At 39.7% G+C, this 115,343-nt stretch carries 94 protein-coding genes and 5 pseudogenes (1 of these 99 running past the window's edge); 30 read left to right on the forward strand and 69 right to left on the reverse strand.

All coding sequences use genetic code 11. From position 1 onward, the window contains the following. Positions 1 to 79: 79 nt before the first annotated feature. Positions 80 to 1,195 (forward strand): annotated as a pseudogene (locus AAEY57_RS00005) (RluA family pseudouridine synthase); the annotation flags it as partial. Positions 1,196 to 1,554: 359 nt separating this feature from the next. Here the strand turns inward: AAEY57_RS00005 and AAEY57_RS00010 are convergent. After that, a pseudogene (locus AAEY57_RS00010) lies at positions 1,555 to 1,878 on the reverse strand (hypothetical protein); the annotation flags it as partial. Positions 1,879 to 2,464: 586 nt separating this feature from the next. On the opposite strand from AAEY57_RS00010, the gene AAEY57_RS00015 reads away from it, so the two are divergent. The 10 genes from AAEY57_RS00015 to AAEY57_RS00060 all read left to right on the forward strand — a co-directional run bounded on the left by AAEY57_RS00015 (position 2,465) and on the right by AAEY57_RS00060 (position 18,888). Further along, complete coding sequence (locus AAEY57_RS00015) at positions 2,465 to 4,819, forward strand: TonB-dependent receptor (RefSeq protein ID WP_013463035.1); 2,355 nt, start codon at positions 2,465 to 2,467, stop codon at positions 4,817 to 4,819. Between the two features lie 14 nt (positions 4,820 to 4,833). Then, positions 4,834 to 6,987 carry a dihydrolipoyl dehydrogenase family protein gene (locus tag AAEY57_RS00020; RefSeq protein WP_350605536.1) on the forward strand — a complete coding sequence of 718 codons (2,154 nt, stop codon included), beginning with the start codon at positions 4,834 to 4,836 and terminating at the stop codon, positions 6,985 to 6,987. Further along, positions 6,968 to 7,792: a DUF547 domain-containing protein gene (locus AAEY57_RS00025; protein WP_013463033.1), complete on the forward strand. Its 825-nt coding sequence runs from the start codon at positions 6,968 to 6,970 to the stop codon at positions 7,790 to 7,792. The genes AAEY57_RS00020 and AAEY57_RS00025 overlap by 20 nt, the downstream gene beginning before the upstream one ends. After that, on the forward strand, positions 7,779 to 9,056 hold the full coding sequence (locus AAEY57_RS00030) for an ABC transporter substrate-binding protein (RefSeq protein ID WP_138764894.1): 1,278 nt from the start codon (positions 7,779 to 7,781) through the stop codon (positions 9,054 to 9,056). The genes AAEY57_RS00025 and AAEY57_RS00030 overlap by 14 nt, the downstream gene beginning before the upstream one ends. Next, positions 9,053 to 10,768 carry an ABC transporter permease gene (locus tag AAEY57_RS00035; RefSeq protein ID WP_016900603.1) on the forward strand — a complete coding sequence of 572 codons (1,716 nt, stop codon included), beginning with the start codon at positions 9,053 to 9,055 and terminating at the stop codon, positions 10,766 to 10,768. Before AAEY57_RS00030 ends, AAEY57_RS00035 begins: the two co-directional genes overlap by 4 nt. 24 nt (positions 10,769 to 10,792) lie before the next feature. Continuing rightward, the gene (locus AAEY57_RS00040; RefSeq protein ID WP_138764896.1) at positions 10,793 to 11,431 is read left to right on the forward strand and encodes an ATP-binding cassette domain-containing protein; all 639 of its coding nucleotides are present in this window, start codon (positions 10,793 to 10,795) and stop codon (positions 11,429 to 11,431) included. Positions 11,432 to 11,459: 28 nt separating this feature from the next. Continuing rightward, a complete protein-coding gene (locus AAEY57_RS00045; protein ID WP_350605540.1) occupies positions 11,460 to 12,110 on the forward strand; it encodes a CDP-alcohol phosphatidyltransferase family protein in 651 nt (216 codons plus the stop codon). Continuing rightward, positions 12,103 to 12,891, forward strand: a complete 789-nt coding sequence (locus tag AAEY57_RS00050) for a sterol desaturase family protein (protein ID WP_138764299.1) — start codon at positions 12,103 to 12,105, stop codon at positions 12,889 to 12,891. The genes AAEY57_RS00045 and AAEY57_RS00050 overlap by 8 nt, the downstream gene beginning before the upstream one ends. A 271-nt stretch (positions 12,892 to 13,162) precedes the next feature. Next, positions 13,163 to 15,820: a glycoside hydrolase family 16 protein gene (locus AAEY57_RS00055; RefSeq protein WP_016900600.1), complete on the forward strand. Its 2,658-nt coding sequence runs from the start codon at positions 13,163 to 13,165 to the stop codon at positions 15,818 to 15,820. Between the two features lie 74 nt (positions 15,821 to 15,894). Further along, positions 15,895 to 18,888, forward strand: coding sequence for a TonB-dependent receptor (locus tag AAEY57_RS00060; protein ID WP_350605543.1), 2,994 nt, complete (start codon positions 15,895 to 15,897; stop codon positions 18,886 to 18,888). 73 nt (positions 18,889 to 18,961) lie between these two features. Here AAEY57_RS00060 and AAEY57_RS00065 read toward each other — a convergent pair whose 3' ends face one another. From AAEY57_RS00065 to exaC, 5 genes are all read right to left on the reverse strand, one after another. Beyond that, positions 18,962 to 20,434, reverse strand: coding sequence for a S41 family peptidase (locus AAEY57_RS00065; protein ID WP_036955085.1), 1,473 nt, complete (start codon positions 20,432 to 20,434; stop codon positions 18,962 to 18,964). A 515-nt stretch (positions 20,435 to 20,949) separates the two neighbouring features. After that, positions 20,950 to 21,477 carry a GNAT family N-acetyltransferase gene (locus AAEY57_RS00070; RefSeq protein WP_013463023.1) on the reverse strand — a complete coding sequence of 176 codons (528 nt, stop codon included), beginning with the start codon at positions 21,475 to 21,477 and terminating at the stop codon, positions 20,950 to 20,952. A 61-nt stretch (positions 21,478 to 21,538) separates the two neighbouring features. Then, positions 21,539 to 21,757, reverse strand: coding sequence for a hypothetical protein (locus AAEY57_RS00075; RefSeq protein ID WP_013463022.1), 219 nt, complete (start codon positions 21,755 to 21,757; stop codon positions 21,539 to 21,541). A gap of 104 nt (positions 21,758 to 21,861) precedes the next feature. Then, a complete protein-coding gene (locus AAEY57_RS00080) occupies positions 21,862 to 22,467 on the reverse strand; it encodes a DUF998 domain-containing protein (RefSeq protein WP_016900597.1) in 606 nt (201 codons plus the stop codon). 302 nt (positions 22,468 to 22,769) lie between these two features. After that, positions 22,770 to 24,290, reverse strand: coding sequence for an acetaldehyde dehydrogenase ExaC (exaC, locus tag AAEY57_RS00085; RefSeq protein ID WP_064663761.1), 1,521 nt, complete (start codon positions 24,288 to 24,290; stop codon positions 22,770 to 22,772). A 192-nt stretch (positions 24,291 to 24,482) separates the two neighbouring features. Between exaC and AAEY57_RS00090 the strand changes: the two genes are divergently transcribed. Then, a complete protein-coding gene (locus AAEY57_RS00090) occupies positions 24,483 to 25,376 on the forward strand; it encodes an AraC family transcriptional regulator (protein ID WP_076921973.1) in 894 nt (297 codons plus the stop codon). A gap of 81 nt (positions 25,377 to 25,457) precedes the next feature. Next, positions 25,458 to 26,489 carry a LacI family DNA-binding transcriptional regulator gene (locus tag AAEY57_RS00095; protein ID WP_016900594.1) on the forward strand — a complete coding sequence of 344 codons (1,032 nt, stop codon included), beginning with the start codon at positions 25,458 to 25,460 and terminating at the stop codon, positions 26,487 to 26,489. Between the two features lie 73 nt (positions 26,490 to 26,562). On the opposite strand, the gene gtfA is transcribed toward AAEY57_RS00095, so the two are convergent. Then, positions 26,563 to 28,035 carry a sucrose phosphorylase gene (gtfA, locus tag AAEY57_RS00100; protein ID WP_350605548.1) on the reverse strand — a complete coding sequence of 491 codons (1,473 nt, stop codon included), beginning with the start codon at positions 28,033 to 28,035 and terminating at the stop codon, positions 26,563 to 26,565. 175 nt (positions 28,036 to 28,210) lie between these two features. Between gtfA and AAEY57_RS00105 the strand changes: the two genes are divergently transcribed. The 3 genes from AAEY57_RS00105 (at position 28,211) to AAEY57_RS00115 (ending at position 33,071) form a co-directional block, all read left to right on the forward strand. After that, positions 28,211 to 29,440, forward strand: a complete 1,230-nt coding sequence (locus tag AAEY57_RS00105; RefSeq protein WP_350605549.1) for an MFS transporter — start codon at positions 28,211 to 28,213, stop codon at positions 29,438 to 29,440. A 167-nt stretch (positions 29,441 to 29,607) separates the two neighbouring features. Further along, positions 29,608 to 32,001: a TonB-dependent siderophore receptor gene (locus tag AAEY57_RS00110; RefSeq protein ID WP_013463014.1), complete on the forward strand. Its 2,394-nt coding sequence runs from the start codon at positions 29,608 to 29,610 to the stop codon at positions 31,999 to 32,001. Between the two features lie 125 nt (positions 32,002 to 32,126). Then, the gene (locus tag AAEY57_RS00115) at positions 32,127 to 33,071 is read left to right on the forward strand and encodes a carbohydrate kinase family protein (protein WP_350605552.1); all 945 of its coding nucleotides are present in this window, start codon (positions 32,127 to 32,129) and stop codon (positions 33,069 to 33,071) included. 197 nt (positions 33,072 to 33,268) lie between these two features. Here AAEY57_RS00115 and AAEY57_RS00120 read toward each other — a convergent pair whose 3' ends face one another. The 3 genes from AAEY57_RS00120 to AAEY57_RS00130 form a co-directional block, all read right to left on the reverse strand. Next, positions 33,269 to 33,670 carry a SpoIIAA family protein gene (locus AAEY57_RS00120; protein WP_013463012.1) on the reverse strand — a complete coding sequence of 134 codons (402 nt, stop codon included), beginning with the start codon at positions 33,668 to 33,670 and terminating at the stop codon, positions 33,269 to 33,271. A gap of 120 nt (positions 33,671 to 33,790) precedes the next feature. Then, positions 33,791 to 34,483 carry a cupin domain-containing protein gene (locus AAEY57_RS00125; protein WP_350605555.1) on the reverse strand — a complete coding sequence of 231 codons (693 nt, stop codon included), beginning with the start codon at positions 34,481 to 34,483 and terminating at the stop codon, positions 33,791 to 33,793. A gap of 14 nt (positions 34,484 to 34,497) precedes the next feature. Beyond that, the gene (locus tag AAEY57_RS00130) at positions 34,498 to 35,118 is read right to left on the reverse strand and encodes a glutathione S-transferase (protein WP_028834206.1); all 621 of its coding nucleotides are present in this window, start codon (positions 35,116 to 35,118) and stop codon (positions 34,498 to 34,500) included. A 178-nt stretch (positions 35,119 to 35,296) separates the two neighbouring features. On the opposite strand from AAEY57_RS00130, the gene AAEY57_RS00135 reads away from it, so the two are divergent. Further along, positions 35,297 to 35,815: a TetR/AcrR family transcriptional regulator gene (locus AAEY57_RS00135; RefSeq protein ID WP_013463009.1), complete on the forward strand. Its 519-nt coding sequence runs from the start codon at positions 35,297 to 35,299 to the stop codon at positions 35,813 to 35,815. Positions 35,816 to 35,887: 72 nt separating this feature from the next. Here the strand turns inward: AAEY57_RS00135 and AAEY57_RS00140 are convergent, their stop codons facing one another. Further along, positions 35,888 to 37,351: a carbon starvation CstA family protein gene (locus tag AAEY57_RS00140; RefSeq protein WP_013463008.1), complete on the reverse strand. Its 1,464-nt coding sequence runs from the start codon at positions 37,349 to 37,351 to the stop codon at positions 35,888 to 35,890. A gap of 349 nt (positions 37,352 to 37,700) precedes the next feature. Between AAEY57_RS00140 and AAEY57_RS00145 the strand changes: the two genes are divergently transcribed. Further along, complete coding sequence (locus AAEY57_RS00145; RefSeq protein ID WP_350605558.1) at positions 37,701 to 38,183, forward strand: putative 4-hydroxy-4-methyl-2-oxoglutarate aldolase; 483 nt, start codon at positions 37,701 to 37,703, stop codon at positions 38,181 to 38,183. A gap of 79 nt (positions 38,184 to 38,262) precedes the next feature. Here AAEY57_RS00145 and AAEY57_RS00150 read toward each other — a convergent pair. The 4 genes and pseudogenes from AAEY57_RS00150 to AAEY57_RS00165 all read right to left on the reverse strand — a co-directional run bounded on the left by AAEY57_RS00150 (position 38,263) and on the right by AAEY57_RS00165 (position 48,535). Beyond that, positions 38,263 to 40,892: pseudogene (locus AAEY57_RS00150) on the reverse strand (glycosyl hydrolase family 18 protein). A 73-nt stretch (positions 40,893 to 40,965) separates the two neighbouring features. After that, complete coding sequence (locus AAEY57_RS00155) at positions 40,966 to 42,561, reverse strand: lytic polysaccharide monooxygenase (RefSeq protein ID WP_350605561.1); 1,596 nt, start codon at positions 42,559 to 42,561, stop codon at positions 40,966 to 40,968. 66 nt (positions 42,562 to 42,627) lie between these two features. Beyond that, positions 42,628 to 45,798, reverse strand: a complete 3,171-nt coding sequence (locus AAEY57_RS00160; protein ID WP_350605563.1) for a glycosyl hydrolase family 18 protein — start codon at positions 45,796 to 45,798, stop codon at positions 42,628 to 42,630. A 229-nt stretch (positions 45,799 to 46,027) separates the two neighbouring features. After that, positions 46,028 to 48,535 carry a S8 family serine peptidase gene (locus tag AAEY57_RS00165; RefSeq protein WP_350605565.1) on the reverse strand — a complete coding sequence of 836 codons (2,508 nt, stop codon included), beginning with the start codon at positions 48,533 to 48,535 and terminating at the stop codon, positions 46,028 to 46,030. A gap of 570 nt (positions 48,536 to 49,105) precedes the next feature. On the opposite strand from AAEY57_RS00165, the gene AAEY57_RS00170 reads away from it, so the two are divergent. From AAEY57_RS00170 to AAEY57_RS00185, 4 genes are read left to right on the forward strand one after another with little or no spacing between them, the layout of a single operon-like run. Beyond that, positions 49,106 to 50,614: a curlin gene (locus tag AAEY57_RS00170; RefSeq protein ID WP_350605567.1), complete on the forward strand. Its 1,509-nt coding sequence runs from the start codon at positions 49,106 to 49,108 to the stop codon at positions 50,612 to 50,614. 41 nt (positions 50,615 to 50,655) lie between these two features. Continuing rightward, a complete protein-coding gene (locus tag AAEY57_RS00175; protein WP_016900116.1) occupies positions 50,656 to 51,048 on the forward strand; it encodes a curli production assembly/transport protein CsgE in 393 nt (130 codons plus the stop codon). Beyond that, positions 51,042 to 51,464, forward strand: a complete 423-nt coding sequence (locus AAEY57_RS00180) for a curli assembly protein CsgF (RefSeq protein WP_016900115.1) — start codon at positions 51,042 to 51,044, stop codon at positions 51,462 to 51,464. The genes AAEY57_RS00175 and AAEY57_RS00180 overlap by 7 nt, the downstream gene beginning before the upstream one ends. Beyond that, complete coding sequence (locus AAEY57_RS00185) at positions 51,464 to 52,237, forward strand: CsgG/HfaB family protein (RefSeq protein ID WP_024602690.1); 774 nt, start codon at positions 51,464 to 51,466, stop codon at positions 52,235 to 52,237. Before AAEY57_RS00180 ends, AAEY57_RS00185 begins: the two co-directional genes overlap by 1 nt. A 52-nt stretch (positions 52,238 to 52,289) precedes the next feature. Here AAEY57_RS00185 and AAEY57_RS00190 read toward each other — a convergent pair whose 3' ends face one another. The 4 genes from AAEY57_RS00190 to AAEY57_RS00205 form a co-directional block, all read right to left on the reverse strand. Further along, positions 52,290 to 52,979: a helix-turn-helix transcriptional regulator gene (locus AAEY57_RS00190; RefSeq protein WP_350605571.1), complete on the reverse strand. Its 690-nt coding sequence runs from the start codon at positions 52,977 to 52,979 to the stop codon at positions 52,290 to 52,292. Between the two features lie 103 nt (positions 52,980 to 53,082). Next, on the reverse strand, positions 53,083 to 54,579 hold the full coding sequence (treF, locus tag AAEY57_RS00195; RefSeq protein ID WP_350605573.1) for an alpha,alpha-trehalase TreF: 1,497 nt from the start codon (positions 54,577 to 54,579) through the stop codon (positions 53,083 to 53,085). A 15-nt stretch (positions 54,580 to 54,594) separates the two neighbouring features. Beyond that, complete coding sequence (locus AAEY57_RS00200; protein WP_350605576.1) at positions 54,595 to 55,833, reverse strand: MFS transporter; 1,239 nt, start codon at positions 55,831 to 55,833, stop codon at positions 54,595 to 54,597. A gap of 170 nt (positions 55,834 to 56,003) precedes the next feature. Continuing rightward, the gene (locus tag AAEY57_RS00205) at positions 56,004 to 57,011 is read right to left on the reverse strand and encodes a LacI family DNA-binding transcriptional regulator (RefSeq protein ID WP_350605578.1); all 1,008 of its coding nucleotides are present in this window, start codon (positions 57,009 to 57,011) and stop codon (positions 56,004 to 56,006) included. A gap of 280 nt (positions 57,012 to 57,291) precedes the next feature. On the opposite strand from AAEY57_RS00205, the gene AAEY57_RS00210 reads away from it, so the two are divergent. Beyond that, positions 57,292 to 59,541, forward strand: a complete 2,250-nt coding sequence (locus tag AAEY57_RS00210) for a TonB-dependent receptor (protein ID WP_350605580.1) — start codon at positions 57,292 to 57,294, stop codon at positions 59,539 to 59,541. Here AAEY57_RS00210 and AAEY57_RS00215 read toward each other — a convergent pair. Genes AAEY57_RS00215 through AAEY57_RS00225 form a run of 3 tightly spaced genes read right to left on the reverse strand, consistent with a single transcriptional unit; the run spans position 59,525 to position 60,878 of the window. Further along, positions 59,525 to 60,193: a GDSL-type esterase/lipase family protein gene (locus AAEY57_RS00215; protein WP_350605582.1), complete on the reverse strand. Its 669-nt coding sequence runs from the start codon at positions 60,191 to 60,193 to the stop codon at positions 59,525 to 59,527. The genes AAEY57_RS00210 and AAEY57_RS00215 overlap by 17 nt on opposite strands. Further along, positions 60,193 to 60,366 (reverse strand): hypothetical protein, encoded by a 174-nt coding sequence (locus AAEY57_RS00220; RefSeq protein ID WP_350605584.1) that lies wholly within the window; start codon positions 60,364 to 60,366, stop codon positions 60,193 to 60,195. The genes AAEY57_RS00215 and AAEY57_RS00220 overlap by 1 nt, the downstream gene beginning before the upstream one ends. A gap of 47 nt (positions 60,367 to 60,413) precedes the next feature. Then, the gene (locus AAEY57_RS00225; protein ID WP_010389334.1) at positions 60,414 to 60,878 is read right to left on the reverse strand and encodes a flavodoxin family protein; all 465 of its coding nucleotides are present in this window, start codon (positions 60,876 to 60,878) and stop codon (positions 60,414 to 60,416) included. A gap of 98 nt (positions 60,879 to 60,976) precedes the next feature. Between AAEY57_RS00225 and soxR the strand changes: the two genes are divergently transcribed. Next, complete coding sequence (gene soxR, locus AAEY57_RS00230) at positions 60,977 to 61,435, forward strand: redox-sensitive transcriptional activator SoxR (protein WP_350605715.1); 459 nt, start codon at positions 60,977 to 60,979, stop codon at positions 61,433 to 61,435. Between the two features lie 13 nt (positions 61,436 to 61,448). Here soxR and AAEY57_RS00235 read toward each other — a convergent pair whose 3' ends face one another. The 40 genes and pseudogenes from AAEY57_RS00235 to tagH form a co-directional block, all read right to left on the reverse strand. Beyond that, the gene (locus AAEY57_RS00235) at positions 61,449 to 62,615 is read right to left on the reverse strand and encodes a lipase family protein (protein WP_350605587.1); all 1,167 of its coding nucleotides are present in this window, start codon (positions 62,613 to 62,615) and stop codon (positions 61,449 to 61,451) included. A 27-nt stretch (positions 62,616 to 62,642) separates the two neighbouring features. Further along, complete coding sequence (locus AAEY57_RS00240) at positions 62,643 to 63,191, reverse strand: DUF6795 domain-containing protein (protein WP_327077468.1); 549 nt, start codon at positions 63,189 to 63,191, stop codon at positions 62,643 to 62,645. Next, positions 63,178 to 63,687 (reverse strand): DUF6795 domain-containing protein, encoded by a 510-nt coding sequence (locus AAEY57_RS00245; RefSeq protein ID WP_350605589.1) that lies wholly within the window; start codon positions 63,685 to 63,687, stop codon positions 63,178 to 63,180. The genes AAEY57_RS00240 and AAEY57_RS00245 overlap by 14 nt, the downstream gene beginning before the upstream one ends. Positions 63,688 to 63,865: 178 nt before the next feature. Further along, complete coding sequence (locus AAEY57_RS00250; protein WP_350605591.1) at positions 63,866 to 64,651, reverse strand: hypothetical protein; 786 nt, start codon at positions 64,649 to 64,651, stop codon at positions 63,866 to 63,868. Positions 64,652 to 64,711: 60 nt separating this feature from the next. Further along, positions 64,712 to 64,978: a hypothetical protein gene (locus AAEY57_RS00255; protein WP_350605593.1), complete on the reverse strand. Its 267-nt coding sequence runs from the start codon at positions 64,976 to 64,978 to the stop codon at positions 64,712 to 64,714. A gap of 48 nt (positions 64,979 to 65,026) precedes the next feature. After that, complete coding sequence (locus AAEY57_RS00260; RefSeq protein WP_350605595.1) at positions 65,027 to 65,629, reverse strand: hypothetical protein; 603 nt, start codon at positions 65,627 to 65,629, stop codon at positions 65,027 to 65,029. 106 nt (positions 65,630 to 65,735) lie between these two features. Then, positions 65,736 to 66,323, reverse strand: a complete 588-nt coding sequence (locus AAEY57_RS00265) for an SEL1-like repeat protein (RefSeq protein WP_350605597.1) — start codon at positions 66,321 to 66,323, stop codon at positions 65,736 to 65,738. Further along, complete coding sequence (locus AAEY57_RS00270; RefSeq protein ID WP_350605599.1) at positions 66,317 to 67,090, reverse strand: ChaN family lipoprotein; 774 nt, start codon at positions 67,088 to 67,090, stop codon at positions 66,317 to 66,319. The genes AAEY57_RS00265 and AAEY57_RS00270 overlap by 7 nt, the downstream gene beginning before the upstream one ends. Before the next feature lie 3 nt (positions 67,091 to 67,093). Then, positions 67,094 to 67,276 (reverse strand): hypothetical protein, encoded by a 183-nt coding sequence (locus AAEY57_RS00275; RefSeq protein WP_350605601.1) that lies wholly within the window; start codon positions 67,274 to 67,276, stop codon positions 67,094 to 67,096. Positions 67,277 to 67,354: 78 nt separating this feature from the next. Further along, positions 67,355 to 67,834: a hypothetical protein gene (locus AAEY57_RS00280; RefSeq protein ID WP_350605603.1), complete on the reverse strand. Its 480-nt coding sequence runs from the start codon at positions 67,832 to 67,834 to the stop codon at positions 67,355 to 67,357. Further along, the gene (locus AAEY57_RS00285) at positions 67,834 to 68,136 is read right to left on the reverse strand and encodes a hypothetical protein (RefSeq protein WP_010389349.1); all 303 of its coding nucleotides are present in this window, start codon (positions 68,134 to 68,136) and stop codon (positions 67,834 to 67,836) included. The genes AAEY57_RS00280 and AAEY57_RS00285 overlap by 1 nt, the downstream gene beginning before the upstream one ends. A gap of 90 nt (positions 68,137 to 68,226) precedes the next feature. Next, positions 68,227 to 68,291: pseudogene (locus AAEY57_RS21405) on the reverse strand (Mobile element protein); the annotation flags it as partial. 143 nt (positions 68,292 to 68,434) lie between these two features. Beyond that, the gene (locus AAEY57_RS00290) at positions 68,435 to 69,028 is read right to left on the reverse strand and encodes a hypothetical protein (RefSeq protein WP_024602679.1); all 594 of its coding nucleotides are present in this window, start codon (positions 69,026 to 69,028) and stop codon (positions 68,435 to 68,437) included. 4 nt (positions 69,029 to 69,032) lie between these two features. Beyond that, positions 69,033 to 69,791 carry a TraB/GumN family protein gene (locus tag AAEY57_RS00295; protein WP_024602678.1) on the reverse strand — a complete coding sequence of 253 codons (759 nt, stop codon included), beginning with the start codon at positions 69,789 to 69,791 and terminating at the stop codon, positions 69,033 to 69,035. A gap of 173 nt (positions 69,792 to 69,964) precedes the next feature. Then, the gene (locus tag AAEY57_RS00300; RefSeq protein ID WP_024602677.1) at positions 69,965 to 71,137 is read right to left on the reverse strand and encodes a lipase family protein; all 1,173 of its coding nucleotides are present in this window, start codon (positions 71,135 to 71,137) and stop codon (positions 69,965 to 69,967) included. Positions 71,138 to 71,154: 17 nt separating this feature from the next. Continuing rightward, entirely contained in the window at positions 71,155 to 71,646 is a 492-nt protein-coding gene (locus tag AAEY57_RS00305) for a DUF6795 domain-containing protein (protein ID WP_024602676.1), read from the reverse strand. Between the two features lie 32 nt (positions 71,647 to 71,678). Further along, complete coding sequence (locus AAEY57_RS00310) at positions 71,679 to 72,539, reverse strand: immunity 49 family protein (protein WP_029750456.1); 861 nt, start codon at positions 72,537 to 72,539, stop codon at positions 71,679 to 71,681. Positions 72,540 to 72,549: 10 nt separating this feature from the next. Further along, on the reverse strand, positions 72,550 to 77,286 hold the full coding sequence (locus AAEY57_RS00315) for an RHS repeat-associated core domain-containing protein (protein WP_350605608.1): 4,737 nt from the start codon (positions 77,284 to 77,286) through the stop codon (positions 72,550 to 72,552). Next, positions 77,286 to 78,131: a hypothetical protein gene (locus AAEY57_RS00320; RefSeq protein WP_350605610.1), complete on the reverse strand. Its 846-nt coding sequence runs from the start codon at positions 78,129 to 78,131 to the stop codon at positions 77,286 to 77,288. Before AAEY57_RS00320 ends, AAEY57_RS00315 begins: the two co-directional genes overlap by 1 nt. Next, positions 78,128 to 79,153, reverse strand: coding sequence for a hypothetical protein (locus AAEY57_RS00325; protein WP_350605613.1), 1,026 nt, complete (start codon positions 79,151 to 79,153; stop codon positions 78,128 to 78,130). The genes AAEY57_RS00320 and AAEY57_RS00325 overlap by 4 nt, the downstream gene beginning before the upstream one ends. A 2-nt stretch (positions 79,154 to 79,155) precedes the next feature. After that, positions 79,156 to 79,446 (reverse strand): PAAR domain-containing protein, encoded by a 291-nt coding sequence (locus AAEY57_RS00330; protein WP_033102979.1) that lies wholly within the window; start codon positions 79,444 to 79,446, stop codon positions 79,156 to 79,158. Between the two features lie 38 nt (positions 79,447 to 79,484). Further along, complete coding sequence (locus tag AAEY57_RS00335) at positions 79,485 to 79,844, reverse strand: hypothetical protein (RefSeq protein WP_016900103.1); 360 nt, start codon at positions 79,842 to 79,844, stop codon at positions 79,485 to 79,487. After that, entirely contained in the window at positions 79,844 to 81,697 is a 1,854-nt protein-coding gene (gene tssI / locus AAEY57_RS00340) for a type VI secretion system tip protein TssI/VgrG (protein WP_013462974.1), read from the reverse strand. The genes AAEY57_RS00335 and tssI overlap by 1 nt, the downstream gene beginning before the upstream one ends. Before the next feature lie 73 nt (positions 81,698 to 81,770). Then, complete coding sequence (locus tag AAEY57_RS00345) at positions 81,771 to 82,250, reverse strand: Hcp family type VI secretion system effector (RefSeq protein ID WP_013462973.1); 480 nt, start codon at positions 82,248 to 82,250, stop codon at positions 81,771 to 81,773. Positions 82,251 to 82,476: 226 nt separating this feature from the next. Then, positions 82,477 to 85,089: a type VI secretion system ATPase TssH gene (gene tssH / locus AAEY57_RS00350; protein WP_350605616.1), complete on the reverse strand. Its 2,613-nt coding sequence runs from the start codon at positions 85,087 to 85,089 to the stop codon at positions 82,477 to 82,479. A 23-nt stretch (positions 85,090 to 85,112) separates the two neighbouring features. Beyond that, positions 85,113 to 86,102 (reverse strand): type VI secretion system baseplate subunit TssG, encoded by a 990-nt coding sequence (tssG, locus tag AAEY57_RS00355; RefSeq protein ID WP_036955215.1) that lies wholly within the window; start codon positions 86,100 to 86,102, stop codon positions 85,113 to 85,115. Continuing rightward, complete coding sequence (gene tssF, locus AAEY57_RS00360) at positions 86,099 to 87,925, reverse strand: type VI secretion system baseplate subunit TssF (protein ID WP_013462970.1); 1,827 nt, start codon at positions 87,923 to 87,925, stop codon at positions 86,099 to 86,101. The genes tssG and tssF overlap by 4 nt, the downstream gene beginning before the upstream one ends. Continuing rightward, the gene (gene tssE / locus AAEY57_RS00365; protein ID WP_013462969.1) at positions 87,922 to 88,407 is read right to left on the reverse strand and encodes a type VI secretion system baseplate subunit TssE; all 486 of its coding nucleotides are present in this window, start codon (positions 88,405 to 88,407) and stop codon (positions 87,922 to 87,924) included. The genes tssF and tssE overlap by 4 nt, the downstream gene beginning before the upstream one ends. 15 nt (positions 88,408 to 88,422) lie before the next feature. Beyond that, a complete protein-coding gene (locus AAEY57_RS00370; RefSeq protein ID WP_350605620.1) occupies positions 88,423 to 89,202 on the reverse strand; it encodes a type VI secretion system accessory protein TagJ in 780 nt (259 codons plus the stop codon). A gap of 2 nt (positions 89,203 to 89,204) precedes the next feature. After that, on the reverse strand, positions 89,205 to 90,731 hold the full coding sequence (gene tssC / locus AAEY57_RS00375; RefSeq protein ID WP_024602745.1) for a type VI secretion system contractile sheath large subunit: 1,527 nt from the start codon (positions 90,729 to 90,731) through the stop codon (positions 89,205 to 89,207). A 36-nt stretch (positions 90,732 to 90,767) separates the two neighbouring features. Beyond that, positions 90,768 to 92,258, reverse strand: coding sequence for a type VI secretion system contractile sheath large subunit (gene tssC, locus AAEY57_RS00380; RefSeq protein WP_013462966.1), 1,491 nt, complete (start codon positions 92,256 to 92,258; stop codon positions 90,768 to 90,770). Beyond that, positions 92,255 to 92,758 carry a type VI secretion system contractile sheath small subunit gene (gene tssB / locus AAEY57_RS00385; RefSeq protein ID WP_010389380.1) on the reverse strand — a complete coding sequence of 168 codons (504 nt, stop codon included), beginning with the start codon at positions 92,756 to 92,758 and terminating at the stop codon, positions 92,255 to 92,257. Before tssB ends, tssC (AAEY57_RS00380) begins: the two co-directional genes overlap by 4 nt. Positions 92,759 to 92,773: 15 nt before the next feature. Beyond that, positions 92,774 to 93,889: a type VI secretion system protein TssA gene (gene tssA / locus AAEY57_RS00390; RefSeq protein ID WP_024602746.1), complete on the reverse strand. Its 1,116-nt coding sequence runs from the start codon at positions 93,887 to 93,889 to the stop codon at positions 92,774 to 92,776. A 203-nt stretch (positions 93,890 to 94,092) separates the two neighbouring features. Next, positions 94,093 to 94,890, reverse strand: coding sequence for a PP2C family protein-serine/threonine phosphatase (locus AAEY57_RS00395; protein WP_024602747.1), 798 nt, complete (start codon positions 94,888 to 94,890; stop codon positions 94,093 to 94,095). Next, a complete protein-coding gene (gene tagF / locus AAEY57_RS00400; protein ID WP_024602748.1) occupies positions 94,883 to 95,611 on the reverse strand; it encodes a type VI secretion system-associated protein TagF in 729 nt (242 codons plus the stop codon). Before tagF ends, AAEY57_RS00395 begins: the two co-directional genes overlap by 8 nt. Beyond that, positions 95,593 to 99,102 (reverse strand): type VI secretion system membrane subunit TssM, encoded by a 3,510-nt coding sequence (gene tssM, locus AAEY57_RS00405; RefSeq protein WP_350605625.1) that lies wholly within the window; start codon positions 99,100 to 99,102, stop codon positions 95,593 to 95,595. Before tssM ends, tagF begins: the two co-directional genes overlap by 19 nt. Before the next feature lie 10 nt (positions 99,103 to 99,112). Continuing rightward, positions 99,113 to 100,393, reverse strand: coding sequence for a type VI secretion system protein TssL, long form (gene tssL, locus AAEY57_RS00410; RefSeq protein ID WP_028834239.1), 1,281 nt, complete (start codon positions 100,391 to 100,393; stop codon positions 99,113 to 99,115). Between the two features lie 22 nt (positions 100,394 to 100,415). After that, positions 100,416 to 101,744 (reverse strand): type VI secretion system baseplate subunit TssK, encoded by a 1,329-nt coding sequence (tssK, locus tag AAEY57_RS00415; protein WP_013462960.1) that lies wholly within the window; start codon positions 101,742 to 101,744, stop codon positions 100,416 to 100,418. A 15-nt stretch (positions 101,745 to 101,759) separates the two neighbouring features. Beyond that, positions 101,760 to 102,224, reverse strand: a complete 465-nt coding sequence (gene tssJ, locus AAEY57_RS00420; protein WP_013462959.1) for a type VI secretion system lipoprotein TssJ — start codon at positions 102,222 to 102,224, stop codon at positions 101,760 to 101,762. A 15-nt stretch (positions 102,225 to 102,239) separates the two neighbouring features. Further along, on the reverse strand, positions 102,240 to 103,511 hold the full coding sequence (gene tagH / locus AAEY57_RS00425) for a type VI secretion system-associated FHA domain protein TagH (RefSeq protein WP_350605629.1): 1,272 nt from the start codon (positions 103,509 to 103,511) through the stop codon (positions 102,240 to 102,242). Between the two features lie 393 nt (positions 103,512 to 103,904). Between tagH and AAEY57_RS00430 the strand changes: the two genes are divergently transcribed. Both AAEY57_RS00430 and AAEY57_RS00435 read left to right on the forward strand, forming a co-directional pair. Further along, on the forward strand, positions 103,905 to 105,878 hold the full coding sequence (locus AAEY57_RS00430; RefSeq protein WP_028834241.1) for a serine/threonine-protein kinase: 1,974 nt from the start codon (positions 103,905 to 103,907) through the stop codon (positions 105,876 to 105,878). 176 nt (positions 105,879 to 106,054) lie between these two features. Further along, positions 106,055 to 106,399, forward strand: coding sequence for a PEGA domain-containing protein (locus AAEY57_RS00435; RefSeq protein ID WP_350605631.1), 345 nt, complete (start codon positions 106,055 to 106,057; stop codon positions 106,397 to 106,399). Between the two features lie 47 nt (positions 106,400 to 106,446). Here the strand turns inward: AAEY57_RS00435 and AAEY57_RS00440 are convergent, their stop codons facing one another. Continuing rightward, a complete protein-coding gene (locus tag AAEY57_RS00440) occupies positions 106,447 to 106,812 on the reverse strand; it encodes a DUF1294 domain-containing protein (RefSeq protein WP_036955235.1) in 366 nt (121 codons plus the stop codon). Between the two features lie 51 nt (positions 106,813 to 106,863). Here AAEY57_RS00440 and AAEY57_RS00445 point away from each other — a divergent pair, with 51 nt between their 5' ends. Continuing rightward, the gene (locus AAEY57_RS00445) at positions 106,864 to 107,394 is read left to right on the forward strand and encodes a hypothetical protein (RefSeq protein ID WP_350605634.1); all 531 of its coding nucleotides are present in this window, start codon (positions 106,864 to 106,866) and stop codon (positions 107,392 to 107,394) included. A gap of 104 nt (positions 107,395 to 107,498) precedes the next feature. On the opposite strand, the gene AAEY57_RS00450 is transcribed toward AAEY57_RS00445, so the two are convergent. After that, positions 107,499 to 108,041: a carboxymuconolactone decarboxylase family protein gene (locus tag AAEY57_RS00450; protein WP_058155781.1), complete on the reverse strand. Its 543-nt coding sequence runs from the start codon at positions 108,039 to 108,041 to the stop codon at positions 107,499 to 107,501. A 113-nt stretch (positions 108,042 to 108,154) separates the two neighbouring features. Here AAEY57_RS00450 and AAEY57_RS00455 point away from each other — a divergent pair, with 113 nt between their 5' ends. Beyond that, complete coding sequence (locus AAEY57_RS00455) at positions 108,155 to 108,742, forward strand: TetR/AcrR family transcriptional regulator (protein WP_350605637.1); 588 nt, start codon at positions 108,155 to 108,157, stop codon at positions 108,740 to 108,742. A 124-nt stretch (positions 108,743 to 108,866) separates the two neighbouring features. Here AAEY57_RS00455 and AAEY57_RS00460 read toward each other — a convergent pair. The 5 genes and pseudogenes from AAEY57_RS00460 to AAEY57_RS00480 all read right to left on the reverse strand — a co-directional run bounded on the left by AAEY57_RS00460 (position 108,867) and on the right by AAEY57_RS00480 (position 114,344). Beyond that, positions 108,867 to 110,983: pseudogene (locus AAEY57_RS00460) on the reverse strand (methyl-accepting chemotaxis protein). 108 nt (positions 110,984 to 111,091) lie between these two features. Continuing rightward, positions 111,092 to 112,312: an organoarsenical effux MFS transporter ArsJ gene (gene arsJ, locus AAEY57_RS00465; protein WP_058155776.1), complete on the reverse strand. Its 1,221-nt coding sequence runs from the start codon at positions 112,310 to 112,312 to the stop codon at positions 111,092 to 111,094. A 15-nt stretch (positions 112,313 to 112,327) separates the two neighbouring features. Beyond that, positions 112,328 to 113,341, reverse strand: a complete 1,014-nt coding sequence (locus AAEY57_RS00470; protein WP_013462949.1) for an ArsJ-associated glyceraldehyde-3-phosphate dehydrogenase — start codon at positions 113,339 to 113,341, stop codon at positions 112,328 to 112,330. 16 nt (positions 113,342 to 113,357) lie between these two features. Next, a complete protein-coding gene (locus AAEY57_RS00475) occupies positions 113,358 to 113,714 on the reverse strand; it encodes a metalloregulator ArsR/SmtB family transcription factor (RefSeq protein WP_013462948.1) in 357 nt (118 codons plus the stop codon). Positions 113,715 to 113,915: 201 nt separating this feature from the next. Continuing rightward, a complete protein-coding gene (locus AAEY57_RS00480; protein ID WP_013462947.1) occupies positions 113,916 to 114,344 on the reverse strand; it encodes an organic hydroperoxide resistance protein in 429 nt (142 codons plus the stop codon). Positions 114,345 to 114,473: 129 nt separating this feature from the next. On the opposite strand from AAEY57_RS00480, the gene AAEY57_RS00485 reads away from it, so the two are divergent. Continuing rightward, positions 114,474 to 114,908, forward strand: coding sequence for a MarR family winged helix-turn-helix transcriptional regulator (locus tag AAEY57_RS00485; RefSeq protein WP_350605640.1), 435 nt, complete (start codon positions 114,474 to 114,476; stop codon positions 114,906 to 114,908). A gap of 47 nt (positions 114,909 to 114,955) precedes the next feature. Further along, on the forward strand, positions 114,956 to 115,343 hold the beginning of the coding sequence (locus AAEY57_RS00490; RefSeq protein ID WP_350605641.1) for an L-dopachrome tautomerase-related protein. The gene runs 707 nt beyond the window's last position; only the first 388 of its 1,095 coding nucleotides appear in the window; the start codon lies at positions 114,956 to 114,958; the stop codon falls past the right edge of the window.

Below are 115,343 nucleotides of genomic sequence, written 5' to 3' on the forward strand. Positions count from 1 at the left end.
TTATCCAATCGTTCTTGGTCGAAAGATCGGATCTCGGAACAGGCATTTAGTTCAATTTTCTTAAACGAGATTCAGGTAACTTAAAACAACCTTAGCTGGGCAGAGTATTGTTGAGAAAAAACAACTGCAGGCATTAAAGCAAGACTGGCAAACGCAAATTACAGCGCTTGAGCAAACCCAAGCAGCTATGCTGGGTGAAATTAACGGATTAAAAAAGCGCCGCAAAACACTCTCAAAAAACCTACAAAAGAAATTATTTGCTCAATACCAATTTTTAAATGCACACGGTGAAGTGACCGATCTGAATGCTATTTTTGCCAAACTTCCTGAGCACACTCCACCTTCGGGAGCGGGGGATTGCGCCGCCCCTAAATTATTACAATATGCATACAAGCACGATTTAAAACCAGTGGCTATGGCCGAATTTTGGTGGGGTGCACCGCCTAAATCAGCAATCAGGCATCACTTACATTATTACCCATCGTGTTATAGCAAATGCCAACCCATTTTAGGTCATATGCTAAAAGGCTTAAATGTTGAAGAAAATCCATTACTAACAAACCCTGCAAAAGGAAAAGACTTAACTATTGTTTATCAAGACGATGATTTACTGGTAATAAACAAACCCGCGGAGTTTTTATCGGTGCCAGGGATTAATATTGATGATTCAGTGTACATGCGTATAAAAACTCAGTTCCCCGCGGCTTCTGGCCCACTTATTGTGCATCGGTTAGATATGTCGACCTCAGGGCTGTTAATTATTGCGCTTAATAAGCGCGCGCATAAAGCGCTGCAAAAACAGTTTATTGAACGCACAATTGAAAAGCGTTACGTTGCTTTAGTGGCGGGCAATATTACTGAGAATAGCGGAGTGATTAATTTACCTCTTGTGCTCGACTTTGATGATAAACCACGCCAAATGGTGTGTTATAAAACCGGTAAACCGTCGTTAACAACATGGCATGTACTGGAGCGCAAAAACAACACCACCCGACTGCAGTTATACCCTAAAACAGGGCGTACACATCAGTTACGGGTACATTGCGCTCATCAATTAGGTTTAAATACCCCGATAGTTGGCGATACTCATTATGGTGAAGAGGCAGAGCGCTTACATTTACATGCCGAGTATTTAGCCTTCACCCACCCTATTTCTCATCAACGTTTAGAATTTGAAGTAGCCGCTGATTTTTAAATCAGCGATACTAAAACTCCCCTCTGTTTTAAAAAGCCTTGCCATTTTTTTATATTGCAAAGTCGGTAACCTTTACCGTTGCAATATAGAAAAATTTACCTGCATTATGCAAAGCCTCTACTTATAAATAATAAATAGTTATATATTTCAATACATTAAAAGTTGGCATTAGCTTTGCTTTTATAAAAATAAGTATTTATTACAGTCCACTTTATTTGATTAAAAGCGCCAATAAGCGCTTTTGATGACACACAGTAAATGGGTAACTAACCGTTTACTGCGTACAACAGAACTTCCTACACTCCCTGTGTACTTTATTGGTTATAGGCTAACGCTTATAACCATTTTTTTTGCCTTTATTATTTAATCGTAAATTTTACGTCTTGATCGCGTAATAAATAAAGCGCAAAACACGCAGCCCACATAGGCCACGCCGCAAAAAACAGTAAATTATTAAAGCCATCAATGTATTGATTATATGAAGAAAGCGTAGATAAACCATGCATTATAAAAATAGCACCGTAAGTAATACGTTTTTTAATACCGACCAAAAATGCTATTACTAGCAATAATTGCAGTGCACCTAAAATATAAGCAATAGTATCGGTAGAGCCACTGATCCCATAAAAATGTTCAAAAATACGGGCGCTATGCCCCGGATTTACAAATTTATCTAGCGTCCACTAGGGCCTGTTGACCTTTGCAGATTTAAATTTGTTCAAGCTAGGGGCGATTTAATCGCGGCGCGAGGTTTGTAGCCTAGTGGGCTAAGTAAAAACCGAGCAACAAAGAGTAAATCGCCCCTAGGCAGAACCCTTCGAGCAGGGTCTGTTTGGCATTTATGCTGCGTTATCGCCTATTTATGGGGAATAACCACACTACATAGGCTCTGCCTTGCCTAAAAGCCAAACATACAGCTGCAAATTAAACCTCGAAAGATAAACAGGCCCTTTACATCACTATAAACACCCCACACCGAAGCGATAATAAAGACCACTGCAAACGATTTTGTACATCAGTATTCATTGAACCTGTCATAAAATTTCCTTAAAAAAGATATAAATAAACTAATAAGCAATAAAGACCGTACAAACTCCCTTTTATTTCATAATAATTGTAAATAGCTGTTAAGCTTGTTTAATAAATCGATTAACAAAGCAGCTATTTTTAATATTTTAATAAATAACAATATTGTTAAATTGCTGAAAGTTATTTTTAAGCCTTTCGGTCTTTTATAACCATCAACATACAATTACAGAGAGAAAACGTTTGAAATATTCATCCTTGGCCGTATCTATAGCCGCTTTATTAAATACACCCGCTATTGCTTTTGCTACAACAAAGCCTGTAACAGAAAATGCCATAGAGCGTATTGAAGTAGCGGGCCAAAGTTTAAATTCTCAAGGACTTTCTGTTAAAGATGCAACCATAAATGGCCCCTTTGGCGATAATTTAGCACTGCAAGATATAGCACGTTCAGTCACGCCTATTTCAAAAGAGCTAATAGAACAACTTAACATTACCACCTTGCAAGATGTACTTGCTGTGAGCCCTAATACGTATGCCGCCAGTGGCTTTGGTGCACCAAGCTTACCCACTATTCGTGGCCAATTAGGTGAGCTTTTTCAAGATGGAACTCGTCGCCAAGCAGGTAATAACGGCTTTGGTGTGCCGTTATCATTTAACGCGGTAGAACAAATAGATGTAGTTAAAGGCGCTCCTCCAGTATTGTTTGGTTCAAGCCAGCGCAATGGTGGTTTTGTAAATTTACACTCTAAGCAAGCCTCCACTGAAGAACACAAAGGTAAAGCGAAGCTCTCTGCGGGTCGTTGGGATCAATACACCGCTCAGCTTGATTACACCGCACCGATTGTAAAAGACAAAATTGGTTTTCGTGTGAGTTATGAACACCTTGATCATGGAAGCTACTACGATTACTCAGGGACTAAAAGTGACAGTCTTTTTGCAGCACTGCGAGTATTGCCTGATGATAAAAGCAGCTGGGATATTAACTTTGAGCTATATCAGGTTGAGTTTACCGACAACGCCGGTATTAACCGCCCTACTCAAGCACTCATCGACCATGGTCTTTACATTACCGGCCAAGGCGTTCAAGCAAACGGCAGCACAGTACCCGCAGCGGGTTCAATTGTATCTCCTACAGGGTTAGTTAACATTGATCGCAGCACCGTACTTACCGACCCTGATAACCAAAACGAAGCCACTACTTACCTACTACACAGTATTTATAAGCGCGAGCTTTCAGATAAAGCGTCGCTTAAAAATATTAGTTATTTTCAGCACTTAAAACGTGATGAAGTGGCTCAAAACAGTTTTGTTGAAATTATAGATGGTGCCGATACCGCACAAAACCGCACTGAACTAACGTATCAATGGAATAATGAACAGCAGACTATCTTAGCCTTTGATGTGCGCTACAACAAAGTACTTGGATACAGCCAATTTACCACCGAGGCCGACACGCCAATTGATTTAACGGGTCCACTTTCAAACCGTCGTATTCCATTAACCGATGCGCAAAAAGCACGCTTAGTTGAGCTGCGCCCCGGTGTATTTGTATCTCCAGGTGGTCAATACGATATAAACGGTGATGGCAGTGGTGATTTTAACTTATCAGACACCACCGACTCGCGTTCTTGGCAAACTGGCTTTGCTATACAACAAGACTCACAGTGGACAAATAAACTGCGTACCAGTGTGGGTTACCGCCTTGATTATTATGATGTAGAAGCACACGATCCCATAGCGCCACAAGGACAAACAGCAGCCAGTGATAGCATTAACGACACGCTGCAATCTGGCCAAATCAGTTTTAATTACAAGCTCAATACTGATTTTACAAGTTACGGCGCAGCAAGTTACAACGAAGCGACTTCAAATAGTATGGCCGGTGGTAACACCTTAGGTGGTGACAACACGATTAGTGCGCAAAACTTTGCAACCGAAAACACGCTGGTAGAATTTGGCTTAAAATATGCGCCTACCAACAGCGATTGGTATGCTGATGGCGCCCTATTTAGCCAGCGCCGTAGTTTACGCAACCGCGATGGCAGCAATACCGGTATTCGTACCTCAGGTTTTGAAGGCCAAGTATTTTACGACGCTTACCCATATTGGTTAAGTGCAGGTTATAGCTATATTGACGCACGCTACGATAACTCTGCGACTGGCCAAGACTCGGCGCAAATTGCTGATGCGTTTGATAACTCACGCCCAGATATTATTGCCGGTAATGGTATAGGCGCGCCAAGTTATACAGCGTTTGCCCCTTCAAATAGCCAAGTACAAGGTATTCCTGAGCAATCGTTAAGCGTTAATGGTAGTTATTCAATTAATGAGAAATGGCAGGCAGGTTTTTCAGCTTTATATACAAAGAGTTACCCGCTAGATTTTTTACAAACAGTGAAAATTCGTGACCAATACACGTTAAACGTCAATACCAGCTACGCGTTTACGCCTAGCACTAAGTTGCGATTAGATGTGAACAACGTCACAAATCAAGATAACTGGCGTCCAGTGTTTGAAGGCGGCTATTTTGGCGCAACATTAGCATTCCCTGAATTACCAATAAACGCCAAGCTTACCCTAACGCATAACTTTTAAGCCCAAGAGATAATATGATTAAAAAACTATTGTTATTATTGATTGCAGCAGCCGGTATTGGCATGTTCTTTCATTTTAATTTGCACCAGTTACTTACACTCGATGGCTTAAAAGGGTCGATGGATCAGTTTAACCAATACAAAGCGCAATCGCCGTTGTTAGTTATTGGCGGGTTCTTTTTACTCTATGTGGTAGTAACGGCTCTCTCTTTACCCGGCGCAGCTATTTTAACATTGGCCGCAGGCGCATTATTTGGCTTAGTAGAAGGCTTACTGGTGGCGTCGTTTGCCTCAACGATTGGTGCTACCCTTGCCTTTTTAGTGTCACGCTATTTATTACGCGACACCATTAAAAAACGGTTTCCTGAGCGTTTAGCTGCTATAGATAAAGGCGTAGATAAAGAAGGCGCTTTTTACCTTTTTACTTTGCGTTTAGTACCGGTATTTCCGTTCTTTTTAATTAACCTATTAATGGGCTTAACCGCTATTAAGTCGTGGACTTTTTATTGGGTGAGCCAAATTGGTATGTTGGCAGGCACCTTTGTATTTGTGAATGCCGGTACTCAACTTGCACAAATTGAGCGTTTATCGGGCATTTTGTCACTAGATTTAATTCTGTCATTTGCTCTATTAGGTGTATTCCCACTGATTGCGAAAGCGATTTTAAATGTATTTAAAAAACAACGGGTTTATAAAAACTACACTAAGCCCAAAAAATTCGACCGTAACATGATTGTTATTGGCGCGGGTGCAGGCGGCTTAGTTACCAGCTATATTGCCGCCGCAGTAAAAGCCAAAGTCACCTTAATTGAAGCCGGCGAAATGGGTGGTGACTGCTTAAACACTGGCTGTGTGCCTAGTAAAGCCATTATTAAAAGTGCAAAAATAGCACAGCAAATGCGCCATGGCGAAAACTATGGCCTTGAAAACACTACACCGCAGTTTTCCTTTAAAAAAGTAATGGCACGTGTACATCAAGTCATTGCTGATATAGCCCCGCACGACAGCATAGAGCGCTACACAAATTTAGGTGTGGAGGTTTTAAAAGGCTATGGAAAATTGATTGACCCGTGGACAGTGGAAATTAAACTTAACGATGGCAGCACGCAAACTCTTACCGCTCGCACACTTGTTATTGCCACCGGTGCACGCCCGTTTATACCGCCACTGCCAGATATTGAAGAAACCGGTTACGTTACCAGCGATACTTTATGGAGCAAATTTGCCGAGCTCGACGAAGCGCCCAAAAAACTGGTTGTTTTAGGTGGGGGCCCGATTGGTTGTGAGCTTGCACAAAGCTTTGCTCGTTTAGGCTCAAGTGTGACGCAAGTTGAAATGACTCAGCGCGTTATGATCAAAGAAGATGTTGAAGTGTCAGCTTTTGCACACCAATCATTGGCCGATAGTGGCGTTAATATTTTAACCTCACACCAAGCGCTGCGCTGTGAAGCACGCGAGGGTAAAAAGTACCTCGTGGTGAAGCACAACGACACCGAAATTGATATTGAATATGATGAGCTACTGTGTGCCGTTGGCCGAAGCGCACGCCTCAAAGGCTATGGCCTTGAAGAGCTTGGTATAGAAACTAATCGAACCATAGTAACTAACGACTACTTAGAAACACTCTACCCTAATATTTTTGCCGCAGGCGATATTGTAGGCCCGTACCAGTTTACTCACGTTGCGGCTCATCAGGGGTGGTACGCGGCGGTTAATGGCTTATTTGGCCACTTTAAAAAGTTTAAAGTAGATTACCGTGTTATTCCATGGACCACCTTCATTGATCCAGAAGTCGCGCGCGTAGGCCTAAACGAGCAAGAAGCGATTGATAAAGGCATAGACTATGAAATCACCCGCTTTGAGTTTGAAGAGTTAGACCGCGCCATTACTGAGAGCGCCAATAATGGCTTTATTAAGGTGATCACCCCTAAAGGAAAAGACAAAATACTCGGAGTTACTGTGGTTTCTGAGCATGCAGGCGATTTAATTGCTGAATTTGTTTTAGCCATGAAACACGGCCTTGGCCTTAATAAAATTCTAGGCACAATTCACAGCTACCCAACATGGGCAGAAGGCAACAAATATGCCGCTGGTGAATGGAAACGTAACCATGCTCCACAAACTGTTTTAAACATGCTTGAAAAATACCATGCATGGCGCCGAGGTTAAGCCTTTGTATACGTTATTGAAGTTTTTAGTTTTAAGTGCACTACTGGTCACGGCGTTTAAAAGTAGTGCACAAAACCTGCACGATAGTTGGAACACGCTATTAACTAAACATGTTGTCGCTATTAATCATGGGCACAGCACTGAGGTTGATTACGCTGCAATTAAACACGAGCATACCCAATTAAAAGCATATTTAAATACGTTAACAGCCATCACACCAGGTGAATTTAACACGTGGGGTAAACACAAACAGTTGGCGTTTTTAATTAATGCCTATAATGCCTTTACCGTTGAACTAATATTAACGCAGTACCCTAATATTGAATCAATCAAAGAGTTAGGTAGCTTTTTTAGTTCACCGTGGAGCAAAGAGTTTATTTCGCTGCTGGGTAAAACACGCAGCCTTGATGATATAGAGCATGAGTTAATTCGTGGTAGTGGTAAATACAACGACCCGCGTATTCACTTTGCAGTAAACTGCGCCAGTATTGGTTGCCCTGCACTTCGTGAAGAAGCCTACTCGGCCGATAAACTAGAAGAGCAATTACACCAGCAAACTGTTCGTTTTTTGTCAGACAACACCCGCAACATGGCAACAGGCAATACTTTAAATGTATCGTCTATTTTTAAATGGTACGGCGGTGATTTTGAACAAGGCTTTAAAGGAGCAAACACATTACACCCGTTTTTAGCACAATACGCTGATGCATTAAAACTGCTACCCGCTCAACAAAAAGCGCTGCAAAATAATGACATGAAAATTAAATTTTTAGATTACAACTGGAATTTAAATGCACGTCGTTAAGCCAATACAAATACTCAGCCGATATTGTTTTTTGAGTATTGCTTTGTGCATTGTTTTAGTTGCTAGCTTTAAAACCATGGCAACCTCTCCCTCTGATACTCGCTGGCAAACTATCCAAAGCCAAGGTAAAAACCAACCCGTTTATTTTTATGCATGGGGCGGCGATCCGCAAATAAATGCCTACATTCAATGGGTGGCTGAGCAGGTCAAAGCGCAATATGATATTGAATTAGTGCATGTAAAATTAAGCGATACCAGCGAAGCAGTAAGCCGAGTATTAGCAGAAAAATCAGCCAATAATCACGCTCAAGGCAGTGTCGATTTAATTTGGATCAATGGCGCTAACTTTGCCGCTATGAGTAAGCATGACTTGCTGCTTAAAGACTGGGCCCAGACGCTGCCAAATTTTGCATTAACCGATCCTAATAATAACCCCGCGGTAAACTTTGATTTTGGTTTGCCTACAAACGGGATGGAAGCGCCTTGGGGGCAAGCGTCGCTCACTTTTTATTACGACAGCCTAGCAATAGATGGCAGCACAACGAATCAATTACCCACCACCCTACATCAGTTATTAACTTGGAGCGCGCAAAACCCTGGGCGTTTTAGTTACCCAAAGCCGCTTGATTTTTTAGGCATGAGCTTTTTAAAATACGCTTTAGTGGTACTACATAACAACAACGATGATGAATTAAAAGCACAGCTAAACCAGCCAGCTACAGATAAAAACACCACTGAGGTGCTCAACCCTTTGTGGGTATTTTTAAATAAATTACACCCTGCGCTTTGGCGTAGCGGCAAACATTTTATGCAAAGTGGCGCACAAATGCGCCGCTTAATTGACGATACTGAGCTTAGTATCGGGTTTACCTTTTCAGCGCCAGAAGTGCCCGCTGCAGTACAACGCTTTGATTTACCCACCAGCACCCGCAGTTATGCTATGCATGATGGCAGTTTAAGTAACACCCATTTTGTAGCAATACCGTATAATGCAAGCCATGCACAAGGCGCACAGTTAGTCGCTAATTTTTTATTAAGCCCTCAAGCGCAAGCTCATAAACAAAAGCCCACTATTTGGGGCGATAAAACCGTGTTGATCCAATCAATGCTAAATACCCAGCAACAAGCCTTATTTAAAACCACACAACCGCACCCAAGTGCGCTGCCTTTTAATAGCATAAAACGCACACTCAGTGAGCCTCACCCAAGTTGGGTTAATGCCATAATGCAAGGTTGGCAAACGCGCTATGGGGTTAGCCAATGAATAAAGTACCCGCTTCAAATAGCCTATTTACCTTTTTGGTCAAACTAAGTCCTTACTGTTTGGTTGCATTGCTTACTTTACCCGTTTTAGGGGGGGTAATCGGCGTGCTTTTACCTGCCTTTGGTTGGGCGCCGGCACTCAATGAAACAAATATTGGCTTAGCAGGATTTAACGCATTATGGCAAACGCCTGGATTGACACACATGGTAGAGCTGAGCATACGAACAGGGCTTATTAGTACCTTAATCGCGTTTGTGCTGATGATCATTATGCTTGGCGCGTTTTTTAATAGTGTGTGGCTTAAACGCATTGAATATATTTTAAGTCCAATATTGGTTATTCCGCATGCCGCTGCCGCGATTGCGGTGAGTTTTTTAATTGCGCCATCGGGGTTATTTACTCGTTTATTTTCTCCATGGTTAACTGGCTGGCAATTAGCGCCAGAAGGCGCGTTACCTTACGACGCTTTTGGCTGGAGCATTATTATTGGGCTTGTGCTTAAAGAGTTACCTTTTTTACTACTGATTGCATTGGGTGTTTTGGCGCAACCCGAACTTGGTAAAAAGCTACGCAAGCAGCATCAAATTGCGGTTAATTTAGGTTATTACCCTATGGTGGCGTTTTTTAAAGTGGTGCTACCCAGTTTATACCCACTGTTACGTTTACCTATTTTTGCAGTACTTGCTTATGCCAGCGCCAGCGTTGAAATGCCACTCATTCTTGGCCCAAATACCCCTCCCACTTTAGCCGTTGCTATAATGCACTGGTTTAACGATGTAGATTTAAACCTGCGAATAAAAGCCTCGGCGGGTGCCCTGTTACAATTAGCGGTCACTGTTGGACTACTCTTAACGTGGCTATTGCTTGAAAAAATCATTGCTCTAGTTTTTAAGCAATCACTTATTAATGGCCGCCGCCAGTATGCACATCAATTGATCTGCACATTTACTTATGTTTTCACGAGTCTAATTTTAATTTTTATTGTTGCTACGCTAATTGGGTTAGTGATGTGGTCAATAGCGGGCTATTGGCGTTTTCCGGATACCGTGCCCTCAAGCGTGGTATTTCTGCATTTTCAACATGCATTTACACAAATACATACTCCCTTGTTTAATACCTTAATAATAGGGGGAATAAGTACGCTGTTTGCTATCACTATGGTATTGCTGTGCTTAGAAGCCGAGCAGTTAAACGCGAAACTCTTGTCGAAATGGACACAGTTAATTATTTATCTTCCTTTATTAGTGCCCAGTATTGCGTTTTTATTTGGTATTGTGTGGTTACAACAACTGCTCAATAGCCAGCATGCCTTTTTTAATGTGATATTTGTGCACGTTTTATTTGTTTTACCGTATGTTTTTTTATCTATTGCCGATAGTTACAGGCGTTTAGACCCTCGATTAGCGCGCGTTGCCGCAAGCTTGGGGGCAAGTCCCTGCAAGGTGTTTTTACAGGTTAAATTGCCACAACTATTCGCCCCTATTTTAATCGCGATAGCGCTTGGGCTGGCGATTAGTTTTGGCCAGTATTTATCTACACTTTTAGCCAGTGGCGGGCGTATAAGTACCATTACCACCGAAGCCGTAACCCTTGCTAATGGCGCAAGCAGACGCACCAGTGCAGTTTACGCCATTTTACAAATGGCATTACCGCTAATTGGTTTTGGTGTGGCATGGGTGTTACCTAAATACTTTTTTAAAGCGCGCGCTTAACTATAAAACCATTAAGGCTATTTAATGCAGTCATCATTACACATCAAAGATTGTCAGCTTTACCGTCAAGGCGAGCTGTTACTAAGCTTAAACGAGCAAGTAAATGGCGGCGAAATACTCACCATCATGGGGCCATCGGGCAGTGGCAAGTCAAGCTTATTAAATTGGCTTACAGGCTGTTTGCCCAAAGACTTTAAGGCACAAGGCGAAGTATGGCTAAATGAGCAAAATATAGATAACACCCCCCCGCATTTACGCCATATTGGGGTGCTCTACCAAGACGCTTTATTGTTTTCGCATTTAACAGTGGCAGGAAATATTGCCTTTGCTATGCCCAAAGGCAATAAAAAGCAGCGTCTTGAAAAAATAGACCACGCCCTAGAACAAGTTGGCTTAAAAGGATTGGCAGCCCGTCATCCCGACAGCCTATCTGGTGGGCAGCAAGCGCGTGTTGCACTGCTACGCATGTTGCTCAGCGAACCTAAAGCTATTTTACTCGACGAGCCTTTTAGTAAACTCGACACCCAATTGCGTGTTGATACCCGCGAACTGGTGTTTAGTCAAATACGCGAGCATAAATTGCCTGCCATTATGGTTACACACGACCACAGTGACGCCGAGGCAACAGCTGGCAAAGTGATTACTTTAGGCACTGATGCTTAAAACCTGACTCATATTCAAGGCAATACGTATGTTAGATAAATATGTTACCCCCATTATAAAGCCACTACTAACACCGGTTGTTATGCTCATTAATAAAAGCGGCATTACAGCTAATCAACTCACTGTTTTTGGTTTTTTAGTGGGTATGTTTGCCGTGCCTTTACTTGCCTTTGAAATGTGGTATGGCGCATTAATCGCCATTGCGTTGAATAGAATTTTAGATGGACTGGATGGCGCATTAGCCCGCTATGCTAATCAAAGTTCTAGCGCGGGTGGGTTTTTAGATATTACTCTCGACTTTTTATTTTACGCAGCGATTCCACTGGGCTTTATTTTGGCTAATCCAGCACAAAATGCCATTGCAGGTGCTATTTTACTGGCTACTTTTATAGGTACCGGTTCCAGCTTTTTGGCCTTTGCAATTGCCGCTGAAAAATTTAAACTCGACAAACCACAATTTAAATATAAAAGTTTTTACTACTTAAATGGCTTAACCGAAGGCACAGAAACCATTGCCTTATTTGTTGCCTTTTGTATTTGGCCGCAGCACTTTGCCATAATGGCCAGCTTATTTGCTGCAGCTTGCGCCATAACGATTTTCACCCGTATTTATGGCGGTTATCACACATTAAAACAACAAGAAACTAATATCAGTAAAACGGAGGCTACCAATGGATAACGAATTATGGTGGCGGCTTGGATGTTTTGTAAGTATTTTAGTCATAATGATGCTGCTTGAGTGGCAAACCCCTGCACGGCAATCGCCCATAAAAGCCACTAAACGTTGGGTTGCGAATTTTGGTCTTGTATTTACCTCTTCAGTGATTGCTCGGTTAGCGGTTCCTTTAGGGTTAACCGCCGCCGCGCTTTATAACCAAGAACATAGTATCGGTTTGTTTAATCAACTAACTATGCCTCTTTCAGTAGCAATTATACTTAGCCTGCTGTTACTAGATGTACTGATTTATTGGCAACACAGATTGTTTCATAAAATTCCAGTTTTATGGCGTTTACACCGTGTTCACCATGCTGATGCGCACGTAGATACAAGCACTGGGCTGCGCTTTCACCCTATTGAAATAGGTCTTAGCATATTGATAAAGCTTGCCGCCATAACTGCTCTTGGCGTGCCCGCCATTGCAGTACTTATATTTGAAATAACACTCAATGGGTTAGCACTGTTTAACCACGCAAATATTCGCTTGCCAAACGCAATAGAAAAACCACTGCGCCTCATCCTTATTACCCAAGCGCTGCACCGCATACATCACAGCCAAAACCCCGAAGAAACAAACAGTAACTTTGGGTTTAGTGTTACTTGGTGGGATAGACTTTTTGGCAGCTATAAATCACAGGCAAACCAGCCTGATAAACGTATTGCACTTGGTTTGAGCCAATACCCAAACCCCGAACAAAATTCATCCTTGTGGCAATTGTTAATAATGCCATTTAAAAAATAGCAATACGACTAATGAAAACGCCCATGTACACCTTTTAAACCTTTATTTATAACATTACTTGGGCGTTTAACCGTTCCTGTTAACAAAAACACCCTGTTAAAAGTAAATCAATTGTAAATTATTTAAACAAATTCTTGACCCAGTTAAAAATCCCCCATATTATTTGTAAGCGCTTACATTTATCACACACAAAAATGTAAGCGCTTACAAAAATGAAAAAATCAACAAATACACTATATTCTGACAATAATCAGTTGAACGGGGTTCAGTTATGAACATTGAAACAACACGCATTACTCGCCTTTTGGCTGCTATTTCATTAGCATCTCTGGCGGGTTGTGGTGGTGACGCAGCAACCACTACTACAGATATTGAAAAAGTAAACCCTACTGAACCAGTCTCTGACTGGCGTATGGTATGGAACGATGAGTTTGACAGCACTAGTATTGATACTAACAAGTGGAACTTTGAATTAAACTGCGCTGGCGGTGGTAACAACGAGAAACAATGTTATACCGACAGTGAAGAAAACGCCTTTATTAAAGACGGTGTACTAAACATAGTCGCCTTACCTGCTGAAGAAGGCGCAGAAAAACCATACACATCAGCCCGTTTAAACACCCGTTACAACGCAGACTTTACTTATGGCCGCTTTGAAATGCGTGCAAAGTTGCCTTCGGGTCAAGGTAGCTGGCCAGCTTTTTGGATGATGCCAACCGATGAAGAATATGGTACTTGGCCGCGCTCTGGCGAAATTGATATTTTAGAAGCGGTAAATTTAAAAACAGTTGCTGAAGATGGCACCGTTGAAGCTAATATTCATGGCACACTTCACTATGGTCGCGAATGGCCAAATAACTCAAGTTCAGGTAAAGCGTATACATTCCCTGAAGGGATGAATCCTGCAGACGATTTTCATACCTACGCAATTGAATGGCAAGAAGGCGAAATTCGCTGGTACGTAGATGGCTATTTATACGCCACTCAACGTCGCTCTGAAGTTCGTTACAATTCAAAAGATGAACCTGTTGGCTTAAAGCATAAAGGTTGGTTTGCTGAATACTTTGAACAAGGTAGCGGCGAGCTAACAACGCATTGGGATAATGCCCCATTTGATAAAGACTTTTACCTTATTTTAAACAATGCTGTTGGTGGTGATTGGCCTGAAAACGTAAATAACTTAGGCGTTGACGCTGCAGCATTTGCAGAAGGTCAAAGTTTTGAAATTGATTACGTGCGTGTTTACGAATGTGCCTCTAACCCAACCACAGGTAAAGGCTGTGAAACAGTCCGCCCAGGTTACGATAGCCTAGAAGATGCACTTGTTGAAGGTAAAGCCCCTGTACCTACCCCGCCAAGTGATGGTGTTGCAAAGAATCTTGATATTTTTGATGGCAGCTTAAATGCCAACTGGATCGCATGGGATTGTTGCGGTGGAACAACACCAGAAACCATTACTGACGCTGACAAAGGCGACGTAATTAAGTTTAACATTAACGATAATAACGGGACTGTGCTTGGTTTCTCTACCCGCGGTGGTCACTTCCCTGATGATTTTACTGGCACTTCATCTCCATTTGATGCATCACCTCTACTTGATTTAAATGGTCGACTCACCTTTGATATGAAAGTAGTAACGCCACCAACATCTTCAACTACTTGGTTATTAAAAGCCGAAGCGGGTGATGGTGGTCCTAATACCGGCGATGTAGCCCTTAGCGATAGTAATGAAGGTGTTACTCCTGTTACTGGCCAATGGCAAACCTATACATTCCCACTTTCTTTACTACAAGAAAGAGGCTTAGATTTAAGTGCCATTGATGTATTAATGGTATTCCCAGCATGGCAAACAGGTGCAGGCGCTGAATATTTAATTACCAATGTTGCGATTGAAGGTGATTTACCTGGAAGCCCAGAAGTTGACCTATTCACAGACGGACAAAATCTAGATTGGCCAATGTGGGATTGTTGTGGCGGTTCAACACCAATTGAGGTAGTAGATGATGAAGAACACGGTTTAACCGCAGAGTTTAGCATTGGCGAAGCACCCACTGTAATGGGCTTTAATACTCGCACCTCAGCCGGTGGTAGTGGTAAACCATTTGATGCAACAAGTATTTTAGAAAATGGTGTACTACAGTTTGATGTAAAAGTAATGTCAAATCCAAATGATCCAGCAGCTGTTTGGACAATGAAGATTGAATCTAATGAAGGCGATACAGCGGTAGAGCTTCCATTAACCGATGCTGGCGATGCACCCGTTGCTGGTGAGTGGAAAACTTATACCTTTACATTCGCTGACTTAGCGGGCGCAGGTTTAGATGTTAGTGCCATTGATGTAGTGATGATATTCCCAGCATGGGGCACAGGTGAAGGTGCGGTTTACCGTGTTGATAACGCTAAAATGTACGATCCGAGTGCATCAGCAGGCGATGAAATCACTATTTTCCAAGATACAGCCGCAGATATGTGGAGTATTTGGGACTGTTGTGGTGGCTCTACACCGACTGAAGAAACTGACGATGCTGAACACGGCACAGTGGCTGAGTTTGTTATTGGTGCTACACCAACAGTAATGGGCTTTTTAGCTGACGAAGGTGTTTCTTTTGATGCATCAGCAATATTAGCAAATGGTGTTGTGCAATTTGAAATGAAAATGGTGACACCACCAAATGATCCTGACTCAGTGTGGACATTTAAAATTGAGTCAACAGGTGCAGCAACGGCGGTAGAGCTTCCTCTTGCACAAAGCGTTGAAGGTGAAGTACCGGTTATTGGGCAATGGCAAACATACACGTTTACAGTGCAATCATTATTTGATGCAGGTTTAGACATTAGCGATATCAATGTACTGATGGTTTTCCCAGCGTGGGGAACAGGTGAAGGTGCAGTTTATCGTATCGACAATGTGGTTATCGCTAACCCATAAACCCTAATTCAGTGGTAGGTACTAAATTAAAAGTACCTACTTACCGTAATAAATTAAGTAAAAGCAGAGCAATTATGAACACAAATAAGTTTAAAAAAAGCCCACTAGCGGCTTCTGTGTCACTTATCATCGCTGCAAGCACATTTAACTTCGCTTATGCTGCGCAAGAAAATACTGCCGAACCTGAACTAGAAGTTATTGAAGTAAAAGGTATTCGTGGTTCATTAATCCGTTCAATGGATGTAAAGCGTGACGCATCAGGCGTGGTTGATGCCATTTCTGCTGAAGAAATGGGTAAATTTCCAGATACTAATTTAGCTGAATCGCTACAACGTATTACGGGTGTATCGGTAAGTCGCTCAAACGGTGAAGGTAGCCAAATTACCGTACGTGGTTTTGGCCCATCGTTTAACCTTGTAACACTTAACGGCCGTCAAATGGCAGGCACCGGTTTTACGCGTTCATTTAACTTTGAGAACTTATCATCTGAAGGCGTTAGTTCACTTGAAGTTATGAAAACAGCGCGTGCGGATACACCAACAGGTGGCCTTGGTGCAACTGTAAATATTGTTACCGCTAAACCTCTACAAAAGCCGGGTCAGCGCTTTTCATTGATGGCTAAAGGCATTCACGATACATCGGTAGAAGAAGGTGATGAAGTAACACCTGAAATTGCAGGTATTTACAGCAATACTTTTGCTGACGAAATGTTTGGTTTTTCAGCTAACTTTTCATACCACCGCCGTGATTTTCAGCGCCAAGCAGCCAATGTACGCTCTTGGTTAGTCAACCCTAACCTATCGGTTGATGCTGAAAACATAATTGATAACCGCCCAATGGATGCAGATGGTAACCCAGCTAAGCAGTTTTTCGATCCAAATGCTGGGGATAATGGTGAGTTTGTATCTGCCGCTTTCTTCCCACAAGAAGTCAGCTTTTCAAAAGATGATATTCAGCGTGAACGTTTAAATGCGCAAGCCACTTTTCAGTTTGCACCAACAGATAACTTAACGTTTACACTAGATCATACAATCTCAAATGCAACAACAGGTAATAACTCACTATCGTGGGGTATTTGGAACGGTTCGTTTGGTGGTAATGGTAATGCCTATGAGCTAGATGAATATGGCACCGCTATTTACTATAACTCAGCCGGTGATGATGCCTCATTCACGGCATTTCGTGAAACTGCCGAGGTAGACTCAAAAGCAACCGGTATCAATGTTGAATGGTTAGCAACAGAAAACCTTAGTTTTAACTTTGATGCCCATACTTCAAAAACCACAACAGATAATGGCAAAGATCCTGGCTTAAATTCTAATGCCCGTATTATTTTGGGCTCAGCAGAGTTATCTACTAAAGAATACTTTTTCCGCGAAGGCGATGTACCGGGTTTTAATATTAATTGGAACAACGGCACACAAGAAGTAAGTCCAAATCAAATTGGTTCTAACTTCAGTATTTTTACCAGAACACCAGGTGAGTCAGAAGTTTCTCAAGTACAATTAGACGGTAAATTATTTACTTATACAGATATTGGTCTTGAAACCGTTAAATTTGGTGCGGCTTACACTAAGCAAACACTCAGTGGTTGGGGCGGCTCTAATAACGCCAATGCACCTGGCTTTAACAACGGTACATTCGCTGAAATTTTCCCAGATGCGATGTTCGAAAGGATTGATTTAAGCGGATTCCTTGATGAATTTTCATTTGGTCCTAACGGCGTAGCGCCAGGTTATGCTTACACTTATGACCTTGATGAAGCATTTGCTCGTCAAAGTGCTTATTTGACCGAAGACGTAATTGGTAGTGATTATTACCGAATTGGTAGCTTTGATAACTTCCCAACTAACGAAGTAGAAGAAGAAACCATTAGTGTTTACCTTTCTAGCAACTGGGTATTTAACGTTAGCGACTACGACGTATTTGTAAACTTAGGTCTTCGTTATGAAGAAACTGATATTGTAAGCCCAGCAAAAAGTCGTGTAGCGGAACAAGTTTACTGGGCAGGCGGTTCAGAGTGGTTAACTCAATTTGCCGCTGGTGGCGAATTAGTTGAAGTAGACTATGAAGGACAATACGACTTACTACTTCCTATGATTGATATTAAAGTCGATCTTACGGATGACTTAGTAACCCGCGCATCATGGGGACAAACAATCACCAGACCAACTCTTGGCGATATGTTAGGTAACTTGGCTTTAACACCATCACCTAAATTAAATTCAAGAAGTGGTAGCCGTGGTAATCCAAACTTAGAGCCATTTAAATCAACTAATCTAGATTTAAGCCTTGAGTATTATTACAGCGAAGGCAGTTACGCTGCTGTTGGTCTATTTTGGAAAGACGTAGATAATTGGATTGATAACACCCAGGTAAAAACTACCTTTGAAGGTTTACATGATGTGTATTTAGGTGAGCGTTGGAACAATGCAGTAGCCGCCATTGAAGGTCGTGGAGATCAAGCAACTGACACTGCAATTTACAATGAAATTGTAGCTAATGGCGTAGGCATTGGTGAAAACAACCGTATATTACCAGATCCAGCGACTGATCCGCTGATTGAATGGACCATCAATTCACCTGAAAACGTTGGTTCACGTAAAGTAAACGGTTTTGAATTTGCTGTTCAGCACTTGTTTGGCGACTCAGGCTTTGGTGCAGGCTTTAATGCCACCGTTGTTGATGGTGATGTAGAGTACGATAACTACTACCTTGCCTCTCAAGCAGTATTAGCTGGTTTAAGTGATTCTGCGAACATACAAGGCTTTTACGAAAAAGATGGCTTATCGGTGAAAATTACCGGTGCATGGCGTGATGAGTACTTAATTGCGCAAGGTTTACCTGACTCAGGTGCTACGGCTCCTCCACAATACGCAGAAGAGTACTTACAGTGGGATATTAGTGTGAACTACGAAGTTAACGAAAGCACAACGGTATTCTTTGAAGGTGTGAACTTAACCAACGAAACCGAGCGTTCATTCAGTCGCTTCGAAAGTCAGTTCTTAAGCGCGGCTCAATACGGCCCTCGTTATGCCTTTGGCGTTAGATACTCTATGGGCAATTAATACATTGCCCAAATACAGTTTTTGATTACCCCTTATAGTTGAAAAGTCAAAGCCGCTCATTGAGCGGCTTTTTTTATAACTGTTTAATTTTTTCTAATAGCTTATCGGTTGTCCAATCAATATCGTTATAGGCAATATCGGGTTTATAATAATCGCCCTTTCCTCTTGCTCTATTCACATACACTTTATTAGGCACTATCACTTTACCTAAACCTGAGGGTAACTCAGCTAATCGAACATCCATATACAGTGAGTCAGCACTGCTTGGCGCGCCAAATAACTGAGTGTTTGAAAACTGCTTAAATACATCAATGGCATCAAGACACGCACTTGCACACTGTGGCGGCACAATAACAAAAACCTGTGTTTTAAAGTCACTCTCTGGCACCGTGCTATCGCTTTGGTTTGGTTTACTTTGCGGCTCTTCGATGTAAAATAGCTTATTATTTTCAAGTGACTGCGCCATACCTGCAGCTATTTCTTTAAACTCTTTTTGTGCTTTAGGTTGATCTTTCAACACTTCAATTAATGATTTAACATGGCTAGTATTATCTTTTGACGCTCTCCACCAAACTCGGCTATTTTTTGAGTAGTTATCCATTTTTTGTTCAACAACTTGCTCACCCCACAACTCTTTTGCAAGCTTTAAGCTCCAATACGACGAGCCACCTTGGTTATGACGAAGATCTAAAACCACCGTTTTTGCACTGAGTAACTTAGAACGTTGATCAGTCACTTTTTTATACAAGTTATTGTAATCATGAGTTTGCTTATCGTTATTTGCAAAACTGGGCATAGCAATCCACGCTATGTTTTGCGCAGGCCAAGTTAAATCGGTTGTAAGCTCATCCCCATTATAGGCATGTGTTAAATGCTTACTTACACTCTTTGGCCGAACAGACCAATCAAGGGTTTTACTGTAAGCTTGCCCATTGGCTTTAACAAATTGACATTCTTTTAGAGGTGTTAAAAATGGGTTGCCCTCATCAATTAGTAACCGCCAACCTTGCTGCCACCAATGCCCAGGTTGTGTAACCTGTCCATGAAATTTAAACACTCTTTGTCGCATTAACGTCTCGGTACTTTGCCCATCGCAACCACTTATCACATCACCTTTATTTATATTATCTGTTTCACTGTAATACACTTTTAATGCATCACCCCGCCAAACGGCACTAAAACCTGGCCAACGACGAGCAGGTCGTTCAACGCTTGAAAACACACCTGCATGACCATCTTGTAGCACAGTACTAAAACGCGCAATTGCCGCAACATGAACCTGCGGCCCGCTCGCTTTGGCAGACAGTGCAAGTGCTTCTGCTTTTGCTTGCTTTAATAGCTCAGGAAAGACTGGGTTGTTAACATCAAACATACCGGGGTGGTTTTTTGCCGAAATACTGTAAGCAGCTTCAATATCACGATCAGTAACACTGCGCCATTGCTCTGGTGTTTGAGGAGTAACTGCTAATTCTGCCATGCTCAAGGTAGGCGTAATTAATAAAGCACTCAATAAAGTACGGCTAACTATTTTTGTTTTTATGTTCATGAAAATCCATTTTAAATTAGGTTATATAATTACTGTAAACCCATTTGGTGGAACTAAAAATACCTTAAATCAAATAAGTATCAGCAAATTATTTTTATAGCAGTAACTTAACAACATTAAAAGCAGCTAACAACGAGTAAGATTTAAAATGAACTGGCTTTAAATTTAGAGCAACACCTTACTTAGACGTTTGTTCAATTTTGGTTTGCAGTAGTGTTATGCGGGCGTTGAGTTTTCTAAAGCTATACTGTGAATAGAAAAAGTTCAAAAAGAAAGCAGCAAAACCTGAACAAGCAAGCCCTATCAATGGGCTGAATAAAACATTAACAACAAAACAATAACAGCCATCGCTATCGTAAGCCCCAAATAATGAGATGCACTAAATAACTTTCGGTTGTTTTTTTCAAGTTGAACTATATGAGAATCTATATCCATTAAAAATTTCCTTTTTAAAAACTGATACTTAACAAATCAACACTAACTATTCTTTCAGCTTACTACCTACATAGTATTATTTAAACAAGTGAGTTACTCCACTGCGCCTTAGTTAATCGATATAACTGTACGGTACGACCATGAAATTCATGAGTACTGTAGTCTGTAAAGCCAATTTTCTTTGCTACTTTTAATGACGCAATATGCTCAGGTTCAATAATAACAACGACTGATTGATGAGTAGTTTGCGTAAACACATACTTTAAAACACCTTTAGCCGCTTCGCAGGCTAATCCTTTATTCCAAAAATCGCCCGCTAATCGATACCCTAAATTAGGCTCTTCGTTACCCGCGACACTTTGTGGAGAAACACCACAAAACCCTATAAGTAGGTTACTGTTTTTATCTATTAGTGCCCATGGGCCCAAACCGTATGAACCGTAGCATTGTAAACACCACTTTATAAATTCACGAGTTGCAGCTTCATCGCACACACCACGAATTGAGTATTTCATCACCTCATCGTCACTAAGAATTTCACTTAATGCCGGCACATCATCAATTGAAAACTGCCGAATAAGCAACCTTTGGGTTTCACAAATGTTCACTCAAACCTCCTTGTAATCACAGCTAAAAAATTTCAACAAACAAGTGATTAAGGTTGTTATCTCAGTTATTTCGCTCTTTTTTATATTTCGAATGCCACAAAAAGTATCCAAATAATATGCCTACTAAAGGAAATATTATTAAAGATGAAATGATTCCATCAAAAAAATCTTGCTCACCTGTAAAGTACATAATTAATTGAAATAAAATAGCTGTAGGAATTCCCCAGCCTAGAACACCTTTTAGTAAAATAAAACGGAATTTAGTGTGGTTTATATTCATGAGCCTTCCTTGAGTTGTGGAGCCAAATAATAAGCTGAAATAAATCATAGTCGTTAGTGAGTTGAGTCTCTAAATTATTGGAGGCGATTTAAATTAGTTTAAAATTACATTAACACTATTGAAAAAACACTTAACCAACTTAATTGGATACCATAAGAGATACGTTGATAGCTACCAGGGTTACTTTGTAGTTTTATTGCTTTAGCCATAGCAAACAGATAATAAACAGTAGCGATAACAGAAACAATTGAAAAAACACGAAAGTATAAAGGAGTAATTTCTGTGGTTGGACTGATCGCTATTAATATTGGTGCTAAAACGAGCGAAAGCAACATAATGAAACCAGCCCAAGAGTGAACCTTGCAATTAAAAGTTGGGTGTTTAGTAAATGGATCTGCATCCATAGGAAAATAACCTGCAACCCATGTACCAATACCATGCATTATGACTAACCAGCCAGCAATATTAACCAAAATAGATACATTAGATAGTTGTGTTAAATACCAGCCAAAAAAGCAAAATAAAAAACCTAATGGATAATTATTAATTAGCGGTGACAGTTTTTCAGTTGGGCTTCCCGTTGCACCTAATTCACTACAAAATTGTTTAGAATGACTGTAACCTTCATAAAACCGACTTGCTACATAAACACCAATGAATATCCATAATGTGGCTATTAACCCTGAATAAATCGCAATCGTTTCAAACATCACCATAATCCTTTTTGTGATTAATTCATTAAAGCCTTTTTGAACACAGAGGAGAAAATGAGCCGGCTTCGAGTGACGAGCTGTGAGCTTGTACAAACAGCCTGAAACCTAGTCATAACAGCCCTGAGCTAGAACCTTTAATCTACTTTTTCAACCCAGCGCCTCATTAATAAATCGTTTCTTTATCATTATAATTAACCACTAATCAAATGCTATCGGTATTAGTTTTAAAAAAACAAAGCGCTACAAAAATGTAGCGCTTTCATTACTTATAGGTTGTTTGTTTAAACTAAAACGCGTTATTAAAAAAAGCCAAGCGGATCTTCGCTGTAACTTACTAGCAAGTTTTTAGTTTGTTGGTAATGATCAAGCGCGAGTTTGTGAGTTTCGCGGCCTATACCAGACTTTTTATACCCGCCAAACGCAGCGTGCGCTGGGTACATATGGTAACAATTAGTCCATACACGACCTGCTTCTATTTTGCGACCAAAGTGATAAGCACGATTCATATTACGGCTCCATACCCCTGCGCCTAAACCAAATTCTGAGCTGTTAGCCAGTTCAAGTGCTTCGGCTTCGTCTTTAAAGGTCGACATTGAAATAACGGGGCCAAAAATTTCTTCTTGGAACACGCGCATGTCATTACGTCCTTTTAATAGTGTAGGTTGAATGTAATACCCGCCGTTTAGCTCGTCGCTTAATTGCTCAACATGGCCGCCAGTTAATACTTCAGCACCTTCTTCTTTACCAATTTCAATGTAGCTTAAAATTTTATCAAACTGCGCTTTAGAGGCTTGAGCGCCTACCATGGTTTCACTATCAAGCGGGTTGCCACGTTTAATTTGTTTAGTACGTTTTAAAATACGTTCTATAAATTGCTCATAAATATCTTCTTGAATGAACAAGCGTGATGGACAAGTACATACTTCACCTTGGTTAAAGTAGGCAAGAATGGCACCCTCAATTGCCTTATCTAAATATGAGTCGTCTTTTTCCATAACATCGCTAAAGAAGATATTAGGCGATTTCCCCCCAAGCTCGACCGTTGAAGGAATAATATTCTCGGCTGCACATTTTAAAATATGTGAGCCCACAGGAGTTGAGCCTGTAAAGGCAATTTTAGCAATGCGCGTACTAGTTGCCAGTGCTTCACCAGCTTCTTTACCAAAGCCGTTTACCACATTTAAAACACCCCCTGGCAGTAAATCGCCAATAATTTCCATCAACACTAAGATTGAGGCGGGTGTTTGCTCTGCGGGTTTTAATATTACACAGTTACCTGCTGCAAGCGCAGGCGCAAGTTTCCAAGCGGCCATTAATAATGGGAAGTTCCACGGAATAATTTGCCCTACAACGCCTAGAGGCTCATGAAAATGATACGCTACCGTGGTTTCGTCTATCTCGCCAATACTGCCCTCTTGAGCACGAAGGCAGCCTGCAAAGTAACGAAAGTGATCGGCGGCAAGTGGAATATCAGCGGCGAGGGTTTCGCGAATCGCTTTGCCATTATCCCATGTTTCGGCCACTGCAAGTAGCTCCAAGTTTTGTTCAATACGGTCGGCAATTTTTAATAGTATATTGCTGCGCTCGGCGACTGAGGTAGTGCCCCACTGGGTTTTTACTGCATGGGCTTTGTCGAGTGCAAGGTTTATATCGTCTTTATCTGAGCGCGGTACTTTACAAAATACCTTGCCATTAACTGGGCTTATATTATCAAAGTACTGGCCGTTGACAGGGGCAACCCACTCGCCGCCAATGTAATTACCATACTGCTGTTTAAATGTGACGAGTGCGTCTGCTGAACCTGGGTTTGCATAAATCATATGTGTGTTCTCTTGTTGTTAGCTAAAAGTCTAAGCCGAAATTTGTTAGAGTAATGTAGCAACTTGCTTTATATTTAATCGGTATTGATTGACATTAGACCATTAAGCGCTTAAAAACTTGCTTAGCTGTCCAAAAAAGTTGTCTGTGAGTCCACATTAAAAACGCTCTATAACGATTAAAAAAGGCTGAACATGCACACATCTCAGTTAAATAAAAAACGCCAACAACTTGATGTACTGATTGAAAACAAAGTGACCTTTGCTGCCGATAACTCTGAGCTAAGTATTTACGATACCTATAAAAGTGCGCAAAAAGTGGCGTTGCACTCAAACGAATTACTGTTTTGTGCCATGCTCAGTGGTAAAAAAATAATGCATGTTGAGAGCAGTCAATACCACAAAGCGTTTTTACCACATGAATCGTTTGTATTAGCACCCGAGCAAGGCGTACTAATTGATTTTCCGCATGCATCCTTAAACGCACCCACCACCTGTTTAGCCATTGAAATAAGCACCGATAAAATAACCAATGTGGCTAATGCGCTTAATATGCAGCAAAGCTTTGCTAGTGATACCTTGTTTGAATACACCCCTAATTTAGTGCATACCCAACATAATACGCAAACTCAGCAGTTATTAGAGCGCATGGTGCATTTATTTAGTGAGCAAGGCGCTGAGCGACACTACTTAATTGATTTATCGTTAAACGAATTGATCACCCGTTTATTACAACAGCAAAGCCGTGATTTATTGCTGGCCAACTGTGACAAGCTGCGCCTAAAAAGTAACGTGAGTGATGCACTGCATTATATTGAAGAGCATTTAAACGAAAACCTCGACATAAACACCCTTTGCAAAATAACCTGTATGAGCCGTAGTAAGTTTTATCAGCAGTTTAAACTTGCTTTTGGCACCAGCCCTGCGCTTTGGCAACAACAACTTAGGCTTAAAAAGGCCCGTACGCTTTTATTAGAAGGCCACGCTATAAGCAAGGTGTGCTACGACCTGGGTTTTAATAGCGCCAGTCATTTTAGCCGTTTATTTAAGCAAACTTTTGGTATTGCACCAAAAGCGTGTCGCCACTAACCTAACACAACAGTTTTTGTTATATTAAACAGCCTAATATGCTAGATTGTTTGCAATGTTGTAAGTAGTAATGAGTCACCGATGAGTAAACCCACCCGCTGGACATTAAAGAGTATTGCCAAAGAGTTAGGTGTGTCTAATGCTACGGTATCAAATGCGTTTAATCGCCCTGATCAACTCTCTGCTAAACGCCGCGAAGCCATACTTAAAGCGTGCAAAGAGCTGGGGTATTATGGCCCTAATAAAGCGGCGCAGTCTTTGCGAAGTGGCACCTTTAATATTGTTGCATTAGTCCTTCCCGATAGCGTGGAATACATGGTATCAGACCCTGTTGCGAGCAGTTTTATGCGGGGAGTAACCTCGGTACTTGAAAAAAACAATATTAATGTTTTATTGTTTTCAGGCAATAGTGACAACCTCAACAGCGTTGTTGATTTTGTCGATGGTTTTATTTGTTATGGTCGCCCGCGCAATAAAGCACTAGTAGAGCAACTAAAAACAGTCTCCAAACATGTGGTGACGGTTGATTTTGACATTGCCCGTAACGCCTCAATTAATGTTAATAACGAGCAAGCCAGTTATGAAATAGCCAAACATGTTTTACATAATCAAGATGATAAAGTGGCTATATTAGGCTTAAGATTACTTGATGAAAATGTATTGTGCCGGGTATACGAACATCACGAATTTGAAACTGGCCAATCTATTTCGCATCAACGTTTGCGTGGTTATCAACGCGCCTTAAGTGAGGCTAATATAACGGTTGCCGACGACCGCATTTGGAATATTCCTGAAAGCAGTGAGCGCTTTGCAAATATTGCCGCAAAAGAGGTATTAACAGCCTCCCCTCGCCCTAACGTGATTATATGCATGAGCGATTTAATTGCCCTTGCCACCATGCGAGAAGCCATAAAACAAGGGATAAAAATAGGCAGTGAGCTGCGTATTGTGGGGTTTGATGGCATAGAAGAAGCCGCTCGTTTTGTACCTCGCCTCACTACAATTCATCAAAATAGCCAAGAAAAGGGCGTTATGGCTGCTAACTTATTTATTTCTAAAGAAGAAAAACAATATGAAGTAGGTTACGCACTCGATATTGGTGCAAGTAGCTAAGCACTGTTAATAAAGCAAATAAAAAAGCCAAACAGAGGCTGCTTGGCTTTTGGTTTTCAACAAATAAAGCTATTTAAGCCAATAAACTTTGTAAGTTTAGAGTGCTTTCTTGAGTGCCATTAACCTGCGTAATAAGTGCAGTACGGCTTGCAAAGTCAATCCTCAATGAAATTGATTGTTGTTCAAGCTTCCACATTAAACAACAAACACTTGCGCCGCCTTGAGCCGAAAATTCACCTGCAAATGCGGGATATTCATTACGCATTTTAATTAGCTCTATGAGCCCTTTTACTACCGGTTTATTAAGGGCTTGCTCTATTTTAGCCGCGTTCAAATATGGGCGATTTATATCACGGCCAACATTGGTTTTTGCTAACAGTTCCATATCGTTTTCACAGGCAAATAAGCCGCCGTAATAAACTTGCGGTACACCTGGCGCAAAAAATTGAATTGCGCGCGACAGTAAATAGTCAAAATCATTAGCGCCTAATGCATTGTAATAAGTACAGTTTACTTGATATAAATCGACATTACTGGCAGCCGCGCCTGTTGCTTGGCGGCTTTGATTGTTACTATTTGCATGCATGGTTTCTACTAGGTTATCAATTTGCTCTGCATTTAATAAGCCTGGTTTTTCACCCATTGGGCCTGCATCAATAATGCCTATGCCATCATGCGTATCAAGTACCGTTAAACAGTTACGCGGCGATATTTTTAGCCATTTGAGTAATGCATCCGCATTGTTATTAAACAAGCTATGTAGAATTAGTGGCGGCAATGCAAAGTCATAAACCATATTAACGCGCTTAGCTACATCTACTTGTGTTTGATAATGGCTATGAATTTCTGCAATGGTTTCCATGCCTAAATCGTTGGCTTGCTTTGATAAGTTATCTAAGTAGCCAAACGTTTCATCTAGCATAAAACAATTAGTACCCGCCTGCTTAATAGCATAACCCGCTGCATCTAAACGAATAATATTAACGTTGTTAGCAGAGAACTTAGTAAGTACATTATTTAAATACGCAATTCCCGCCTCTACTTTTACGTTTATATCAATTTGATTGTCGGTAAAAGTGGTCCAAAAATCATATGTTTGACCATCACCGCATTTCATTGGCGTAAAACAACTGCCTGGGCGTGGACGGTAAATAGCTTGCTGCTCAGCCTCGCTCATACCACTGGGAAACACGTCTTCTTTGGTTAAAAATAAATCCCAAAATGCTGACGCTTTACCTTTAGCCAGCACATCTTGAAATTGAAAAGATTGCGCCGACACATGATTCACTATTAGATCAGCCATTAAATCATGGTCTTTACCGAGTGCCTTTATGTCGTCCCAAGTACCGATTCGAGAATCAACTTCACTATGATCAATCGGGTCAAAGCCTGCATCGCTGCCATCAATTGGGTTATAAAATGGCAATAAGTGCACACCACCAAAAACGCCCTCTAATGGGCCATGTAAAAGAGTGGTAAGTGCATTTATATCTTGGCCAGTAATTCGATCAGCGTATGTGATCAATTGAACTTTATTCTTCATCATTGTGTGATTACCATGTTGAAACTTAATCGATTAAGATATATCTTTAACTAGCACGTACGAATTTACAAGTTATTTTTATAAATTTTACATACAAATATCGTGGCGACATTAATACTATAATCAGTAACTGACTGACTTACTGAGTGTTAAGAACGCATTTAACGAGGAAAAGCACATGACAAAATCACACACACACGTAAGCAGCGATCCGTTGCAACAAATTCGCTGGCTCACATATATGATGTTTTTTATGTTTGCCATGACCTCCGATGCCGTTGGCATGATCATTCCCGAGCTCATAACTGAATTTGGTTTAAGCATGACCCAAGCCAGCGCATTCCACTATGCGCCTATGGCACTCATTGCCTTTAGCGGATTATTTTTAGGCTTTTTAGCCGATAGCCTCGGGCGTAAAAAAACGATTATGCTTGGGTTATTAATATTTTCTGCGAGTTGCTTTTTATTCGCCATTAGTAGCAGCTTTATATTTTTTGTTTTTTTGCTTTGCTGTATTGGTTTAGCTATTGGCTTATTTAAAACCGGCGCTTTGGCGTTATTAGGCGATATTTCTCATAGCAACGCAGAGCACACTAAAACCATGAACAAAGTAGAAGGCTTTTTTGGTATTGGTGCCATTGTTGGACCTGCACTTGTTGGTGTATTACTGGTACAAAATGTAAGTTGGACTTATTTATATATTATTGCCGGTGTTATGTGCTTAATTTTAGCGTTTTTAGCGTGGCGTGCAGAGTATCCGAGCGTTGTTAAAAGCACTGAAAAGCCCGCTTCACTTGCTACCACCATGAAAATGATAAAAAACCCCTACGCGCTTGGCTTTTCGCTCGCCATTGCGCTTTATGTTGCAACCGAGGTTGCCATTTACGTATGGATGCCGACGCTGTTAAAAGACTACACGGGCTCTTGGCCCCTTTTGGCAACCTATGCACTCACCATATTTTTTATACTGCGTGCCGCAGGTCGTTTTATTGCTGTGTGGTTATTAAACCGCTATAGCTGGCAAGGTGTTATGGCTTACTTAAGTTTAGGTATTGCACTGTGTTATGTGGGTACTTTAGTCGGTGGCGTTGATTGGGCTGTTGGTTTATTGCCGCTTTCAGGGTTATTTATGTCGATGGTTTACCCGACCTTAAACTCCAAAGGAATATCGTGCTTCCCGGTACAACAACATGGCGCAGTTGCTGGGGTTATATTATTTTTCACTGCACTTTCAGCCGCATTAGCGCCTTTATTTATGGGTATGATCAGCGATTACTTTGGTCATGTACGTTATGGTTTTTACCTTGCAACCGGCTTTGCCATTATTTTATTTTTAGCGATGCTGTTTAACTATCTACGTGACCCATCAGCCAGCGCTTTACAAGAGAGCAACCTAATAACTGAGTAAATCAACAAATTGGGGGCTAAAAAAACACTATACAAATCAATAGATGAGTAAAAAAACAGCAAATAAAGAATAAAATAATTTGCTTATTGTAAAAGATTTGTTATTTTTACTTAATCGATTAAGTAAAAATAACAAACCCCTTCGGGCTCACAAAACGAGGCGTTCACATGACAACACACAACACACCTTTATATTTAATGAGTGCTTTAGCGCTGGCTGTAAGCCAAGGCGTTTATGCACAACAAGAAGAGCAAAACACACAAGCGCAAGCTAACAAAGGTCTTGAGACTATCGTTGTAACCGGTGTACCACGTCGTACAACCATTATGGCATCAAGCTCATCAGTGAGCAGTTTATCGCTTGCTCAAGTTGAAGTATCTACACCGCGTTCAACTGCTGAAGCGTTTAGAATTATTCCGGGCGTACGCTCAGAATCAACCGGCGGTGAAGGTAACGCAAACATTGCTGTACGCGGCTTACCTGTGGCCTCTGGTGGTGCTAAGTTTTTACAATTACAAGAAGACGGTTTACCCGTTATGCAATACGGTGATATTGCTTTTGGTAACGCTGATATATTTATGCGCCTAGATAATACCGTACAAACTATCGAATCAATTCGTGGTGGTTCGGCCTCGACTGCAGCAAGTAATGCACCGGGCGGCATAATTAACTTTATATCTAAAAATGGTGAAAACGAATCAGGCAGTGTTTCTACAACACTGGGCCTTGATTACGACACTATTCGTACAGACTTTGAATACGGCACTTACCTTAGTGATAGCGTACGTTTTCATGTAGGTGGTTTTGTGCGCCAAGGTGAAGGCCCGCGTGAAACAGGTTACACATCAAATAAAGGTGGGCAAATTAAAGCCAACCTTACCAAAGACTTTGAAAACGGTTACGTGCGTCTTTATTACAAACATTTAGATGACAAAAGCGTGGGTTACTTACCAATGCCAATGTATGCAAATGGTGACTCAATCCCTGGGTTTGACGCACAATCGGATACACCACACTCGGCATTATTTACTAAAACAGTGCGTTTAAATGGCGAAAATCAAATTAGTAGCGGCGATATTCGCGATGGCATGAACCCGCAAGTTGACTCAGTGGGTTTTGAAGCCGTATTTGACTTAGATAACGATTGGCGTATTGAAAACCGTTTTCGTAAATCCTCTGTTAGCGGTAACTTTAATTCACTTATTCCTGCTGAAGTAGGCAGCGCGACTGCTATTGCACAAAGTATTGGCGGCGCAGGTGCAACGCTTAGTAATGCCAATACCGGAGCTGCATTTAATGACGATTTAGCTATGCGTATTCATACGTTTGACGTCACAATGAACGACTTTGACTCTATTGTGAACGACTTCAAACTAACTAAATCACTAAGCGATGATACAAGCGTTACATTTGGTTACTATGCTTCAACGCAAAATATTGCTATGTCATGGTTATGGAACTCTTACCTTATGGAGCTTAAGGGCGATAATGCAGCGCTACTAAATGTAACAGCTGCTGATGGTACAGCGTTTTCTGAAAATGGTTTATATGCATACGGAACGCCTTTTTGGGGTAACTGTTGTCAGCGTGATTACGATACAGAATACGATACCCGCGCCCCGTACGTTTCATTTTCAACAAAAGTGGGTGATGTAAGTATTGACGCCAGTGCTCGTTACGATAGTGGTGAAGCACGCGGTAATTACGCAGGTGCAGTAACCTCTACAGTTGATATGAATCGCGATGGAGTGATTTCAGTTCCTGAACAAAATGTAGCAGGCATTGATACCGCAAATGCTAGCCCAGTAAATTACGATTGGGATTATGCATCCTATTCAATTGGGGCTAACTACCAAATAGATTCAAGCCTTGCGACATTTGCAAGACTGAGTAAAGGTGGCCGCGCAAATGCTGACCGACTTTTATTTGGTAAAGTACGCGCTGACGGTTCGGTTGCTGATGAAGATGCCGTTGATGAAGTAAACCAGTATGAATTTGGGGTTAAAAAACGTTTTGATTCACTTTCAGTTTTCGCAACAGCGTTTTATGCAGAAACAGAAGAGCAAAACTTTGAAGCAACATCGCAAACCTTTTTTGACCGTGAGTACGAAGCAAAAGGGATTGAAATTGAATCAACTTACTTCATCGATGCATGGGATTTTCGTGGTAACTTAACATGGACTGATGCAGAAATTGCTAAGGATGCACTTACACCTGAAGTGGTAGGTAATACGCCACGCCGCCAAGCTGATTTAATCTACTCTTTAATGGCTCGTTATAGCTTTGATAAAGGTGCTGCCGGTGTCAACTTTATTGGTACTACTGATGCTTACGCTCAAGACAATAACGACCTTAAATTTGACGGTTACACTCAAGTAAATGGCTTTGTAAGTTACGATTTATCTGAAAACCTTAATATTGCACTTAATGTAAATAACTTATTCGATACGGTAGGTATTACAGAAGCTGAAGAAGGCTCAATTCCAGATAATAACATTATTCGCGCCCGTACTATTAATGGCCGCACAACATCAATAACGCTTAAATACGCGTTTAACTAACCATCTTTAGTGTAACAAACGCTGAAGCTATGTTTTTCAGCGATTGTTACACTAACTTTAATTAGTTTTAATAATTCTCCCTTGAATTTTGACCTAGCTCTGCTGGGTTTTTTAGGATTTACACTATGACCAAATTACTTAGCCTCGGCGAGCTACTTATTGATATGCTGCCACAAGATTCTCAAAACAGTGCCTATTTGCCCATTGCAGGAGGTGCCCCTGCCAATGTAGCGGTAGGTTATGCAAAGTTAGGCGGCAAGGCTGCTTTTTGTGGCGGTATGGGTGATGACTACTTTGCTAAACAATTAAGTAAATCGCTTGAGCAATATAAAGTAAGTACAGAGTACTTATTTACGATTAAAGACTCTCAAACGGCCGTGGTTATTGTCAGTTTGGATGAAACCGGTGAACGCAGCTTTAATTTTTATCGCCACAATACCGCCGATTTACTGTTAACGAGTGAGCATTTAAACCATATCAAATGGGATGAATTGAGTACCCTACACTTTTGTTCCAACACGTTAACTAATTTAGCTATTGCAAACACCACCGTGTGTGCTTTAAAGCTAGCTAAAAACAACCATAAACTCGTTAGCTTTGATGTAAATTTACGCTATAGCTTGTGGCAAAATAGCAATGACATTGAACACAATGTACATGCGTGTTATGCCTATTGCGACATTGTTAAGCTATCGCGTGATGAGCTGAACTTTTTAGCTGAGCAAACACAGCAATCACCTGATGATTACTTACAGTCTATTTTAAATATAGGTGTAAAATTGGTATTTTTAACCGATGGCCCTGCACCGGCAACGGTTTACCACAAGGCGTTTATATTAAACGAATCGGCGCCAATCATTAATGCTGTGGATACTACCAGTGCCGGTGATGCGTTTATTGCAGGCGTGTTATATTATTTAAATCACACCGATGAAAATAGCTCGCTCATCGAAAAAATTAATAATGAGCACCTAATAAAACACGCTTTAAGTTTTGGTTTGCGTTGTGGCTCTAAAGCCTGCTTAGCCAAGGGGGCATTTCCCGCATTACCTACACTTCAAGAGGTATAATACCAATCCGCAATAATACTTAATCATTTACGAGGCTAAACGTGTCGCTATCTGCGTTAAAAAATTCTCATTTAGAACAACTAAATAGCAAATTTTTTGCCTAGCTATCAACACGTTTTTCCAGCCTCAAAATAGATCACTTAATTAAGCGAATTGATATAAATACTTTAAAAATAAAAGCCGATTATGGCCTTTATTTAAGCATCCGCTTCTTCATCATTACTTTTTAACCATTCTAAAGCCGCAGTGGCGTTCTCAAAATATTGAATTTCACCTGATACAAACCAACTGCCTAATTTAGCGATGGTTGATTGCCAGTCCTTGTTACCGTATATGGCTATTTTTTTAAACTCTTTGTTATGTTTTAAGCCAAGTTTTAAATCATCCCATGCGGCTCTAAGTTCCCAGCCATCAAGCTCAGTACCATCTATGAGTACATTAACAATAGGATGTTTAACTTCGCCAAGCGCAGAGTCAATCATCGGCGTGATCACCTCATAATCTTTGTGAGTGAGTGTACCTATAGCTTTTAAGGTTAAAAAAAACTCGCAACCAGAGCGCTCAATACCAATAGATAAGCCGTGTGTTAAATTTACCATAACCCGAACTCCACAATAATATGAGCATCAAGTATAGGTGATAGCTTATTAACCAATAGTGAAGTAGATCAAAAAACAGGCACATCACTTTTATTGTGCCCATTTTAATTAAATGCTTAATTATGCATTTTTAAGCCGTGCTATTTGATTTTCAACATCTGTTAAATGACCGATTTTAAGCCACACTCTGGCTCCTTCACTGCCTGCTGTTGCTTTAATTTCGCTGTTAGGCGGCACTCTTAACCAGCTGTGCTTTACTAATGTATCGCCCTGCTCTTCAAGCGAGCCTTCAAGAACTAAAAGCTCGCCCCCACCTAAGGCGTTTAACGATATTTCACTGTTAGGTGCAAATGCTAAAATACTCACCTCTTCAAAGGCATCTTTATAAAGAGAAACTACATTTACATTACTAAACTCAGGGTGAGGAACGCTGCACATGGTATTAGTTTGCAAGCGAACATGCTCTCTATCCTCTGGCTGAAACTGCCATAATTTCACAAATATCACGCACCCGTTTTCAGAGCTTGGTGTATGTTTTGACTCAGGCGGATTACGAATATAAGAGCCCTTGGGAAAATCACCATGTTCATCTTGAAAAACACCTTCAAGCACAATAAATTCTTCACCGCCGGTATGTGTATGGGTAGAAAAATGGCTGTTTGGCGCATAACGTACAATGCTGGTTGCGCGTGCAACCTCATCGCCCACTCTATCAAGTGGACGCCTATCAACACCCGCCATCGGTGAGGCTATCCATTCTAACGATTCGCTATGTACAACAACACGTTCGCTAAAATCAGCTGCAATTTTCATATTTGACTCCATATCTAAGCGGCAATACTTGGACGCTGAGCGACCTTTTCTTGCCATGCTATTAAATGTGATAGCTCACTAGGAATAGCTATTTTTGCAAAGCCTGCAAACACCAGACCGGCGTACAAAGTAATATCTGCAACACTGAAATTCTCACCAGCAACATAAGCAGAGTTAGCTAATACGCTATTAAAATAAACAAAGCCTTGGCGCGCTTTTTCACCTTGCTTTTCTCCCCAAGCAACATTTTGATAGGTTTCAAGCGCTGGGCCTAAACCATCCGTTGCATGATGAAAGTAAGTAGCGACAGCATCAAGAACCATTGACTCCGCACGCTTTTGCATCATATTAATCACCGCGCGTTCTTTTGCCTCAACACCGGTTAATGAAGGGCCAGCAAAAGCGGTATCAATATATTCAGTAATCGCGGTGCATTCTGCGATGAACGTTCCATCATCTAGCTCTAAAACAGGTACGCCTGCTAAGGGGTTTTTAGCTAAAAAAGCCTCAGTACGGTGCTCACCATTTAATAAATCGACAGCAACAAACTCTACTTTATCAGTCGCCTTTTTTTCAGCAAGCGCAATACGTACACGTAATGGATTAGGAAAGTTTTCTACATCATAAATTTTCATAATTATCTCTTTATATTTTTAATCACAGTTTGAGCTAATACTGGCAAGAATAAATTACCTATCTACTGATAGGTAATTTATATTAAGATCTCGACCTTTGCAAACTAAAAATAAAAGAGCTTGAAAATAACTACCTACTGGTTGATAATTTTTTGCAGCGATATGAAGGAAGTTTAAAATGACAAAAAAAGCAGCCCTGTTAAAAGCAGCAGAAAACAAAGTTAGACTTGGTGGCTATAGCAATTTTAGCTTTAGAGAGTTGGCCAATGAAATTGGTATTAAAAGTGCCAGTGTGCATTATCACTTTCCAACTAAAGCTGATTTAGGTGCAGAGCTTGCGCATCAATATACCGATGCCTTTATCGCTGTACTTGGTGAACCAGAGGCACACAAAGCAAACGGTAAAAACCCTATTGATATTTACACTCAGTTATTTAGAAATGCACTCGTGATTGATAAAAAAATGTGTTTATGTGGCTTGCTCGGCGCAGAAAGCGACAGCCTACCTGATAAAGTGCGGGTTGAAGTTCAGCGGTTTTTTAATAAAAATTTAGCCTGGTTAACCCAAGCACACGCTGCGAATGGTGAAAAAAACCCTGCTCGCGCGGCAATACAAACAGTGAGCTTATTAGAGGGGGCGATGATGATTAGTAAAACCCTAGATGATATCAGCTACTTCGAACAAGCCACTTTTTAGCGATTGGCGATCAAGTATAAAAAAAGCGAGCCTTTATAAGGCTCGCTTTTACATTTTTGAGATTACGATTTATTAAGCCGTACGCACTTTATGCTTTGAATGCACAACAGCTAATACAATAAACCCTATAACAGCCACCGCTGCACCAATCGGTTTACCTAAATCACTTGATAAGTTTAACCCTATTGCCGCAGTCATTATGTATGACAAGGTCACTGCTGTAGCGATTACTGCTGGTATACTAGTGATCCAGTGGAATGTACCACGGTCAAATAAATACTTGGTCGCAAGCCACAACACACTGGTTGAAAGCAGCATATTTGAGAATGCGAAGTAGCGCCAAATCACAGAGAAATCGAGCTTAGTCATAAAGTAAGCAATGGTTAAAATAGGGATTGCTAGCAATAAACGATTACGTAAACTTTGCGGAATACTAAACGCATCAACCACAGTTAAGCGCAGTGAACGAAACGCCGTATCGCCTGAGGTAATAGGGAAAACAGCAACAGCAATAATTGCCATAATACCGCCAAATACACCTAAGTAGCTGTTTGCAATATGGTTAACCACCAAACCTGGACCGCCTAAATCAAGCATAGCTTTTAAACCCGCATAGCCTTCAGGGAAGGCAGCAATACCCGCTAATGCCCATACACAACCTACAATGCCTTCACACATCATCGCACCATAATAAACTGGGCGTACGTATTTTTCGTTGGTTAAACAACGGGCAATAATAGGTGCTTGCGTTGAGTGAAAACCACTAATAGCACCACAGGTAATGGTTATAAATAGCAGCGGCCAAGTGGGCAGTCCATCAGGATTTGGTGCTAAGAAGTCATGAGCGTGATCGGCCTCAAAGTATGCTAAAAAGTCGCCCGCTACTGGTAAATGCGGTGCGTTTATTAGCAGTGATACCGCAATAGCTACTGTCATCACAATCATTAACAAACCAAAAATAGGATAAAACTTAGTGATGATTTTATCAATGGGTAATAACGTGGCTAAAAAGTAGTAAGCTAAAATAGCCAAAACCCAAAAGGTATTATTTGCAAATATTGTATCCTTAAATATATCAAGGTTACTTAATAATCCTGCCGGGCTCATAATAAATACAACACCAACAAAAAATAGTAGCATCGCAGTAAAAATAAGCATAAAGCCTTTAAATACAACGTTGTAGTAGTGCCCTGCTATTTCCGGTAAGCTTTTCCCGTCTTCTTTTATACTCATTACTCCTGAGAAGAAGTCGTGTACAGCGCCACCCAAAACATTACCAAGCACAATCCATACAAGCGCAACCGGACCATATAATGCACCCAATATTGGGCCAAATATGGGGCCTACGCCTGCTATATTTAAAAATTGAATCAAAAATGCACGAACAGGGTGAATTGCAACGTAATCAACACCTTCGCTAAAGCGTTTTTGTGGTGTGTCGACCGTTGAATCCATGCCCGCTTGCTTTTCAACAAACGGGCTATAAAACTTATAGCCTAATATTAAAATAGTTAGGCAAATAAAAAAGATGATCATAAAGCACGCTTCTCTTTTTGTATGTGTGTATAGGGCCAAGTATTGCAGCCCAAATTTTAAAATAACAATTGAACGTAGCATATGAAAAAGCACGCAACAATGAGACGTTTGGCTAATGCTCTGGCAAAATCAAATTTATTCAAAAAAATTAAACTAAGTAACAGCATAAGTTACTTATAAAAAAGCGTTAAAAAACGTTAAAAGTGCTCATATTGCGACTAAAATCTATACGCCAATTTACAACAATAGCTACACCTGAATGATTAATTAGCCTACGATAAACATTATTACTACTTTTAATGTACTGCCGTTGGCCTACGTGGCTTTATAAAAAACAAGGATGCCCTCAATGACACCGTTTACTACGCCCGATTTATACGATGAACATCGCGACCATGTGCAAGTCGCTGACAGTGGCTTGCAACACTTTGGTAATAAAACTCTCTTTTATGGTCAAGTAGTGACTGTCACCTGCCCAGACGATAACTCGTTTGCTGGCAACATATTACATGAAAATGGTGAAGGCAAAGTGTTGGTTGTGGATGGCTTTGCTAGTAAGCGTTTTGCCTTCATTGGCGATATGATTGCAGAGCGAGCCCTAAAAAATGGCTGGCAAGGCATTATTATTAATGGTTGCTGCCGCGATATTGAAATTCTTGCCACGCTTGATTTACCCGTGATGGCGCTAGGCGCTACGCCGCGCTGCACCACTAAGCGCGGCTTAGGTGCCAAAGATCACCCGGTTAATATGTTAAACACCACAATTAATACCGGTGATTGGGTGTATGCTGATGTCAATGGGTTAATTATTAGTAATAAAGCCTTGTTTTGAACAATCAAAGTGACTGTTCGCGATAAAAAAAAGCAGCTCGAAAGCTGCTTTTTATAAAATCAAACAATAAGGTTTTACATTAAAGTGCTAACCATACATCGGTTACGCCTGGCTCGTTCCCTTGAGTCCACCACTTAGCTTGGTACTTGTTGCCCTGATAAGAGACTTCATCACCGCTGTTATAAATAGCCGATGACTGCCAAATTGCAGCACCCGTATCATCTGTAGGCTGTGTTGTTGCCTCCCACGCACCGCCTAAATCAGGACGCTCACCTTGAGTCCACCATTTTGCTTTATATTCAACGCCGTTATAAGTGACGACATCGCCACCAACGTATGCAACACTCGCATCCCAATCTCCTGTTGGTGGAGTGGTAGTATCACCATTTGTCACTGTTACGCTAAAGCTTTGTGTTGTAGTTAATTCGCCATCACTGACTGCAACTGAAACAGTGAAGTTTGTATCTGTATCTACAGCGCCTGCCTCAATGCTCACATTTGCACCGCTGCCCACTAACGTTAAGCCTGTTGGTACTGTCCACGTATATGTAAGCGCATCGTTTTGTGCATCGTTTGCAACTACAGCAACACTTGCTGATGCGCCTTCGTCAACACTAACATTAGCAATTGCATTAACACTCGGTGCTGTATTTTCGCCACCTGATGTTGGCGCAATAACATTAACAACAACATCACGATTCACTGTTGCTTGACCATCTGATACCGCAACGGTTGCAACATACTGTGTATCTGTAGTCACTGTTGGCGCGGTAATAACCAGTGATGATGTATTTTGTCCAGATACTACTAGCGCGCTATCAGCACTCCAGCTAAAGCTCAGTGAATCGTTATCTGCATCGGTTGCAGAAGCCGTTACTGTGATGCTCTCTCCTGAATTAACAGACACAGATGAAGACACTGAAACAACCGGTTTTTTATTACTTGGCGGAGCAACTACCCCTCCTAAACCATCATGCATAGCATTTAGAATGTCACCATTGTCAGCATCTATTTCCCATGCAAATAAACCGCCTAAGTTATGCTGATTAACATACGCACCTTTGCCAGCACAGACTTACGGCTATCATAGATGATCAGTTTACCAGTTGAGCGATTCCATACATAAGCGGCTTGTGCTTGCTCATCATAACCCACTTCAAAACCATTAATACCGGTGCCTGCCGCACCAATCATATTGGCTTTAACGCCCTTGTAATCAATAACTCCATCTTCCCATACACCTTGTGCCGTGGAACCTTTTAACGGGCCATTACCAGGGGCGGTCATTGGGTTACCATCAATCGCTGCATTTTGCGGGTAAACACCTTCCCAACCACGGCCATACATGGCTGTGCCGACGACGATTTTTTTCGATGGTATATTTTGCGCAAGTAACAGCTGTACTGCATTATCGGTGGTATAAGCAGGGCCTTTACGAGGTTCGCCATTTTCATCAAGCCCAGTGCCATTACATTGACCAACACTCATGTGCTCGCCACAGTAAAGTGCTGTTTGGTGTCCGGTTACGTTACTCCATGCGCCATAAAAGTCATAGGTCATGGCAAAAATGTAATCCATGTACTGGCTTGCGGCTTGATAATCTACATCTTCAATTTTATCGTAACCAGCACCAATGGCTGAGGTTAACTCGTAAGTACGACCCGTTTCTGCTTCTAGCTTATCAAGCATAGCGCGCAGCTCTTGCATAAGCGCCACATAGGCTGGGCCATCGTTAATTGGATCGCCAATATCAGGATTGGGGCCGTCACCACCTGGGAATTCCCAGTCAATATCAACACCATCGTAAAACTTCCAGGTTCTTAAAAACTCTTCCATTGAGGCAACAAAGGTGTCGCGGTTTGCTTTATTAGTAAAGCCACCAAATGGGTCTGATAACGTCCAACCACCTACAGATGGTAAAATTTTAATATCGGGGTAGCGCTGTTTTAGTGCCATTAACTGCGAGTAAGTACCACGAATGGGATCTTTAGCATCAACCCCTGGCAATGCTTTTTGTACTGCGGCCCATGGGTCGTGAATAACCACTTCGTAATCTGCAGAGCCCGCACAGGCTGTTTCCAGTGCGCGCTTAGGACCGCCAGTTAACGACGCATTTTCCCCACAAATTGGAATGAAGCCATACAAAATATGACTCAGGTTTTGTGCTGGCATATTCGTTACATCGTAATCACGGCCATAGATTCCCCACTCAACAAAGTAAGCGCCCGTCACTAAATCTTGCTTAACGCCAATATCACGGTTATTTGGGTCAACATCCATAGGTAACGGTGCTAAATGTCCGCCGTCAGTGTCAGCAATTACAATTGGCTTACCCGCACTTCTTGCACAGGTCGTGCCGCCTTCACATAGTTCAACATACATTGTATGGCGGCCGGCTTTATCATAAGGGAATGAAATAGTGCCACTTTTAGAACCAGCAGCAAGCGTGCCCTCATTCACTAGCATGTCATCAAAGTACACTTTATAGCTATCGCCGCCATCACCGCTCCACGCACTCCATTCAATGTTGATATTAACTTGCTCAACACGGGTAACCAGCTGTTTGTAAGAGCCGTTTCCCTCAAGGTCTACCTCAACAAACGAATATTGCTGTGGCTCCCAATTAATACTTGGTGTAGAAGGCGCTGCCGATACAGAACCGGCAAATAGTGCAACACCCATAGCTGCGGTTAATTGTTTAATATTCATATTTCTCTCTTATTTATTTTTAATGTGATTATTTTGGTTTAATAAGTTTGAACTACAAAACTTAGGCTTTTAGTTACAGTGTTTTCCATACATCGGTTTGTCCTGGCGTATCGCCTTGAATCCACCAATTAGCTCGATAGCGCTGTCCTTGATAGATTATTTCTGCGCCTGCTTGATAGGCTTTATTAATACTCCATGCTGCTGGATTAGTACCCTCCTCAACAAGCTCCCACGCACTTGAACTATCGGGCTGCTGACCTTGATTCCACCATTTAGCTAAGTAAACACGCTCTTGAAAACTCACTTTATCTGTTGCTTGATAAACCTCAGTAGTGTTCCAAGGCGCTATAGCAGGATCATTGATAACGCTGTCATTAACGGTGACAACAAACTCGGTTTGGGTCGTTAATTGGCCATCAGAAACAGATACCACAACGGTATATTCTGTAGGTGTTGAAACTTCAGGTGAAATTAAGTTGATATTGGCATCGCTACCGGTAAAACTCAGTGGTGCCGGTACTGACCAAGTATAAATTAACGCATTTTGCTCATCATCAAACGCATGTAAATGCACAGCCGTGGTGGTGTTTTCATCAACTACTAGGTTTTCTGGCTTACTAACAATAGGCGCTGTATTATCAGGGGTGCCCTGCACGCTTAATGTATAAGTGTAATTTGGATTGCTGCCATAGACTTGGTTTGTTAGTACATCAGCGCTGTTAAATACAACATCACCAACTTGATTTTGCACACCAATCTGCACTAAATGCGCATAATCAAGGTTAAGTTGTGACGCCAACACTTGCTGCCAATTTGCTTGATTATCGGCATTGATCTTAAGTTGTTGGTTGATCACCTCTTGGCCTGTTTCATCAAATAAGCGAGCCCATACAGTGTCACCAACAATGGCATTTTGCCCTTGACGTACAAAGTACCCAAGGCTTGCCCACGCATTAGGATTGGTTGGAGCAGCGTCGTTTACAATATTTATATCACTACAGTTATAAAAGCCTTCACCCACAACATCGTTTCGTTGCCAGCGGCTGTACAAAATGGCATCACCGTTGCGTCCTTGTGGAATAGCCACACTCATTTGATAATAACGCTCACCATCGGTGTCTTTAATCACGTCAACATTTTGATGCTCCTGAACTAGCTCTAAGTCTTGCCAGGTCAATACATCAGTAGCGGCATTAAAAGTTGGCTTCGTTAAGTAAAACTGCCAAAAGCTGGGATTATGTGGCGTTGATGCAAGGTAACGAACTTGAATTTCACCATTAGCATTGGGCACTACATCACTACGTTGCCAATGTGGTGATGATAAATCCATACCGCGTTTGGCTGTATCGCCACCAGCACATAAAGTGCCGTTTGGTACACTGGCCTCAACTGCGGTTTGATTTAAATAGTCAGGAGTATTAACAGAAAATTCAATCGCTTGCACAAACTGCACCGTGCCGGATTCTAGATATGCTGATCGACAAGCAAGGTTAGGAATATTTGTGCCATCTTCTGGCCACCAGTATCCGCCATCATCTTGGCAAAATGCTTGGCGTGCTTTAGGACTATCCATATAACCATGTGCTTGTACTTGCGGTGCTAGCATACTCAGTAGCAAGCCACCTGCGATTGCAGATAGCGATAGTGTGTTAAGTTTAATTGATGCCATTATTTTATCCTTTCTAAGACTCAATACATGGGGCAAGCTAATGCCTACCCCTCATTGTTTTGTAAATTACAGGCTACAACTTAAGGTCCAATCTGCTGTTGCACCCGGCTCAGAGGTTGTCCACCACTTGGCTTTATAAACTGCGTTGTTATGCACCATTAGATCGCCGCCAGCAGCATGACTTGGGTTGCCCGCCCAGTCTGTTTGAGGGAAATTTGGATAAACAGGAATCGTGGCTATATCAACTCCTTCACACGTACCTACAGGGTCACCGCCACCGTTATCTGGATTGCCCGTGCCATCACCCGGTGTTGCACCTGGTAGCATTGGGTATTCAGCTTTGAATGCGTAAGTTTTTCCATCTTTTTCAATGGTAAAGTTGCTAGGCCCAGTGATTGGCATGTAGTACATCACTTGTGCATTCACAGTTGCACCAGCGCTAAAGTCTTTTGGTTGACCGCCCCATTCATTGTTCAGTGTGATTGAGAAACGGTGGAACTCGTTCTCAAAACCGCCAATATTATTACCCGCTGCGTTCGAGCCATTTACTTCTACTGCCATGCCCAGTTTTTCTTGTGCATTCCAGTTAGATTTAAAAATAGCGGAGGTTGATACCGGTACATCAAATGAAATTTTTGCACCGCTTAAATCAAGGCTTGAGTTATTGGTAAACGCAAATGTTGGGCTGATTGGGTAGTTATCATCACCGACAGGGAAGTCTTTGGCTTCAAATGTGATATCTACAGCTTCAGCAGGCACTGTAAAGTTTGGATTTCCGCCATGTACATCATATGCAACACCGCTTTGATTAAACTTATCGTATGCAAGTGAAGTAAGCGTTGACCCCATGAAGTACTCGCCTTTTGCTGAGTCGTAATCAAAATCACCAGCAAGCTCCCAGAACATGATACCGCCAAGGCCGTTGTTAATCACATAATCAACTTTAGAGGCCATCGACTCTTCATCTTCTATCGACAGAAATACTTTTTTATCGGCATTCCAAAGCCAAGGTGCGACGGCAACACTGTCGTAATAACGTGTGTAAGAACCTGTTAAGCGATCGTCAGCATCGGTATCGGGGGTTAAGCCATACACTTCGAGGTAAGAGCCAACAATACCATTTTCGAGATTTTTAGCGTGCCATAAAGGATTTGAACCGGCGGGCATTTCTTGACCTGCGTCGTTCTTATCGTGCCAAAGGTTATCAATACCTAATGCACCATTACCACACTTGTTCTTTTCACCAACCCCTGTACCTGTGGCACAATCAGCCTGGTTTGGTAAAGCCGATTGACCCCATAGACCATTAGTTCCGCCCGACACATCTTTAAAACCTCGAGTATAATAAGGAATACCGATATTGATTCGACCGGCAGCCATTGCCCCTCGGAAATAACGAACCGCCCAATCGGTGTTTAAGTAACCAATCCCTTCAAATTCTTTAGTGCCGTAGACGTTCCATTGTGTCAGTTCTGAGTCTAAGCCGGTGTCAAATAAGGCAGCATTGTGCCCTACATGTGAGTTCCATGCGCCATGTAAGTCGTAAGACATAATGTTTACATAATCCAGATATTTAACCGCTTGAAAGGTTTCCATACCTCGTAATAAATAACCAGAAGATGGAGACGCAATAGTGAGTAAATAGTGCTTACCTGCTGCTTCACCTGCACGGTCTAGCTCTTCACGTACTTTTTTCATTAGCACTTGGTATGAGGCATTCAATCCTGCACGGCGCGCGTTGGATATAGGAAAATCATCGGGGTGACCTGAGTCGTTCATTGAAGATGGGTATTCATAATCAATATCAACGCCGTCAAATCCATATTTTTCAATAAACTCAACGGTGCTTTTTGCAAATGCATTAATACCTTCATAATTGACTGAGCCATCAGCATGGGTGGTCATGGTATAAAAGCCACCACTTTCAACGCGGCCGGTTTCATCAAAATACCCCCCCGTTTCAGCCCAGCCACCTACCGATACCAAGGTTTTAACGTGTGGGTGTTGTTTTTTGTATTTATTTAAAAGATTAAAGTGTCCTTTGTATGCAAACTCAGGATCCATTTCAGCGCCAATAACGCCTGGCCATTCCATGTTTGTAGCATGATTATTTGCTGAATTAGGATCGCCAATAGATACTTTATTATTGGCATCAACATGCGCAAAGGCATAATTAATATGAGTAATTTTATCCCATGGAATATCATTAACTAGATAACTTGGTTGGTCATTAGCACCATTTCGCCAACTAGTAAAATAACCAATAACACGACGCGGGTGGTCAGCTCCCATAACTTCACGACCATCAGCATCATACACAGTACAATAAGGCGTATTAACACCGGGGGTTTGATATAACCCTTGTGGTTGACAATCAGTTACACCACTGCCGGGCGCTGCAGAGTCAACAACATTTAGGGTTTTTGTGGTTTGTGCTGTAGCCCCTTCGTTATCAGTCACTGTAAGTGTAAAGCTGGCTTGCCCAAGAGCTGTAGTCTGCCATGTATACTGACTAGTTGCTGATGTCGCTTGATGAGTATCATCACCATTTATAGCAAAATTAAGCGCGGTGATCTCACCATCGCTATCGCTACCTGAAAGCTCAAACACAACTTGTGAACCCACAATTAGCTGTTCAGGTAAGGTACTCAATGAAATTGATGCAACGGGTACTTGATTAACAGGATTAGTAACGTCATCTGCAACTGTTAAGGTATTGATGATTTGTAATGACTGCGCACCTTGATCATCCGTTGCAATTGCACTTATTTGATGAGAACCCGCCACAGCTTGCCAATCAACGCTGTAAGGTGATGAAGTATCTGCAGCTAGAAAAATACCATCAACAAAAAACTCAACGGTGGTTACCTCTCCATCGTTATCAATTGCTTGCGCCGATATGACAACGCTGTCTTTATCGGTTAGTTGAAAACCGTCTGCAGGCATTAACTCGGTAATTACTGGAATTTCATCATCAATGACAGCGTTGTCACATACACCCAAAATTTTTCTATCTTTATAATCACCAGCATTCTCCACTGAATTGGCTTGCGTCCACCAGCTAGCTTCATACGCTGTGCTTTGCGCTTGCACTTGATCTCCAGCAACGTGTGTCTGGCCTGTTTGCCACTGTTCTAACGCACTGCAATCAATAGACGCGTGTACATTTAAACTAAGAAAACTTAACGATAAAGCACTTAGATTAAAGGCATTTGTTATTATTTTACGTGAGCTCATTGGCTCCTTCATTAACGATGTTTATACTCATTATTTTTTACCTTTCAGGTACAAACTTAACATGGATATCGTAAATATCAAGAAAATAACGCACAAATAACAAACAAAATAAATACAAAATAAATACATTATAAAATTAACTAATTATTAATTACTATAAAATTAAGAAGGGATATTCCATAAAAAAGCCCAGCATTGCTGGGCTTTGAATGTCTAAGGGGTAAACGTTTTATTCAGAAAATGAAACCGTAATAATATTCGAACATACGTTTTCAGATACGCATAACTGATAGTCGTATGCCGGTAATGTTGCGTTACGCACATAATCACGGTAACGGCCATTATCTGATACGGTATCTACTAGTTCGCCATTTCGGTATAGGCTAAGTGACTCAGCCCCTACTTCTGCCCAGTTTAACTCAACACGCATAGTATCAAGACGTGACTTGTTAGCGCGTTTTAAGCTCAATTCAATTTCAACATCACTAACAACCACTGTTTGAGTGAATGTATCTGAGTTATTTTCACTATCCGTTACGGTTAATTCAACCTCATAACTTCCTGACTGAGCGTAAACATGTGTAGGATTTGGGTTTGTTGATGTTGAACCATCACCAAAGTTCCAGCTCCACTGTGAAATGTCATCATTCACATCACGACTTGTATCTACAAATGTAGCAGTTAAACCTTGTGCTGAAACACTAAAGCCAGCTTGTGGTGGTTGTGGGCTTACCTCACCAATAGCGCTAAATGTAAGTGACCAACCATTGATATTACCCGTATCTGCACCAGCTGTATCTTCAACATGAAGTGTCCAATCTCCAGTTGCCACTTCAGAATTAAATACGCTTGATGTAAATGACTTAACAATATCGTCTGCACTGCCACCTTCATTGCTTTGTAAAGTTACTTCTGTACCTTGCGCTGAAATAAGTGTAAGTACTAAGTCACCAGACCAAGTATGCGTAATATCTACATCAGCAGTGGTGCCAAAAATAGTTAAATCATCAGCAACCGTAATAACCGAGCTTGCGCCCTCTGGAGAATTATCTGGAATAGCGATGTTTTCATCACTGCTGTAAGTAAAGTCATTTAAACCAGCAGGTTGAAGCATTAAGCTAACAGTTTGTTCTTTAACTTGCTCGTCTGATGTTGCGGTAACAGTAAAGTCGTAATTTCCCCACTGAGTATCGCTGTTAGTTGCAACTGTTAGAACAACTTCATCGCCCGGACGAGCGGTAGTTGCGCTTAGTGATGCATCGGTAAGATCTGAAGCTAAAGCCAGTGAAACGTCACCTTCCCATTGTGCAATTGAGCCAATCGTAAAGGTATAAGTAACCGTATCACCTACAGTCGCTTGTTGAGAAACCGGCGATACAGATAATTTAAAGCCTGGAGTTGGATCAGCATCAATTAGCGCTTGGTTAACATTTAGACGTGTACCTGCAACTGTTTTACCATTTAATGCTGCATTAGCATCACCACTAGACATAAGTAATTCTTTAAGCTCTAGTGTTGTTAAATCAGGATTAACTGAAAGTACAAGTGCAGCAGCACCAGCTACATGCGGTGTTGCCATAGATGTACCTGAATAAGTAGCATAGCTATTACCAGGAACGGTCGACAAAATACCTGAGCCAGGTGCGCCCATATCAACACTTGTTAGGCCCCATTGAGAAAAACTAGACATATTATCTCTGCTATTAGTACTTGCTATCGATAATACGTTGTCGTTTTCATAGTTAGATGGGTAGTGTGGATTTTGATCGTTATCAACCGCATCGTTACCCGCAGCAGCAACAAATAAAATATCAGCTTGCTCACTAGCCGTAATCGCATCAGCTAACGCTTGGCTAAAACCACCGCCGCCCCAGCTATTATTTAACACACGCAGATTAACTCCTGCATTTTTAAGGCCAACCATGTAATCGATACACTTAATAGCACCAGAGGTAGAACCTGTACCATCTGCGGCTAAAAACTTACAACCAACAATAGAAACATCATGGTTTACACCAACAACACCGACACCATTGTTACCACTGGCACCGATTGTACCCGATACGTGTGTACCATGGCCTTGGTCATCCATTGGGTCGCCAGCATCAGTAATCGCATTAATACCGTGAACGTCATCAATGTAACCGTTACCGTCATTATCGATACCATCACCAGCAATTTCACCGCTGTTTACCCACGCGTTCGCAGCTAAATCAGGGTGGCTATAATCAACACCCGTATCAATAACACCTACTACAACATCACGACTACCTGTAGAGATTGACCATGCTTCTGGTGCATCAATATCGGCATCAGCCGTGCCACCAGTTTGGCCTTCGTTGTTTAAGCCCCATAAATCATCAAAACGAGGGTCATTAGTTGCACTTGCAATGCTCACGCGATAATCAGGCTCAACATACTCAATAGCTTGATGAGATTTTAAGCGGTCAATTGCTTCTTTAGCGCTCATTCCTGATATTTTAAATTTTGCGAGGCGGCCAGAAAATAACGAGGTGAAGTTATCATCAATTTCATCGTTATTTAGATCAGATATTTTGGCTTTTACTAACGAACGAGCTTGCTTACGCATTTCCGGCGAAGCATTCTTTTTATACTTAACAATAATCGAGTCACTGCTCGCAGTTACTTTTTGAGTTGTACTGTTAACATCAGGCAATTTAGCCGCAGCTAAACAAGGTAAAAGTGCAAGTGTAATAATAGATAATTTTGTTTTCATTGTTCTATCCGTAATTAAGTTAACTTAGCTTTACTAAGCGAAATATTTACGTTTATGAATTTAAGTAATCACGTGGCAAGCGTTAAGAAAACGGGTAATCAGTCAATAACTCAAGTAAAAAAAGCAAAATCAGGAACAAAACCATTATTTTTAACTAGAAATACAGTAAAAAAAACATTAATAGCAGCCATTTTAATGAATTAAATAACTTATTTTTAACATGGTATTAACTCATTATTTTTTACTGGTTTTTGATGTAAATAGATAGAAAATACAAATTAAACGGGTAAGCAATTGAAATTTATATATTTAAATTATCATTAAAAAAGATGATTCAAAATGAACTCATTGAAGAATACAGTGACTGAGCAGTTATGAATTAGTGAATGGCAAACCACCTTACCAAGTACTATTGACCAAACCCTAGTTCATATTTAAAACAGCATTTTACGTTTAAGAATAAAAAGCTAATCACACATTATGGCAGCACGGCATGCTGCAACGAAAATACCTTTTTAAAACTTAATAAATAATCAAGGTATTTTATTTTATCTTTCAAGGAGAATAATAATGAAATTGAATAAATCACTTTTAAGCTGTGCAATTGCAATTGCAATGGGCGCCAGCTTTACAGCAAACGCAAACACAGAAACAAAAGCAGGTTCAACTTCTGAGCTTGCAGCTAAAGTATCTGTAAGTAGCATTGAGAATGCTGTAACAGTTAAGCAATCATTTTCTGACAACACGGCATTAGTCTCTCAAGATGGCGATGGCAATACTGCACTAGCTACTGAAATCGGTAACAACAACGATGTTAAAATAGCTCAATTACAAAATGGTAATTACGCCGAAGTTGAAACAACAGGTGATAACAACCAACAAACTTATGCTCAAGATGGTGTTGCTAATGGTTTCATCACACGCATAACGGGTGATAACAACGGCGTTTATGTTTCTCAATTCGGCCAAGGATTATTTCAAAACAATGAAGCGATCAATATTATCACTGGTAGCGACAATAATATTGACGTTGAACAAGGAAATGGCGGTCACTGGTTTTACAACATGGACATGAGAGGTAATGGTAACGAAATTATTTCATCTCAGTCTGGTATGTGGCAAGAATTTGAAGTACTTAGCTTATCAGGCGATGAAAACATTATTGAAATTGAACAAACAGACACCTGGAATGAATTTAAAATAGGCTCATTACGCGGTAACGAAAATGAGATTGACGTTAGCCAGGATGGCTCACGCAACATTGTTACATTCACTGATATAGCTGGTGATGCAAACGAAATAGCTATTGAACAAAGCAGCGGTGATAACAATACCATTACTTTTACAGCCGTTACTGGTAATGATAATGAAATAAAACTAGACCAAGAAGGTTCGAATAATGCTATTGAGTCTGGTCTTTTTGACGGTTCATTCAATGAAGTAACAGTTAATCAAATTGGTGATGAAAACCTTGCGACTACTGAGCTAATGGGCGATAACAATGAGCTTACAGCAATGCAAGTTGGTAACACTAATGAAGCATACATGGGTGTCATTGGTTCAAATAATGAATTTACTGTAACCCAGGTTAGTGATTTTAACTCGGTTCATTTAGCTAACTTTAATGGTAGCGGTAACGATGTTGATCTTAGCCAATCAGGTGGCGATGAAAACGCAATTTTAGTGCAGTCTTCATACCCTGATGTTTCTCTCACTTCAAACGATAACGATATTGATGTTAATCAAGTCGGTAATCAAAATGAGGCGATTGTTACACTAGCGGGTATCCTTGATAGTAACGCAAACCAAATTGATATTGCTCAAAATGGTGATATTAACGTTATTGACTTAATGGTAGAAGGCAGTAATCACTCTATTGATATTGCACAGCAAGGCGAAGGTAACTGGGTAGGTGGAACTGGAGATTCAGCGTTTTTATTAGGCGGTGAAAACGTTTCATTCTCTGTTACTCAAACCGGTAACTACAACACTGTTGAAGGTAACGTAATTGGCTTTAACAGTACATTCTCTGTCACTCAACTTGGTGATGGTAATACAGCAACAATTACACAAATGTAATTGATGAGACGGGGAGAGTAACCCTCTCCCTTATTTTAACTATGAAAAATAAACAATATATCTATCTTTTTATACTTTTAACTTTTTTTACTCCTTTGAGTAATGCCAGTGCTGATTTAGAAATCGATGGATTATTACTAAATAAAAGTATTAGTCGCTTTGGGTATCAATTTTACAGTGAATTTTCAAATTATTGGCGTGAACTGCCTTCAACAGCTGGCTTTAATGTAGAAATAAAAGAAACGGTTATACCCCGTGCTGGTACTAAATTAGTTTTAATCATGAATCATAAGATTATTTATGCAACCCATTTGGGACGAAAGTTAGAGCCTTTGGACGAGCGAGTAGAGCAAGCAGTGCACTCTGTAATGGACGCCATGGCGCGATCGAATATGCAAACAGCGAGTCCTGATATGGCATTGAATGGATGGTAACAATGAAAAAAATAGCATTAACAATAATAACAACTTTAAGCTTTTCAGTCTCCGCAACTGAAATTATTTATACCCCTATTAACCCGAGTTTTGGTGGCAACCCTCTCAATGCCAATATGCTGCTTAGTAAGGCACAAGCACAAAATAAACATAAAGCGCCGGTTGTCGAAAAAGGGTATGCAGAGCAGTTTCAAGATTCATTAGAGCGGACATACTTAAATCGAATGGTGAGAGAAATCACCGACATGGCTTTTGGGGAAAATATTGAAGACAGTGTTTTTAATCAAGACTCCATTTTTATGAGTGGTGATTATCAAATAGAAGTGATCACCAGTACAACCGACACTATCACGGTTAGAATAACAAATGTAATTGATGACTCGGTTGTGGTTATCGAAGTACCGAGGTTTGGATAATGTATAAATTAATAATAATAACAATCGCTCTTTCTCTTAGTGGTTGCTCTACTATGGGTAATTTAATCCCTCCGTCAAAACAAAGTGCGGTAACGTTAGAGCCAACAGATGTCTTTTCTGATTTAAAAAGCTTACCTAAACCTGCGGGCAGCATTCCAGTCTCGGTTTATTCATTTCGCGATCAAACCGGTCAATATAAGCCACAAACTAATGTTAGCTCGTTTTCAACGGCCGTCACTCAAGGTGCAAACTCTATTCTAGTGCAAGCATTACATGAGTCTGACTGGTTTACGCCGGTTGAACGTGAGGGTCTACAAAATATTTTAACAGAGAGAAAAATAATTAGAGCGGCACAAGCGACTAACCCTAATCAAGGCGAGCTACCGCCGTTAACCACTGCGAAAATCATTTTAGAAGGCGGTATAATTAGTTACGACACCAATGTAAAAACGGGTGGCTTAGGAATGGAATATTTTGGTATTGGCGCATCAGAGCTATATCGTGAAGATGCAATATCAATCTATTTACGTGCCGTAGATGTAAGAACTGGCCAGGTATTGTTATCAGTAGCCACCAGCAAAAAAGTATTGAGCCAAGAAATGCGAGCAGGTTTTTTTAGGTATGTTAGCTATAAACGTCTGGCGGAAGCTGAGGCGGGCTTTAGTGATAATGAACCAATGAGCATTTGCGTAACGCAAGCAATAGAAAAGGCGCTTACAGATCTTATCACCAAAGGTATTGATAAAGGCTTATGGGCTAAACAGGCAACTTAACCTACTCTTGCAGATGGCCACAACGTCATTGATGTGGCCAAACAAATAACGATTAGCTCTCAACGGGTAATAATACTGAAATATATCTTTGCGCCCAATTGGCCAATTCAACTCTATTACGCGAATTAGTTTTTTTAAATGCGCTATAAAGGTGAGTTTTAACAGTATGGTCGCTAATATTTAGTTTGTCCGCTATTTTATTATTACTCGCTCCTTGTGCAATTAAATGAATAACCGATTTTTCTCGTTTAGTTAAATGCTTATAGTCAGCTTCATTTAACGTGATATCTTCGCTTAAGGAGCTAAACGAAGAGGCCACACTTAGAATATCATTAAAGGCCTTAGAGATTACTTTACGAGCAAACCAAAGCTCACCAGTAGAAATTCTTACTAAGCCTTTAAATATATCTTCTGCTGCTGCCGATTTATAAAATACCCCATTAAAATGATTGAGTAATAAGTTTTTTTCACATACTTGCTCTAGTTCTACATTAAAAAGCACAACTTTATACTGTTTAGCCAAACAAATTAAATCTGCTGGGATCAAGTCCTGCCAATCATTTTGAGATCCATCAATTAGAAAAATGTCATAAGCACCACGCTGATCAATATGTGGGATAGTACTGTCCATTTTTATATCACCAAAAATGGCTTGAAGTGTTCTTAAAATAACTGTGTAGTTTTGAGAATGGAAAGACGATTGAAGCGTTGTCTTAATAAAAGCCGAGCTTTTTTGCAACATATAACTCATCCTTGAAACATTAGATTTACAACAATCGTCACATTACCTAAATTAACTACAAAACACAATGCTCTTTTGGTATAAGCCAATGAGTTTAGTTACCCTATAAAAGGGTATAAAAGCGTGATGTAACACCGTTAGTCCAACCAAATCCTTGTTGTACTTGATATTCACCCCCGCTGGCTTTTTGTTGCGGTGTGCATACGTTATATTTTTCGAGCAAGCATTTATTTTCAATAAAATCTTGTTCTACCATTGTTAGCCAGTTTTTCATTATGCGTGTAGCTAATTGATCAATACCATAATTACGCAAGCCTTTTACCGCAAACCATTGTAATGGAGCCCAGCCATTCGGGCTGTCCCATTGTTGTGGAGTATCAACAACCGTTGTTACAATACCACCTACTTTTAAAAACTGCTTGCTCAATACGTTTGCGACCAGTTCAGCTTGCTGTTGTGAGGCTAAATTAACAAAAAGCGGGGTACTTGCCGCTGCACTTAAAATAGCAGACGGCTTAGATAGCTTATGATTATAATCAACAAAAAAACGCTTCTCATTACTCCAAAGATATTGATTAATAAGCGACTTTCTTTTTACAGCATAGCTGCTGTACGTTTGTGATTGTTGCTCATTACCAAGCAATTTAAAGCATTTACTAAGCTGATTTTCTAAATTGTAAAGTAGGCAATTTAAATCTATGGGTACAATATCTGTCGTTTGAATTGAGCTTAGTAAGTTTGACTCGGCTAACCAGCGCGAGCTAAAGTCCCACCCAGATTCGCACGCAGCACGAATATTACGATAAAACTCAGATTTTTTATCATCACTAAACCCTGATGCAAGCGCTAAGTCTTCTCTTAATGACTCTGCGCGAGGAGCCGCCTCATCATCCCAATAGCGATTTAATACCCCACCACATGGCATTGTTACTACGCGTTTTACACTTGTTTGCGTATCACTGAGTGTATCTGCTCCTTGCATCCAAAATGCGTGCTCTTTTGTTAAAGCTTCAACACACAATTTAAGCCAAGCTAAATTATGTGTTTTACTGTGAGTGTGCTGCCATAAAAGATCAACCATCAGCGCTAAAATCGGCGGTTGTGAACGCGATAAATAATAACTGCGGTTACCATTTGGAATGCAACCGTAATCGTTAATTAAGTCTATGAAGTTTTGTAGCATGTCTTCTACTACATCACTTTTATCTGCATCAATTAAACCCAGCGCAGTAAAGTAACTATCCCAATAATAAATTTCTTGAAAACGTCCACCAGGTACAATATAGCTGTGCTTTAAAGCGAGTAAAGAATTAGCTTTGGGTGTATCGGCTTCACGTCGAAGGCCGCTCCACAGTGAGTTTATGTAGCCTTTTACACTGGTGGTATTTGCAGCCCCTTTCATTGTTAATAAAGGCGTTGTTATAAAATGCGCATCAACAAAGTCTCTTAATTGAGTTTTATTAAGGGGTGCTATTTGCTCATACTGTTTACAGGCACTTTGCCAATCAACACGCGCGGTTGCATCAGCAAACGTTTTACAGTCGCTAAATATGTGCTGTGTTTGTACATCTTTAAATAATTGGCTATTAAAAAAACTCATAACTGTCCTAATCTATTAACTATTGACTGCGTGTTGTGAAATGGCATGGGTGCGTTTTTTAAAAATAATCACGCTAATAAAAATTAAACTAATGGGCACAAGTGAAAGATAAAAAGCATGCTGGCCACTAAAGTGCTCAAATACATACCCGGTTATCACCGACCCTGTGGTGCCACCAAGTGCTGAAAACACAACGATTAACCCTGTCATTGCAGCATGTTGATGCTTTTGAAGCGCACTGAGCATGACTGAGTTGAGTACCGGATAAATGGGCGCCATAAAAAAGCCAATTAATGGCAAAACAAACGCCGCCAGAGGCGCATCAAATAAACTATTCACCTCGCTTTTAGGTAAGTTTTCCGTTAGTGGTAAGGTAATAATGATCAATGCAGCCATAGCAACTAAACAACAGCTAAGTACTACAAACCAATGAGTATGCTTTAATACTTGGCCCGCCACTAAGCGCCCAAAAGCAAGAGCTGCGGCAAAAATACTCGCTAGTTGAATACTAATAGCTACTGGTAATTGCAAAACTTGATTATTAAATGTAGGCAACCAAGTCCCTACCCCTTGCTCGATTAACACATACAAAAATGCACTAATAATAAAAATCAGCACTAACGGTTGATAGGTAAGTTTGAGCATAGCAATAAAGTCATTCCAACCAGAGGTGCTTTTTTGACCTTTAATAGCAGGTTTTATTGGTGCTATTACGACACTGATAATCACCAAAAGCGTAAGCGCTGCTAATACGTAATAAACGTTCAACCAGGCATTGCTATCAACAGGGCCTATAAATGCGGTGAATACCCAATAGCCACTTAATACACCCACCATAAAAATGCCTTCTATCGTGTTTAGTAATGATGAGTGACTATTTGCATCCCCAGTCACTTGGCCAATAATTGAATAAACCGACACCTTAACAACCGCAAAACCACAACCCACAGCAGCAAATAACACTTTAAACATGTAAAAGTCACTTATTACAGCCGTACTCAAACACGCTATAGCGACAACTATCAGTGCTAGCAGCATTGCAAGCTTGTAGCCTAAACGTGGTATAAATGAAGCAACAACAAATGACATTATTGCAATTGATAAGTCTTTAAACCCCTCTAAAACCGAGGCTTCGGTTTTGCTTACCCCTAATGTGTTTATAGCCTGCAAAATAACAGTGCCTACGCTATTTAATAGTATTGCGAAAATAAAATAGCTTGCAGCAATTGCCAGTGTGATTTTTATTTTACTCATTGCGTGCCTCGTTTATAGCTACATACGCCATAACTTTTATAAAAAGCAAATTACCAATAGGGGTAAATTACCGTGTGTGTTAGTCAGTAAATCCAGAGTTTAGTGTAGAACAAATACTATTGCAATCGTTTGCATTTTAAATTTAACAATTTATATACATGCATACTAGATTAACGTTTGCTTGACTGGCGAGTAATTAATTCTATATCAATAACTTGTGATTCGGCTTTTTCACCTGAAAACTGCTGTATTAACTTTTTAACTAACAAAGTCGCAGCAAATTGGGTGTTTTGTTTAATCGTAGAAAGAGAGGGATGGCTAATATCAGCCATGGCAATGTCATCAAATCCAACCAGTGCCACATCGTTAGGAATACTCACGTAGCGCTCTTTCAGCGCTTTCATCGCCCCCAGTGCAACCATGTCACTACAGGCCATAATCGCGTCAAAATACAACCCTTTTTCACGTAATAACTGGTTAATTGCTTGATACGCAGAGCGACTGGTAAGATCAATGGATATAACATGCTGCTCAAGTTTATGAGTAGAAAGTGCAGCAGCGTAACCACGATGCCTTTCACTAATTTCACCATGCTCAGGATCGCCTAAAAATAAAATACTTTTAGCACCGTGTTCTATTAAATGAGCGGTCGCTTGCATTCCTCCTAAGTAGTTATCGCTGCCGACAATAGGATAATTGCTTTGTGTTTTTGGATCCCCCCATACAACTAAAGGAATACCCGCATCGGCAGCCGCTTCTATATTAGTTTGGTTTTTTCCTTGCCCCACAACAATAATGCCATCTGCTCGGCGGCCATTAATAAAGTAATTAGCCCAGTCATCTTGCGCCATAATAGAGTTAGATAACAACAACTCTAACCCCTGTTGATTAAGCGCAAGGTTAATTTCGCTCACTACCTTGAGTAAAAATGGATCGCTGATTGACTGCTCGGTTTGCTCATCAAGATTAATAATAACGGCAACAACATTGGTCTTTTGCGTACGCAAACGGCTAGCCGCCGTGTTAAGGCTAAAATTATGTTTTTTTGCAAGCTGCTGAAGCTTGTCGCGGGTTTCTTGCTTAATGAGCGGGTTATTATTCAGCGCGCGCGAAACCGTTGAGGTAGACACCCCAGCAAGCTTTGCTAAATCAGCTAATTTAATTTTTTTATTATTCATAAAACCCTAAACGCTCCACTGCGGCTGTTGCTATATCTAACTTACTGACAATATAGCATTATTATTTTTTACTGGCTTGCCCATTAACTTAAAAATTACGCTCTTGTGTAATTACGCTCAATAAAACAACAGCCCTTATTAATAAATAATTTACAAATAAATATTGCAAACGTTTGCATTTATCTCTAGAGTTTCAATTTATACAGCCTGTTTACATTAAAATTTAATCAATCTCGCTGTAATACACACTGTTTAACACACTAAAAACGGGATCTCACACATGAAATTCAATAAAGCAAAAAGCATGCTAGCCTGTGCAATTACTTTAGCCCTAAGCACACACGCTGCTCTTGCAGCAGAACAAGCAAAAGAAAAAAAAGTTGAGCGAATTGTCGTTTCTGGTACACCCGCAGGTGTTGGGATCAGAAAAATTGATGCCAGCTACGCTGTAACAAATATTGATTCATCACAAATTATAAAATTATCACCTAAAAGTACTGCTGACTTATTTAAAGCCGTTCCCGGTGTGTGGGTTGAAAGCTCTGGCGGTGAGTCTGGTGCCAACGTATTTGTGCGTGGGTTTCCAGGAGGTGGTGATGCGCCATTTTTAACACTCAGTATTGAAGGCTCGCCAGTTTACCCCGCGCCTACTCTTTCATTTTTAGAAAACTCATCGCTATTTAGAATCGATGAAACGATTGAAACCATGGAAGCACTGCGTGGTGGTCCTAATCCTGTGCTATCCAATGGTCAGCCTGGTTTAACAACCAACTTTAGGTTAAAACGTGGCAGTGAAGATACTCAAGGCTTGTTTAAATACACCACCTCAGATTACGACTTACAGCGTGTTGATGCTGTAGTAAGTGGTGAAATAACTGACGACCTATATTTTATGGTAGGCGGCTATGTTAAAAGCTCACCGGGTATTCGTGATGCAGGCTTTACTTCTGAAAAAGGCAGCCAATTTACAATTAACATTACTAAAGAGTTAGACAATGGCGAGCTTAACTTTTATACCCGTCAAACAGACGATCATGGCGCATGGTACTTACCAACACCACTCAATGTTAATGGCATTGATGCTGAATATACCCAACTTGGCACACTAAACCGTCAAGCGACGATTTTTACCGGCCCAAATGCGCAAGCACACGACATTGACCTAGGTGATGGCCGAGGATGGGATGGCCATGTATCCGGCGGTAGTATTAAACTTGAATTTGATAATGGCTGGCAATTTATTGATCGCTTCAATATTACCAAAGGCGATGCCAATACATTTGGCCTAGTACCTAATGGTTCAGCAACAACCGTTGGTGAAGTGGCCGACAATGGCCAAACGGCATTCGGTGCGGTAACTGATACCGAATACGCTAGTGATACCGCGATTCAGCAACTGGGTCGCTGGGTAGTATTAAAAGAAATAAGCTCGTTTACTAACGACTTAGCCCTTTCAAAGCAATTTGGCGATTTATCGGCCACTTTTGGTTATTACACCGCAAGCACATCTGCGAGCGATTGGTGGAGCTTAGGTAATACGGCGTATCACGTGCTGGAAGCCGGTGGTGAGTCATTAAATGGCATTGAATGTAACCAAAGCACTGACGGGTGTGGTTTTAATTACGATATTAGCTCAACAGGCGATGCACGCACCAATGCTTTTTACTTTACAGGCCAATACAAATTTGCAGATGCATTTACACTTGATTTAGGTGTACGCAAAGAAAACCATGACGTGCAATACAGTGTTGATGAAGACCTTGACGGTATTATCACTAAAACTGTTGATTACGATGAAAGTAAAACCTCATGGACAACCGGTCTAAACTATTCAATTAATGACGACATGGGCGTGTTTGCACGTGTTAACCGTGGTTATAAAATGCCATATTTTGATGACTTTAGAGATAACTTTGGCGCATACCAAGGGGGTGAAAAACTAATTAAAGAAGTAACGCAGGGCGAACTAGGTTACAAACTTATTTCAGACTCTACCGACTTCTACGCCACCTTTTTTGTCAATGAAGTAAAAGGCGATACCTTTGTAAGTCGCCCGGGTGTGCCGGCTGAAATTTTAACCAACGAAGCGTATGGTGTTGAACTTGATTATAACTTTAATCATGAATCTGGCTTTTCTGTTAATTTAAATACCACATTACAACAGACCGAAATCACTGAAAGCCCTGAAAATAAAGGTAACGACGCACAGCGCCAACCTAAATGGCAAGTACGTGTAACACCAAGCTATGACTTTGAAGTAGACGGCATGTATGCCACTTTATATGGTACTTTGTCAGCAGTGGATGACCGCTTTGGTAATAACGAAAACACCGTGACACTTGATGGCTACGAAAAAGTAGACTTAGGTTTAATTATTGAACCAATGGAAGGCATTAAACTGCAATTAGCCATAGATAACCTAACCGACGAGCAAGGTATCACTGAAGGCGACCCGCGCAATGCCGACGCCCCCAATGGCCGTTACATTATGCCACGTACAACACGCTTAAGTGTTAGTTACGCATTTTAATACACTCCCTAAGTAATAAATTAAAGTCGCGGTGATTAATATACTGCGGCTTTTTTATTATAGATGTCAACCTATTAGCAAGCTCTCTATGCTCACTAACAGGTAAATGTATGCCCTCTTTATTGCAAGATTGTATCAGCGGATAACAATCTAAAAACACACACGTATGACGATAGGCGACGGCTTTAAATTCAATAGATAATTGTTCAGCTTTTATACCTGCACCTGCGTAAATACTTTTATAACTTCCCACTTCATGAACCTTGGGCGGGCTTATAATGATAATCTTTGGTATTGTTTTACAATGATAAAAGGCTTTAATGGCTAAAATCAACTCCTCAAGCGCTTTGCTAATATCGATAGCAGACAGTGCAAAACGGGCTTTTAAATCATTGGTGCCAAGCGCAATAATAACAACATCAACGGTGTGCACTTCCAGGTAAGGTTTTAAATACTTTACGCCTGATTTATCGCCGCTAAATGGCGGGTTATTCACTAAGGTACGATTAGGCTGCCCAGCTTCAATCACTTCAAAGCCGGTGCCCAACTGCTGCTTTAATAAAGTAGGCCAGCGTTCAATTTCGCTCAACCGTTTCCCATCAACAGGAGAAATACCAAAGGTGTTCGAATCACCAAAACACAAAATATTCATTAAAACGGATTCAATGTATAGCCTTGTTGCTTAAACTGCACTTGGCTTAAATCAGACACATGCTCGGGCACATTATAAAAATAATCATAGTCTTTAATAACAGGCACAAGCTCTGCAGCAAGAGTACTAAAGCTAGCCAAAAGTAAGCTTGAGCCAATAAGTAACGTTTTCATACATCATCCTTTTTACTTTTTGTTTAGCCTAACGCTATTTAACGTGATTAACTAGCCTGAACATGTGAATGTGCTTTGAAAGTCATTCCTAAATAATTAAAGGTATGTTTAAACATATCGATAAATGCGTCTGGCGCAGAGGGAGATGCAGCATTAGACAACAGTGAAAACTGTTTTTGACGTAAAGTTCTAAGCTTCGGTTTTAACGCCTCATCATCCATGTAATCTGTGATCCTATCTATAAATGCTTTCATTTTTGGCGTGGTGTTATACCAGTACACAGGCGATGCGAACACCCAATGTTCGTAACGAAGTAACACTTCAAACAAATTATAAAAATCATCATTGTGATACTGCTTATCGTAGCGATAAGGTGAAATAACATAATCATCTAAGCAAAAAACAATGCCGCTTTGTTGCTTACTATAGGCATTAACTTGCGCGGTAGTATTGCCATTTTTACGTCCACTTGAATATATGATTGCGATATTGTGTGCTGATTTTTCTTGCATTGGGTTAGCTCCTTTTCTTATGATGGAGCAAAGCTTAAAACCTCAAGTTAAGTTCAGGTCAATAAGAAATAATTTAATTTTTAAAAGGAATTAAAGTGATGGCGGTACAAAAAAAGCTTACTGAAGCCAACTTAACGGTTGGGTTTGTCGCTAAACGCAGTGGCGTTAAGGTATCTACACTGCACTTTTACGAAAATAAAGGGCTAATACGCAGTTGGCGAAACAGTGGCAATCAACGACGCTTTAAACCAGATGTACTAAGGCGAGTTGCAGTTATAAAAGCAGCACAAGCGATGGGGATTACGCTCGAAGAAATTAAACAAACTCTGGCAACGTTACCAGAGCAGCGTACACCAACACAAAAAGACTGGTCTGCACTTTCAAAACTATGGCAAAAGAAACTTGATGAGCGTATTGCTTATATGCAACGTTTACGTGAACGGGTTGATGGCTGTATAGGCTGTGGGTGTTTATCAATGAGTAAGTGCCCTATTTATAACAAAGACGACCACTTAGGTGAAACCCAAAGTGGTGCTATTTTGTTAGAGCGAGATTAAGGCTTATAAAACCTTAATCTAAACCATTTAAGCCTTCTCGTGCAGCGCGATATAATGCCCCTAGAGTTGAATCAAATACCGATTTAATAAAACTGTAAGTCAGCTCTACGGCTTTACTAATAACTTTGCCAGCAAACACCAACATGTGCCCGAGTAAACCTAAGGTTTGTGTTGCAAATGAAGCTGACGCTTTGGCTATTTTATCAAGCGTTCGCGCGAGCATATCGTAAAAAGTTAAACCTGTACCTATGGCTGCTTGCGCCGCAACAGCACTGTAGTAGCCCGAATCTTTTAATAAGGTAACTAACGCAGCGCCAAGTTTATCTGCCCAATGCGAACTAAATGAAGCTTGGTTTCTGTCTTCAAACTTTAAGCGTACCGGTGTGCTTAAAAAGTGGTTTGCTTTTACAGTTAAATTGCCCCAATCATTACTGTTTGCAGTATTAACATAGCCTGGCGTACCACTTAACTTGTGGGCTGCGCCTTTAAGGCCCTGACCATTATCAAGACGAATTTCTTGGCCATTGTAGGGCGCATGTGAAAATGGCCACAAAGGCACTTTTGTAACTGGATCAGCGCCGTGTGTACAGCGGTATATTTTATCAATACGAGAGGTGGCAGCGCGTGAAAAGTTATCAAGCCCCACTCTTGGTGAGCCGAACGTATATAATTTAACCGGCAACGAATACTCTGCTTTTATCCAATCGGCTGAAAGCGTAGCCAATGCACCACCTAAACTGTGACCAACAATGTGCACACAGCCGGTCATTTTATCTCTTATATTTGCAGCAACGAACTCTTGTAGTGCAGGTTTCATACTATAAAAGGTTTTATTAAACCCAGCATGTACCATACTGCCGTTAGAGCCACCGCTTAAACCAAAGTGCGCGTCTGTTAGGCCATCTCTAAGAGAAGCAGTGCCACGAATAGTGATTACTGAATCACCTTGAAATGAATTTTTACCGTGTGCAACAAGGCCAAACCCAGTTCTTAAACCAAATAAATGAGAGAAAAACCCGCCTGACACACCTTGTATGGATCTATTATTGATAGAAAAATCAAACTGATCTCGTAAGGATGCATGCAATAGCCCATTTAATAGTTTTGTATTTTTTAATTCTTTAGCATCATAAGCAAGTGATGCTAATTGGACTGCCTGAGTAGGTGTTAACGTATTCATTTTAAATCCTTTTATTGGTTTTAAACGTTAGAGCTTGCAGGTGGTAAAAACCGCAAATGTATGCTGCTTATTATCTTTAGCAGCTATATCAAACGTTTCTGGCTCATTTGCGATATCACAAACCAAATTACTTAAGTATTTGGTTAGCGTATCTTTATGCTCATAAGGAAATAGCCTAACAGCCCAAATAGTAACTTCCTTTGCATTCTCATCTAATGTGTATATGTGTTGTATAACAGATTCGTTGTCGAACATGTTTGATGGCTTTGATGTTTTGATAACTTTTTTAGGGAAAGAAAAACGACCATCACTGCTTGTTGTTACTTCATCAATATATTCATCGCCATAATTTAGTCTACGAAATACCTTTTTACCAGCAACAGGCTGCTCATCAAAAAGCAAGCGCCCTTCAACTGGAGCTGATAACACAAAATCTTCCTTACTAAAAAAACCAAACATATTTGCAAAAACCTGTGTTGTAGTAAATAAAATTAGAATAGCCACAACTACAATGAGTAATGGCAACTTAAACCGCTCCATCAAAAATATAATCTCCAATAAATCAAATGCATGCACCATATACCGTAAAGAAGTGCTCTGGCGCTTCTTCTATAGGTATGTCGTATGTTTGTGGGTCTTTGGCAATATCACACTCTAAGTCAGCGAGTAAGTTTTTTAGGGTATCACTCCCATCGTGCATAGACACGGTTATGTACCAAAGAACAACGCCCTCAGGCGTACCATTTTCTAAATAAACATGCTGAACCAGTGATTCATTATCAAACATGTTTGCAGGCTTACTCGTTTTTATAGATTTTTCTGTGAAGGTAAAAAAACCATTATCATCGGTTATTGCTTCATCTTTATACTCATCACCATAAGTAAGCGCACGTACAACCTTAGTATTTGCAACAGGCTGCCCTTTATCTAATAACTGCCCCTTCATCGGAGCCGATAAAACAAAATCCTGCTTATTAAAAAAACCAAATATATCTGCATAAGCCTGTGTTGTAGTAAAAATAATAGCAATAGATATAATTACCAAAATGTGAGCTTTAAAACGTGATAACAAAATATACAAGCTCCCAACTATTAAACTCAAAATACACGTGTCGTATTGCTATTTAATGACGTTTTAAACTCTTAACTATCAGCGTTAATGAAATTTCCATTTCAACTAAAATTTATTCTAATTGGGTACAAAGCGCACTGCAAGCATTTAGAGCAAAAAACAAGCAATAAATCTTTCCCTAAAAAAACACTTCATAAACCAGCTTACATATAATGCTAAACCCAAGTCCCATCATTAATATATAGCCATATAAAATAGCAATAGCGCCACCCGATGCATCCCCTATTTTGTCTATTTCGATACATGTAGAACACACTATAAAAAAGATAAAAAAGTTAGCAATTAAACCTAATATATAAGCTTCGCCAAATAGTGGAGAAATACCGACTAATATAGCACTTAGCATAATAAGTATGCCTGAAAGCGCCTCCTTCAGAGAAAACTTATACTCAATAATTTTGAGCACTAAGGTCACGACCATTAATGCTAAAAAATAAACCGTAGGTTTAAACTGGCTATACAAATAATCCACACTAAACATTTGGCTAATCGTCAATGAGGGCTCTTTAACTGGGCTTAAACCTTCTGTTATCGCGCTTGAAGCGTCATCGGTAAAAAAATACGCAGCCGCAACAATAATTAACTTTATCATTCCAAAAAAGATAAAACTGGCGACCATAAACCCTATTGAATCGTCTCTGGTCAATCGCTTGTTTGCTTTGCTTTCTACAATTTTAGCTAGCAATACACCCAATAAGCACACACTACCTAAATAAAGCAGCGCAACCCAAAACTGATCAAGGTAAAAAACCGATAAACCAGGGGCAATAAATAAAAACATTGAATCTTCATTATCTAACGAGCTTTTGGGCTCAACGCTGTATTTTGACTGTTTAAAAAGTGCTAAATAAACAAATAATGGCTGTAAAAACAGCATTAAAATGCAGGTGTTTATAAGAGTCATTTATCATCCTTGATTACAGCCAACACACTGCGCCTAGAGTATTGGCAATTTCGAAACTAATTAAAGGTTTATTTTTTGAAGGTAGGTTTTAAGCTTTAATAAGCCCGACTCAAGCTCAAACTTTTGTATTTTAGGGTTTTTAAACTTAAATCCGTTTGAAATATGAGTATTGATCATCGTCGCCATGCCTTCAAAACCCGCAGGCGCACTTGCGACTAAATCGCTTAATAATGGTTGAATAAGCTCTTGATGCTCTTCAATTTTAGTTGGCTCCTCGTAAATATCGTATACAAGGTTGGTTAGTGTATGTTGGTGTTGTTGTTCCATAATAATTCTATAGCGCCTTAAGTTTGGCGTTTATAGCTCCTTTTTATATCAGTTTTTATTCAATGATTTATTCTTAATCAAAATTTCTTTTTTAGCTAACTCTAATAAATCAACAGCTCGTTCTTTATCATAAGCTAAAGGGCTGTGGTCAATAACATATTGTGCATGCTCATTTACTGCAAGCCAATTCTGCCGCGACTCATATAAGTTTGCTAACTTAAAGTGCGCAGCCGCAACTAACGAATTTGGCAATTCTGCATCTAATGCTAAAAATTCTTTGTAAAGGGAAATAGCATAATTAATATCTTGCTCCACAAACATACCACTGCCATATAACCAAGCTAAAGTTGAATAAGCTTTTGGCTCTTTTGCCGCAACCCGCTTTTTGGCCTCCTTTAATAATCGAGTTCCATCTCCATTATGAAGGCTTAGTGTAACCAGTACCTTCCAGTATCCCATTTCATAAGCTTTTTCACACCACTCCTCAAGATACTCAGGCGCGTTGATTAAGCTTTTATGACATTGCTCTGCGGCAGCTGATACAGTCAAATCTGGAGCATTTATATCTATTGAATTATCCCATCGAGGGCCAGCGGCATTACTAATTAAGCTAAAAATAAACAGTGTACTAATTAATAAATACTTTATCACGTCACATTGCTCTACTTTAAATTGATTCTGACTGCGCCAGGTAACACTCTGAATAACAACTTTAATTATATTGCTTGCGTTTCTAAAGCTAAATACAAGTGTAAACTCACAAATTACTTTCTTTCAAATATGTTTCAGCCTCATCTCGCCATCTCTGTGCAAGCTCCCTACGACCCTCTCTTTTTGCATTATCAATTACATATTGAGTATGAGTTATTACTTCATCCCACATACTCAGCTTTCTATAAATTGTGGCTAACTCAAAATGTGTAGAAGTTTTAAGTTTAATTGCTTGGTTATTTTCTTGTTCTAGATAAAGCTTATATAAGCGTGAAGCTTCACTTAAATCTTTTTTAACTAAACGGCCACTCTGGTATAACCAAGCTAATGTGTTAATAGCATTAGCTTCACCTTGTTCAATTCGAGTATTTAATTCATTCAAATAACGAGAACCATCCCCAGTATACATACCAATATAATACAAGGACTCTAAGTGACCCATTTCGTAAGCTTTTTCACACCATTCTTCCAATTTGTTAGGTGCATGCATATAGCTTTTTTCGCATTGCTTAGCTGCAGTTTCAACGGTTAAGTTCGGATCATTAATATCAATATTCGGAAACATAGATGCTTTAACATCCGTAAAAGTAAAAAAACTAATTGCTAACACAAATGTCACTAGTGGTTTTACCATTGGAATGATCCATCATTATTAATACGCTTTTCTGGAAGGTGGACTTGAAATGATTTAACCGTACTTTCATACGGAAAGCCCTCTTTGTAAAAGTATTGTCCTTTCAAAGTCTCTTGTTGGCTAGACATCCCCTTACACGGCCTGTCGCTGTAACAAGATAAGCCACCAATAAAATCAATAAAACGAACATTTTGAATACCGTGCTCTTTAATTAAAGAATCAATACCTATTTGATACTTTAAATTCTTAACTGCGTGCCATCGACTCATAAAAGCAACAATTTTATTCTGCTTAGATCTCTTGAGGATTGTAGCTAAATTGTAAGCCCAAAGATCGTTTCTAAACGTATGCGCATCAAAACATTCCCCAGTCACAGCTTTTTTCGATGGGCATACACTATCCATTACTTCCATCGTTTCTACAGAAACATCCAATGCAACTATCTTCATTCCTGCATTGCGTGCCGCCTTTACCAGCTCACCATAGGCTTGAGGAGTAAAATCACCATGTGTCCAATATTTATCAAAATATTGCTGTATTATGTTAAAGCCTTTACCTGTTCGTTGATACAGTTCAATTTTTTCCTGCATCGAGCTAGGCAGCATTTCTATAGCAAAATGTGTAAAACCCGCAGCCTTTAACTGCCTAATCGCTTTTATTGCCTCATATTTATAGCCAGCAGCACTATGGCTTGATTCGCCTAACATAACTAAACGCGCATTGCCCGCCATTGTTCTGTAATTTACATCCGTGTTTATTTTATTCATTACCTATCCTTGATCTTTATTTAAATTTTCAAAACACCATTTATAAAATTCAATAGCGTCATTATTCTCAGAGCTGTAAGGAGCAACTGCATATTCATAACTCATTGCAAATAAAAGCGCTTTTGCAGTGAAGTTACATTCTTCACTTTTTGAATAACATTCCTTAACCCCACGCCATAATGGCATTGCGCGGCTAACATACTCGTCACCACAATTTCTCTATGTTCCTTTATATTTCAATTAAATAAGCAAAGCTATGCAGCCTTACTTTTTCTTCTTCTTATTTCCTTTAGCCATCTCTTTTTCAACAGCGGCCCGAGCGTCTTCTATATCCTTAAAAAAATTATATTGATATTTTATTAAGCCTTGGTATTTATTTCCCTTAATTAAATAAAAAGACAGCAGCATAAAGGCTATATTAGCAACTGTAGCTATATGATAACCACTTCCCTCTAAAATCATAAATGATGGTAAGCAAATCAAAGCTAAAAATAGAGCATAGTATTTCAATATCTTTGCACATAGAAAAGAGCCTTGACTAACTTTAAAGTTTAAAAGGCAAAACATAATTCCAACGGAAAACAAAATGCCCAACAGCCACTCAGGACTTGTATCAAAGTACTGTGTTAACAATGTCATGCCTGAATAAACAGTTCCCATAAGTAAGATAACCGTTACTAATAAGAACCTACGTAAAAGCTTCCATGGGGGAAATAATAAAAACACCTCATCGTTTTTAAACACTATAAACTTCCCAACAAGCAAAGAAGTATAAATATTAATACAGGGGCTACTTTAAAAAGCAGTTGAGGAAAATAGCTTGCTTGACCCCATGTAACAAAATACCTATCTTCTTTTGGTAATTCTGACACGACTCGCAGGTAAACAATCATATATGTTATTGAGCCAATCAGCCAAAGTGCTACACCACCTAATTGAGATAATGCAACAGAATATAGCGAAGCAGGAAATGGCAATAAAAACGAGATTACATATACAAGTGCATAAAATTCCACTTTATTTTTTTGCTTATCACTAAAAAACAAATCATTCCCTCTATATTAGCTCGCTTAGATAAGCGCATCGACTTACATATTTCATTACAACTTTAATCTTATAGTTATCTCTGCGTGTTGAGTGTGGTTACTCAAAACTGCGTAAACACATACATCAATACAAAACACCTTTCGAGCTTAAGCAACTTATCTTCAACTCAGCCTCTACGAAAATTGAGGGTTGACCTGTAGAATGCTCATCACTATACAAAATGCACGCCGAACGAAAAGCTATATAAAGTGGTAGTACTTTGTTTACTAAACTGCAAAATTAGAATGGGTGTCTAGTCTATTCATTCAATGATTTATTCTTAATCAAAATTTCTTTTTTAGCTAACTCTAACAAATCAACAGCTCGTTCTTTATCATAAGCTAAAGGGCTGTGGTCAATAACATATTGTGCATGCTCATTTACTGCAAGCCAATTCTGCTGCGATTCATATAAGTTTGCTAACTTAAAGTGCGCAGCCGCAACTAACGAATTTGGCAATTCTGCATCTAATGCTAAAAATTCTTTGTAAAGGGAAATAGCATAATTAATATCTTGCTCCACAAACATACCACTGCCATATAACCAAGCTAAAGTTGAATAAGCTTTTGGCTCTTTTGCCGCAACCCGCTTTTTGGCCTCCTTTAATAATCGAGTTCCATCTCCATTATGAAGGCTTAGTGTAACCAGTGCCTTCCAGTATCCCATTTCATAAGCTTTTTCACACCACTCTTCGAGATACTCAGGCGCGTTAATTAAGCTTTTATGGCACTGCTCTGCGGCAGCTGATACAGTTAAATCAGGAGCGTTTATATCTATTGAATTATCCCATCGAGGCCCTGCGGCATTAATGGAAGGCGCTATAAGAATCAATATTAATAAAATTTTAGCCATATTATCATTTCCTTAAAATGGCTTTTTCAGGAATATGAACTGTGTAAGAAGGTAAAGACGAAGGTATATACGTTCCTTTCCTATAAAAATAAGTTTCCCTTAATGGTTTATCGACATCACCCTCCCCCTTACAAACACCATTGTCAATACAGGTAGATCCACCGATGTACTCTATGATACTAATACGACTAACTTTTGAATTTAACATAATAGAGTCAATTCCAATATGCTTATTGCCAGCATGAAACGCATGGTACCTATGCATAAATGCAACAATTCGGGAGCCTTCTTCTAACTTTAAATTTTTATTTAAAATATCTGCCCACATATGGTTTCGTTCGATATGAGAGTCAGTACATGAACCGGTGTCTGCTTGCTCCCAATTACAACGCCCGTCAATCTCATCCATCATTTCAATAGGCATATCTAAAGGAACAATTTTCATCCCTAGAGAATTAGCCGCTTTTACTAACTCCCCATATCCTGTGCTTGAAGCATTAGTCCAATTCCATTTTGATTTGAAATGCTGTTTGATTACGTCAAATCCCTTACCAGTCCGCTGATAAAAATCTATTTTGTCCTTTATTCTTGTAGGTAGCATTTCCATTGCAAAATGAGTGAAGCCAGCCGCCTTAAGCTGTTTTAAGGCCTTTATAGCCTCATATTTGTAAGATACTGGGTTATGGCTCGACTCGGCAATAATAACTAAACGTGCATTACCGGCCATTGTTCTGTAATTTACATCCGTGTTTATTTTATTCATTACCTATCCTTGTTTTTTATTTATGTGATTACAGCTACTTTCGAAGTGAGTAAAAACAATAACTAGAGGTTTTTAAATTTCAACCAATTGAAATAGGTTCCTTTCAATTCTTTATAGCTAATCTTATTTATTATTTAAGTGGCTCAGAAGTTATCTGAGCCTTTAAAGCAATGTTAGTATCCAATACCCATGTAAGGAGATACTTTTACAGCTGCTATCACTACCTGATTTAGTTTTTCTAACATCCAATACAAAATTCGCTTAGCTTGCGCGTATGTATAATCAACAGCTATCACGCCAGGCTTCCCAACAAAGTTAAGAATATGCCCTAATAACCCCTGACAATCTTCAGCATATTTAGATGACATTTTAGATATTTCAACCAGACTACGAGCTAAAGCATCATAAATAGTTAGCGTTCCAGCAACCACACCTTGAGCAAGAATACTCGTGATTTTGCCACTCTCTCTTAGTAACGTTAGTAAAGCGCTCGTTATTTTTTCAGCCCAATGAGCATTAAAAGAAGCATGGTGGCGATTGTTGTATTTTAGACGTGTCATCGTTAAGTTAGATAAAGAGCCCTTTTCCATGCTCTTATAATCAGGATAACGAGATGCGGTATTGATATATCCAGGCGCATTTCCCGCCATTTTATGTGCAGCACCTGTAAGTGATACGCATGTGCTTATTCTGTACTCATTCCCTGCATGAACAAATGGCCAAACAGGAACCATAGGTACAGGATCACTTCGGTGTACTGCCCTATAAATTCCATTTAGGCTGGTTTCACTTTGAATAGCAAAAGGGTTATGACCAACTCTTGGAGAACCAAAAGTGTATAATTTTACAGGCACTTTATATTGCGCTTTAATCCAATTTGCTGCTAGCGTTGCTAATGCCCCACCAAGGCTATGGCCAACACAATGAACGGGGCGACCACCTACCTTACTCAATATAGCTTTTAACTGAGGCTTGATAGACTCAAAAGTACGGTTAAACCCAGCATGAACTGCTTTATAATTTGGCCCAACAGTTAAACCACAATGTAAATCCGTCAAAGTATCAGCAATACCTGCTGTACCACGAAAAGTTAGTACAACTTCACCTTTATGAGCGCCTTCTTTAGAACCAATTCCAAAAAAGCCAAAACCCGTTGCATGATTTAGCACGTGTTCAGCCACAGTACCTGAAATTCCTGTAAAAGCAGATTTTTTTGAATCAAACACAAAGTGCTTACTTATTATTCTACTCGGCTCTATGGTTGATGAGCTATTTGATACTGCTGCAATACTGTCATATGCAAATTCAGCTAATTGTGCCGCTACACTTGGCGATAAAATATTCATGTAAAGTCCTTTTCTATTTAAAAATCTTTAAAGTAATCTTCGCTATCTTCTATCTCATAAATTTCAAAATCATGTTCCCATCTACAAATACTTGAACCATCAAACTCCAAATTTGGATTTTCATGATTAGGAAAAACAAAGTTTACTTCTGTAGAATCTAAATCAGCATTTAAACTGCTCAGCTTTTGTTTGTATTCACTAGGCTCACTTATTCCGCTTAGCTTTGAACCCCAAAGTTTGTATTTTTTATCAGCATATACAGCAGTAATAGTTTGATAAGTAACCTCATGCGAGAACATATCACCGGGTATTTTTGATTCAATAACGACTTCAGGTAAATAAAATGAACCATCAGGAGCTGTTATTACCTGATCTTCTTTTTCAACTTTGTGTGCAAATTCCAGACTGCGATTAATTAAAACACCTTCAACTGGATTACCGTTTAAAGTAATAACCCCTTTAACTTCAGAGCACATGTGTACACTGTATTTTTTTATTAAACCAAACATAGTGGTTTGGGCCTCCTTACCTATATTTCTAATTATTTAAAATAAGTACCATTAATTAAAAAACGCGGTAATGAATCACTTTTAACCGTTACCTCATTACCCATATCGTGCCACATGCACGCCATGCCGAGTAATTGCAGGGGTAAGAATGAATCTACAGGGGCATGATCTGGACCTGCCTCATAAATGTGATAGCGCTCTTGCGCTTGTACGTTTTTGGCAAGTGCTTCATTAAAATCACAACCAACATCAAAAGTTGCTGGTGATAAAGCAGCTAGCGTTTCTAGGTATCCGAAAGCAATATATATCGCCCAGTCATCATTTTGCTTAACAGCCATTCCCATACACTCGTCAAGCAATTTTGGGTAATCGGCTTGATGATGGTGGTAAGCTTGAAAAACTTCAACGAGCTTATAAGAAACGGGGCCTGCTTGTGTCGCACTTTGTTTCATAGTTTCTATAGGGAAATTTGCCAAGCTATCCATACTTTCAGTATCGCGAGTAATCACCGCTAAAAAATAGGCATCAATCCATTCTGATGGAGCTGCATAACCGTTTTCTAACATACCTTTACCATTCCACGTTACTTCAGGTAAATTATATATTTTAAAGGTTTGCTCTTGCTCTGGCTGCTCTGCAAGCTTTAAGAACGCGGCGTACATTTTTGATGCATATCGTAACGCTGTTGCTGACTCTTTTTCTATCTCGGGAGTTTGAACTTCCCAAGTCAACCAGCGAGCTAGGTTAACCATATCCTCTGATATCATTAATAAATTGTCTCTTTTAATTTCAATGTCTTCTGCAATTTCTTCATAAGCTTGTTTTAATCGCTTTAAACGTCTTTTAAGAGATATTTTTTCAAATTTTGGAATGTAATTGCGATTTATAATCATATATAACCTACTATGTCATTTTTTCAATATCGAACTCGGTAGTTTCAACACTGCCGACGAGCGAGCCATTCTCTGTTTTAGTTATGGGCGTCTTAACGTGTAAATATTGAATCTTTTTATTCTTTTTTCCAGCGTTGTAAATTGCCTCAGCTGCATCTAATTCAGACTCTTTCTCACTACCTGCCATATTTTTAGTAATGGCTTTTGCATACTTCGTTGTGCCTTGTTGATAATATTCATCACCAATTTTCATTTTACCTAATGGGCTACTGCCCCCCTTGGCTTCAACAATAATGACATCACCATCAGCATTTTCATAAACCATATCAAAGTTACCCTTTACCGATGTAGAACTATCTAAGCTCGTTGGATGAATACGAGTATAACCAGGGTATTGTGTTTTAATCGCTGCATCAGCAGCCTTTTCGCCAATTTTGGCTGATTCATTGTTAATCTTTGGTATTTGGTCGTTATAACGTTGTGTTTCTTCTGGTGAAGCTTTTGCCTTGTGTTTATCTCGTTCGACCATTTCCTCATCACGAGTATCTACATTCTCTTTCAACGTTACAGGAAGAGAATAAACAGTCCGTTTACTGCCTGCCTTTTTAGTTGCTTTGTTAAGTTTTAACTCATTCTCAGTCAACGTTCCTGTTTCACGAGACCATTCTTCATTTACCACTTTGCCATCAATAACATGCCCACCAACAAACTGTTCAATGCTCATCGTAGTTTCAATCACTTTATCGCCTACTTCTCGTGTTAAAGTAATTTTACCGTTATCAACATCCATAGATTCGATACTGTATTCATGCTCAAGTCTGTTTTCACCATTAGGTCTTGTTACTTTAATATTACCCGTTCTGGCATCTGCTGGAGAACTGTCTTCAGCAATTTTTAATATTTTGGCTTTTGTTGCTGGATCAACGATGTCGCCTATCATCTTAGAAAGCTTTTTCACACCCTCTTTACACAATAACCCAAAAGGATCAAACCAATTAACCGGATTCGGTGCATATTGATAGTGGTTTATACCACCCACCAAACCAATTGGATCTTGGTTTATAAAGCGCTGTTGTTTGGGGCTGTAGTAGCGGTAGCGGTTGTAATGTAGGCCGCTCTCTTCATCTAAATACTGACCCTGAAAGCGTATAGGCTGAGTGAAGCTACTTTCTTTGTTAGTGCCAGACTCGGCTTCTGACTCTTCATAACCATACACATCGGCTTGATTTTCCCATACCACTTCTGCTTTGTTGTTGGTTACAAAACGAGGCGTATTCAGTTGATCTAGGTGGTAGTAATACACCTCATCTTGTTTAATAAGCGCAACTGGGTGGAATTGATTTGGCAGGTTGATATACCAGGTATATTCACCGTGTTGGTATTCGCCAATTAACTGGTCGTTATCCCAAATGTAGTCAATTTTGCCCTGCTCGGTGTGCTTGCCGATACGACGCCCAAGTGGGTCGTAATCGTATTGGGTAAGCGTGCCGTTGTTGTTAAAGCAGCTTAACTGATTAAACGCGTTGTATTCGCGGCGGGTTTTTATGCCTTTGCCGGTTTCGCGGATTTGGTTACCAAACTCATCATAATGAAAGTCGCTATCGCCAAAGTGGGTTAGGCGGTCGGCATCAGTGATGCCTGTAATAACCCCATCGTCTTCGCTTAAATCACTAGCAAGCGTTGCTGCACTTGAATCGTTATACTCACTATGAATTACATTATGTGTGCTTTCTGACTGGTTGCTTTCAATCTTATTGCTGGCGTCACTAGCATCGCTATTATCATTGTGCTGAGTCGTTTGCTGCTCGGCTAATTCGTTATTTTGTACCCTTGACTGGCTAACTGGGTTACCAAAGCTATCCCACTGGTATTGGGTAGTTTTTGTGTTCTCACCACTGGCTAGATTTTGCTGAATTAACTGGCCAAGGCTGTTGTACTCAAAATTAATGTTATGGCTACTAACCCCTTCCTCTTTACGCGCAATCAGCTGGTTTACGCTGTCGTAATTGTACGTACAGATATCAAATAGTGCTTGCGCAGGATGGGTTAACTGTTGCTGCGTTAAGCGGTTGAATACATCAAACTGTTGAGTAAGGGTTATGTCATTTCCAAACTTTTGCGTTTGGATATTACCTTGACTGTCATAGCTAAGCGCTGCAAGTTCAACAGCCGTGCTGTTGGCTTGGTGTAAGTGAATAGCACTTAGCTGACCAAACTTATTGTAGCTGTAGTTAAGCGTGCTTGAGTCTGGCAGCGTCAGTGTTTGGCGTCTGCCGTAGTCGTCGTAGCTGTATTGTAAGGTATGCGCTTGTTGCTGGTTATGTACTTGCTCGGCGTGCAGTAGTCGCCCGCCTTTATCAAAGCGTTGTTTAAGTGTTGATTGTGCGTTATGTGCACGCGCTATTTTACCTTGCTTTGTGTAGCTGTAATAATTGGCGTTATTAACGATATGTGAGTCGCTTGCCAAGCTTGCATGTTGTGCAGTTACGCGGCCTAGGCTGTCGCGCTCTATTTTTACGTGGCGTTTATCGCTTTGTGTAACAGAGGTTAACCTGTTACAGGCATCGTATTTATATTGCTGTAGCGTACCGTCAAACCCAGTTACTTGCGTTGGGTTTTCGTTAGCGTCATAGCTTATGCGGTATACATGGCCGTCGCTACGTTCGATAGCGGTTAGGTTACGCTCTTTATCGTAAGTTAAATGCAGTGCACTGCCATCGGGCTGAATAACACAATGTGGCTGGCTTAGCCCTTCAAAGTGCTGCTCGGTGGTATCACCCTTACTGTTTTGCGAGCTAATTAACCGCCCTGCATCATCGTAACTAAAATGTTGATGCTGTTTGTTCTCAGGAGCTTTTTCGTCAAAAGCAATAGTTTGCGCAAGCTGGCCGTGCTCATTGTATTTATATTGAGTCAACAAACCTGCGTTATTAATGGTGGCATTTACACGGCCTAGACTGTCGTAACTGTAACGAATAAGCTCATCGTTATGGTGCTTGGCTAAAAGCTCGCCTTGCTCGTTCCATACAAATTTAGTGACTTGACCATCTTTATTTATGTGTTGGGTTAGCTGGCCAAATTTGTCATAGCTGTAAAGTACGGTGCGACCGTCGCCAAAGGTTTCACTTTGCAGCAAACCCGCCACGCTGTATTTACGGGTAATGGTTTGGCCATCAGGCAAGGTGGTTAATACACGCTGACCCAATTGGTTGTAAGCAAATTTAGTGACACTACCATCTGGCTGGGTTATTGATTCTAACTGACCATAAGGGGTATAGCTGTATTTTATTTCACTGCTATCTGGCTTTATTTCAGTAACTTTTTGACCTTGTGCGTTATAGCCGTATTGCCACACATTACCATTTGGGTCGGTGTGCTTAACTAACTTACCTTGCGCGTTATGTACAAAGTGTTCTTTATGCCCACGCGAGTCTATACAGGTTGTTTCACCAGCGTCTAAATTATATTCAAACTGATATGTATAGGTGTTGTTATCACCCCATTGTTTTATACATTTAGCACTCGATGAGTAACTGTCCCATTCAAAATGATGGCTAAAACCACTGGCACGAGTACGCTTAGTTAATAAGTTAGCGGCGTTATAGCCATAATGCTCTGTTTCACCTTGCTGATTGGTGGCGCGAACGAGGTTTTTGTTTTCATCATAATCATATTGTGCAAGTAACGGCGTAAGTAATACAGGCTTATTGTTATCGCCAGTACGGTAAGCTGAAATATTTGCCAGCAACCCTTGCGGGTTATATTTTAAAATACAGCCACGCGCTTTATTTACCTCAACGCGATGCAAGCGCTCTTTCGCATCGTAATAAAAACCAATACTTTGGCCTTTTTCGTTAATGACCTTTTCGAGCAACCATGAGTTTTCGCCCGCTTTAAACGTAAGATGCTGATCATCTGGGGTTACCAATACTTGCTTACCATTAGTTTGGTAATGCAACGCCAAATTACTGCTTAATTGATAGCTCGATTGCCCCGGTTTTACTTTTTCAAAACGGTGTTTAGCGCCATGCTCATCTTGGTATTCTAACCAGTAGGTGCCTTTTTGTTTTGGACCTACTTTAGGTGGCGGTAAATAGTGCTCAGTTAGCTGCACCATAAAGTCATGTCGCCAACCATTACCCATTACACTACATACATCCGCATGCGATGAACGGTATAGGCGTCGCCAAATTAATTGTTTGCTGCCTGCTAAGGTGAAATCAATAAGCGGCAGTATTTCTTCACCCGAAAGCATAGAAACTGGATCAGAGCGACACTCTTGTTGGGTGATAGGTTCTTCACTGGGAGTATTATTACTTGCACCGCCACTGTTTTTAGCCGGCGCTTGAGAGGCACTTTTACCTGAGGCTGTTGAACTGCTCTTATTACTTGGCTTTTTACCTGCTGCGCCGCTATTGGTGTTATCGCTTACTTGAATAGCCGACTTAGCTTTTTGGTGATAACAACTAATTTTATCTGCAACCAAAGCTTGGGTTAATACACTCGCGGTTTCACGGGCTGACGCACCGCGCGAACAGCTTACTCCTGCAAGGTTAAGCAAGTTAATAACGTCTAAACGTTTAGCTGCGTCGCTAGTAAGCGCACTGCCTATTTGCGCAATTTGATTTTTGGCACTTTCCGGCGTGTTAGCTGCTACAGCAACAAAGCCCGACGGCGCAGAACCTTTACCTGCGACGAGGCAAATTGGGTAACTTATTCCCTGTAAAACAACGGTATTACTTTGCATTAGCTGTGTACTTCCTCACTTATCCATAAGTATGATGCTGCACCTTGATGCTTAGCTTGCTCCTGTGAAAGCATTAATGCATGACTAAAATGCTCAACAATTGCAGGGCTTGTGGTTAATTGGTACAAATTAACCAACCCTTCTAGTGCGCCTATTTTCCCTAATTTATAATTGGGTAGTTCGTAATATGTGTGCTCATCAATTAAGCTAGTAAGTAGCTGTAAATTGTTTAGCCAACTATCATCATCTACCCCATTTCCTGGTGCAAAAATTAGATCTATCTTATTCTCTGTTTTTTCAGCTAATCGCGTAAGCATACCTGCTAGCTGATTATGTTTGCTAAAATCAATAGATGCTGCAATTTCATGGCTTACCTGCGACCACCCGCAAGGCACCATTTCAACTACAGCCAACGCACCACCTACACCTTGATATACAAACTGCTGCTGTTTATTTGCTTTAAAAGTTGCATCTAAAGCAATTACATTAAATTTTTGCCATTTTTTTTCACCGGCCAAAGCTATAGCAGAGTGTGCACCTGTTGATCCATGAAAAATTAGCTCGTTGCTATGATCGGGGTATAACTGTTGTAAGCTCTGAGTTAATAACTGTTTTAGCTCATCTTTAAATGATAACGCTGGTAGTAACCAGATCATCGGCAATGTGCTGTCTGTGACTTCTGCCATTAATTCTTTAGATTTAATTATGCAATCGTAAACACAGGCATCCCAAGACTGCCATTGCAGTTCATTAAAAACAGCACTGTTATCGTCAAATAATAATGCATCTACGCTGCTAATATTTGGGGCAGAAAAGCATACCATCTCTATTGAAAATGCACTCATGATGCCACCTCGTCCTGAGCTTTATTGGCAGCGAGGTGTTGATAATAGCGATATAAGTTAAACACCCCTTGGCTATAGCTATCCATGGCTGATAAATAAATGGCATTAGGCACTTCATCAAGGGGGTGTCCTGCAATCAATCGTAAACTCGACATGGCGGTTTCATATTTAGGCCAGTTATGTTTTAACTGCTGCTGAAAATTTATTAACGCGCTTTCATCGCCTTGCCAAGCGAGTCGCTGGATATCGTACTCCACTAGCTGATCGAGTTTATCACCTAACATGCGCCTTATTAGCGCAATAATTAACGCGGGTTGCTCTACCTGTGGCAGCAAAGAATTAGCTAAAACAATCAGTTTTACAAAACCGCTTTGTAATAAAATATGCAATGTTTGATCAACCGATAAGGTATTACTGGCATGATTGCTTAAGCTGTTTACTTGCTCAAAATTTAATGACAACAAAAATAACGACATTAAGGGTGATAGATGGGCTTGCTCACTTAATGCATCAAAAATAGCCGTTAATATCTGTGGCCCGTGGTGCTGCGCAAGGCTGGTAATTTGATTTATAGTGACCAGTGTTTGCGGCGGAATTTCATCATCAGCACTGTAAGCAAAAAACAAGGTGTTTAAATTTAATAGCCGAATTAAGTTAAAGCTATGCTGTTGAATAACCACTTTATTTATAATGATTTTAAAAAAAGCACTAAGCACTGGCTGATTAAGCAGTTCATTTATAAATATAATATTTTTATTTTGTGGCAAGTTTGCCATGACTTCAATACATGCTTGGGCAACTAATTCATCGTTTTTAGTGTTAGTTATTATTTCGACTAGTTGCTCAGTGGTGGGCAATTCAAAATTATTTTTTTGATTATTGTTTTTTGCGTTTACCCAGCAGCTTTCTAATAGGGTTTTTCTTAAATAACGAACATGACCTACACACGTAAACGGGCACAATTGAGCGTTACTAATTTGTAGTAATTGTGCTTGATGAACACTTAAATAGGTCGCTAGCAAAGTTAGCCACCAATTAAAACAGTTGGGTTGCCCACAACGATTTTTCCGCCGTGGCCACTATCATCGCCCATTCTGGCGGCAGGTTTACCATTAATTTGAACACTACCCGAGCCTGTTTTTACGCTGTCTGGTGGGCCAATACACACTATCATGTCGCCTTTGCGGGCAGCGGGCATGCCGCCTATTAATACATTGCCAGAGCCAGCAACTATAGGTCCGCCCACATGTGGAACTTTAGCGGTCACTTTAGGGCATACATGCATATGACCAATTGTAGCAGCGGGTTTACCCATTTTGACTCCTTGTCGTGTCTTTGTTGGTTTATGAAATGCTATTCATAAAGCGGGATAACTAATAGCTTGTTACTGGTTACCAGTAGCGAAATTTCTTCAATTAACTCATCTTTACTGTGATCAGAAAGTGCCACAGCGCTTTGAGTTGCATATTGATATAAGTTTGAAATTACATTTTCACTATTAAGTGCATCACTTAAATGAATAAAAAACTGCTGTGCATAATAGCCATTCATGGCTTTTAAATGACTTAAAGCCGGGCTTAGTAATGGATCGTCTGGCCTGTTTATCGGTAAACACACTAAATGCGGTAAACCATAACGGCAGTAAACAACGTGCCCGTTATTTGCAATGCCGTTTCTAAATCCTGATTGAAAGTTATTAACTATTTCCATCATTAATTTAACTTAATTACACCAGCAGATAAGGTAATGGCACTGCCATCTACTTTTACATTACTGCCTTTAATATCAATGTTTGTACCTTCAATAGTAATATTGCCACTACTGCTCATTTTAATTTGCGCCGAGCCTGTTTTAATCACTATTTCGTCACCGGCTTCAATATTAAGTGTTTTACCGACTTTTAAGGTGTCATTTTCACCCATTTCAGCAACACGGTTAGCTGTGACTTTGAGATTATCGTTATTAAGAATTTCAACATTACGGTCGTTATCTATTTTTTCGTTTTGATCGTTTTTAACGTAAAGCTGTTTATCTTTTTCGGCTTGCATATACACAAGCTCGCTGCCTTTTTTATCCTCAAAGCGCAGCTCATTAAAGTTATCTGCTCCACCTTCTTTAGTTGAGCGAGTCTTAATACCACTTTGCGTTTTTTCACCAGGTAATGCGTACGGAGGCATTAGGTCTGCATTATAAACAGCACCGCTTATAATAGGTTGATCTGGGTCGCCATTAATAAAATCAACCAGAACTTCTTGACCTACGCGGGGAAAGAAAAAGGCGCCCCACTTTTTGCCAGCCCAATTTTGTGCAACTCGGATCCAGCATGAACTTTTAGAGTCTTTTTTACCTTCACGATCCCAATCAAATTGCACCTTAACGCGGCCATATTGGTCAATCATAATTTCATCGGCGCTATCACCCGTTACTATGGCTGTTTGTACGCCGTTGATAACCGGTTTCTTTTTGCTCACTTGCGCTCTGTATGGAATGTCTTTTGGCACACATTCAAAGTGGTTAGAATACACTTCTTCACTCGATGCTTGTGCAGCGCCTGATTGGTTTGGTACCACAATCGACGTCATCATCGAGGTGATAGCAAAGGTTTTACCTTCAAGGCGTGGGTCTTCATGTTTTTTGAAACTAAACAGTTTACCAACAGAGAATGAGCGGCAGTCACTGCGCCCGCTCGAGAGCTTCATGTCTCTTTGCAGTGACTCTAGTTGAACTGATGCCAAATTAGCCGCGCGGGGATGACACTCTGCTTCAGCTGTATATTCAAAAATTTCTGATACCGATTGGGTCGGTAATTCTGCGTTTGCTTGCTCTGCATCAGGGTAACGTGATGGCTGTTTAAAATCGTAGCCCAAACGTTTGAAACTACCTGGCGCTAAGCTTAATCCGCCCTGCCAACGCGAAACATGAGACTCACTTAAATGGCCAGTTGAATGAACAACTTTAGCCTCACCACACATTTCATATGCGGTAATATCATCTGCTAAAACTAATGTATGATTACTTTTTGTATGCTCAAAGAAGTAAAAAATCCCCTCACTTTGTAATAAGCGTTGGATAAAGTCAAAATCTGACTCTTGGTATTGCACACAGTATTCGTATTTGGGGTAGGTTTTACTGGTTTTATCTGAAAAAGCCACATTGTGTTGGCCAAACAAATCAGCGAATATATCTTTAATTGTTTTCTTTTGGAAAATGCGACTGTTTTTACGATTACGCATAGAAGCGGCAAAAGGCACAATGGTAGCTTGATAATCAATGTAATTTTTTTGCTCATCAACATCCGCCGTACGGCTTCCGTTAGAAACAAGCTGACTCACGATACCGTGATAAAAACGCTCTCCCCCACCCTCGGCATTTTTTACCTTGATAGAAACAGGCTTGCCAACCAGATCTTCATGTGCAATTTGTTGGCCTATGGTATACATATTGACCGACATAACAAACAAATCTGACATGGCTTCTTGAGCAACGAAGCGTGTTAAATAAAGGGCATCTTTACCAACAGGAGTACTAATTTGAATTACGTTTTTATCTTGTGTTGCTTTTTGCATTCCTTGCTTTTCCCATCCTGAAGATCAAAAAAAGCCCTGGGCAAAGCCCAGAGCTACAATCGGGTAACAAATATTACATTTGTTGACCTTTAACACCGCTGTAACCATATACAAGTGGTGCAGTGATGTTGTTTTGGTCGTCAGTAGGTGTAACAGTCATCATCATTTCAGTGTAGCTGATAGTGATTGTTTCAATTGGACGGTCGTTTTGAACTGATACTGAGTAGCTAGAGATCATGGCATCTGTAAGTTCGATTTTCATGATTTCTTCAACTTTATCACCTTGTTTAGTGATATGGAAAACAGCAGGTAGACCTTTACCAATAGTTGCTTCTTTGAAAAGATCCGGAGATGCTTTATCTTGAAGTTTAGTAATAGTCACATCGCCTAAACGAGTAGAGCTAGATTCACGATCCATCGCCGTACCAGTCGCTGCGCTAATTTCACGGCTAACGTTCCAATCTAAAGATAAAACTGTAATTAAATCTTTGAAAGACTCAGCAGTAGTTTCGCCTTTGATTGAACCGTATTTTAAATATGTATTTGCTTGCATTTGATAATGCTCCTTTTTATTAAACAATATTATCCATTATGTGGATTCGTTTACTTTGGTTACCCAAAATTCCTTGAAATCATTATCTTTAAAACAGCAATGAAAAGGTCTTCAGAATTCCTTTCCCTAGATGAAGACAATGTCTCAAAAATTCCTTGTTTCTATATAAGACACACGAATTATAATGCCCTAAAACTAAAGAAACAACCTTAAAAACAAGTTATTTTTAATTAACTTTAGTTAATTCAACATCGAACTCATTATCTTTAATTAACAATGAGATAGATGTTACTTTTTCACCTTCAACCATGCTTGAAAGCAAGATCTCAGACAATAGAGGTAGTACTTTATTCTGTAATATGGTGTGAATATTTCGTGCACCCGATCCGGCATTTTGACAATTTGCAATAATGTGCTCAATCACATCATCGTTATACGTTAATTGCGCATCATAGTGCTTTTTAACACGCTTAATTATTTTACTAATTTGCAACGCAGCAATCTGGGTAAGAATTTCATCACTTAACGGAATATATGGAATAACGTTAATTCGTCCTAAAAATGCAGGCTTAAATGCCCCTAATAAATCATCTTGTAATGCTTTTAATAAGCCTTTAATACTTGGCTTACTTTCTTCATCTTCAAATAAGCTCATTGTGGTATCAGTACCCACATTTGAGGTCATAATAATGATGGTATTTTTAAAGTCGATATCTCGGCCTTCACCGTCTTTTATGGTGCCTTTATCGAATACTTGATAGAAAATATCTTGCACGCCAGGATGCGCTTTTTCCATTTCATCAAGTAGCACTACACTGTATGGTTTTCTTCTTACTGCTTCGGTTAAAATACCGCCTTCGCCATAACCAACATAACCTGGAGGTGAGCCAAGTAGTAATGACACTTTATGCTCTTCTTTAAACTCAGACATGTTGATAACCGTTACGTTATCTTCACTGCCATACACTTCTTGTGCTAGTGAAAGTGCAGTCTCTGTTTTACCCACTCCGCTTGGGCCTGCCAGCATAAATATACCATTAGGGCGACTTTCATCTGCAAGCTGAGCACGGGAGGTTTGTACTACTTTAGACATAAGTTCAAGCGCATGATCTTGGCCAACTACGCGTTGTTTCATTTGCTCAGCTAAATTTAAAATGCCATGAATTTCGTCTTCATGCATTTTACCAACAGGAATACCAGTCCAATCAGAAATAACCTGTGCAATCAACTCTTCATCAACTTGCCAATGCACCATATTATGTTCGTACGAGGCTAGCTTAAGCTTGCTTTCTTTTAACTGCTCAAGTACTTCAACAGAAGAGTCTGCATCGTTGGTGTTAATCGATTCAAGCGCTTGGTTTAATTCTGCAACGATGCCTTTTTCAACGTTGAACTGCTCATTTAATGGTTCAAGTTGCTGTTCAATCTCAACTAGTTCAGATTTAAGTGCTGATAATTGTTCGCTGTGATCTAAACCGGTTTTTTGCTCACGATTTAACATTAAAACTTGCGCTTCAATTTCACTAAGTCTATTCATTAACTGCTCAATCGCATTAGGTGTCGATGCTTGGCTCATAGCAACGCGTGCACAGGCTGTATCTAGTAGAGCAACGGCTTTGTCTGGTAGTTGTCTAGCAGTAATGTATCTGTGTGATAAATGGACCGCACTTTCAAGTGCTTGCTCTGAAATAAACACTTTATGATGCTTTTCCATAACAGGAACTAAACCACGTAGCATAGCAACCGCTTTTTCTGGCGTTGGCTCTTCAACCTTTACCACTTGGAAACGACGTGTTAGTGCAGCATCCTTTTCAAAAAACTTTTTATATTCAGCCCACGTTGTTGCTGCAATTGTACGTAATTCCCCTCTTGCTAAAGCAGGTTTTAGTAAGTTAGCCGCATCGTTTTGACCCGCTTGTCCGCCACTACCAATCATAGTGTGAGCTTCATCTATAAAAAGAATCACAGGGTCAACAGCGTTTTTAACTTCGTTAATTAACGACTTTAAGCGATTTTCAAACTCACCTTTCATGCCCGCACCTGCTTGAAGCAAAGCCAAATCTAGGCTGTGCAACTTAACGTTTTGTAATACTGCAGGTACGCCTTTTTGGGCAATTCTTAGGGCAAGTCCTTCAACCACAGCGGTTTTACCTACACCCGCTTCACCCGTTAAGATTGGGTTGTTTTGACGACGTCTAGTTAAAATATCAACCATTTGACGTATTTCAAAATCACGACCTAGAATAGGGTCTATTTTCCCCGCTTTTGCTTGAGCGGTTAAATCAACTGTAAATTGATCTAAACTCGGTGTTTTAGATGAACCATTTGCAGGTGTTGTAGCACTTGCAGTGCTGGTATTACGTTCTTGCGATTGGGCAACAATTTCAGGCCATGCGTGTAACAGTTGTCCAGGTTCTATATTATTGAAAAGCTTACTACAACGCGTTACTAAACTAGACAAGGTATCGTCTTTTGTGAGCGTGTAAATAACGTAAGCACTACGAATTTGCTCATCGGTGAACTCAATACTGGTACTTAACCATGACTGCCTTAATAATGTAGTCACATGCACTGATAGGCTAGGCGATGAATCACTGCCCGTTTTAAATGACTCTAGTGATTGGTTTAAATCTTGCTTTACCTGATCAATATCAATATCGAAAGAACCGAATATGAGTCTAACATCGTCTAGTTGCTGCTCAATCATAGCTAACAACCAATGCTCTAATTCAACCGTAAAATGGCTGCGGCTATTACATATTGCAACAGCTGCCTCTAAGCTTTTTCTACAATCTGGACTTAGTTTTTCAACTAATTTATTTAATGTCATCGTTGACATACGCTGTTCCTTTTAATTTTTAATTATCCTTTAAACGATAACTTAATAGGGTTAAATTTAGGGGTGTTTTTACTCGCCATTAAAAAGCTATTAGCGCCAAGTTGGCATTCCCGTTTAGACAACTGCACCGCATCAAGTTGTTGAAAATCTGATTCGATGATAAGTCGAAATGAAATCGCATTGCCCGCATAATCTTTTACAATCTTTGTAGCTAACTCAAATAACTTGCCTTTCGGTAACAAGGATTTTGCTTTATCAATATCAGTAGTGCTGATATGAATCTCAATATTAGAAGAAATATCCCATATCTTTTTACCTATTACGGTATCAACGCCTAAGCGAGCATGTTGTCCCTCATATAGGCGCTCACTTGCTAAACAAGTTTGTTCTTGTGGCTTCAAATCATGCCACTTTCCTACCATTTGTTTGATGACAACATCACAACCAAGGTAAGAGCTCAATACACTTTTTAAATCAAAAGCGTTGCGAATTTTTCGGCTATAAAGGCCTGAAAAGTGCAACTGATGATCATTGTAGCCGCCACTTAAAAGTCCCAATATTTGTGTATATGGGTCTTTGTTTTTATCTTTGTTTACATGATTTAAAGACGGCTTATATTTTTTCCACGCTCGATAATATAAAGACACCAAACGATGATTAAACATATCGTAAAAGTCACGCATGGTGGTATCTTTATAGCGAAGACGCTGCATCACCAGCTCGCTGTAAAATTGGGGTAAAGCACCCGAGCAACCCGTTAATCCCATAAAAGAGATCTGCATGTTGACTTTATGCAACCCATCTTCAAAGCTAGCTTGCTCTAATTTTGTGATAGCGTTACCTGGGTAACCAAATTTTTGTGTTGCGGTAAATTTAATTAACTCTTGCTTTGGGCTACTGTCATACCCTACATAGCGATACTCTAAGCAATGCTTTTTAAGCTGGTTTTCAATAATGAAAACAGCTTTATAAAAATCAACTTGTGACGCTTGAGAAATAATATGCTGGATCATATTAACGGGCTTTCCCCAACTCGAGCAGGCCATTGATAATACACTTGCTCTTGTTCTTTGAGCCTTAAACTAACACGCGTGAAGCTATTTATTGCCGCAAATTGTGCAAAGAAATGATCGAGGATAGAAGCAAAGAAAAACATACCACTTCCCGAAAAATCATCATTGGCAAAGGTAATTTCTATTTCGCTTCCCGTTGCGAAGCTTACTCGTCCTTTTTGTACAACACGCGCCGTTGCTGGTTCTACAATCACGCGGTAAATATTATCGATAAGGCCTTTTGTTTGCGGTGAAGCTCTAAAGTCATACAGCCGTAACACTTCTTTAAGCTTGTTACATGCATCATCTCCACTAAACGCATCAAGGGTTAAATGATTAACTAATTGCCAACGAGTTGCATCGGCTAATATCGGTCTAACTGCATGAGTAAATGGGATTAAACAACGTATTTTTTTAATTACATCGCCACGTTCAGGCATTAAAAGCCCGAGTTCATCATCTCCAAAAGGCATGCTAGCAGGAAGGTTTCGATTACTGCAATTAGCACGTACTGTTAATACCGTGTTCCCTTCAGCATAATCCATAGCGCTATTTTCAAATCGTGCATCTACCAATGATAGAAACGATTCCGTACCTGACTCAACATAGCCACCGGCCCATGAGGCGGTTTCTCTGCGGATGTGCCAAAATAAATCATCATGGCCTTGGTATCGTGGATGAGTCTGCCCATAAAAAGGACACACTATTTGCTTGTTCCCTTTGTGGTCAAACGCAATAACTTCTGAGATACCAATCACCTCTGAGATTTCAGAGTCCATATAGCGTGGTGTTAATTGGTATTCGTATTCACTCAGTTCAGGGCGAATCGGTTCTAGTTCTTGCTCAAACATATTGATAATGGGTGTACATCCCATTAAAAACATATTTTTGTCTACTTGCTTTTCAAGCTCGGTTGACTCTGAATCAAGGTAAATATACACACTGCATTTGTTAGACTTTTTAGGCAGTGATGAACGAATATTTTCAAGCTCAACAAAGCGAAACTTTTCCGGAAAGGTAAAGTTTTCCACCAGTAACCGATAACCAGCACTTGAGCGCTGCGAATAGGGCACCACCGCTTCATTTGCATCAAAGCCTACGGCTTTTAACTGGTTTTTAGAAAGGTACTTTATACCCTCTTCACCATTATCAAAAGCAATACCAATAGCGTGTTTAAATAATAGTTCATACACTTTAAGCGTATGATGCCATTGGCCATTTATAAATAATCGTAATTTTTCCAGCCCGGTTTCAGCAAGTGATACACCCGGATATTCACCGGTTAGCTCAAGTTTAAAAATTGACTTAGCTTTTTCATGCCAACGAGGCTTAGGGGCAACAAACGGACTATTATCAAATTGGGCACTTGTGATCTCAACAGGCCACAAATAAGTTTCGTAACAGGTTTGAAACTTACATTGCTTCATCGACTCAACATTGGTTTCTACTTCACTGCCTCTTGGAATGACCACACCCGTGGTGGACAGATTTTCAGCTTCTAATTTTACCACCGACATAGAAGGGATAGGCGCTTGGTAGTCTGGCAGCATCTGTCCCAATAGAGCATCAGTTAGCTCAGGAAAGCTGTCATCGAGTTTTTGTCTAATATTTGCAGTTAAAAATGCGAACGATTCGATTAGCCTAGATACATGAGGGTCTTCAATATGGTCATCACTTAACTTTAATCGCCCGGCAACTTTAGGGTACTTTTCAGAAAAGTCTTTACCCATGTGGCGAACAAACGCTAGTTCGCGATTGTAGTACTTCAATAACTCATCGTTCATAAAGAGGCCTCAATAATCTTCATACCTAAATTAACCGGCTCAACTTCAGAATCAAAGCTAATAAATTCAGGTTCTGGATCGGCATACAACAAGGCGTTAATCCTTAGGTTTAATACTCTGTTCACGGGTACTTCATCATCGGTAAACACTTCTACTTCAATAAACCGTGGTTCAAATTTTAAAATTGTATTTCTTACGGTTTCGCATAAAAGTGCACGCCCTTCGTGTGAGCTTACAGACATACTCGAAAAGTCAGGCAAACCATATGATAAACACGAAGTCGACAACTCAGCATATTGTGATGGCCAGGTATGCCACTGAATTCGAGCATTTAGCAGCGCTTCTATGTCTCTACGCACATTTTTTCTCAGCTCACTAATGCTGATCCCCTCAGTACGAGAAGGTGCATCTTGAAAGTCAGGCTCATCGTCAATGAGCCTATCTAAAATAGATGCTTGGAGTTGCTGCTTATGTTCAATCATAATCGTTTATTGCGCTTACTCTGCTATTTCAACGGCGTTGATTTTTAGACTAGGAATAGTGATTGCTTCATCGTTGACAAATAACATTTTCATTCCTTTACCTATAATAAACTCATTTTGTAGCTCATCCCAATCAGAAACCTGACCTAACTTTTCAAGCTCAGTATTTGAGTTTGCATAAACCAGCGGTAAATGTGCCGTGCCTGACGGACCGTCTTTGATAGTGATCTCAACACGTAACCAGATGCTCTCTAATAAAGACGCTACAGGTTCTACTTTTAATGTTTCAATTTCATTAAAGTTTGCAAGATAAAACTCGCCATTCGTGCCTAGCACTTCCAAATATGGGCTTAAGCTATCATCTAAATCTCTAATTGCTGAATGCTCATCATCAACGCTTTCAAGACGAAGCGCTTCCATTTGTTTTGCAAGCGTTGCCGCTTCAGATGTTTCGCCTTCAAGTAGGGCTACGTGCATTTTTAAGAACAAGGTGTCTAGCTCATTAGCTTCATGAAAGAGTTTAGGAATGCCCTTACCTTGATAAAAATCTACACGCGATTGTTGTGCGCGAATTAAATGCCTAAGATTAACCGCACCTACAGCAAATTCAGGGTTCTTTTGCACCATAAAATCTAGCTGTTTATCTGCTTTTTCAAGTTCACCGTTAATGCAAAGTAATTCAGAATAAAGACTTCTAATATCAAAATTTAAAGGCTCATCTTGCAACTCTGTAGCGCAACATAATAAAGCATCAGCAAGTTTTCCCTCGCGAATTAAACTGTGTATTTTCTTCATGACTATTCCTTTATTTTATGATGAGGACTGAGCTCTGTTATTAACTTAATACTTGAGACCATTTGGTCTAACTGAAAATGGGGCTGTAACTGCAAAACCGAAAAGTAATGACCCGGATTAGCCTTGTTTTCACTTACTTTTATTTTTGCATTACTGAGTGGGTATTTACTTCTAATGTGCTCAGACGCAGAGTCTGACGCGGTTGTGTAATTATTGATCCACGCTTGTAAATCTCTTTCACACGCTTGAGCCGTGCTGTAAGAGCCTACACGGTCTCGGGCCAATAATTTTAAATAGTGCGCAAAGCGCGATACACATAAAATGTATTGCAACATAGACGATAAACGCGCATTGATATTAGCAGCGCTTGAGTCGTAATTTTTTGTCTTTTGAACCGACGCATTACTGTAAAAAACAATATGTTCGGTATTTGTGACCGAAGATGCAGGGATAAAACCGAGTTCAGAAAATTGCTTTTCAAACTTACTGGTTACTAACAAATCCAGTGGCGGCTTAGCTTCTTTTTGATAAGTATCATTAGCAAAACTATCGCGAGCTAGCCCTGTGACTAAGCCTTTTGACACTTTCCCTGGCTCTATACCACGTATATGCCCAAACCAGCCGCTATCGCAGTAAGCTCTGATTATTGTCGATACAAATTGATAGGCTGCATTTCCCCACAGCATATCTGTTTCTGGATTAATAATTTGTTCTTTGAAATAGAATTCTTGATGGCGCTTACCGTCATTAGCATAAGGCGGCCTAACTAGCACATGAGGGAGTGTAAAACCCATGAATCTAGCTTCTTCCATTTTTCTAAAGCTTTGCCATTTTATATATTCAGGCTGCTCAAAATGATTAAATAAATCAGAGTAATAACCTAAATCTGAAAAGCTATCTGCGCCAAATAAGTTAGCCGATGCCGAACATATAAAAGGAGAAAATGCGGCGGCAGCCGTTCTTGACACTTCTTTAATCGTATCTATATCGTTATAAATAGTACCCGCTGAGCAACCATTACTAATTTCATAATCACCAATCATAATACCAAAGGGCTCGCCGCCAGCACTGTCAAATTCGTTTTGATAGAGTAATTGAAAAAACGTACTTTGATCGAAATCTATCGCTTTATTTACGTCTTTTGAGAGCGTTGGCCAGTCACAATTAAGCAATTTAACTTTTACTTTTTTTTCTTTGTCTTGTTGCTCTGTTTGTAATAATAGCCACCATAGATTTCGCCAACTAGCTTCTAAATTTTGAAAGCTTTTTGCATGAATTATATGATTGAGTTGTGCAGAAATCAGTTGATCGAGTTCAATGATCACACGCTGTAAATAAGGACTCAATGACTCCTTATTCCAAGAAAGTGGAGAATCAGAAGAGCCTTCAAGCCATAATAATAACGCTTTATCTAGGTTTTTTTCGTTCAAAAACCTATCGAGTAAAGCGTCATTATCACTTATTCGAGACTGCGACTTTTGTTGAAAAGTGAAGTCTTGATTGATAAATGAAAACTCTTCGTGATTCATTCTATTGCATCATCCTTAATGCAGAGAGCGGTATTATTAACCGATCTCTGGGATTTTAGCTACAAGGCGTAAAGAAGAAGTAAGCTCTTCCATTTGTAACCAAGGTTTAAGCCAAGCAACAGCGTTATAAGCACCAGGTTGTCCTGGGATCTCTTTTACAGATACTTTCGCATCAGCAAGAGGGTAACGTGCTCGAATATCTTGACCACCGCCCTCTGTCGCATTTACATAAGACAGGATCCAACGGTTTAACCATGATTCAACGTCTTCGGCTTCCATAAAGCTACCAATTTTATCGCGCGCCATTACTTTAAGGTAATGAGCAAAACGAGAAGTCGCCATTAAGTAAGGTAAGCGTGCTGAAATGGCAGCATTAGCGGTTGCATCAGGTGTTGAGTAGATTTTTGGTTTTTGACAGCTTTGGCCACCAAAGAAAACAGCATAATCAGTGTTTTTATAGTGACATAAAGGCAAGAAACCTAACTGGCTTAGCTCGGCCTCACGACGGTCTGTAATGCCAATTTCTGTTGGACATTTAAGATCTGGATCGCCATCATCACTCGTAAATATGTGCGTTGGTAAGCCTTCTACTTTACCACCACCCTCTGCGCCACGAATAGCAGTACAGAAACCATATTGAGAGAAAGCAGCGGTCATGTTTGTTGCCATAGCGTATGCGGCATTACTCCAACAATAATCACTATTATCAGTACTAACTGAACGGCCATCTTTCGCTTCAACTTCAAACTCTTCGTAGTTAAATTCTTCAACTGGTTTTGACGCTGCACCATAAGGTAAACGCGAAAGGAAACGCGGCATAGTAAGTGATACAAAGCGTGAATCATCGCTGTCTCTAAATGAACGCCATTTAGTGTATTCTAGTGATTCAAACACTTTTTCTAAATCACGTGGCTTAGTTAATTCTTCCCAATTATCAAAACCAAATAACGACGGTGATGATGCGGCAATAAATGGACAGAAACCAGCAGCTGCAACATTAGACATTAAGCTTAATGTTTCAACATCTTCTGGGTGATTAGTAAATTCAAAGTCACCTACAATCGTGCCATACGGTTCACCACCTGGGGTACCAAATTCTGACTCATATATTTTCTTAAAGGTTTGGCTTTGATCAAACTCAACAGCTTTACTTAAGTCTTTATGCAGCTCTTTCTTTTTCATGTTTAAAACACGAATTTTTAATGTTGAGCTAGTTTCAGAATTCATCACTAAGTGATGTAATCCGCGCCATGAGCCTTCAAGTTTTTGAAACTCATCCGTGTGCATTACGACACTTAACTGCTTTGAGATTTTTTGATCGATTAATTGAATTGCTTCATTAAACGTCACAGTCATGTTTTTGTTCCATTGAACTGTGCCTTTTAATGCTTCTTCAGTTAACGTTTTCAGTAACTCTTCAGCACGGCTTGACTCTGTTTGTTTAGTCGCACCGATTGCTTGCTCTAAAAGTGAAGAACTAACTTCTGCTACTGATTCTGATTCTGTTGCTAATTGTTCAGTGCTCATTTATCAGTCTCCTCTAAGTTAAGTTCTTTCGCCATCGAGTCTAAGCTTGCTGTGTTGCTTAATACTTCTTCTAGTACGTTTTCAAGTTCTTCTGAGCGGTCAATCTTCGTCATCAAGTCACGAAGCTTGTTACGCGTTTCCATCAATTTGCGTAACGGCTCTACTTGATTTACAACGGCTGCAGGCTCGAAATCGTCAATCGATTTGAAGTTCAAGTTAACTTCAAACTGAGAACCATCATCCGTTAATGTGTTGTCTACTTTTAAACGTAGAGATGGGCTCATACGCTTTAAAACATCATTAAAGTTATCACGATCAATTTGAATAAAACGTCTATCTTTTAGTGGCTTAAGCGCTTCTGTATTATCACCAGAAAAATCGCCCATTACACCCACTACAAAGGGTAATTCTTTTTTTACTGCCGCGCCCTCAGTTTCCACATCATAAGTGATATGTACTCTAGGTTTACGAACTCGTTTTAACTTATCATGGATACTCATTGAGAACTCCTTTTACTATGTTTCAGTTTCGCTGATCTTAATGCCAGACAACTTAAAGTATCCAGTCCTAGCATCACTATCTGTAATTAACTCATTTAATAACTCAGGTAGCGATAATTCGCTCCATCGAATAACTTGTTCTATCGTGTAAGACATCGGTGAATGAGGTTCAGTCTTTCTGAAAAAAGTCGCAATTTCTTGAAGTTTTTTAATTGCGTTTTCTCTTGAATTAATCTCATCACTGCTAAGCTTTTTAGGTTGCTCTGAGTCAGCTTGAATCGCATCCTCAACGAGTTCCTCTTCAGGCTCAGCGTTAGCTTTATCTAGTGCAGTTTGCGCTGCTTCAAGCTTATCTGCTGCTACGTGTTTTACCGCCGCTAAGCTCACTTCTAATGCTTGTTTGATGTTAGACGTCGGTTGTGGCTCACCTGTCACCTCATCCATAACTTCGCTCAAGGCAGCAAACTGCTCTATCGCATCTTCAATATCGTTTTTTAAAGACACAAAAAATTCGGTACTGGTCTCAGCGGCACTTTTTTCTAATTGCTCAAAATCAACTGCGCCTTGGGCTATTTTCTTTTCACGCTTTTCATCATTTAAACGCGAAATATCATACCCTTGCTGATACTCCCAAAAAGAAAAAGGATCCATACTGACACTGTCTGTCATATAAATGCTTTTTATTGGGATGATCAACGTGCCTTCACCGGCTGTACCATTTAAGCCAACTAAGGCTGACACTTTGTCTGAAATTTCATCACCGTCATCAAGTGTTGGATAAAGGGATTCAAAATGGTGTTCAAGCAAATACTTGGCAACGCGAAAACCAAACGCTATTCCTTTAAACCCGTGAACGCGGCATAAACCTTCAATTAGCCATGCAAGGTATTCAATATCCTTGCTTTCGCTTTTAACTGCCTCACTGCATTGTTCAAGTAATGGCAGCCAATCTCGCGAAAGTGAAGCAATTCCCTCTTCATCGACTAAGGCATTTCTTTCAGCCGCACGAAGTTGGTTTCTTAAATCTTTTAAGGCATAGTAAGTAGACGTTGGAGAGACGTCTGAGCGCGGATCAATACCTGCAAACTCAGCATCTGAAATAGGGGAAATATACTCTTCAAATAAAAACATTCCATTGTCCTAAATATTATCCATGTGCTCTAAGAAGCAAAGCGGAAATTATATTACATTCTTTAAATTAAATTACAAGCCTTGACGCTATTATGCCGATAAGCTGGCTAATGTTATTTTATAAATAATTGAAATAACAGTTTTTTTGTTCCTGATTTATTTACAACTTTTTTTCTTGATTATACTAAAACAGGCTTAATCAGCTACTTAGTGAACAATGGAATCGTTGCCTCATCTTGCAAATTGCAAGATTGTATCGATTGATTGGCATCCACATCATCATATTTCACTAAAATACAGGTCACGTTATCTTTGGCTCCTCTGACTAACGAAGAATGCATTAACGCCATTCCTGAATCAATAATACTAGAGGGTTCTAATGACAAACATATTTCTTCATCTGATAACTCGCCAGTAAGACCATCTGAGCACAGTAAAAATATATCGCCTGTGTTTATATCCCCTTCAACAACATCAACTTTTACTTCATCCATTACCCCTACGGCACGGGTAATTACATTAGACAGTGGATGATTTTTAGCTTCTTCAACAGAAATCATTCCTTCATCTATTAAGTCGTTAACTTGACTATGATCTCTAGAAACTTGAGTCAACTTACTGTTGCGTAACAAATAAGCTCTGCTGTCGCCAACCCATAAAATGTAATAGCGTTCATTTTTAACAAACAAAGCTGTCACCGTGCTGCCCGCTGTTTTGTTGCTTAAGTATTGCGCGCTATATTCAGTTAATTGTTTATTTGCATCTTCAATGGCTTTAACAATGTCACTGACGTTTAAATCTTCTAGTTTAAACTTTTCAACCTGGGTTCTTATAACATCAACAACTAATTGGCTGGCAACTTCACCCGCTTCATGTCCTCCCATACCATCAGCTACTACCCATAAATTATGGCTGTTAATTTCTACATGCGCGTCTTCGTTAAGTTGCCTAACAGCACCTCGGTGGGTAATGGCATAACTTGAGCTTAAATTGTTAATCACTATTTTTTACCTGTGTAAAATTCCATTCCCAATGTTTCCATCGTCCATCTAGCATAGCGGCCACTTGATTTACAGGCGGTAGAGCCGAAGTGATCAACACCATAGGCTTAATATTGCATGAGCCATGAGTCCACCAAACACTGTAATCACCATACTTTTTATATAAAATGGCATGCATGGCATCTTGTAAAATGTGATCACTTAATTCGGTACCAGAAAACTCCAATGCTGTAGCCTGTTTATTCTTATCTAGCGAGTTCGCAAAACTAACTTGCTTTTTAGTTGAAGTAATTTCGCTCAAAGTATTAGCTAACTCTTTGCGCCAAGAAAATAAATCAACGGAGCCATCAAGTACTTTGAGTACTGCATCTTCGTACTCCAACGAAAAAACACCAGAATGAAGCACATCGACAGGAGCAATATGTGTTGTTCGCGTTACCGTGAGAGGATAATGCCTCCCCACAGCATCCATACTTGGCAATAACGTGCCCATAACGCCAGTATCACCCACAATATTTGGGCTTAAGGCAAAATGCCAAACGGGACCTGTTAAATAGTTTTCTTGCCAAACATCACCAAGCTGTTCTTTACTTACAGCAATGGCAGCCTGAAGCCATTGCTCCCAATGCTCTGAAAACTCTTTAGTAACATTATCTTGAACAAAGTCACCTAAACAAGGGACTTTGCCAAGATAACCAATATCTACAATCGGGTCGGACATGAGAACTTCTCTACACTGCTATTCCAAAAAGGATGCCTGATTGAACTCGGCAATAATTCTACTTTTGCATTGTTACCCATTAGTGAGAAATGCAGCTCTAAGTCTTCACGCGTTTTACTTCGCTTTTCACTCAGTTCATCTAACATTCTGTATAGTGACCACTCACCTTGGTAGGTGGTGTTAATTGAACGCCCACCATTTGGTGGAGTAAATACCACTCGAGTTTTGCTTTGACCACTTGCACCAGGCCAAACAAAATTGGTCACCTTAAGCGGACCATGACGATAAATCATAGATTGGCCATCAATTTCAATCATGAAGCTTGAGACCGTTTTGTCTAATTTAAAGGTACGCAAGCCAAACTCAATTCTTGGAGTATTACTACCACGGTCAAAAAATGCGGTTTGAATTTTGTAAGCATGCTCGAACATTTTTAACGTGTTGTTGCTAATACCGATATCTTTTTCAAACTTCCAAGGGGTTGAGCTCATGTCCACACTCGGGGCTACGTAGCTATTGAAAAAGTTGTCTATGGTGCCATTAGGACCAAAGAAGCGGGTAAAGTCTTTAATGCTGACTTCTTTTTCAGCCTGCGGAGCAAATGGGTAACGGCCCACAATCGCCGCGTTATACTCGCGTAAAACTTTACTTTTCCAAATTTCATTTAGATGCCTGTTAGCACTATTTTTGGTTATGTTGCTAGTATCTCTACTAATATCCAGTAACCAACTATTAAATGGATAAGGTAAGTCGCTGCTTTGATACTCTAATTGGCGAATAAAGCTAGGTTTACTCTTACCGCTTATTTGATCTTTAATGGAGTACTTAAGCTGATCGCCTCTATCAAGCTTGGTTAAATAAATATTTAACTCTCTTAAATTTTTCTGAATATTATCAAGTTGCTGAACATCAATATCAATAATATCTTCAAAGGCTTCTTCTACTTGGTAACCTGGTAGATCAATTTCAAATTTTGGAGCTTCATCAGGTAAAAAGCGCTTAATTCGATTTGCTTTAGTTTGCATAGCGACTTTAGCGGCATTGGCTGCCACATCACCAGCTACTTTTTGATTTTCAGATACTGGTAGTTTAGTAAGCTGAACATTCTTTTTCACCGCATTAATGATATTTTTAATCGGTGCTTCAGAGCCTGCTAGCACATCAGTAATATTGACGCCTTCAGCGGGTGAGCTGTATTGATTAAGACTCAAGTCATCTAAAAATGACTGCCAATAATAAATGTAATCTTGGAAATAGCGCTGCTCTAGTTTCTTCTCTATCTCCGCTTTAGAAATATCGTAAGTTCCTGAGGCTTCTTGCCCGTAAACCCAGCTACTAGCCATTAAGTTGCCAAGCATTTTTCCTTTTTCAATATTAAAAATGCCATGAAAACCATTAAAAGTGTATAACCCTGGAATGCTTCGCGTTAAGTCGCCGTTATTACGAAAAGTAAACTTTTGTGCACTTTCAAAGCTAATAATATCGGTTAGTCTGAAAGGCGGAATACTACTATCGAGAAAATCAGCTTGAAGACGCTGGTATGCTCTTTCCGCAATCGGTAGTTTAGTTAACTCTGCACGTGCAACTCGCACAGCTTGGTTATCTATTTCGGTTTGCGTGATTCCCTCATTGAGTAAAGCTGAAATATGATTCATTAACTCACCACGCGTTTGCATATTCATATCACCGGGTAAGTTTCTGTCTAAATAAGCACTGAACCACACCACAATATCTTCACTTTCAAAGTATTCAGGTTTAAACAACATTAAGTAACACTTTAGCGTTTCATATAAATAGCTTAAGTGTTCTGGATGCGCTTCCATTTCCTTAATTAAAGTATTAGCAACAAATGGCTCTAAATACGTTTGTAAAGAACGCTTGTAAGCATTAGTAGAAGATTCTTTAATTTCGGTTAACTTATTAAAACCAACTGATGAAGCATCCTCAGGGTTAATGAGCTCAGAGTTAGTAGCAGGTAGATTTCTCAGTGCATTTAGTCTGTCGTTCAACACCAATAAATTATTTCTATCAAACGAAGAGGCATCGAGCTCTTGGTAAGTAGTAATTGCCTCATCGGTGGCGTCTATTAAGTTGCTATTCCATGCAAAACTAAAGTACCACGAAACTGAAAAACCTAATAAAGCAACACACGCAGCTGAAATACTTGCAACGCGAAGCCATTTATTTTGCTTATCATGATGTTTGTTAGTGCTTGCTAAGTTTTGCTCAGGAAAAATAACACTTTCTAAAACATTCTTAATAAAGAAACTTTTAGATTGATTTATGTAATCTGTTTTCCCTGCACTCGCATCATTTAAAAAGCTTGACGGTGTCCCTTCTTGCGTCGCACTGGTTAAGTACACCCCTCTGAACATGGGTAATTCTTCATAGGCATTGGGGGTGAAAATTTCTTTTAAAAAGTCATCACCTACGCCCTGCAATACCCGTAACTGTCGAGGGAATTCAAAAATTTTGGCACGGATAGCTTCGTTACGCTCGTTAATAAGCCGACGATTTAACATCTCCGTAAGCTTAGAAATTAAAGCATGGAACTCTTTATTGAACGCATCTACCTGAGTATCTTTATCTAAATCAAGTTCAAAGGTAATTCCCCAAACCTGCTCACATTCTTCTTCAGTTAGCTCAGCAAAAAACTCTCTAAAGCCTTCAATTAAATCAACTTTAGAAAAAATAACATAAACAGGAAATGTCATCCCTAGTTGGTTTTGTAATTCTTGAAGACGCTGTTTTATAGCACGAGCATGTAGGTTTCGCTCAGTTTTGGTCTGGCTCATTAGCTCAGAAATACCCATGCTGATCATCACGCCATTAATAGGACGTAACGGGCGATGCTTTCTTAATAACCCTAAAAAACCTTCCCATGCTCTTGAGTCATGTTTTGCGTGGCTACTTTGTGTTGTGTAACGCCCTGCGGTATCAATTAATACCGCTTTATTGGTAAACCACCAGTCACAATTACGCGTACCGCCTACACCATGAACTAAGTCAACGCCTAGCTTATCTTTTAATGGATAATCGAGGCCTGAGTTATGAATAACCGTTGTTTTACCTGCACCCGGAGGGCCAATCATAATATACCAAGGTAACTGGTATATATTTTTACCTTTAAATAGCTTTACATCTTTTAGTAAATCTATAGCTTCATTCATTCTCGTTTTAAGAGTATTAATTTCTTCGTTTACTTCACTACTATTGGCATCATTGTTATCAATTAACTCATCCGCCATTTTTTCATCACGCTTATTTTGCTGCATAAGACGATAAATTTTGGTCACTGAAAAAACTAATAATACCAATAAAATAGTTAATAATCGTGATGCTACACCTGCAAGCGGAACATAATCGGCCACTGCGATTAAAGGGCCACCAAACCAAATTAATAATGATAAGGCTAAAAAGCCGATAATTAATATAGCGGTTCGTGATGTTAGTGCGTAGGTTATTTTTTTAAATTTTTGTGAGAAACTCATTGCAGCCTCATTAAAATAATAGATCGATTTCAATTCGTCGGTTTAATGACCGAGAAGCTGAATCTGAATTGCTGGCGATAGGCTCTGCAGCGCCCTTTCCTTCTGGCCATAAACGACCGCTTAAGTTGGTACTTTTAGCCATTAAATTAGCAACCTGTGTTGCTCTGGCTAAAGAAAGATGCCAATTAGAAGGATACTTATCTGTACTAATTGGTAAGTCATCTGTGTGGCCCGTTATAAGCACTCGCCCTTTAGTTCCCTCTAAGCTTAACGCTAACTTTTCTAAAATAGGCTGAAATGATGGAAGTAGTTGTGAATCCCCTTGTTTAAACAAATTTTCACTGTTTATCGTTATGCGGATCCCATCGGAATTTTTTGCAACAGCAACAATCCCCATTTTAATTTCTGTTTGCAGTAACTGTTCAAGTACACGCAGCTGCTGATCTTTTTTATCAACCGTTTGATTAACAGCTAACGGATGAATGCCCGCTAGTTTTTCATTAATCGCAAAAACATCGTTATTTAGCTTCATATTTATTGATAGATAAATCATCAATAATATCAGCCCCAGCACAGAAAATATGACCCACAGTGGCACTTGATTTCTTAGTTCAACACCTGCAGCAACTCTTTGTTGCCAATTTGGAGATAGTTTATTATTAATTGGGCCATCAAGCTGATTAAGTAAATGATAAAGCTGTGAACGATACTCTTCGACTTTTGTATCGCCGCCGGCATCTAATCGATATTTCCCTTTAAAGCCTAAGTTTAAACAATGGTATTGCAACTCCAAAAACTGTTTGTTTTTTTCAGGTTGCCCTAACCCGGCATCAAGTAGAGTATAAAAATATTCACCACCAAAGGTTTCTTTGTGAAAAGTCGACAGCAGACTTTCATCAGCCCACTCCATTGAGCTCCACTTTGAATTCAATACAGACTCATCAAGAATAGCGCATAGGCAATAGCGTGAATTATTAATCACTTCTTTTGATAGGTGCTGGTTACGGACTTCCACTTCAAAACGCTTTATAGCCTCAACACAGCGGTGTTTGAGCGCTGCTAGATTGCTCATTTCAAGCGATTGATTTATGGATATCACAAGAGAAAAGCAATCTGTTGCCGCTTCTAACAAGGGATTTTTAAAAATTGATACCTTATTATTGCTCATCGGCTTTGCAGAGGGTGGCTCAACCGACATAACGGTTTTATCAGCATCATTTTGCGTTGCACCACTGCTTGGGGTATTTCGCCCTAGTCGGCCAGGGCGTGGTTTTATAATGGTTTCGTCCATTGAAACTCTTCCTTTTAAAAAGTTAAGTTCTAATAGCCCAAAGGCTTAATTGGAGTTCTGGGTAACTTCCTGAGAGGTGGATAGCAATTCCTCCGCTGGAGCGCAGTTTTTCCCAATGTTCACCATGGCGATTTAATTCAAAATAATGAAAACCAGCATGGTAAGGGATCTGTCTTGGCGCTGTTGGCAAGTTACTAATTGTAATACCTGGGATCTGGTTGTTAACAAGATCACGAATGGTTTCAACGCTGCCAATTTTAATTTGCGAAGGTAGAATTTTTCTCAACTCTTCATGCGGAACGCTTGCTTTAATTGCTAAAACAAACTGCGCTGAATTTAAAATAGATTTATCTTTTAAGGCACCAAACGAAATACCAAACTTACTTTGTTCAAGCTTAATTTCAGTCGCGGTTTGCTCAATTACATGACTTAATGATTGGTATAAAAAGTTAACCACTTCACTAAACACTTGCCCTAAATTTGTGTGATCATAATTAGGTAATTTAGGCACTCTTTTATTAGCCGTGCTAAAGGTTGATAACTCACCTGCCAGTTCAATTAAGCGGCTATAAAACACGTTCGGATGTAAACTATTAACGCTGAGCAAATTATTAAATATCGCGTCATATTTATTTAGTGTTTGCAGCATTATAAAATCTGCAACAGACGTACTACCCGCATAACCTTGGCACAACCTAGCAGCAATGCTTTCAGCACGTTGCTTTATCATTGAGCCAATTTCTCTCACTAGCCCCGATAAAGGTTTACACTGCCCTACTTTTAAAGAGGGAGGAATGTACTTTGCATCTAACTTTATTTGCCCTTCGCTGCTCACATCCACTATTCGTGCTAAAGGCAACACGATATACCCTGAATGATCATCAGAAGACAGCATCAACTTACTGTATACTTTTGCAACTTGAATTATTTCTTGAGACTGCGCTCCCAATAAGTCATCACTCACTGCCAAATCGTTAAGCTTATAGCGAGTAACCATATTATCGTCAGTTGACGATATATTAACGCCACTATTTTTTAGCGCAGGAATAGCCAAATAAACAATTTCATCAAACACATCTTTATTAACCACTAAAGGCTCAGGTAAAGAGGTTGACTGAGGCATATCAATTGGCAATAGATCCGGGGTGATTGCAGTTAATGAATCAACAGCGAATTGACCACTGTTAAGTAATTCATTATCAATACTAATATCAATTATTCCCCATGGATCAGCAAGGTTTCCACTGCATACTTGCTTAATCACATTTGAAATATATTTATCTGATTGCTGAAAGTGCTGAGGTCTTAAAAACATCCCCTCAGTCCAAGCAACACGAGTGTTATCACCCATTTTAAAAATCCTTTTTTATTGCTCTCTCATGTATGTAGCAATCGCTTCTACATTTACATTGATGTCGTCATAACCGGTGGGGTCAACTTCAATAACCGCTCTCCACCTTGCTTGGTCTATATTTCTGTAAGCAACAACAACCCCAACATAACGAGTATTACGATTAAGGCTCATTTTATATTGCTGTACTGAATCAGGTTGAAGCTCTAACTCATCCTTTTTTAATAAATCAGGGCCTAATATCTTTTCTGGCGTATCGTATAAGCTAAAAAAATCCTGCGTGTCAAAAATTGTTCTTGAGCTCAACTCAAAAATTTTCATCACCACCGGAGAAGGACGTTCAGATGTATCAGGATTAACATTTTTAGATACATTGATGATCAGATCTGTAGAAGGAGGTACGATTTTATTCATCGTAGTACATCCCAGTACCAAAAATAGTAAACTAAAACTCATTAAATAGAGCTTAACTTTATGCATTATTTACTTTCCTTTCTAGAGCGTTTCTTTGATTCGATCGTTATATGCTTTTAAAAAATCATCAGACATAGCCATAGCGCCTTTCGCGTTAACTTCCTGAGAAATATCATCATATAAACTTTGATATAACTTCCAGCATTTAGACTCTATTTGGCCTGGAATAATTTTTAACACGTTAGAATTATCGTTTGCCTGTTGATTAATTTGCATGGGAGAAACTTGCGATAACATCCCTTTGAGCACGCCATCTGCACCAGCGAGCAGTGCTTGCTCGTGCTTGCGTGTATCTACAAAGCTTTCTTTAATAGATTCATTCGAAGACAGAAAGCTTGCACTATTTTTTATGAACAAGTTCTGAATAACATCATCAATATTGGCAGAAAACTTCAATGGGTTGTTCTGTTCGGTCTGAAACATTGTATGGTTCAGTCTTAATTTGTTCTTTACAATCGCACGTTGGCGTAAAGATTCCATAAGCTCTGTCAGTAATAAACTTAAGCCCTGCCCCATCTCAAACCACAGTTTTTCATTATCTAGAGCACTTTTAAGCTCATCCTTAATCCCCAATCCGTTTAAAAAGGCATCACAAAACACTTTATCATTTTGAGCAAAGCTTTTTACAGGCGCTGTTTGTTTTACAGCTTGCTGCTCAGCATTATAACGTTTAGTCGGCGCACTTTCTTTTATTGGAGCTGGAGTGTCAACTGGCGCTGAAGAATTCACTTCGTCATTACCAAGATCAAACTCATCGGTATTCATAAGGCGAGTTAGTTCATCCCAATCTTCTGGAATATGATTATCCGCTGTTGCTTGTTGTGAAATTACAGATACCGCAGGCATAGACTCATTCATAATTGAATCATTGAATAACGGCGCAGACTCTGCAGTTTGACTACTATGTGAAGCAAATGTACTTACTTGTTGAGAACTGTTTGAAGTAATAGGATTACTAATATCTGCGTGTGGCTCGTCAGCTAAACTAACATCAACCTGAAAATCACCAATAGTTAAAACATCACTATCTGACAAACGTTGTTTATTACCTTGGCCTAAAGGCGCCACTGCAAAATTAATAAACAAGCCATTGGTTGAATTATCGTATATATAAAAAGAATCGCCTTCTTTTTCAATTCTACCGTGCTTACTTGAGATAATTTTTTCAGGATCGGGAAGATGCCAATCACATCCCTCAGAACGGCCAAAAGTGAGTGAATCTTTTACCGTTTTGGTAGCTTCGATTTCAGGCGAAAGTCTGTGATAACTAGTGATGTTTAGTATCAGTTCCATTTGATAAGTCAGTCCCTATAGCATTATTGTGAACAGGATAAAGTAGAAGCGAAACTATTGTCAACATTGAAATTAACACAGAGAAATGTCGCATTGTAGATTTTGTCTCTAAAACAATACGGCCTATATACTCATCGACGGCGTTTGTTACTTTTCTTTTTAATGCTTTTTAACTAGGCCAAAAATAAACACTTTAGAGACATCTTCTGGCTTTAAACCGACTTTTTCAATTCACTATAAAGCGAGTTCACCGGCAACAATATGCTATTCAGGCATTGCTATAATTGTATATTTTTGTAAAATACATGCTTAAATCAGAGGGAAAATTGATAGGTAAGTAGAGATTATTTACCTTTGTAATTATTTAACTAAACACAATAAAAGGATTTTTTAATGAGCAATATTAATGATAACAACGATAAAACTCAGATTGCTTCTCTAGACTCCAGCACAAAAAAAACATCAAGCATCCATAAACAAAACCTCCTCGGCAAAAAGATATCTGATCGCTACCTAATTGAAGAGCTCATCGGGCAAGGTGGAATGTGTTACATATATCGTGCGCGAGATACCTTTTTAGAAAACAGCGGTCGCTCTGAAGCATCGGTCGCTATAAAAGTGCTCCAAGAAGAGTTTTCCAACTCTGAAGAAGCTATTTCATTATTGAAAGATGAAACAGCAAAAACACAACAACTTGCTCACCCTAGTATTGTAAAAGTGTACTCAGCAGACTCTGATGGCGATTTGTATTATGTCACTATGGAGCTCATTGAGGGAGAAACTCTAGAACAAATTATTAAGCGAAATAAACCCTCAGGTTTAGCGTTTAAAAAAGCGAAAATTATTTTAGAACAATTAACTGACGCCCTTATATATGCCCACTCACGTGGCGTAATACATAATGATCTTAAGCCTTCGAATATTATTTTTGACTCTAATGGTAACCTCAAAGTGCTTGATTTTGGTATTGCTAAACACAAAAGTTTGGACGACCAATATGCTGTTAAAAACGAAAGTGAGTTTGCAACCATTGGTGGTTATACTCCAACGTATGCTAGCCCTGAGCAGCTAAAAGGCGGCGAAGCATCCATTAAAGATGATGTATTTTCATTTGCCTGTATTGCTTATGAGCTTCTAAGCAGTAAGCACCCATTTAACCGCATTGCTGCAGATAAAGTTCCTAAAAATACTACTGTAAAAAAACCAAGTAATTGCCCTCTCCTTTTATGGAAAAATTTACATAAAGCATTATCTTTAAGCGCCAGCCAAAGACTCGATTCACTAGAACAAATTTCAAAAACGCTAAAAGTGAACTTAAAACCCGCTATTTTTGCCAGTGTGGCTAGTGTGGCAATTATTGCCTTAATAACTCAAAATTATTTTTCAAGCTCAGATAATACCAAGCAATTACAGGCACAACTTGATAACGCCAAGGCAATTAACCAACAAGTGGAAGCATGGATGTCTTGGCAAGGCCCTACTATTTTAAACAAACTAGAACAAATTCCGCCACAGTATGAGGTGCTTAAACAAGGATTACTCAGATCAAATCAGCAAAGTATATTAGATAGCTTTAATGATGAAGCAAGCCAGTTTAATAATATTGCGGGCCGTAAATTTAAAGATTTTGATAAAATAATAGCAGTCTATTCTAATGCACTGAACTACTATCCCGATTCAGAAAAGCTTTCGATGCAATTAGAAAGTGTATTGAGGGAGCGCCAATCAATTATTTTTGATATTACCGCGAGAATAGATTTATTACTCGAACAATCACGCTACAACGAAGACCAGCCCAATAGTATTGCTCATCTCGTTAAAGATCTAAAAGAAGTAGATAAAACTTACCGTTATCAACCAACGGATCTGCATCTTGATAACTTTACTGTTGCGTTAAACACAGCCATAGAAAGCGATGATGTCATCACACAAAAAGTACTTTTAAATGTGGGTAAAATTGTATTTTCAAATAACAAAAAAGCAGAAGAGCTTCTTGCTAATTTAATGAAGCGTGAGTCTGCAATTAATGCACTAACCGCATACCAACAAAAGATTAATTTAGGCGAACAAGCTGAGTTTCCTCGTGCCGATGCGGTCGTTTTTTATGGTCCAAAGTTTCAACGCTTTTCTGCACAATTAGAAACTATTGAAGATCATAAAGCTTTAATGGAATTTGAAGAGTTTATTAAATCCGAATCGACAGCACTACCCAACGATTTTTCTCTTTTAGTATCACTGAGAAAAGAATTATCGAGACGTTACATTAGTACAGCGAACGATTTAATGAAAAAAAGAATGTATAAAGCAGCTGAACGTTTGGTTGAAAAAAGTGAGGCTATCACGCAATCTTTAGATAATATGCTTTAAACAACTCTTATTTATTGCTCAAAAATAACACAGATATAATTGAATATAGATTAGTTAGCTATTAGACTAACCCAAAATATACACAATAAAGTCAAGGACGACGAGTGCATTTTCATCATCATACACTCCGCCAAGATTTTAAAATATTTAGACTTTTTATAATTAATGGAGTACCTATGAAAAATTTAAGCTTATTAGCTGCAGCCGTTATACTTACGGGTTGTTCGACAACTTCTAGTGTAAACAAAACAGAGGAAGTAGTTATTGAGCCAACGCCTCAAGTTAGCGAAGAGAATGCGCCAATATCACTGACTGTTATTACTAACCCTGCTGACTCTAGAGTACGTATTATGAATATAGTGCCTGTATATCAAGACGCTATAGAACTAGATGCAGGTAAATATGATATCGAAGTAAGTAAAGCAGGTTATGTGACTTATAGGAAATGGGTAACGGTTGACAAAAAAACCATCTTAACTATTAAGCTAGATGAAAAACAGTTAAGCCAGTCTGCGCGATAAGCAAATGATCAATTTAAAATGCCTTTATTACGCTCAATAAAGGCATTTTAAATACGGTAATAGGCAAACCACGCGTAACTAATTACACTAATATTAACCACAATACATACCCATAGCACTGCAATAAAGACTCGCTTTTGTGACTTATGTCGTAAACTTTGCTGCGCAATAAGTGCACCGGGCCATCCTCCAAATAAAGCCAATAGATGTAAGTGTCGTTCAGGTATACGACTGACTTTTTTATGGTTTGATTGTACCGCTTTTCGCTTATCCCATGCGTAATATACAAATGTAATACAGCTGATCGATGAAACATATATGGGTAAGTACATTTCAACTTCATTATTTAAGTAAGCTAACCAAAATAAGGCTATAAACAAGCTGGAAAATATAATTAAGCTACTTTTTATCAAAAAATAATCGCCTATAATGAAGATAATTAAAAGAAACACCAAGGTTAAATTATGACATATTTAAAGGCTTCGATGCTGCTGTTTTCACTATGTATATTCAGTATTCAAGCAAATAATAAAACGGATTTACTAGAGCCTGAGCTTGCGGTATTCACTCCTTACTTAGGTACTTGGCAAGCTGATTTTCATATGGATAAAAACGCGCTTCCAACCCAAGATGTGACCAAATGGGAGCGCACCTTAAATGGTAAAGCCATTCGCACTACGCATTCTATAAATGAAGGTGAGTATGGGGGCGAATCAATGATTTTCTATGATCGCAAAAAACAGTCATTAGTATTTTATTATTTTACTACGGCTGGCTTTTATACCAAAGGAGTCATGAAAGTGTTGAGCCCAACACAATTTGTTGCTTATGAAGACGTCACTGGCAGCCAAGAGGGAATCACTAAAGTTAAATCAACTAGTGAATTCAAGGATGAGCAATTTGTTGTTTCCACCAGTTATTTAAAAAAAGGTGAATGGACTAAGCCGCAAATTCGCACCTACCATCGCAGCAATAAAGAAGTAAAGTTTAAATAAGTTTTATTTATTGCCTTGTAATACCTAAAAACGTATTAGTTCTTTAAAAAACAGTGTTCTAGCCATTAATAATTACGATTTTGAACTAGAACACTGATCTTAAATTACTTTATAAATTTTTTAAACGCATTATCAACAGGCGTATCTGCAAGGTGGTTGGTGTAATTACTCATCACCTTTTGCGCAAGACCCAACACAATTTCAAGAAGCTGTTGTTTTGTATACCCTGCTGCAAAAAACTTTTCCTGCTGTGACTGACTTAACACACCACGTTCTCGTGTCATTTCAAGCGTTGTCTCACGAAGTGTCTCAAGTTTAGGATCAGCAAGCGGGGTTTTATTGACTAATGCATCCACAATATTCTCATCAACCTTCATGGCAGCGGCTATACCACTGTGTGCTGGCACACAATAATGGCACTCGTGCTCAACATTAATTGATTGCCAAACAACCGTTAACTCTTGTGCATTAAACGATGTTTTTTGAAATAACTCATGCAGTACTTGATAACCCTTTAGCAATGTTGGTGCCTCAGCCATCACAGCATGAAGATTAGGCAACATTCCAAAAGCGGCGACAGAGTCTGCTAATAAAGGTTTTGCCTCTGCTGATGCATTTTCTTGCGTGTATAAGGTAAATTCAGCCATAGTTTGCTCCTATTGCATAAATAGTATTAAGTCGTGTTGAGAAACATATCATTTGATTTTGAGCGGTCGCTCAAGTTAAAATTGAACAGTCGCTCAAATTAATAGAAACTATTATGGTCAATAAAATTAAATTTGAACGTGAACATGTTGTTCGCGTGGCAAGTCAGCTGTTCTGGGAGAAAGGCTTTCATGCTACTTCTACCCGCGATTTACAGGAAGCTATAAATATGCGACCAGGAAGTATTTACTCTGCATTTGGCTCTAAAGAGGGGTTATACAGCGAATCTTTAAAAGACTACACCGTACACATGAAAAGCCAAATTGAGGGCTTAATAGCAAACTCTGATTCGATTTTAGGTGGTTTGCGGGCATTTGTTGAAAATGTAATTATTAAAACCAAGGACTGCAGTCCAAGTGCTATTTGTATGTTAGTAAAAGCAAATACCGAATTTGCTGAAAAAGACACGGCTTTAAGTGAGTTAAGCGCAGGATTACTGACTAAATTTGAATCTTATTTAACCACATTGTTTACCCGCGCTATTGAAAATGGTGAGCTAAGCGGTGATTTAACTGCAACTGCATACGCACAATTTTTCCAAGTGCAATTTACAGGATTACGAGGTTACTTTAATCGCCCTGCAGTCGAGCATTTGGCGATGCCGATGATCAACCAAATGTTTGTACTAATCAAAAAACTGTAATCCTATTGGCTGCTTGTCTTTGCGCTTAAATAAACTCTTTTTATATTCCGTTTGATTATTCAGCGTATAAAAAAGAGGCTAATTTGTATTAAATTAGCCGCTTGTTTAACTCTAAATAAAAAATTTACGTTTTCAACTTATTCAGCTCAGCGTCTTGCTGTGCAACCAACTTATTGAGTTCTTGGCTGCTATCGCCTGCCTGAGCAGATAAATCAGAGAGCTGAGATGCCGCATCAGAAATAATAGTTAAATTACGATTTATTTCTTCAGTGACCAAACTTTGCTCTTCAGCTGCGGTTGCAATATGGGTGATTTGGTTAGTTATTTCATCCACTTTTACAACAACACTGTGCAGTGCATCAAAGGCAGTAGAAGTTTCATCAACTGCATTTTCAGCACGTACAACGCCTTTTTCGATGACAGTTGAGGCATTTCCTACTTCTGATAACAAGCTATCAATTAGGCTGCTAATATCATCGGTGGATGAGCGAGTTTTAGACGCTAAAGCCCTAACTTCATCCGCAACAACAGCAAAACCTCGGCCATGTTCACCTGCACGTGCAGCCTCAATGGCGGCATTCAATGCCAGTAAATTTGTTTGCTCAGAAATAGTTCGAATCACATCTAAAATTTGCGTAATATCATTACTACGTGAGGCCACTTTTTCGACTGCTTGGTTGGCTTCTTTGATTTCCTCAGACATTGTTTTAACTTGGGTCATCGCAGAAGATAAACTCGACTCGCTGCTAACCACTAAGGTATTGATTTCATCAGCTTGTTGCGCAGATTGCTCAGAAGCTTTTGCCACTTCAAGTGCTGTCGCGCTCATTTCGTTCATTGCCGTCACAACACTTTCAATTTCTTTAAACTGTGCCTGAACATTATGCTTGGTTTCTACGGCAATATTTGAGGTAACTTCGCCTTGATGCTTGGTTTGATCCGAGACCGCTTTTAGCTCACTAATAAGTTCACGCAGTTTTGATAAAAACTTATTAAATCCTCCGGCCAAAGCTATAAGCTCAGCATGCGTATCAACATGTAGTGTTTGTGTTAAATCACCTTCAGAGCTGGCTAGGTTATCTACACGTTCTTGTATTTGTTTAAGTGGCGCCACAACACTGCCTACAACAAGTTTCATTACTATAAATGCCAATACCGCAATCACAGTTCCCGTGATCAAAATAATCACACCCAGCTCTTTTGCAGCCTCAGACATCCCAGCAGTTAATTGAATAGGTCCTTCAAAGGCAAGTTCAGCGGGTACTTCAATTAGCAGCATCCATTTCACACCAGCAAGCTTAATTTCAATCGGGTAAGACACCATTATTTCAGCGCCTTGTTTGTTTGTTCCTTTGGTGCCTTTTAGAGCTTTATAACTCTCATAACTTTTAGCGCTAACCGCTTCTTTTAAAGGGCGACCTAGTTTTTCTTTGTAGTGGCTCGTACCGACAATTAAACCTAAATGACTAAGTAACGTTACTTTTGCTTTACCATCGTAAAGCGCTTTTGAAAGCTCTTCTGTCAATTTTTGAAATACAGGTAGTGTAATATCCGCGCCTGTTACCCCTACAAACTGGCCTGATTTAATAATAGGCACCACTAAAGAGGTCATCATTTCAGAATAACCCGGTGTTATTTCATAGAGGTAGGGTTCCATGATACAGGGTTTTAATTTGTCTTTTGCACATAAGTACCATTCGGCTTCACGTAAACCGAATTCATTAACTTTATCAACATATTTTTCTGAGGCATCTTCTACTACTTGTTGTTCAACAACGCCGTTCGAATTTCTCGTTAGATAAACCCTAGTGTGCCAGCTCCAGCAACTGAGTGATCGTACCCTTGGGTAAAATCACTATCTTTGCCATCAAAGCCATTTTTTTCAAACTGTGAGTAAATACTAGAAATAACATCATTGCTTTCTAGTATTGAGCGATTTAGTAGAACGACAGATTCTCTGTTTATGGATGTTTTATCGGCGTCTTCTAAAATACTGCCAAGAGAGTATGGGATCCGATAAGCTTCATTGATAAATGCCGCAATTTTCTCACCGTATGCGGCTGAATTTGCGGTTAAGCGACCATCTACTTCACTGACAATTAATGTTTCTGCCTCTGAAGAGGTTTGTGCATTACTTGATGATAATTTAGACCACAATATTCCTGAAAATAGTACAACCGTTAAAAGTATACTTCCAACACTTATCCACAATAACTTTTTTGCTAACGCTATTTCCCGCATTAAAATTACCTTACATATGTTTTTTTTAGTTTAGACCAATTAAAAGAACATACTATAAAATATTTCAGAAATACCGTTTAGTGACTTATTTTAGTATTTAGTGTTCGGCTAACTTTGTTTAGTTAACCGTTGAGTGATTAAACAAACGAGCAAAAGTAAGCTAGCGCTTACCCACAAACAGGCCTGCAGCCCATATACTTTATACATAAAACCAGAAAGTACTGTCCCGACCAGTCTTCCTGCAGCGTTAGCCATGTAATAAAAACCTACATCCAAAGAAACACCATCACTTTTAGCAAGGCTGACAATCAAATAACTGTGTAATGATGAGTTAATAGCAAATGCAGCACCAAAAATAAATAACCCAACAATTAGCGTAGTGTTTACAGCTATATTCAACTGCATCAAACAAGCTAATAACAAGGTGACACACGCCAATACTCCCCCCCAGTAAAACGCTTTCTTTATCGCATCATTACTGACAAGTGACTTGCCTGTAATTTTTGGTGCTTGAGATTGCACTACCCCATAAGCAATCACCCATAGTGCCATAAAACCACTAACCCACCAGTGTGGCCAATTAAATTGCGAGGCTAAATAAACAGGCAGTGCAACAACAAACCATACATCACGAGCAGCAAATAAACAAAACCGAGCGGCACTAAGTAAATTAATTGCCCTAGACTTAGAAAATAACGCTTTAAATTTTGGTTTATTTTTAGCTTTGCCTATATCACCCTCTAAATACACTAAGCTAATGATCCAAGCGATAGTTAAAAGCATAATTAAAGCAACTAACGCTCCAACAAATCCTAGTAAAGTAAGTAATAGCCCCCCTAAAAAGAAGCCAACTCCTTTTAATGCATTTTTAGAGCCCGTTAATATAGCAATCCATTTGTATAATTGGCTTTGCTGATTATCACCTTCGGGAACTAAATATTTAATCGCACTTTTAGCGCTCATTTTATTGAGATCTTTGGCAACCCCACTTAAGGCTTGCGCTAACATTACATAACTTACCGATAACCAATCGCTTGGTGCACACAACATAGCTAAAGCCACAACTTGCAACCCTAATCCTATGTTCATGGTTTTATTTAAACCTAAATGCGCACCTAACCAACCGCCAATTAAGTTAGTAATAACCCCAAATAACTCATAAAACACAAACAGCATGGCAATCGCGAGCGCGCCATACCCTAACTGATGAAAATACAGCACCACCAGCATGCGAAGTGCGCCATCTGTTAGTGTAAAAGCCCAGTAATTACCCGTAATAATGCCATACTGTTTTAAAGCCGATGGTAAATTGGCGATTTGCGAAAACATCTTCAATACCCTGAACTAGTTTACTAAATCACTTTGTCCTACTTTGAGCATCAGCTCAGCAGTCCGGTTGGCATAACCCCATTCATTGTCATACCAAGCATAGAGTTTAAGTTGAGTATGGTTTATAACCATTGTCGAAAGCGCATCTATAATTGTGCTACGAGGGTCTGTTTTGTAATCAATAGATACCAATGGCTTTTCTTCATAGCCTAAAATGCCTTTTAGCTCGTTGTTAGCAGCTTGTTTAAACCATCCATTCACTTCTTGTTCGGTTACACCACGCTCTAGTTCAAACACGCAATCAGTAATTGATGCATTGGTTAGGGGGACTCGAACTGCATGGCCGTTTAATTTTCCTTTTAGCTCAGGGAATATCTGCGTAATAGCCGTTGCACTGCCTGTAGTGGTAGGAATTAAACTTGTTCCGCATGAACGCGCGCGACGTAAATCTTTATGAGGTGCATCTATAATGGTTTGGGTGTTGGTAATGTCATGAATCGTTGTTATGGATCCATGCTTAATCCCTACTTTTTCTTGCAATACTTTTACTACAGGCGCTAAACAATTTGTTGTGCATGAAGCCGCGGTAACAATTTTATGTAACTGCGGATTATAAAGATGATCGTTCACCCCTATTACCACATTTAAAACACTTTCTTCTTTAACTGGGGCAGTAACAACCACACGCTTTACACCTTGCGCTAAATAAGCGTTAAGTAATTCTGTTGTTTTCATTTTACCGCTGGCTTCAATCACCACATCACATTGTGACCAGTCAGTCTCTGCAATCGATTTATTATTTGTTACTTTAACCGTATGCTTTGCTACAGAAAAACTATTATCATCGGCTTGCACCTCATATTTTAGGCGCCCGTGAACCGAGTCAAATTCTAATAAATGGGCATGTGTTTTCGCATCAGCAGCCACATCATTAACATGTACAAATTCAACCTCAGGCCAATCAATTGCCGCTCGTAAGGTTAAACGTCCGATTCGTCCAAAACCATTTATGCCTACTTTAATCGTCATTATAAAATTCCTTTAGTTAGTCACAGCATTTTAAAATTCGCTCAGGACGCTTGCCCATCACATTTAAACGCTGCAATTGATGCTCATAAAATGTAGGGGTGGCATGTAATGTTTTTGTAATTACATCTTTCGCCCAATCAGGTAGTGATTTATTTAAGCTATAGAACACCCATTGATTTTGCTTACGATCAGCAAGCAAACCGCATTGACGTAATACAGCTAAATGCCGTGAAATTTTAGGCTGGCTTACATCAAGTGCCGCCACTAATTCACATACACATAACTCATCTTCATGCGCAATAAGCAGTATTGTCTTTAAGCGGGTGTCGTCAGCGATACATTTAAAAAAATGCAGAGGATTTAGTTGATTCATACAGTGTAGTCTTGTTTTGCATACAACAACAATATATGAAAATAAAGACATATGGAATAGTGAATATATGAAATTTCATATATTCAGGTAAAGTTATCTATTTTCCGCGTCAACTCAAGTTTGGCTTTTAGAGGTGTGCCCAATAAAAAACACGCAATGATCACTCATGGCGTGTTTTTATAAACAATATAAAGGGGTTAATTAAATAACCGACAGCTCTACTTCAATATTGCCGCGAGTTGCATTTGAATATGGACATACTTGATGTGCTTTCTCTACCAAGGCTTGTGCCGCTGCTTTGTCCATATCACCTAGTGATACAGCCAATTTTACAGCAATACCAAAACCGGCATCAATCGCACCAATAGACACTTCAGAGTTAATGTAAGTATCACTTGGTAACGCAATTTTTTCGCTACCCGCTACAAACTTAAGTGCACCAATAAAACAGGCAGCATAACCTGCTGCAAATAATTGCTCTGGATTAGTGCCTTGTCCATCGTCACCACCTAACCCTTTAGGTGTTGATAAGTTAACATTTAAACGACCATCATCCGATTTAGCAACGCCTTCACGTCCGCCTGTTGCCGTTGCTTTTGCTGTATAAGCTACATTTTGTAATACATTCATAGTGAACTCCTAAGATTAAAATTTTTAAGTTAATTACTTTGCATGCAAAATAATAGATCAACTAAATTCCGATTGCAAATACTTTGCATGCAAACTAAAATACTCTGTATTGAAATGAAGGATAAAGCGATGTCGTTTGAACAGTTAAAATTAAAAAATCAGTTATGCCATCGTTTATATATGGCGTCCAACAGCATAGCCCGTGCCTATCGAGAACCTCTAGCTGAGCTTAACCTTACCTATCCTCAGTATGTTGTTATGATGGCGCTGTGGGAACAAGATGAAGTAACCATCGCTGAGCTAATAGATAAAACCGCAATTGATGGTGGCGCGCTTACTCAAATATTAAAAAAAATAACCGACAAGTCATTACTTAACGTTATAAAAGACGAACACGATAAGCGTAAGCGTTTGGTGCAACTGACTCACACGGGCCAGTCTTTAAAACTTAAAGCTGCCGACATCCCAAAAAGGATTTTTTGCAAATTTGACAGTATCGACACAACCCAAGCACAACAATTAATGCAGTTACTCGACTTAGTGGTCAATGATCTGACTGACTAAAAACCCAGCTTTACCCAGCTATAACTTAACAAACAAGGCGTTAATTAATGACTCATTTAAAAAAACGAATTATTGCTATTACTTACAGCATCACATTACTAGTAAGTAATGGAGCACTTGCCAATAATAGTGAATTAACCACTGTTGCGACATTTGATGCACAACACCCGCCTGGCAACATAGCCATTACGCCATCTGGCCGTAAGTTTTTATCCATACATGGTTTTTATGGGCAAAATCAAAAAATCATGGAGCTATTAAGTGATGGCACCACTAAACCTTACCCTAATGAGCAATGGGCTTACGCATACAACAAGGGTAAAGGCTTTTACGGGGTACTCGGTGTTAATGTATCAAGTGACGGCATACTGTGGATGCTTGATACCTCGGGGCCTGATCATGCGGGGCGATTAGTTGGTTGGGATACCAACCAAG

The organism is Pseudoalteromonas sp. MER144-MNA-CIBAN-0113 (genome assembly GCF_040308965.1).
Taxonomy (GTDB): domain Bacteria; phylum Pseudomonadota; class Gammaproteobacteria; order Enterobacterales; family Alteromonadaceae; genus Pseudoalteromonas; species Pseudoalteromonas tetraodonis.

Coding starts and splice junctions, on each gene's coding strand:
- AAEY57_RS00020 (WP_350605536.1), top strand. CDS start 4,834: ATGATTAAAAAACTATTGTTATTATTGATTGCAGCAGCCGGTATTGGC.
- AAEY57_RS00025 (WP_013463033.1), top strand. CDS start 6,968: ATGCATGGCGCCGAGGTTAAGCCTTTGTATACGTTATTGAAGTTTTTA.
- AAEY57_RS00030 (WP_138764894.1), top strand. CDS start 7,779: ATGCACGTCGTTAAGCCAATACAAATACTCAGCCGATATTGTTTTTTG.
- AAEY57_RS00035 (WP_016900603.1), top strand. CDS start 9,053: ATGAATAAAGTACCCGCTTCAAATAGCCTATTTACCTTTTTGGTCAAA.
- AAEY57_RS00040 (WP_138764896.1), top strand. CDS start 10,793: ATGCAGTCATCATTACACATCAAAGATTGTCAGCTTTACCGTCAAGGC.
- AAEY57_RS00045 (WP_350605540.1), top strand. CDS start 11,460: ATGTTAGATAAATATGTTACCCCCATTATAAAGCCACTACTAACACCG.
- AAEY57_RS00050 (WP_138764299.1), top strand. CDS start 12,103: ATGGATAACGAATTATGGTGGCGGCTTGGATGTTTTGTAAGTATTTTA.
- AAEY57_RS00055 (WP_016900600.1), top strand. CDS start 13,163: ATGAACATTGAAACAACACGCATTACTCGCCTTTTGGCTGCTATTTCA.
- AAEY57_RS00060 (WP_350605543.1), top strand. CDS start 15,895: ATGAACACAAATAAGTTTAAAAAAAGCCCACTAGCGGCTTCTGTGTCA.
- AAEY57_RS00065 (WP_036955085.1), bottom strand. CDS start 20,434: ATGAACATAAAAACAAAAATAGTTAGCCGTACTTTATTGAGTGCTTTA.
- AAEY57_RS00075 (WP_013463022.1), bottom strand. CDS start 21,757: ATGAATATAAACCACACTAAATTCCGTTTTATTTTACTAAAAGGTGTT.
- AAEY57_RS00080 (WP_016900597.1), bottom strand. CDS start 22,467: ATGTTTGAAACGATTGCGATTTATTCAGGGTTAATAGCCACATTATGG.
- exaC (WP_064663761.1), bottom strand. CDS start 24,290: ATGATTTATGCAAACCCAGGTTCAGCAGACGCACTCGTCACATTTAAA.
- AAEY57_RS00090 (WP_076921973.1), top strand. CDS start 24,483: ATGCACACATCTCAGTTAAATAAAAAACGCCAACAACTTGATGTACTG.
- AAEY57_RS00095 (WP_016900594.1), top strand. CDS start 25,458: ATGAGTAAACCCACCCGCTGGACATTAAAGAGTATTGCCAAAGAGTTA.
- gtfA (WP_350605548.1), bottom strand. CDS start 28,035: ATGATGAAGAATAAAGTTCAATTGATCACATACGCTGATCGAATTACT.
- AAEY57_RS00105 (WP_350605549.1), top strand. CDS start 28,211: ATGACAAAATCACACACACACGTAAGCAGCGATCCGTTGCAACAAATT.
- AAEY57_RS00110 (WP_013463014.1), top strand. CDS start 29,608: ATGACAACACACAACACACCTTTATATTTAATGAGTGCTTTAGCGCTG.
- AAEY57_RS00115 (WP_350605552.1), top strand. CDS start 32,127: ATGACCAAATTACTTAGCCTCGGCGAGCTACTTATTGATATGCTGCCA.
- AAEY57_RS00120 (WP_013463012.1), bottom strand. CDS start 33,670: ATGGTAAATTTAACACACGGCTTATCTATTGGTATTGAGCGCTCTGGT.
- AAEY57_RS00125 (WP_350605555.1), bottom strand. CDS start 34,483: ATGAAAATTGCAGCTGATTTTAGCGAACGTGTTGTTGTACATAGCGAA.
- AAEY57_RS00130 (WP_028834206.1), bottom strand. CDS start 35,118: ATGAAAATTTATGATGTAGAAAACTTTCCTAATCCATTACGTGTACGT.
- AAEY57_RS00135 (WP_013463009.1), top strand. CDS start 35,297: ATGACAAAAAAAGCAGCCCTGTTAAAAGCAGCAGAAAACAAAGTTAGA.
- AAEY57_RS00140 (WP_013463008.1), bottom strand. CDS start 37,351: ATGATCATCTTTTTTATTTGCCTAACTATTTTAATATTAGGCTATAAG.
- AAEY57_RS00145 (WP_350605558.1), top strand. CDS start 37,701: ATGACACCGTTTACTACGCCCGATTTATACGATGAACATCGCGACCAT.
- AAEY57_RS00155 (WP_350605561.1), bottom strand. CDS start 42,561: ATGGCATCAATTAAACTTAACACACTATCGCTATCTGCAATCGCAGGT.
- AAEY57_RS00160 (WP_350605563.1), bottom strand. CDS start 45,798: ATGAGCTCACGTAAAATAATAACAAATGCCTTTAATCTAAGTGCTTTA.
- AAEY57_RS00165 (WP_350605565.1), bottom strand. CDS start 48,535: ATGAAAACAAAATTATCTATTATTACACTTGCACTTTTACCTTGTTTA.
- AAEY57_RS00170 (WP_350605567.1), top strand. CDS start 49,106: ATGAAATTGAATAAATCACTTTTAAGCTGTGCAATTGCAATTGCAATG.
- AAEY57_RS00175 (WP_016900116.1), top strand. CDS start 50,656: ATGAAAAATAAACAATATATCTATCTTTTTATACTTTTAACTTTTTTT.
- AAEY57_RS00180 (WP_016900115.1), top strand. CDS start 51,042: ATGGTAACAATGAAAAAAATAGCATTAACAATAATAACAACTTTAAGC.
- AAEY57_RS00185 (WP_024602690.1), top strand. CDS start 51,464: ATGTATAAATTAATAATAATAACAATCGCTCTTTCTCTTAGTGGTTGC.
- AAEY57_RS00190 (WP_350605571.1), bottom strand. CDS start 52,979: ATGTTGCAAAAAAGCTCGGCTTTTATTAAGACAACGCTTCAATCGTCT.
- treF (WP_350605573.1), bottom strand. CDS start 54,579: ATGAGTTTTTTTAATAGCCAATTATTTAAAGATGTACAAACACAGCAC.
- AAEY57_RS00200 (WP_350605576.1), bottom strand. CDS start 55,833: ATGAGTAAAATAAAAATCACACTGGCAATTGCTGCAAGCTATTTTATT.
- AAEY57_RS00205 (WP_350605578.1), bottom strand. CDS start 57,011: ATGAATAATAAAAAAATTAAATTAGCTGATTTAGCAAAGCTTGCTGGG.
- AAEY57_RS00210 (WP_350605580.1), top strand. CDS start 57,292: ATGAAATTCAATAAAGCAAAAAGCATGCTAGCCTGTGCAATTACTTTA.
- AAEY57_RS00215 (WP_350605582.1), bottom strand. CDS start 60,193: ATGAATATTTTGTGTTTTGGTGATTCGAACACCTTTGGTATTTCTCCT.
- AAEY57_RS00220 (WP_350605584.1), bottom strand. CDS start 60,366: ATGAAAACGTTACTTATTGGCTCAAGCTTACTTTTGGCTAGCTTTAGT.
- AAEY57_RS00225 (WP_010389334.1), bottom strand. CDS start 60,878: ATGCAAGAAAAATCAGCACACAATATCGCAATCATATATTCAAGTGGA.
- soxR (WP_350605715.1), top strand. CDS start 60,977: ATGGCGGTACAAAAAAAGCTTACTGAAGCCAACTTAACGGTTGGGTTT.
- AAEY57_RS00235 (WP_350605587.1), bottom strand. CDS start 62,615: ATGAATACGTTAACACCTACTCAGGCAGTCCAATTAGCATCACTTGCT.
- AAEY57_RS00250 (WP_350605591.1), bottom strand. CDS start 64,651: ATGACTCTTATAAACACCTGCATTTTAATGCTGTTTTTACAGCCATTA.
- AAEY57_RS00255 (WP_350605593.1), bottom strand. CDS start 64,978: ATGGAACAACAACACCAACATACACTAACCAACCTTGTATACGATATT.
- AAEY57_RS00265 (WP_350605597.1), bottom strand. CDS start 66,323: ATGGTAAAACCACTAGTGACATTTGTGTTAGCAATTAGTTTTTTTACT.
- AAEY57_RS00270 (WP_350605599.1), bottom strand. CDS start 67,090: ATGAATAAAATAAACACGGATGTAAATTACAGAACAATGGCGGGCAAT.
- AAEY57_RS00275 (WP_350605601.1), bottom strand. CDS start 67,276: ATGCCATTATGGCGTGGGGTTAAGGAATGTTATTCAAAAAGTGAAGAA.
- AAEY57_RS00290 (WP_024602679.1), bottom strand. CDS start 69,028: ATGGCTAAAATTTTATTAATATTGATTCTTATAGCGCCTTCCATTAAT.
- AAEY57_RS00295 (WP_024602678.1), bottom strand. CDS start 69,791: ATGAATAAAATAAACACGGATGTAAATTACAGAACAATGGCCGGTAAT.
- AAEY57_RS00300 (WP_024602677.1), bottom strand. CDS start 71,137: ATGAATATTTTATCGCCAAGTGTAGCGGCACAATTAGCTGAATTTGCA.
- AAEY57_RS00305 (WP_024602676.1), bottom strand. CDS start 71,646: ATGTTTGGTTTAATAAAAAAATACAGTGTACACATGTGCTCTGAAGTT.
- AAEY57_RS00310 (WP_029750456.1), bottom strand. CDS start 72,539: ATGATTATAAATCGCAATTACATTCCAAAATTTGAAAAAATATCTCTT.
- AAEY57_RS00315 (WP_350605608.1), bottom strand. CDS start 77,286: ATGCAAAGTAATACCGTTGTTTTACAGGGAATAAGTTACCCAATTTGC.
- AAEY57_RS00320 (WP_350605610.1), bottom strand. CDS start 78,131: ATGAGTGCATTTTCAATAGAGATGGTATGCTTTTCTGCCCCAAATATT.
- AAEY57_RS00330 (WP_033102979.1), bottom strand. CDS start 79,446: ATGGGTAAACCCGCTGCTACAATTGGTCATATGCATGTATGCCCTAAA.
- AAEY57_RS00335 (WP_016900103.1), bottom strand. CDS start 79,844: ATGATGGAAATAGTTAATAACTTTCAATCAGGATTTAGAAACGGCATT.
- tssI (WP_013462974.1), bottom strand. CDS start 81,697: ATGCAAAAAGCAACACAAGATAAAAACGTAATTCAAATTAGTACTCCT.
- AAEY57_RS00345 (WP_013462973.1), bottom strand. CDS start 82,250: ATGCAAGCAAATACATATTTAAAATACGGTTCAATCAAAGGCGAAACT.
- tssH (WP_350605616.1), bottom strand. CDS start 85,089: ATGTCAACGATGACATTAAATAAATTAGTTGAAAAACTAAGTCCAGAT.
- tssG (WP_036955215.1), bottom strand. CDS start 86,102: ATGATCCAGCATATTATTTCTCAAGCGTCACAAGTTGATTTTTATAAA.
- tssF (WP_013462970.1), bottom strand. CDS start 87,925: ATGAACGATGAGTTATTGAAGTACTACAATCGCGAACTAGCGTTTGTT.
- tssE (WP_013462969.1), bottom strand. CDS start 88,407: ATGATTGAACATAAGCAGCAACTCCAAGCATCTATTTTAGATAGGCTC.
- AAEY57_RS00370 (WP_350605620.1), bottom strand. CDS start 89,202: ATGAAGAAAATACACAGTTTAATTCGCGAGGGAAAACTTGCTGATGCT.
- tssC (WP_024602745.1), bottom strand. CDS start 90,731: ATGAATCACGAAGAGTTTTCATTTATCAATCAAGACTTCACTTTTCAA.
- tssC (WP_013462966.1), bottom strand. CDS start 92,258: ATGAGCACTGAACAATTAGCAACAGAATCAGAATCAGTAGCAGAAGTT.
- tssB (WP_010389380.1), bottom strand. CDS start 92,758: ATGAGTATCCATGATAAGTTAAAACGAGTTCGTAAACCTAGAGTACAT.
- tssA (WP_024602746.1), bottom strand. CDS start 93,889: ATGTTTTTATTTGAAGAGTATATTTCCCCTATTTCAGATGCTGAGTTT.
- tagF (WP_024602748.1), bottom strand. CDS start 95,611: ATGTCCGACCCGATTGTAGATATTGGTTATCTTGGCAAAGTCCCTTGT.
- tssM (WP_350605625.1), bottom strand. CDS start 99,102: ATGAGTTTCTCACAAAAATTTAAAAAAATAACCTACGCACTAACATCA.
- tssL (WP_028834239.1), bottom strand. CDS start 100,393: ATGGACGAAACCATTATAAAACCACGCCCTGGCCGACTAGGGCGAAAT.
- tssK (WP_013462960.1), bottom strand. CDS start 101,744: ATGGGTGATAACACTCGTGTTGCTTGGACTGAGGGGATGTTTTTAAGA.
- tssJ (WP_013462959.1), bottom strand. CDS start 102,224: ATGCATAAAGTTAAGCTCTATTTAATGAGTTTTAGTTTACTATTTTTG.
- tagH (WP_350605629.1), bottom strand. CDS start 103,511: ATGGAACTGATACTAAACATCACTAGTTATCACAGACTTTCGCCTGAA.
- AAEY57_RS00430 (WP_028834241.1), top strand. CDS start 103,905: ATGAGCAATATTAATGATAACAACGATAAAACTCAGATTGCTTCTCTA.
- AAEY57_RS00435 (WP_350605631.1), top strand. CDS start 106,055: ATGAAAAATTTAAGCTTATTAGCTGCAGCCGTTATACTTACGGGTTGT.
- AAEY57_RS00445 (WP_350605634.1), top strand. CDS start 106,864: ATGACATATTTAAAGGCTTCGATGCTGCTGTTTTCACTATGTATATTC.
- AAEY57_RS00450 (WP_058155781.1), bottom strand. CDS start 108,041: ATGGCTGAATTTACCTTATACACGCAAGAAAATGCATCAGCAGAGGCA.
- AAEY57_RS00455 (WP_350605637.1), top strand. CDS start 108,155: ATGGTCAATAAAATTAAATTTGAACGTGAACATGTTGTTCGCGTGGCA.
- arsJ (WP_058155776.1), bottom strand. CDS start 112,312: ATGTTTTCGCAAATCGCCAATTTACCATCGGCTTTAAAACAGTATGGC.
- AAEY57_RS00470 (WP_013462949.1), bottom strand. CDS start 113,341: ATGACGATTAAAGTAGGCATAAATGGTTTTGGACGAATCGGACGTTTA.
- AAEY57_RS00475 (WP_013462948.1), bottom strand. CDS start 113,714: ATGAATCAACTAAATCCTCTGCATTTTTTTAAATGTATCGCTGACGAC.
- AAEY57_RS00480 (WP_013462947.1), bottom strand. CDS start 114,344: ATGAATGTATTACAAAATGTAGCTTATACAGCAAAAGCAACGGCAACA.
- AAEY57_RS00485 (WP_350605640.1), top strand. CDS start 114,474: ATGTCGTTTGAACAGTTAAAATTAAAAAATCAGTTATGCCATCGTTTA.